100 protein-coding genes (2 of these 100 running past the window's edge) are annotated in these 114714 nt (G+C 65.0%); 54 read left to right on the forward strand and 46 right to left on the reverse strand.

The window, feature by feature from the left end; genetic code table 11:
* From G486_RS0102260 to G486_RS0102295, 8 genes are all read right to left on the reverse strand, one after another.
* On the reverse strand, positions 1–199 hold the 5' portion of the coding sequence (locus tag G486_RS0102260) for a deoxyguanosinetriphosphate triphosphohydrolase (RefSeq protein WP_027014068.1). Its footprint begins 974 nt before the window's first position; 199 of the gene's 1173 nt are visible here — the first part of the coding sequence; its start codon is at positions 197–199; its stop codon lies beyond the left edge, outside the window.
* A gap of 65 nt (positions 200–264) precedes the next feature.
* Positions 265–1356, reverse strand: coding sequence for a 3-dehydroquinate synthase (gene aroB / locus G486_RS0102265; RefSeq protein WP_407059782.1), 1092 nt, complete (start codon positions 1354–1356; stop codon positions 265–267).
* 1 nt (position 1357) lies between these two features.
* Complete coding sequence (locus G486_RS21340) at positions 1358–1933, reverse strand: shikimate kinase (RefSeq protein WP_051303031.1); 576 nt, start codon at positions 1931–1933, stop codon at positions 1358–1360.
* 127 nt (positions 1934–2060) lie between these two features.
* A complete protein-coding gene (pilQ, locus tag G486_RS0102275; RefSeq protein ID WP_027014070.1) occupies positions 2061–4139 on the reverse strand; it encodes a type IV pilus secretin PilQ in 2079 nt (692 codons plus the stop codon).
* Complete coding sequence (locus G486_RS0102280; protein WP_407059783.1) at positions 4136–4675, reverse strand: pilus assembly protein PilP; 540 nt, start codon at positions 4673–4675, stop codon at positions 4136–4138. Before G486_RS0102280 ends, pilQ begins: the two co-directional genes overlap by 4 nt.
* A gap of 5 nt (positions 4676–4680) precedes the next feature.
* On the reverse strand, positions 4681–5355 hold the full coding sequence (gene pilO, locus G486_RS0102285) for a type IV pilus inner membrane component PilO (RefSeq protein WP_027014072.1): 675 nt from the start codon (positions 5353–5355) through the stop codon (positions 4681–4683).
* A complete protein-coding gene (locus G486_RS0102290; protein WP_027014073.1) occupies positions 5355–5963 on the reverse strand; it encodes a PilN domain-containing protein in 609 nt (202 codons plus the stop codon). Before G486_RS0102290 ends, pilO begins: the two co-directional genes overlap by 1 nt.
* Positions 5960–7039 (reverse strand): pilus assembly protein PilM, encoded by a 1080-nt coding sequence (locus G486_RS0102295; protein WP_027014074.1) that lies wholly within the window; start codon positions 7037–7039, stop codon positions 5960–5962. The genes G486_RS0102290 and G486_RS0102295 overlap by 4 nt, the downstream gene beginning before the upstream one ends.
* Before the next feature lie 353 nt (positions 7040–7392).
* Here G486_RS0102295 and G486_RS0102300 point away from each other — a divergent pair, with 353 nt between their 5' ends.
* On the forward strand, positions 7393–9720 hold the full coding sequence (locus G486_RS0102300) for a penicillin-binding protein 1A (RefSeq protein WP_027014075.1): 2328 nt from the start codon (positions 7393–7395) through the stop codon (positions 9718–9720).
* A 57-nt stretch (positions 9721–9777) separates the two neighbouring features.
* On the opposite strand, the gene cyaY is transcribed toward G486_RS0102300, so the two are convergent.
* Entirely contained in the window at positions 9778–10119 is a 342-nt protein-coding gene (gene cyaY, locus G486_RS0102305) for an iron donor protein CyaY (protein WP_027014076.1), read from the reverse strand.
* Positions 10120–10131: 12 nt separating this feature from the next.
* Here cyaY and lptM point away from each other — a divergent pair, with 12 nt between their 5' ends.
* Positions 10132–10374, forward strand: coding sequence for an LPS translocon maturation chaperone LptM (gene lptM, locus G486_RS24465; RefSeq protein WP_084454985.1), 243 nt, complete (start codon positions 10132–10134; stop codon positions 10372–10374).
* A 406-nt stretch (positions 10375–10780) separates the two neighbouring features.
* Positions 10781–11587, forward strand: coding sequence for an oxygen-binding di-iron domain-containing protein (locus G486_RS0102310; RefSeq protein ID WP_027014077.1), 807 nt, complete (start codon positions 10781–10783; stop codon positions 11585–11587).
* A 174-nt stretch (positions 11588–11761) separates the two neighbouring features.
* Here G486_RS0102310 and ccsB read toward each other — a convergent pair whose 3' ends face one another.
* From ccsB to G486_RS0102325, 3 genes are all read right to left on the reverse strand, one after another.
* Complete coding sequence (ccsB, locus tag G486_RS0102315) at positions 11762–13096, reverse strand: c-type cytochrome biogenesis protein CcsB (protein ID WP_027014078.1); 1335 nt, start codon at positions 13094–13096, stop codon at positions 11762–11764.
* The gene (locus G486_RS0102320) at positions 13093–15276 is read right to left on the reverse strand and encodes a cytochrome c biogenesis protein ResB (protein ID WP_027014079.1); all 2184 of its coding nucleotides are present in this window, start codon (positions 15274–15276) and stop codon (positions 13093–13095) included. The genes ccsB and G486_RS0102320 overlap by 4 nt, the downstream gene beginning before the upstream one ends.
* A 125-nt stretch (positions 15277–15401) precedes the next feature.
* Positions 15402–16034: a c-type cytochrome gene (locus G486_RS0102325; protein ID WP_027014080.1), complete on the reverse strand. Its 633-nt coding sequence runs from the start codon at positions 16032–16034 to the stop codon at positions 15402–15404.
* Between the two features lie 79 nt (positions 16035–16113).
* Here G486_RS0102325 and yihA point away from each other — a divergent pair, with 79 nt between their 5' ends.
* Both yihA and G486_RS0102335 read left to right on the forward strand, forming a co-directional pair.
* Positions 16114–16854, forward strand: a complete 741-nt coding sequence (gene yihA, locus G486_RS0102330) for a ribosome biogenesis GTP-binding protein YihA/YsxC (RefSeq protein ID WP_027014081.1) — start codon at positions 16114–16116, stop codon at positions 16852–16854.
* Positions 16855–16895: 41 nt separating this feature from the next.
* Positions 16896–17798 carry an alpha/beta fold hydrolase gene (locus G486_RS0102335; RefSeq protein WP_027014082.1) on the forward strand — a complete coding sequence of 301 codons (903 nt, stop codon included), beginning with the start codon at positions 16896–16898 and terminating at the stop codon, positions 17796–17798.
* Between the two features lie 108 nt (positions 17799–17906).
* On the opposite strand, the gene G486_RS0102340 is transcribed toward G486_RS0102335, so the two are convergent.
* Complete coding sequence (locus tag G486_RS0102340) at positions 17907–18773, reverse strand: lysophospholipid acyltransferase family protein (RefSeq protein WP_027014083.1); 867 nt, start codon at positions 18771–18773, stop codon at positions 17907–17909.
* Positions 18770–19621 carry a lysophospholipid acyltransferase family protein gene (locus G486_RS0102345; protein ID WP_084454987.1) on the reverse strand — a complete coding sequence of 284 codons (852 nt, stop codon included), beginning with the start codon at positions 19619–19621 and terminating at the stop codon, positions 18770–18772. Before G486_RS0102345 ends, G486_RS0102340 begins: the two co-directional genes overlap by 4 nt.
* 131 nt (positions 19622–19752) lie before the next feature.
* Here G486_RS0102345 and metK point away from each other — a divergent pair, with 131 nt between their 5' ends.
* From metK to G486_RS23330, 4 genes are all read left to right on the forward strand, one after another.
* Entirely contained in the window at positions 19753–20934 is a 1182-nt protein-coding gene (gene metK, locus G486_RS0102350) for a methionine adenosyltransferase (protein ID WP_027014085.1), read from the forward strand.
* A 202-nt stretch (positions 20935–21136) separates the two neighbouring features.
* Complete coding sequence (locus G486_RS0102355) at positions 21137–23212, forward strand: carbon starvation CstA family protein (RefSeq protein WP_034386410.1); 2076 nt, start codon at positions 21137–21139, stop codon at positions 23210–23212.
* A 15-nt stretch (positions 23213–23227) separates the two neighbouring features.
* Positions 23228–23437 carry a YbdD/YjiX family protein gene (locus tag G486_RS0102360; protein ID WP_027014087.1) on the forward strand — a complete coding sequence of 70 codons (210 nt, stop codon included), beginning with the start codon at positions 23228–23230 and terminating at the stop codon, positions 23435–23437.
* 152 nt (positions 23438–23589) lie between these two features.
* Positions 23590–23763, forward strand: coding sequence for a DUF1328 domain-containing protein (locus G486_RS23330; RefSeq protein WP_027014088.1), 174 nt, complete (start codon positions 23590–23592; stop codon positions 23761–23763).
* Positions 23764–24113: 350 nt separating this feature from the next.
* On the opposite strand, the gene G486_RS0102370 is transcribed toward G486_RS23330, so the two are convergent.
* Both G486_RS0102370 and G486_RS24235 read right to left on the reverse strand, forming a co-directional pair.
* Positions 24114–24797, reverse strand: coding sequence for an NUDIX hydrolase (locus tag G486_RS0102370; RefSeq protein WP_027014089.1), 684 nt, complete (start codon positions 24795–24797; stop codon positions 24114–24116).
* 7 nt (positions 24798–24804) lie between these two features.
* Positions 24805–24954: a hypothetical protein gene (locus tag G486_RS24235; RefSeq protein WP_169728571.1), complete on the reverse strand. Its 150-nt coding sequence runs from the start codon at positions 24952–24954 to the stop codon at positions 24805–24807.
* Here G486_RS24235 and G486_RS0102375 point away from each other — a divergent pair.
* From G486_RS0102375 to groL, 7 genes are all read left to right on the forward strand, one after another.
* Positions 24953–25777 (forward strand): cysteine hydrolase family protein, encoded by an 825-nt coding sequence (locus tag G486_RS0102375; RefSeq protein ID WP_027014090.1) that lies wholly within the window; start codon positions 24953–24955, stop codon positions 25775–25777. The two genes, G486_RS24235 and G486_RS0102375, sit on opposite strands and share 2 nt — an antisense overlap.
* 67 nt (positions 25778–25844) lie before the next feature.
* Positions 25845–27035 carry a nicotinate phosphoribosyltransferase gene (gene pncB / locus G486_RS0102380; RefSeq protein ID WP_027014091.1) on the forward strand — a complete coding sequence of 397 codons (1191 nt, stop codon included), beginning with the start codon at positions 25845–25847 and terminating at the stop codon, positions 27033–27035.
* Between the two features lie 184 nt (positions 27036–27219).
* Complete coding sequence (locus tag G486_RS0102385; RefSeq protein ID WP_027014092.1) at positions 27220–28920, forward strand: NAD+ synthase; 1701 nt, start codon at positions 27220–27222, stop codon at positions 28918–28920.
* A gap of 13 nt (positions 28921–28933) precedes the next feature.
* Positions 28934–30067 carry a bifunctional nicotinamide-nucleotide adenylyltransferase/Nudix hydroxylase gene (locus G486_RS21345; protein WP_051303033.1) on the forward strand — a complete coding sequence of 378 codons (1134 nt, stop codon included), beginning with the start codon at positions 28934–28936 and terminating at the stop codon, positions 30065–30067.
* Between the two features lie 55 nt (positions 30068–30122).
* Positions 30123–30602, forward strand: coding sequence for a GNAT family N-acetyltransferase (locus tag G486_RS0102395; RefSeq protein WP_027014093.1), 480 nt, complete (start codon positions 30123–30125; stop codon positions 30600–30602).
* Between the two features lie 371 nt (positions 30603–30973).
* The gene (gene groES / locus G486_RS0102400; RefSeq protein ID WP_027014094.1) at positions 30974–31264 is read left to right on the forward strand and encodes a co-chaperone GroES; all 291 of its coding nucleotides are present in this window, start codon (positions 30974–30976) and stop codon (positions 31262–31264) included.
* A gap of 89 nt (positions 31265–31353) precedes the next feature.
* Positions 31354–32997, forward strand: a complete 1644-nt coding sequence (gene groL, locus G486_RS0102405; protein ID WP_027014095.1) for a chaperonin GroEL — start codon at positions 31354–31356, stop codon at positions 32995–32997.
* Between the two features lie 82 nt (positions 32998–33079).
* Here the strand turns inward: groL and hglS are convergent, their stop codons facing one another.
* The 3 genes from hglS to tal all read right to left on the reverse strand — a co-directional run bounded on the left by hglS (position 33080) and on the right by tal (position 37209).
* Positions 33080–34465 (reverse strand): 2-oxoadipate dioxygenase/decarboxylase HglS, encoded by a 1386-nt coding sequence (hglS, locus tag G486_RS0102410; protein ID WP_027014096.1) that lies wholly within the window; start codon positions 34463–34465, stop codon positions 33080–33082.
* Between the two features lie 170 nt (positions 34466–34635).
* On the reverse strand, positions 34636–36246 hold the full coding sequence (pgi, locus tag G486_RS0102415; protein WP_211233743.1) for a glucose-6-phosphate isomerase: 1611 nt from the start codon (positions 36244–36246) through the stop codon (positions 34636–34638).
* A gap of 12 nt (positions 36247–36258) precedes the next feature.
* Positions 36259–37209 (reverse strand): transaldolase, encoded by a 951-nt coding sequence (gene tal, locus G486_RS0102420; RefSeq protein WP_027014098.1) that lies wholly within the window; start codon positions 37207–37209, stop codon positions 36259–36261.
* Positions 37210–37419: 210 nt separating this feature from the next.
* Between tal and G486_RS0102425 the strand changes: the two genes are divergently transcribed.
* Entirely contained in the window at positions 37420–38265 is an 846-nt protein-coding gene (locus tag G486_RS0102425; RefSeq protein WP_027014099.1) for a MurR/RpiR family transcriptional regulator, read from the forward strand.
* A gap of 8 nt (positions 38266–38273) precedes the next feature.
* Here the strand turns inward: G486_RS0102425 and G486_RS0102430 are convergent, their stop codons facing one another.
* The 4 genes from G486_RS0102430 to G486_RS0102445 form a co-directional block, all read right to left on the reverse strand.
* A complete protein-coding gene (locus tag G486_RS0102430) occupies positions 38274–38771 on the reverse strand; it encodes a YbhB/YbcL family Raf kinase inhibitor-like protein (RefSeq protein ID WP_027014100.1) in 498 nt (165 codons plus the stop codon).
* Positions 38772–38860: 89 nt separating this feature from the next.
* Complete coding sequence (locus G486_RS0102435; protein ID WP_027014101.1) at positions 38861–40087, reverse strand: M20 aminoacylase family protein; 1227 nt, start codon at positions 40085–40087, stop codon at positions 38861–38863.
* A 144-nt stretch (positions 40088–40231) separates the two neighbouring features.
* Positions 40232–41377 (reverse strand): porin, encoded by a 1146-nt coding sequence (locus tag G486_RS0102440; protein WP_027014102.1) that lies wholly within the window; start codon positions 41375–41377, stop codon positions 40232–40234.
* A 176-nt stretch (positions 41378–41553) separates the two neighbouring features.
* Positions 41554–42618, reverse strand: a complete 1065-nt coding sequence (locus tag G486_RS0102445; protein WP_027014103.1) for a porin — start codon at positions 42616–42618, stop codon at positions 41554–41556.
* A gap of 325 nt (positions 42619–42943) precedes the next feature.
* On the opposite strand from G486_RS0102445, the gene coq7 reads away from it, so the two are divergent.
* A complete protein-coding gene (coq7, locus tag G486_RS0102450; protein WP_027014104.1) occupies positions 42944–43561 on the forward strand; it encodes a 2-polyprenyl-3-methyl-6-methoxy-1,4-benzoquinone monooxygenase in 618 nt (205 codons plus the stop codon).
* A gap of 24 nt (positions 43562–43585) precedes the next feature.
* On the opposite strand, the gene G486_RS0102455 is transcribed toward coq7, so the two are convergent.
* On the reverse strand, positions 43586–44038 hold the full coding sequence (locus G486_RS0102455; protein WP_027014105.1) for an OsmC family protein: 453 nt from the start codon (positions 44036–44038) through the stop codon (positions 43586–43588).
* Positions 44039–44390: 352 nt separating this feature from the next.
* Between G486_RS0102455 and ilvA the strand changes: the two genes are divergently transcribed.
* The 3 genes from ilvA (at position 44391) to G486_RS0102470 (ending at position 47421) form a co-directional block, all read left to right on the forward strand.
* Positions 44391–45944, forward strand: a complete 1554-nt coding sequence (ilvA, locus tag G486_RS0102460; protein WP_027014106.1) for a threonine ammonia-lyase, biosynthetic — start codon at positions 44391–44393, stop codon at positions 45942–45944.
* A 68-nt stretch (positions 45945–46012) separates the two neighbouring features.
* The gene (locus G486_RS0102465) at positions 46013–46843 is read left to right on the forward strand and encodes an adenosylcobinamide-GDP ribazoletransferase (protein WP_027014107.1); all 831 of its coding nucleotides are present in this window, start codon (positions 46013–46015) and stop codon (positions 46841–46843) included.
* Positions 46840–47421, forward strand: coding sequence for a histidine phosphatase family protein (locus G486_RS0102470; protein WP_027014108.1), 582 nt, complete (start codon positions 46840–46842; stop codon positions 47419–47421). Before G486_RS0102465 ends, G486_RS0102470 begins: the two co-directional genes overlap by 4 nt.
* Here the strand turns inward: G486_RS0102470 and G486_RS0102475 are convergent.
* On the reverse strand, positions 47418–47903 hold the full coding sequence (locus G486_RS0102475) for a type II secretion system protein N (RefSeq protein WP_027014109.1): 486 nt from the start codon (positions 47901–47903) through the stop codon (positions 47418–47420). The two genes, G486_RS0102470 and G486_RS0102475, sit on opposite strands and share 4 nt — an antisense overlap.
* Before the next feature lie 22 nt (positions 47904–47925).
* Here G486_RS0102475 and gspG point away from each other — a divergent pair, with 22 nt between their 5' ends.
* From gspG to G486_RS0102540, 12 genes are all read left to right on the forward strand, one after another.
* Positions 47926–48378 carry a type II secretion system major pseudopilin GspG gene (gene gspG / locus G486_RS0102480; protein WP_027014110.1) on the forward strand — a complete coding sequence of 151 codons (453 nt, stop codon included), beginning with the start codon at positions 47926–47928 and terminating at the stop codon, positions 48376–48378.
* A 297-nt stretch (positions 48379–48675) separates the two neighbouring features.
* On the forward strand, positions 48676–49122 hold the full coding sequence (locus tag G486_RS0102485; RefSeq protein WP_034386413.1) for a GspH/FimT family pseudopilin: 447 nt from the start codon (positions 48676–48678) through the stop codon (positions 49120–49122).
* Positions 49119–49505, forward strand: a complete 387-nt coding sequence (gspI, locus tag G486_RS0102490) for a type II secretion system minor pseudopilin GspI (RefSeq protein ID WP_027014112.1) — start codon at positions 49119–49121, stop codon at positions 49503–49505. The genes G486_RS0102485 and gspI overlap by 4 nt, the downstream gene beginning before the upstream one ends.
* A gap of 103 nt (positions 49506–49608) precedes the next feature.
* Complete coding sequence (locus tag G486_RS21350) at positions 49609–50358, forward strand: PulJ/GspJ family protein (protein ID WP_051303035.1); 750 nt, start codon at positions 49609–49611, stop codon at positions 50356–50358.
* Positions 50355–51320 carry a type II secretion system minor pseudopilin GspK gene (gene gspK, locus G486_RS0102505; protein ID WP_027014254.1) on the forward strand — a complete coding sequence of 322 codons (966 nt, stop codon included), beginning with the start codon at positions 50355–50357 and terminating at the stop codon, positions 51318–51320. Before G486_RS21350 ends, gspK begins: the two co-directional genes overlap by 4 nt.
* A 69-nt stretch (positions 51321–51389) precedes the next feature.
* Complete coding sequence (gene gspL / locus G486_RS0102510) at positions 51390–52631, forward strand: type II secretion system protein GspL (RefSeq protein WP_027014113.1); 1242 nt, start codon at positions 51390–51392, stop codon at positions 52629–52631.
* Positions 52628–53146 carry a type II secretion system protein GspM gene (gene gspM / locus G486_RS0102515; protein WP_084454989.1) on the forward strand — a complete coding sequence of 173 codons (519 nt, stop codon included), beginning with the start codon at positions 52628–52630 and terminating at the stop codon, positions 53144–53146. The genes gspL and gspM overlap by 4 nt, the downstream gene beginning before the upstream one ends.
* Entirely contained in the window at positions 53146–53955 is an 810-nt protein-coding gene (gspN, locus tag G486_RS0102520) for a type II secretion system protein N (RefSeq protein WP_027014115.1), read from the forward strand. The genes gspM and gspN overlap by 1 nt, the downstream gene beginning before the upstream one ends.
* 4 nt (positions 53956–53959) lie before the next feature.
* Positions 53960–56299 (forward strand): type II secretion system secretin GspD, encoded by a 2340-nt coding sequence (gene gspD / locus G486_RS0102525; RefSeq protein WP_027014116.1) that lies wholly within the window; start codon positions 53960–53962, stop codon positions 56297–56299.
* 6 nt (positions 56300–56305) lie between these two features.
* Positions 56306–57667: a GspE/PulE family protein gene (locus tag G486_RS0102530; protein ID WP_027014117.1), complete on the forward strand. Its 1362-nt coding sequence runs from the start codon at positions 56306–56308 to the stop codon at positions 57665–57667.
* A 98-nt stretch (positions 57668–57765) separates the two neighbouring features.
* Positions 57766–58050 (forward strand): hypothetical protein, encoded by a 285-nt coding sequence (locus tag G486_RS0102535; RefSeq protein WP_245587221.1) that lies wholly within the window; start codon positions 57766–57768, stop codon positions 58048–58050.
* A gap of 45 nt (positions 58051–58095) precedes the next feature.
* The gene (locus G486_RS0102540) at positions 58096–59097 is read left to right on the forward strand and encodes an LLM class flavin-dependent oxidoreductase (protein ID WP_027014119.1); all 1002 of its coding nucleotides are present in this window, start codon (positions 58096–58098) and stop codon (positions 59095–59097) included.
* Between the two features lie 114 nt (positions 59098–59211).
* Here G486_RS0102540 and G486_RS0102545 read toward each other — a convergent pair whose 3' ends face one another.
* Positions 59212–59961 (reverse strand): SDR family NAD(P)-dependent oxidoreductase, encoded by a 750-nt coding sequence (locus tag G486_RS0102545; RefSeq protein WP_027014120.1) that lies wholly within the window; start codon positions 59959–59961, stop codon positions 59212–59214.
* Between the two features lie 260 nt (positions 59962–60221).
* On the opposite strand from G486_RS0102545, the gene gspF reads away from it, so the two are divergent.
* The 3 genes from gspF to G486_RS21355 all read left to right on the forward strand — a co-directional run bounded on the left by gspF (position 60222) and on the right by G486_RS21355 (position 62860).
* Complete coding sequence (gene gspF, locus G486_RS0102550; protein WP_027014121.1) at positions 60222–61448, forward strand: type II secretion system inner membrane protein GspF; 1227 nt, start codon at positions 60222–60224, stop codon at positions 61446–61448.
* 3 nt (positions 61449–61451) lie between these two features.
* Entirely contained in the window at positions 61452–62354 is a 903-nt protein-coding gene (locus G486_RS0102555; protein WP_027014122.1) for a 5'-nucleotidase, read from the forward strand.
* 128 nt (positions 62355–62482) lie between these two features.
* Complete coding sequence (locus G486_RS21355; RefSeq protein ID WP_051303037.1) at positions 62483–62860, forward strand: EF-hand domain-containing protein; 378 nt, start codon at positions 62483–62485, stop codon at positions 62858–62860.
* A 49-nt stretch (positions 62861–62909) separates the two neighbouring features.
* Here the strand turns inward: G486_RS21355 and G486_RS0102565 are convergent, their stop codons facing one another.
* From G486_RS0102565 to G486_RS0102575, 3 genes are all read right to left on the reverse strand, one after another.
* A complete protein-coding gene (locus G486_RS0102565; protein ID WP_027014123.1) occupies positions 62910–63347 on the reverse strand; it encodes a hypothetical protein in 438 nt (145 codons plus the stop codon).
* A 150-nt stretch (positions 63348–63497) separates the two neighbouring features.
* Entirely contained in the window at positions 63498–63989 is a 492-nt protein-coding gene (locus G486_RS0102570; protein WP_027014124.1) for a cyanophycin metabolism-associated DUF1854 family protein, read from the reverse strand.
* 2 nt (positions 63990–63991) lie between these two features.
* Entirely contained in the window at positions 63992–66280 is a 2289-nt protein-coding gene (locus G486_RS0102575; RefSeq protein WP_027014125.1) for a cyanophycin metabolism-associated ABC transporter, read from the reverse strand.
* Positions 66281–66496: 216 nt separating this feature from the next.
* Here G486_RS0102575 and G486_RS0102580 point away from each other — a divergent pair, with 216 nt between their 5' ends.
* From G486_RS0102580 to G486_RS0102590, 3 genes are all read left to right on the forward strand, one after another.
* Positions 66497–68677, forward strand: coding sequence for a cyanophycin synthetase (locus tag G486_RS0102580; protein WP_027014126.1), 2181 nt, complete (start codon positions 66497–66499; stop codon positions 68675–68677).
* A 66-nt stretch (positions 68678–68743) separates the two neighbouring features.
* Positions 68744–71326, forward strand: coding sequence for a cyanophycin synthetase (cphA, locus tag G486_RS0102585; protein WP_027014127.1), 2583 nt, complete (start codon positions 68744–68746; stop codon positions 71324–71326).
* Between the two features lie 72 nt (positions 71327–71398).
* A complete protein-coding gene (locus G486_RS0102590) occupies positions 71399–71914 on the forward strand; it encodes a CreA family protein (protein ID WP_156919857.1) in 516 nt (171 codons plus the stop codon).
* Between the two features lie 9 nt (positions 71915–71923).
* Here the strand turns inward: G486_RS0102590 and G486_RS21360 are convergent, their stop codons facing one another.
* From G486_RS21360 to G486_RS0102605, 3 genes are read right to left on the reverse strand one after another with little or no spacing between them, the layout of a single operon-like run.
* On the reverse strand, positions 71924–73189 hold the full coding sequence (locus tag G486_RS21360) for a DUF1254 domain-containing protein (RefSeq protein ID WP_034386417.1): 1266 nt from the start codon (positions 73187–73189) through the stop codon (positions 71924–71926).
* The gene (locus G486_RS21365) at positions 73186–74424 is read right to left on the reverse strand and encodes a DUF1254 domain-containing protein (RefSeq protein WP_051303039.1); all 1239 of its coding nucleotides are present in this window, start codon (positions 74422–74424) and stop codon (positions 73186–73188) included. Before G486_RS21365 ends, G486_RS21360 begins: the two co-directional genes overlap by 4 nt.
* Complete coding sequence (locus tag G486_RS0102605) at positions 74424–75416, reverse strand: Bug family tripartite tricarboxylate transporter substrate binding protein (RefSeq protein ID WP_027014129.1); 993 nt, start codon at positions 75414–75416, stop codon at positions 74424–74426. Before G486_RS0102605 ends, G486_RS21365 begins: the two co-directional genes overlap by 1 nt.
* 344 nt (positions 75417–75760) lie before the next feature.
* Between G486_RS0102605 and G486_RS0102615 the strand changes: the two genes are divergently transcribed.
* Positions 75761–76360: a TetR/AcrR family transcriptional regulator gene (locus G486_RS0102615; RefSeq protein WP_051303041.1), complete on the forward strand. Its 600-nt coding sequence runs from the start codon at positions 75761–75763 to the stop codon at positions 76358–76360.
* Positions 76361–76363: 3 nt separating this feature from the next.
* Here the strand turns inward: G486_RS0102615 and G486_RS0102620 are convergent, their stop codons facing one another.
* Both G486_RS0102620 and G486_RS0102625 read right to left on the reverse strand, forming a co-directional pair.
* Positions 76364–78310, reverse strand: a complete 1947-nt coding sequence (locus G486_RS0102620; protein ID WP_245587222.1) for an alkyl/aryl-sulfatase — start codon at positions 78308–78310, stop codon at positions 76364–76366.
* 248 nt (positions 78311–78558) lie between these two features.
* Positions 78559–79470 (reverse strand): LysR family transcriptional regulator, encoded by a 912-nt coding sequence (locus tag G486_RS0102625; protein WP_027014132.1) that lies wholly within the window; start codon positions 79468–79470, stop codon positions 78559–78561.
* A gap of 194 nt (positions 79471–79664) precedes the next feature.
* On the opposite strand from G486_RS0102625, the gene tsaA reads away from it, so the two are divergent.
* Positions 79665–80147, forward strand: a complete 483-nt coding sequence (tsaA, locus tag G486_RS0102630) for a tRNA (N6-threonylcarbamoyladenosine(37)-N6)-methyltransferase TrmO (protein WP_027014133.1) — start codon at positions 79665–79667, stop codon at positions 80145–80147.
* Positions 80148–80167: 20 nt separating this feature from the next.
* On the opposite strand, the gene G486_RS0102635 is transcribed toward tsaA, so the two are convergent.
* Entirely contained in the window at positions 80168–80380 is a 213-nt protein-coding gene (locus G486_RS0102635; RefSeq protein ID WP_027014134.1) for a TOBE domain-containing protein, read from the reverse strand.
* Positions 80381–80667: 287 nt separating this feature from the next.
* Between G486_RS0102635 and G486_RS0102640 the strand changes: the two genes are divergently transcribed.
* The 3 genes from G486_RS0102640 to G486_RS0102650 all read left to right on the forward strand — a co-directional run bounded on the left by G486_RS0102640 (position 80668) and on the right by G486_RS0102650 (position 84589).
* Positions 80668–81747 carry a YeiH family protein gene (locus G486_RS0102640; RefSeq protein ID WP_027014135.1) on the forward strand — a complete coding sequence of 360 codons (1080 nt, stop codon included), beginning with the start codon at positions 80668–80670 and terminating at the stop codon, positions 81745–81747.
* Positions 81748–82115: 368 nt separating this feature from the next.
* Entirely contained in the window at positions 82116–82598 is a 483-nt protein-coding gene (locus G486_RS21370; RefSeq protein WP_034386422.1) for a MarR family winged helix-turn-helix transcriptional regulator, read from the forward strand.
* Positions 82595–84589 carry an FUSC family protein gene (locus tag G486_RS0102650; protein WP_034386425.1) on the forward strand — a complete coding sequence of 665 codons (1995 nt, stop codon included), beginning with the start codon at positions 82595–82597 and terminating at the stop codon, positions 84587–84589. The genes G486_RS21370 and G486_RS0102650 overlap by 4 nt, the downstream gene beginning before the upstream one ends.
* Before the next feature lie 165 nt (positions 84590–84754).
* Here the strand turns inward: G486_RS0102650 and G486_RS0102655 are convergent, their stop codons facing one another.
* Both G486_RS0102655 and G486_RS0102660 read right to left on the reverse strand, forming a co-directional pair.
* Positions 84755–86212 carry an NAD-dependent succinate-semialdehyde dehydrogenase gene (locus G486_RS0102655; protein ID WP_027014137.1) on the reverse strand — a complete coding sequence of 486 codons (1458 nt, stop codon included), beginning with the start codon at positions 86210–86212 and terminating at the stop codon, positions 84755–84757.
* 159 nt (positions 86213–86371) lie between these two features.
* A complete protein-coding gene (locus G486_RS0102660) occupies positions 86372–87283 on the reverse strand; it encodes a DMT family transporter (protein ID WP_051303043.1) in 912 nt (303 codons plus the stop codon).
* Between the two features lie 97 nt (positions 87284–87380).
* Here G486_RS0102660 and G486_RS0102665 point away from each other — a divergent pair, with 97 nt between their 5' ends.
* A complete protein-coding gene (locus G486_RS0102665; protein WP_027014139.1) occupies positions 87381–88736 on the forward strand; it encodes an aminotransferase-like domain-containing protein in 1356 nt (451 codons plus the stop codon).
* Here G486_RS0102665 and G486_RS23895 read toward each other — a convergent pair.
* The 5 genes from G486_RS23895 to G486_RS0102690 form a co-directional block, all read right to left on the reverse strand.
* Positions 88726–88899: a hypothetical protein gene (locus tag G486_RS23895; RefSeq protein ID WP_211233745.1), complete on the reverse strand. Its 174-nt coding sequence runs from the start codon at positions 88897–88899 to the stop codon at positions 88726–88728. The two genes, G486_RS0102665 and G486_RS23895, sit on opposite strands and share 11 nt — an antisense overlap.
* Before the next feature lie 127 nt (positions 88900–89026).
* Positions 89027–89641: a LysE family translocator gene (locus G486_RS0102675; protein ID WP_027014140.1), complete on the reverse strand. Its 615-nt coding sequence runs from the start codon at positions 89639–89641 to the stop codon at positions 89027–89029.
* A gap of 104 nt (positions 89642–89745) precedes the next feature.
* On the reverse strand, positions 89746–89988 hold the full coding sequence (locus G486_RS0102680) for a helix-turn-helix domain-containing protein (protein ID WP_027014141.1): 243 nt from the start codon (positions 89986–89988) through the stop codon (positions 89746–89748).
* Between the two features lie 9 nt (positions 89989–89997).
* Positions 89998–90564 carry a DUF2975 domain-containing protein gene (locus G486_RS0102685; RefSeq protein WP_245587223.1) on the reverse strand — a complete coding sequence of 189 codons (567 nt, stop codon included), beginning with the start codon at positions 90562–90564 and terminating at the stop codon, positions 89998–90000.
* A 114-nt stretch (positions 90565–90678) separates the two neighbouring features.
* The gene (locus tag G486_RS0102690) at positions 90679–93585 is read right to left on the reverse strand and encodes an Hsp70 family protein (RefSeq protein WP_027014143.1); all 2907 of its coding nucleotides are present in this window, start codon (positions 93583–93585) and stop codon (positions 90679–90681) included.
* Positions 93586–93933: 348 nt separating this feature from the next.
* Between G486_RS0102690 and G486_RS0102695 the strand changes: the two genes are divergently transcribed.
* The 5 genes from G486_RS0102695 (at position 93934) to G486_RS0102715 (ending at position 98607) form a co-directional block, all read left to right on the forward strand.
* Positions 93934–95484, forward strand: a complete 1551-nt coding sequence (locus G486_RS0102695) for a flavin monoamine oxidase family protein (RefSeq protein ID WP_245587224.1) — start codon at positions 93934–93936, stop codon at positions 95482–95484.
* A 48-nt stretch (positions 95485–95532) separates the two neighbouring features.
* On the forward strand, positions 95533–96015 hold the full coding sequence (locus tag G486_RS0102700; RefSeq protein ID WP_084454994.1) for a c-type cytochrome: 483 nt from the start codon (positions 95533–95535) through the stop codon (positions 96013–96015).
* 65 nt (positions 96016–96080) lie between these two features.
* A complete protein-coding gene (locus G486_RS0102705) occupies positions 96081–96614 on the forward strand; it encodes a RidA family protein (RefSeq protein ID WP_027014146.1) in 534 nt (177 codons plus the stop codon).
* 206 nt (positions 96615–96820) lie between these two features.
* Entirely contained in the window at positions 96821–97513 is a 693-nt protein-coding gene (locus G486_RS24470; protein ID WP_084454995.1) for an FAD-dependent oxidoreductase, read from the forward strand.
* A 74-nt stretch (positions 97514–97587) separates the two neighbouring features.
* The gene (locus G486_RS0102715; protein WP_027014148.1) at positions 97588–98607 is read left to right on the forward strand and encodes a porin; all 1020 of its coding nucleotides are present in this window, start codon (positions 97588–97590) and stop codon (positions 98605–98607) included.
* Positions 98608–98655: 48 nt separating this feature from the next.
* On the opposite strand, the gene G486_RS0102720 is transcribed toward G486_RS0102715, so the two are convergent.
* Positions 98656–100533, reverse strand: coding sequence for an Hsp70 family protein (locus G486_RS0102720; protein ID WP_027014149.1), 1878 nt, complete (start codon positions 100531–100533; stop codon positions 98656–98658).
* 2 nt (positions 100534–100535) lie between these two features.
* The gene (locus G486_RS0102725; RefSeq protein WP_027014150.1) at positions 100536–101195 is read right to left on the reverse strand and encodes a DUF2760 domain-containing protein; all 660 of its coding nucleotides are present in this window, start codon (positions 101193–101195) and stop codon (positions 100536–100538) included.
* Positions 101196–101451: 256 nt separating this feature from the next.
* Between G486_RS0102725 and G486_RS23905 the strand changes: the two genes are divergently transcribed.
* The 3 genes from G486_RS23905 to G486_RS0102740 all read left to right on the forward strand — a co-directional run bounded on the left by G486_RS23905 (position 101452) and on the right by G486_RS0102740 (position 103428).
* On the forward strand, positions 101452–101622 hold the full coding sequence (locus G486_RS23905; RefSeq protein ID WP_211233746.1) for a hypothetical protein: 171 nt from the start codon (positions 101452–101454) through the stop codon (positions 101620–101622).
* Positions 101623–101763: 141 nt separating this feature from the next.
* A complete protein-coding gene (locus G486_RS0102735; protein WP_027014151.1) occupies positions 101764–102627 on the forward strand; it encodes a hypothetical protein in 864 nt (287 codons plus the stop codon).
* Positions 102628–102723: 96 nt separating this feature from the next.
* A complete protein-coding gene (locus G486_RS0102740) occupies positions 102724–103428 on the forward strand; it encodes a riboflavin synthase (protein ID WP_027014152.1) in 705 nt (234 codons plus the stop codon).
* 90 nt (positions 103429–103518) lie between these two features.
* On the opposite strand, the gene G486_RS0102745 is transcribed toward G486_RS0102740, so the two are convergent.
* Positions 103519–106032: a heavy metal translocating P-type ATPase gene (locus G486_RS0102745; RefSeq protein ID WP_027014153.1), complete on the reverse strand. Its 2514-nt coding sequence runs from the start codon at positions 106030–106032 to the stop codon at positions 103519–103521.
* Between the two features lie 134 nt (positions 106033–106166).
* Here G486_RS0102745 and G486_RS21375 point away from each other — a divergent pair, with 134 nt between their 5' ends.
* The gene (locus G486_RS21375; protein WP_051303047.1) at positions 106167–108101 is read left to right on the forward strand and encodes a bifunctional metallophosphatase/5'-nucleotidase; all 1935 of its coding nucleotides are present in this window, start codon (positions 106167–106169) and stop codon (positions 108099–108101) included.
* Between the two features lie 82 nt (positions 108102–108183).
* Here the strand turns inward: G486_RS21375 and G486_RS23075 are convergent, their stop codons facing one another.
* On the reverse strand, positions 108184–114714 hold the 3' portion of the coding sequence (locus tag G486_RS23075; RefSeq protein WP_156919861.1) for an Ig-like domain-containing protein. Its footprint extends 2106 nt past the window's final position; only the last 6531 of its 8637 coding nucleotides appear in the window; the start codon falls outside the window, past its right edge; its stop codon occupies positions 108184–108186.

Consider the following 114714-nt stretch of genomic DNA (forward strand, 5'->3'; position numbering starts at 1 on the left):
GCGTGAGCCGCGTGCGAAACAGGTCCCCCTCATGATTCATGAAGACCTGGGTTTTGTAGACCAGCCGCCTGAAGGCCGAGGAGTGGACGATACGATCGCGATCACGTTGAAAATCGCTGCGCGTGGGCGCTGCAGCTTCTTCAAAGCGCCTTCCCCGGCTTTGCGCCGGGTGACAGGCATAGGGAGCCAAGGTCTGCATGCATTGCCTCGTTGTGCGCATGCAGCTCACTGTAGCAGTTCGACCGCTACAGCCTGATGTGATCGTCAGATGCAGCAGGCGTCGATGACTTCGCGAACCAAGTCATCAGGTGCGGATTGCACCACGGCCTTGCCAGGACCGTCTATGAGTACGAAGCGAATCTCGCCAGCCTGAGACTTTTTGTCCACGCGCATGAGCTCCAGATAGCGCCCCGCATTGTCCTTTTCGTCGATAACCGCCCCCTTGGCAGGCAAGCCTGCACACTCGATCAGCCGGCGAAGGCGCTGCACAAAATCCTGGTCAACCAAGTTCAGCCGCTGCGACAGCTCGGCCGCCATGACCATGCCTGCACCCACACCTTCACCATGCAGCCATTTCCCATAGCCCATACCCGCCTCCATGGCATGCCCGAAGGTGTGGCCAAAATTGAGAATGGCACGCAGGCCGGCTTCCTTTTCATCCTGGCCCACGACCTCGGCCTTGATCTCCACGCTGCGCTTGACTGCCTGGCTCAAGGCAATGGCATCGCGGGCCAACAGAGCTGGCATATTCGCCTCAAGCCAAGCCATGAAGCCCATATCGGCAATCGGGCCGTATTTGATGACCTCCGCCAGACCGGCGCTGAGCTCGCGTTGCGGCAAGCTGACCAAGGTCTCCAGATCGCACACCACCAGCTGCGGCTGGTAGAAGGCTCCGATCATGTTCTTGCCCAGCGGATGATTGATGGCCGTCTTGCCTCCCACAGAGGAGTCGACTTGGGCCAGCAAGGTGGTCGGCACCTGCACGAAGGGCACACCGCGCATATAGCAAGCAGCAGCAAAGCCGGTCATGTCGCCGATCACACCACCACCCAACGCAAACATCAGAGTCTTGCGATCACAGCCATGGGTGAGCAAAGCATCGAAGATCAGGTTCAGCGTCTGCCAGTTTTTGTGCTCTTCGCCATCGGGCAGGACCACGGTCTGGATGTTTTTATAACGTGGCTGAAGCACGGCACGCAACCTGGCCTCGAACAAGGGGGCCACGGTTCCGTTGCTCACGATCACGGCCTGGGCCGCAGCCGGCAAGCCTTGATAAATAGCCGCATCGGACAAAATGCCGCTACCTATGGCAATCGGATAGCTGCGCTCGCCCAAGTCAATTTCTATGCTCTCCAAATCAATTCTCCTTATTTGCGTGCCTAGCACCATCGGCCTCTGACTGTTTTTGCAAGCGCTCCAGTTGCTGCAGCACATTTTGCGCCACCTGCACCGCCGGCCTCCCTGCCTCGTTCACGACAAGACCTGCCACCTCCTCGTACAAAGGGCCTCTTTGTGCATGCAAATCCAGCAAACGCTGCATGGGGTTGTGAACCTGCAGCAAGGGGCGCTGTGTATCGCCGTGCAGGCGCTTGGCAATTTCCTCGGGGGCGGCACTCAGATAGACCACGAAGGCATGCGCTCCAAGCTCTGCCCGATTTGCTGGCCTGAGCACGGCCCCTCCGCCGGTCGCAATCACCATTTGGCGCTTATCTCCCAGCAGACCTGCAATGACCTGCTGCTCGACGTCCCTGAAGGACTCTTCACCATGCTGCGCAAAAAAATCACGAATGCTGCTTCCAAGGCGCTGCTCTATGACCGCGTCCGCATCGATAAACGGTAACGACCAGCGACGCGCCAGTTGGCGCCCTATCGTGGACTTGCCCGAACCCGGCAAACCTACGAGTGCAATATGTTTATCTGTGAAAAAAATCATGACCCAGCCTGTTTGCAACCTCAGGACACGGCCTGAAGACAGCGCGCATTGTGCAGGATCCGGCAGGCCAGGACGCAAAAAAGGCCTGGTGCATGCAAGCGCCCAGGCCTTGAGGAATCAACCCGCGTTAATTGCCAGAACGCAGTTGCGATGAAAGCATGCGCGGAGTGATGAAGACCAGCATCTCACGCTTGGTCGAGCCCTTGGTATTGCTCTTGAACAAATTGCCCAGCACGGGCACGTCACCCAGCACGGGAACCTTGACAACCTGATTGGTCTCTTCGATCTCGAAAATGCCGCCGATCACCACAGTACCGCCATTCTCCACAAGCACCTGGGTCTTGATGTGCTTGGTGTCGATGGCCACCCCCTGGAGAGTCACCTCGCCACGGCTGTCCTTGTTCACATCCAGATCCAGAATGATGTCCCCTTCGGGGGTGATCTGAGGGGTCACCTCCAGCTTGAGCACGGCCTTCTTGAAGGCAACCGTCGTTGCACCGTTAGGCGCTGTCATGGAGTACGGATATTCCGTGCCCTGCTCGATCAAGGCTTTGTTCTGGTCGGCAGTGACGAGGCGCGGGTTGGAGATGATCTTTCCATCGCCATCGGCCTCCATGGCTGAAAGCTCCAGCGAAAGGAAACGAGTGGCTGCACTGTTGAAAATGGAGAATGCCAGCGAGCCCGCGCCAGTGACACCTGGAACGCTTGCAGGCAGGTTGACAAAAGGCGAGGACGTAGAAGAGCCTGGCGCTACGTCGGCATAACTGCCGCCCAGATTCCAATGCTTGTTGCCATTCGAGCCACCACCAAACTTCACTCCCAGAGAGCGCCCGAAGGTATCCCGGGCCTCGACAATACGCGCCTCGATCATGACCTGACGCACCGGCACGTCCAGCGTTGCCAGCAAGGCCTTCATCTCCTCGAGCTTGGCTGGCGTATCGGTCACGAACAACTGGTTTGTTCTGGGCTCGGAAATCGCAGAGCCTCGCTGAGAAAGAAAGCGTGTGGACTGCCCAGAGCCTCCAGTATTGGTTGCAATCTGCTGCAGGATGTCTGCGGCCTTGGCATAGTTCAACTGAAACCCTTGGGTTCTCAAAGGCTCAAGGTTTTCGATCTCCCTGGCGGCCTCATAGTCACGCTTGATACGTGCATCGATCTCATCCTTGGGGGCAATCCACAACACGGTGCCGGACTTGCGCATGCCCAGGCCCTTGGCATCCATGATGATCTGCAAGGCCTGATCCCAGGGCACGTCCTTGAGCCGCAACGTCAAGGCACCCGTGACCGTATCCGAGGTCACGATATTGAAGTTGGTGAAATCCGCAATCACCTGCAGCAAAGAGCGCACCTCGATGTTCTGGAAATTCAGCGACAGCTTTTCGCCGCTGTAACCAGGTCCCTGGGTGAGCTTGTTGATGTCCACTTTTTTCTGGCGGATCTCGATCACAAACTGGTTGTCGCTCTGATAGGCACTGTGCTCCCAGTCACCCACAGGATCGATGCGCATGCGCACGATATCCCCTTGCTGGGCGGAAGAAATTGTCTGCACCGGTGTTCCGAAGTCGGCCACATCCAGCTTGCGGCGCAACCCCTCGGGCAATGAGCTGCGCAAAAAGTCGATGACCAGCCCCTTGCCTTCGCGACGCAGATCGACACCCACCTGGCTGCTGTTCAAACCGACCACGATACGGCCTGCGCCATCACTGCCACGCCGGAAGTCGACATCGCGAATGGGAAGCACATCGCTGGCCGAGGCCTTGGCTTCAAATACCCTTGCTTCGGCAGTTTTGCTCGGCGTCGCTGCCGACACAGGATCCAGCATGATGAGCAAAGCCTTGCCCTGGCGCTCTGTCTTGTAGGCGGTCGCCGTCTTGAGGTTCAGCACCAGACGAGCGCGCCCGCCAGCCTCCACAACATTGATGGAACGCAGATTCCCTTGGTTGACCTCCACCAGCGACTTGCCCGTGGCATTGCTGGTCCCAGGAAAGTCCAGTGCCACACGTGCAGGCGACTGAATCACAAAGCCTGTGGGATCTGCCTCCAGCGGCTGAGACAACTCGACCCGTACCACCTCGGTCCCCCCCTGTAAGGTCCCGACCACCGACTCTATTGCGGCTTGAGCCCATACGGCCTGAGACAGCAGCAAGCTGCTCAGTACACCTGTCCAGCGAACCTTGTTCAACATGCTGCAATCAATGCGCCTCATTTATTTCCCTCCTGCAACTCCAGTGTGCTTGTTCTCTCTATCCAATCGCCGCCACCGTCCTGAACGATTTCTCTCAGCTGGATGGAGTTCTCCGTAATCCTGGTGATCTTTCCGTAGTTCTGCCCCAGGTAATTGCCCAGACGCACCTGGTAGAGCAGTGCCCCCACCTTGATCAAGGCTGTGGGGGTACCTTTCTTGTCCAGGCTGCCGACCATCACCATGGAGTCCAGCGGTTCAGCCTCCAGAGCTTCCTTGCGACGATTGAGCTCGGGAGCTATCAGACTGGTGTTGACACTGGACTGATTCATCTCCTTGCGCAAAGCCTGTATCAGCTTCAGCATATTGAATGGGTCCATGCCATCCGAGCCCAGGTAGGCTTGGGGGACAAAGGGCTTGGGCTCCTGCAGGGGCTTGATGTGCGGGCGGGCATTCGCTCTTTGCTCCGACATCCAGGAACGCAGCTCATCTTCGCCGGAAGAAGTGCAGGCACTCAGAGCCAGAGCACTGCCAAGCAGCAGACAGGTTTTATGAAGCATGCGCATCATTTCGACTTCCCCTTGTTTGCTGCACGCTGGGCCTGAACCTCTTCAGCATCCAGATAACGGAAAGTCCTGGCCGTGGCCTCCATGCTCAGGACGTCACCGTCCTTGCCCGAGGGCGTCACGCCTATATTGTTCAAGGTGACGATACGCGACAGATGCGCCACATCCGAGGCAAACGCGCCTATGTCGTGATAGCGTCCCGTGACCTTGAGAGCAATCGGCAGCTCGGCGTAATACTCCTTGACCACCATGGAGCCTGGCCTGAACACTTCGAACTGCAGGCTACGTCCCAGACCAGCCTGGTTGATGTCGGACAGCAAGGCCGCCATCTCCGCCTTGCTGGGCAGTTGCTTTTCCAGCTGAGTCACATATTGCTGGACCTGTTCGCGCTGCTTTTTCAGACCATCGAGACTCACGGCCTTGTTGAGCTTTTGCTGAAAATCCGTGCGCAGCGTGGCTTCCGTATTGCGCTCACTTTCGAGTTCCTCCTCATAGTCCGAGAGCAGCACAAACCACATCAGCACGGCCACGACAGCTGCCAGAAACAGGCACAGTGCCGCCTTGGGAAGGGCAGGCCACACCGAGGGGTCGTTGGGATCGAGATTGCTGAACTGACGTTGAATTTTTTCCTGCAAGGCAGAAAAATCGATATTGCGAGACATCTTCGTGGCCATTACTGAGCCTTTCCAGTCTGGGCCGCTGCGGCATTTTTTTCTGCCTCGCTGGCACGCGTCAGCTGAAAGCGCAGGTTGAACGCAGCTGCGCGACGCTGGTCCTTGGCACTGACGCTGACCACCTTGGCCACGATCTCCACAAGCTCAGGCTTGGAGAACCAGGGAGTTCCTTCGGAAAGATTGCGCAGCATTTCCGAAACCCGTTCGTTCGACTGGGCCACGCCCTGCATGTTCACCGTCAAGCCATCCTGTTTGATGCTGCTGATGTAAACACCGTCAGGCAGTTGCTGGACCAGCTCATTGAGCAAGTGCACTGGCAGGTTGCGGTCGGACTGCAAGTCCTCGACGGCTTGCTGACGTGCGCGCAGAGCCGCGATCTCGGCTTCCAGTCCCGATATTTCCTTGATCTGGGACTCGAGAACCGTAATCTCCGAACGCAACAAGCTGTTCTTGGATTGCTGCGCCTCGATCATCATCTGGAACCACCAGTAAACCGCTCCAGCGATCAACAAGCCCGCCAGGGCAGAAAGCACCATCGTGGCCTGAAAGGCCTCTTTGCGACGTTTGCGCGCCGCCTCTCTATGAGGGAGAAGGTTGATGAGAATCACGAGGCAAACCTCCTCAAGGCCAGACCGCAGGAGGTCAGATAGGAAGGCGCCTCACGCGCCATACGCTTCAACCTCACGCCCGCACCGATCTCCATTCCGTCAAACGGATTGACCAGAGTGCAGGCAAAGCCGGTTTGCTGGGTGATGGCCTCAACCAGGCCCGAAAGAGGAGATGAGCCTCCCGCAAGCAAGATATGGTCAATCCGGTTGTAAGGCGTGCTGGTGAAGAAAAACTGCAGGGCACGCGCCACTTCCTGGGTCATGCTTTGCACAAAGGGCTTGAGCACGGCCGATCCATAGTCGTCGGGCAGGTCGGAGTTGCGCTTCTTGGCCTCCGCCTCCTCCTGCGAAAAACCATACTGGCGGGCAATCAGCTGGGTCAGCTGGGCTCCGCCAAAGGCTTGATCTCTCTCATAGATCACATCGCTGTTGCGCAGCACCTGCATGCTGGTCGTCATGGCCCCGACTTCAAACAAGGCCACCAGTGCCCCTTCACCACGGTTGGGCAGGCGCTCTATCAGCCGTTCAGCCGCCATGCGCGAGGCATGCCCCTCTATGTCGATGACGACGGGTTTGAGCCCCGCCGCCTCGGCCAGACCCTGGCGGTCCTGAACCTTCTCGCGACGCGATGCAGCGATCAGCACATCCACATCGCCTGGAGAACCTGGCGAGGGACCGATCACGCAAAAGTCGAGACTCACTTCTTCCAGGGAGAAGGGTATGTATTGATTCGCCTCGGACTCGACCTGGACCTCGAGCTCCTGCTCGCTCATCCCGCCTGGCAGAGAGATCTTCTTGGTGATCACAGCCGATGCAGGCAGCGCCATGGCCACATTCTTGGTCCGGGTACCGCTTTTTTTGACCAGCCTGCGCAGCGCCTCGGCAACTTCGTCGAATTTTTCTATATTGCCCTCTGTCACCCAGCCACGATCCAGGGGCTCGATGGCACAGCGCTCAAGCAAAAGTTCACCCGACTTGTTCTTTGACAACTCCACCAGCTTGATGCTGGACGAGCTGATATCGACGCCGAGCAAGGGGGCTGGCTGACGACTGAATAAAGACTCCAAAGTGATCAAGTCACTCTCCCTCTTGCTTTTGTAAAAAATGAAACAGACGACTGCCCAGCCCGGATGCTATCAGCAAGAAACTGGGCTCAAGCCCACAGGAGCAAAGCAGGCGCTATTGCGCGTGGTCAAAAACAGACGCCTTTAAGCCTCGTCAAGTTAGAAGCAGAAACTCTTTGCTTTGCCTATGATTGCAAACTCTGGCCCGAATTCGGGTTTGGTTCAGACCGCCTCACGACCCTCAAGTCGCTGAGAAAGCTCATTTTTATAATGGGCCCCTCCTCAGCCCATCCTGCTACATGCCGTCTTCCTCCCCCCGAGACTCCAAAGCCCCATCGGGCCCGAATACCTCAGTTGCCAAGCGCATGCACTGGTTCCCTAAAGCCATACTGTGGCTTATGGGCATTGCTGCGGCCGGTGCACTGGCTCTTGTTCTGACCATCGCTGTCGGCCTGGCCATGGCCTATCCCAGTCTCCCTGATGTCTCCGAGCTGGCCGACTACCGCCCCAAGCTCCCCCTTCGGATCTATTCCAGCGAAGGCGCTTTGCTCGGTGAGTTTGGCGAAGAGCGACGCACGCTCACTCCCATACAAGAGATTCCCAAGGTCATGACCGATGCCGTCCTGGCGATCGAAGACACCCGTTTCTTCGAACACGGTGGCGTGGACTACAAGGGAATATTGCGTGCCACCCTGGCCAACCTCGGGCGCGTCAAGAGTCAGGGCGCCTCGACCATCACAATGCAGGTAGCGCGCAATGTCTACCTTTCTTCAGAAAAAACCTTTACACGCAAGATCTATGAAATCTTGCTGACCTTCAAGCTCGAGCATCTGCTGAGCAAGAACCAGATCCTCGAGATCTACATGAACCAGATTTATCTGGGCAACCGCGCTTACGGCTTTGCCGCAGCCAGTGAAGCCTATTTCGGCAAGCCGCTCAAGGACATAAGCGTGGCCGAAGCGGCCATGCTCGCTGGCCTGCCCAAGGCCCCTTCGGCCTACAACCCGATCAGCAACCCCAAGCGCGCGCGCTCACGTCAGCTCTACATCATCGAGCGCATGCAGGAAAACGGCTTCATCACGACAGAGCAGGCCCAGGAGGCCAAGGCCGAGCCGCTCAAGATCCGCTCTGCAGCCAATGCCAATACACGCGTGCATGCCGAATACGTGGCCGAGATGGCGCGCCAGCTGATCTTTGCCCAGTACGGCAACGAGGCCTATACGCGCGGCCTCAACGTCTACACCAGCATCAATGCCGGCGAACAGGAAGCCGCATACAGCGCCTTGCGCCGCGGCATCATGGACTATGAGCGCCGCCAGAAATACCGAGGCCCTGAAAAATTCATCGCCCTGCCGGCCGAAGAGCAGGCGCGCGAGGACGTGATCGACGACGTGCTCGCCAACCACCCCGACAATGGCGACCTGCTTGCTGCCGTGGTGCTCGAGGCCGATCCGCGCAAGATCACGGCCGCGCGCGCCGATGGAGAGCAGTTGCAGATCACGGGCGAAGGACTCAAGCCCGTGGAATCCGGCCTGAGCAGCAAGGCCCCGCCCAACACCAAGATCCGCCCGGGCGCCGTGATCCGCGTGACCAAGAATGCCAAGGGCAACTGGGAAGCCACTCAACTGCCCGAGGTCGAAGGTGCGTTCGTGGCCCTGGTTCCCCAGACCGGTGCCATCAGGGCGCTTGTCGGTGGCTTCGACTTCGACAAGAACAAGTTCAACCACGTCACCCAGGCCTGGCGCCAGCCGGGCTCCAGCTTCAAGCCCTTCATCTACTCGGCAGCGCTGGAAAAAGGCTTCAGCCCCTCGACCATGGTCAACGACGCGCCGCTGTTCTTCAGCGCCGGCGTCACCGGCGGCCAGCCCTGGGAGCCCAAGAACTATGACTCGCGCTACGACGGCCCCATGACCATGCGCACAGGCCTGAACAAGTCCAAGAACATGATCTCCATCCGCCTGCTGCAGGCCGTGGGCCCCAAACAGGGCCAGGAATGGGTCACGCGATTCGGCTTCGATGCAGCCAAGCACCCGGCCTATCTGACCATGGCCCTGGGCGCGGGCTCGGTCACGCCGCTGCAGATGGCCTCCGGCTACGCGGTCTTCGCCAACGGCGGCCGCCGCGTGAATCCCTGGCTGATCGCGCGCGTCACCGACCACAAGGGACGCATACTGTCCGAGTTCACGCCGCCGCCCGTGCAGGACCTGCCCCAGGCCATAGAGCCGCGCAACGCCTTCATCATGGACAGCCTGCTCAACGACGTGGCGCGCGTGGGCACGGCCGCCCGCGCCCAGGGCACGCTCAAGCGCCCCGACCTCTATGGCAAGACCGGCACCACCAATGACTCGGTCGATGCCTGGTTTGCAGGCTTTCAGCCGACGCTGGCCGCCGTCTCCTGGATCGGCTACGACACGCCACGCAACCTCGGCAGCCGCGAAACCGGTGGCGGCCTGAGCCTGCCCATCTGGATCAGCTTCATGCAGCATGCGCTCAAGGGCGTGCCCGTGGCCGAGATGCCCGTGCCTGCAGGCGTGGTCAACATGGGCGGCGAATGGTATTACGAAGAGAATGCGCACCGCGGTGGCGGAAGCCTGGGCATGGATGCATCCATGGGCGAAGGCTCTGGCAGCGAGGCAACCCCGCCTCCCGCAAGCGAAGAGCGCAACCGGATCCTGGATCTGTTCCGCAACTAGCCCTGATCAGACCCCCAGCAAAAAGCCCGGCATGCCGGGCTTTTTGCTGGGGGTGCGTCATTTGAGCGCGGAAAACGTCAGCTCCAGCCCCGACTGCTGACTCGCATAGCTGCTGAGATTGGCAAAGAACTCACCAGCCCCCTTGGTGTCCAGCCACTGACCGAGCGCCGGGTCATAGCGGTAGTGAAAGCCGCCGGCCTTGGCGGCGAGCCAAACCTCGTGCAAGGGCTTTTGCAAATTGATGATGATCTGGCTGCGATTGGCAAACACCAGAGTCACCATGCCGCCCACGCGCTGGGCATCCATGTCGGCGTCCGTGTCTTCGTTGATGCGGTCGCAGTCTTGCTCCACTGCAAGCAGCAGGCGCTCGGCAAGGTCCAGAAATTCAAGGTCGGTCATTACAATTCATCTATGTTGAAAGCCCATCAAATTTTAGTCAGGAGCATTGCCCTTGCCGTTTGTGCGGCGTCCCTGGGTGCCTGCGGCCAGAAAGGCGCGCTTTTCCTGCCCGACACACCCGCTGCCCGCGAACGCGCCACCCTGCCGCAGACCCTGGGCATTCCGGGCACGTCCGAGAGCCAAGGCGGGGCCGCCCGCAAGCCAGCGCCGCCCACTGCAGCAGCGCCCTCGACACCGCCAGCCGCTGCGCAGTAAACGCATGGGCCTTAGAACGTGTTTACGATCTCCTCGGTGCCGCGCCAGTGTCTGTGCGGGATGGGATACGAGGCGCGACACCGCAGCAATAGCCGTGCTATTGCGAGGATTCGCAACGCTGTAGACCGCCCGCAAAGGCACTGGCCCCAAGGGTTGGAGCGAAATCGGGCGATTTCTTCGCGCTGGCCCTTGCTTGCACCCCGGTGCAAGCTGCGGCCCATCGACTCGAACTCCTCCCGATTGCACTCCAACGCGGCAGCGTAGAGATCGTAAACACGTTCTTACAGGTCAAGCGCCCAAAAGCGCATTTCTGATCCCATCCAGCCGCCACCTTGACCAGGCTCAAGTTTCGAGTTCGAGAAGGCGCTAGAGTGGCGCCACTTCGCCAGCTGTGCCTCCTATTTCCATGTCCATAGAGCTATACCGAGACGACAACCATGTCTGCCTGATGTTCACCAACCTCATCGAGGAGGATGGACAGGCCATCCAGGCCAACCAGTTTTTGATTGTGGACAACGGCACGGGCGCGATCATCGATCCCGGTGGAAACATCGCGTTCAACGAGCTGTTCATGGGCATGTCGCGCTATTTCCCGCCGAACAAGCTCTCCTACCTGATCGCCTCCCATGCGGACCCGGACATCATCGCCTCGCTGGACCGCTGGATGACCTCGACACGCGCCCAGCTCGTGATCTCGCGCATCTGGGAACGCTTTGCGCCCCACTTCACCAAGGTCGGCAAGACCGAGAACCGCGTCATCGGCGTGCCCGACGCGGGCGCCCGCCTGCCGCTGGGCCGCAGCGAGCTGCACATACTGCCGGCCCACTTTCTGCACGCCGAAGGCAACTTCCATTTCTACGACCCCATCAGCCGCATCCTGTTCACGGGCGATCTGGGCGTGTCCCTGATGACCGGTGCCGAGGCCGAAAAGCCGGTCACCGATCTGGGCCCGCACATTGCGCTCATGAAGGGCTTTCACCAGCGCTACATGGTCTCCAACAAAATCTTGCGCATGTGGGTGCAGATGGCCCGCCAGCTGCGCATCGACATGATCGTGCCCCAGCATGGCGCGCCCATCATGGGAGCCAAGGCAATTGCCGACCTGCTCTCCTGGCTGGAGGAGCTGCCCTGCGGCATCGACCTGTTCGAGCAAAGCAATTACCAGCTGCCCACGGCCAGCATCGATCCGGTCTCGCGCCAGATACGTCTTTGAGCCGCCTCGCGGCTCTTCGGGGTCGCTATCTATAAAGAAGCTGCTAGCGCCTTCCAGCACTTGATTTCAGCATGATTCATATCTGAAACCGAGTACTGGCAGGCGCTAGCAGCTTCTTTTATGTGAGTACGAACTCAGCGCCCATTCTTTAGCCAAAGGGCGCGACCCCGGTCCTCAAAGCTCGCCGTAGCTGTGCAGGCCCGAGAGGAACATGTTCACGCCCAGAAAGGCAAAGGTGGTGATGACCAGCCCGCCCAGCGCCCACCAGGCCGAGACCGTGCCGCGCAGGCCCTTGACCAGGCGCATGTGCAGCCAGGCTGCGTAGTTGAGCCAGACGATCAGGGCCCAGGTTTCCTTGGGGTCCCAGCTCCAGTAGCCGCCCCAGGCCTCGGCCGCCCACAGCGCACCTAGCACGGTGGCGATGGTGAAGAACGCAAAGCCCACGGCAATCGCCTTGTACATCACATCGTCCAGCAGCTCGAAATCCGGCAGACGCTCGGCAATGCGCTTGCGCGAGAGCAGGATGCCGGCCACGATCAGGGCCGAGACGCCAAAGTAGACCATCCAGTAGCTGCCGCCGTTTTCCGTCGCACCCTGGCGAAAGACCACGGGCTCGAAGCACAGCACCACGCCCAGCAGCCACAGCGGCGCGAGTTTGTACCAGCGTGTCTCGCCGGCCTGCTGCTTGATCAGATAGGCAAAGGCCACCATGGCCGCCAGCGCGAAGGTGCCGTAGCCGATGAAGTTGGCGGGCACGTGCAGCTTCATCCACCAGCTCTTGAGCGCGGGCACCAGGGGCTGGATCTCGTGGGCCTCGCGCACCAGCGTGTACCACAGCAAAAAGCCCACGGCCGCACTGACCACCAGCATCACGAAGCCGCCGAGCGCGCGCGTGTCGTAGTGCTGCTCGTAGTAAAGGTAGAACAGGGCCGTCATCCAGCAGAACATGATGAAGACCTCGTAGAGATTGCTGACCGGGATGTGGCCCACATCGGCGCCGATCAGATAGCTCTCGTACCAGCGCACCAGGCTGCCGACCAGGGCCAGGACCACGGCCAGCCAGGCCAGGCGCGAGCCCAGCAGCGACATGGTGCGGCCCTCGCCGCGCGAGAACATGCCCACCCAGTAGAACACCGTGCTCATGAAGAACACCATGCTCATCCAGAGAATCGCGGACTGGCTGGACAGAAAGTACTTGAGGCCGAACACCGTCTCCGCCCGCGCAAGCTGCGCGCCCTCGCTCCCCTGGTACAGGCCTATGGCCAGCAGGGCCAGGGCGGCCACGCCGAGCATCAGCACACGCAGCGGCCGCCAGAACCAGCCCAGCCAGATGGCCGAGGGAATGGTGCCCAGCAGGATGCCTTTCTCGTACACATCCATGTACTCGCCATAGCGGCTCAGCGCATACAGCAGCCCCATGGTCACCAGGGCGGCAAACACCCAGTCGAACCAGTTGCGGCGAGCGAAAAATCCTTCGTTGAGCGTCAACGTCGTGGCGGCTGTGTTCATGCTCTATCTCCGATTTTTTTTCTCTGTATGGGCTTGGCCCCGATGAGCTTGTCTGCAAGAGACTCGAACTCACGATCGCCATCCAGCGTCTTGCGGTTGGTGGACAAGGCCATCTCGGCATGGGAGCCGCCCTCGCGAGGCGTCAGCCAGATCCAGATGCGCCGGTCGCGCACGTACAGCATGGCGAAGACACCGATGATAAGCAGCAAACAGCCGAGGTAGACCACGTTTTTGCCCGGCGCGCGCGCGACCTGGAACACGCTGGCCTGGACCTGGGTGAAGTCCTTGAGCATGAACACCATGGGCACGGGATAGAACTGCGCATCGCTGAGCGAGAACACGGTCTGGGTCATGAAGCTCTGGGTCGTCTCGCTGGGCTCCAAGGCCGGCTGTCCGGCCTGGGCGCGCACGGCCTGGGCCAGCTCGAACAGCACGCCGTTGAGAATGCGCACCAGCACCTCGCCCGCACGCTCGCGTTCGGCCTCGGGCACATTGCTTTCCATGAAGTCGGAGATCGCCTGCAGCCCGCCCAGCGGCCTGCCCTCGGGCCCGGGCTTGCCCGACTCGCCGGCGAACAGATCCACGGCCTTGAGCGCCGACTGCGTGAGCGCTGCCGACAGGTCGCTGCGCGCCGGATCCACGGCCTTGAGCGCATAGGCCTTGGCCGCCTGCTCGCGCAGCCTCGCGTCCTGCAGGCCCAGGCGCAGCTTCACAAAGGTGTCCATCGACCCCTCGGGATCGGCAGGAATGCGCAGATAGCGCAAGGGCTCGACCGGGTTGTCGCGCACGCCCAGCAGAAAGACACGCTGGCCGTCGCCCATGTCCACGGGCAGCATGTAGTTCTGGAACTCGCGCGCCTGGCCCGAGGCATCGCGCAGCTTGTAGCCGATGCTGGGGCCGATGTTGCGCAGCTCTTTTTGCGAGCTCGTCTTGTGGCCTGCACCCAGGCGCGCATCCAGCGCCTGCCTGAGATCGACCTTGCGCACATCGGTGGCCCCGCCGGCACCGGCCGGGCCTGCGCCGAAGTTCTCCACGTTGATGGTGCGCAGCTCGGTGTACTCCAGGGTCACGCTTTCCTGGCTGCCGTCGCCACGGGTGCGGTTGAACTCGTTGGAGCTGCCGATCACGCCCTCCACCTCGAAAGGCTTGGCGCCGGCCTCCAGCGGCAGGGCCTGCAGCTTCACCGAGGAGCCGCCATCGTCAAAGCTGGACTGGTAAATCTCCACGCCGCGCCAGCTGGCCGGGTGGTTGACCTCGATGCGCCTTTCCACCTGCTCGCCCGTGGCCTTGTCGTGAATGATCACATCGCTGGCGAACAGCTTGGGCATGCCCGTAGAGTAGTACTCGACGATGAACTTCTTGAGCTCCACGGCAAAAGGCAGCTCCTGCAGCAGCACGCCATCGGACTGGGCCAGAATCGCCGTGCTGGCCGTGCCGCCTTCGGTGACCAGCAGGTTGCCGCGGAAGGTGGGATTGCGCTCGGACAGCCGGTGCTCGGGCGCGACCTCGGAGATCAGGCCGCCGCCCTTGAACGGCGTCTTGCCGCCCATCCACATCTGGGCACGCACGATCAGATCGCCGTCGAACAGGCCACCCAGGCAGATCAGGACGATGGCGCAGTGCGCGGCGATATAGCCTATCTTGTGGGCCGCGCCGGTCTTGGCCGCCAGCATCCAGCCCGTGCCCGCACCTGCGGGCGTGTCGCGCTGCTGCAGCCTGACCTTCCAGCCGCCCGAAGCCAGCTGCTGCCCCAGGCGCCGCGCGGCCTCCTCGGTCGAGCCTGCAACCTGGTTCTCCGCGCGGTGGCCGAAGGCCTTGAGGCTCTGGGAGCGGATGTTCTCCTTGAAATTGCGCAGATCGGCCAGATACTTGGGCGCATGCCGGGCCACGCACAGCGAGGTGCTGATGACCAGGAACGCCAGAATCAGCAAGAACCACCAGGCGCTGTAGACCGCATTGAGCTTGAGCGCCAGAAACAGCTGGGCCCAGAACGGCCCGAACTGGTTCACGTAGTTGCCCACGGGCTCATGCTGCTTGAGCACCGTTCCGATGACCGAGGCAATGCAGATCACCGTCAGCAGCGCAATCGCAAAGCGCATGGAAGCCAGCAACTCCAGCGTGGCGCGCCAGGCCTGGGAGCGGGAAGAGGCGCGAGCGTCGCCAGAGGAGTATTCAGCCATGGAAGCGAAAAAACCGAATGAAAAAACGGGACCATGCGCACATGCATTGGCCCCGCCTGACTGTGATCATCAAACTGTCAATCCGTTCCCCTTGTCGTTCGAAAGGCACAAGGGACGGAGCCGGCTCAGCGCAAGCCGGCGATGTAGTCTGCCACGGCCTTGATTTCGCGATCATTAAGCTTGGCCGCAACCTGGGTCATTTGCAGGCTGTTGCCGCGCTTGCCGTCGCGGAAAGCCACAAGCTGGGCCGCCGTGTAGTCGGCATGCTGGCCCGCCAGGCGCGGGTACTGGGCCGGGATGCCGGCCCCGTTGGGGCTGTGGCAGCCGGCGCAGGCCGCGATGTTGCGATCCTGGATGCCGCCACGGAAGATGCGCTCGCCCAGCAGCACCAGGTCTCTTTCCTTGGCAAAGCCGTCCTTGGGCTTTTGCTGCTGCAGCCAGACCGAGATGTTCTTCATGTCCTCGCTGGACAGCGCCGTGGCGAAGCCCGCCATCACGGGGTCCTTGCGCGTGCCGTCCTTGAACTCCTGCAACTGCTTGATCAGGTACTCGGGGTGCTGACCTGCGAGCTTGGGCTGCAGCGGTATCGTGGAATTGCCATCGGCTGCGTGGCAGGCCACGCACACGGCCGTATAGCTGGCTTGACCCTTTGCCAGATCGACCTTGGTCGTGTTCGGCGCGGCGGGGTCGGCCGAGAACGCGGGGAAGGCGGCGGCCGTCAAAACGGCAGCAGTCAGCAAAGAGGCAAGCAACTTCATATCGAGGGGGAGTAGTTCTGTTGTTGAAAGCGCAAATGCGGCGGATTCTACAATGAGGCCCCTAAAGATTGATATCGCCATGAACCCTGCAACCCAGGCAACACCTGCCGGCCAGACACTTTCCTTGATCGACGACAAACTCGCCATGGGTTGGATGCACACGGCGCGCTTTCTGACCACGGCCGCCCAACTGCACCAGTTGCCCAGGGTGGATGTGCCGGAAATCGCCTTCGTGGGCCGCTCCAACGCGGGCAAATCCACCTGCATCAACACCCTGACCCAGCAAAAGCAGCTGGCCTTTGCCTCCAAGAAACCGGGGCGCACCCAGCACATCAACCTGTTCTCCCTCGGCAAGCAGGGGGTGACCGATGCCGTGCTGGCCGACCTTCCCGGCTATGGCTATGCCGCAGTGTCGCGCTCGGACAAGGAGCGCTGGCAGCGGGTCATGCTCAACTACCTGATGCAGCGCGAGAGCCTGAGCGCCGTCGTGCTGCTGTGCGATCCGCGCCTGGGCCTGACCGAGCTCGACGAGGCCTTGCTCAACGCCATCCGCCCGCGCGTGGAGCAGGGCCTGAAGTTCCTCGTGCTGCTGACCAAGGCCGACAAGCTCACGCGCGCCGAACAGGCCAAGGCCTTGTCCATCATGCGCCTGAACGCAGGCGGCGGTGAGGTGCGCATGTTCTCGGCCCTCAAGAAACAGGGCGTGGGCGATGTGGCCCAGCTGCTGTGGCACTGGAGCCACCCCGAGCCGGCTGCGGCTGCCGACCCCGCGCCGGTCACCTCTGCGACGCCTGAAAGCGGGCAAGGTCCCGAAGATTGAGGATCGAGGGCGCTGGCCGGGCGCCTCCACAGGAGAGCGCCATGCCAAGCCCCATCTACCACGATCTGCCCCAGGGCATACGCCTGCACTGCCGCGCCAGCGGCCAGAGCGGCCAGCCCCTGCTTGTGTTCCTGCACGGCTTTCCCCAGGCCAGCTTCATCTGGGAGGAGCTGCTCGAACAGTTCGGCCCGCACTATCGCTGCCTGGCCCCGGATCTGCGCGGCTACGGCCACTCCAGCCAGCCGACCGACCTGGGCAGCTACCGCGCCCATCTGCTGGTAGACGATCTCGCGGCGCTGATACGCGCCGAGAGCCCGGATGCGCCTGCCGCCTGCGTGATCGCCCACGACTGGGGCGGCGCCCTGGCCTGGGGCCTGGCCAACCAGCACCCCGAGCTGCTGCAGCGGCTGCTGATTCTCAACGCGCCCCATCCGGGCAGTTTCTTGCGCGAGCTGCAGCACAACCCCGCGCAACAGGCCGCCAGCCAGTACATGCACTTTCTGCGCCGACCCGATGCGCCAGCCCTGCTGGCCGAGAACGGCTACCAGCGCATGCTGGGCTTTTTCGCCAATCCCCGGGGCGAGCTGCCGGACTGGCTCACGCCCGAGCTCGCACAGCGCTACCGCGATCACTGGAGCCTGGGCCTGCATGGTGCCTGCCACTACTACGGCGCCACGCCCCTGGTTCCGCCACGCCCCGGGGAGGCCAGCCCCGCGATCCAGACGCTGGAGCTGCCCGCGCGCCTGCTGGAGATCAAGACCCCCACGAAGATCCTCTGGGGCATGAACGACCCCGCGCTGTCGCCAGCCCTGCTCCAGGGGCTTGAGCAGTGGATTGCGCAGCTGCAGGTCCAGCATCTCGACGGCGTATCCCACTGGGTACTGCAGGAGCAACCCGAAGCCGTCTCGGCGGCCTTGCACGATTTCCTCCAGCAAAGCTATTGAAAGAAGAGCTGCTAGCGCTTGCTATATAAGCACTTCAGCTCTCATCAATGCTGAAGCCCAATAGGAATGAGCGCTACCCGCTATCAATAAAGTGGGTGCAGAGCGGCTTCAGTACAGCGAGGCCTCTGCCTCGGGCCGGGTCTTGAAGCGCTTGTGCACCCAGTAATACTGGGCCGGCATGCCGCGTATGGCCTGCTCCAGCTCACGGTTCATGCGCGCCGTATCGGCCTCGGCGTCCTCGGTGGGAAAGTCCTGCCAGGCGGAGGTGATCTCGGCCACATAGCCCTCGGGCGTCATGCGCGTATACATGCCCAGCACCTTGGCCCGGCCCAGGCGTGCAAAGCGCGACAGCGAGGGAATCGTGGCCGCATTCACGCCGAAGAAGGGCACGAACACCGAGTCGTTCCTGCCAAAGTCCATGTCGGGCAGCAGATACAGCAGCCCGCCCTTGCGCAGGCTGGAGATGATGGGCTTGACGCCATCGGCGCGGTTGAGCATGCGCACATCGCCAAAGCGCTGGCGCCCGCCCATGAACCAGTCGTCGAGCACGGGATTCGGGTTGGTGGAAAAAATCGAGGTGAAGGGCCGCGTGGTGTGCAGCGGCAGGGCCAGGCCGCCTGCATCCATGCCGTAGAAGTGCGGCGCAAACAGAATGGTCGGCGTCTCGCCATCGAGCTCGTGCACCGCGCCCTGCAGCTTCACGCGCCGCTCCACCACCTCGCGCGGCGCCGACCACAGCCAGCTGCGGTCCAGAAAGGCCTGACAAAAGACGATGAAGCTCTGCCGCGCCATGGCCTGGCGCTCGGCATCGGACAGCTCGGGAAAACACAGCTGCAGATTGCGCAGCACCACCCGGCGCCTGGGCGCAACCAGCACGAACAGCAGCCGACCCAGCACCGCGCCCAGACCGCGCAGCCAGGGCAGAGGCACCCAGGCCAGGGACTGCATCAGCCATACGCCTATGCGCGCACTCATGGCGCCACCTCCTGCACCGGGGCTTCGCGGCGCGGCTGCTTGTAGCGCGCATAACCCCAGAGATACTGCTGCGGACACTGGCGAATCGTGGCCTCCATGGCCTCATTGATCTGCTGCACGGCAGGCTCCAGCTGATCCAGCAAAGGCACGGGCAACTCCTCGAAATACAGCACATAGCCCCGGCCCCAGGACAGGCGCTCGCAACGCGCCAGAATGATGGCGGCACCGGTCTGCAAGGCCAGCCGGGCGGCCAGCGTCATGGTATAGGCCTCGCGGCCGAAGAACGGCGACCACACCCCCTGGCCCTGCGGAGGAACCTGGTCGGGCAGCAGGCCCACGGCCGCCCCACGGCGCAGCGCCTTGATCATCTGGCGCACGCCGGCCAGCGTGGTCGGCACGGCCTGGACCCCGGGGCGGTTGCGCGCAGTCTCCATGATCCTGGCCAGCCAGGGCTGGCGCGCAGGCCGGTAAAGCACGGTGATCTCGCCATGCTTTTCCCTCCAGCGCCGCGCCGCAACCTGCACCGACAGCTCGAAGCAGCCCAGATGCGGCGTCAGAAAGACCACACCCTTGCCTGCGGCAAATGCCTTGGTCACGCAGGCCTCATTGACCATGCGGCAGTTGGGCAGCTTGCCCAGCCACAGCCTGGGCAGCTCTGCAACCATGCGCCCGGCATGGGATACGGCCGAGCGCACTGCACCAAAGCCATAGCCGGCCTGGCGCGCATTCGCCAGAAAGCGGCGCCTGTAGGTCGCCGAGCCCGCAAAAGCGAGCCAACCCAGCAGCACGCCCAAAAGGTGCAGCAGCCCTAAAGGCATTGCTGCAAGAAGTCGATACAGGGAAAGCATTAAACTAGGAGGGTCGCTGAGTTAACTGAGCAACTTGCAGAGCGACCTTAAACAATTCTGCTAAAGCGTTCGCCAGAGCTCCTGAGCTTGGGCAGCGCCCATCAAAAAGCCAAAGCAAGGAGTTTATTCATATGGCGAACGATTTTCTTTTCACCTCGGAATCTGTTTCAGAAGGTCATCCCGACAAAGTGGCGGACCAGATCTCCGACGCGATCCTGGACGCCATTCTCGCCCAAGACCCCCACAGCCGCGTGGCTGCAGAAACCCTGACCAATACTGGGCTTGTGGTCCTGGCCGGCGAGATCACCACCGGCGCCAACGTGGACTACATCCAGGTGGCCCGCGACACCATCAAGCGCATAGGCTACGACAACACCGACTACGGCATCGACTACAAAGGCTGCTCGGTGCTCGTGGCCTATGACAAGCAAAGCCAGGACATCGCCCAGGGCGTGGACAAGGCCAGCGACGACGAGCTCAACACCGGCGCCGGCGACCAGGGCCTGATGTTCGGCTACGCCTGCGATGAGACGCCCGAGCTCATGCCCGCGCCGATTTACTACGCCCACCGCCTCGTGGAACGCCAAGCCCAGTTGCGCAAGGACGGCCGCCTGCCTTTCCTGCGCCCCGACGCCAAGAGCCAGGTGACCATGCGCTATGTGGACGGCAAGCCCCACAGCATCGACACCGTGGTGCTGTCCACCCAGCACAGCCCCGACCAGTCGGAAACCGCCACCAGGATGAAGGCCTCGTTCACCGAAGCCATCATCGAGGAAATCATCAAGCCCGTGCTGCCCAAAGAGTGGCTGCAGGACACCAAATACCTGATCAACCCCACGGGCCGTTTCGTCGTGGGCGGCCCCCAGGGCGACTGCGGCCTCACCGGCCGCAAGATCATCGTCGACACCTACGGCGGCGCCTGCCCCCACGGCGGCGGTGCCTTCTCCGGCAAGGACCCAACCAAGGTGGACCGCTCGGCCGCCTACGCTGCGCGTTACGTGGCCAAGAACGTGGTCGCCGCCGGCCTGGCACGCCAGTGCCAGGTGCAGGTGGCCTACGCCATTGGCGTGGCCCGTCCGATGAACATCACCGTCTACACCGAAGGCACGGGCGTGATCCCCGATGCCGAGATCGCCAAGCTGGTGGCTGCGCACTTTGACCTGCGCCCCAAGGGCATCATCCAGATGCTGGACCTGCTGCGCCCGATCTACGCCAAGACCGCCGCCTACGGCCACTTCGGCCGCGAAGAGCCCGAGTTCAGCTGGGAGCAAACCGACAAGGCCGCTGCGCTGCGCGCGGCTGCAGGCTTGTAAGCCCCGCCCAAAAAGCGGCTCAGCCAGACTCACACCTCAAGCCATCTGTCCCTGGACAGATGGCTTTTTTCATGGGCCGGCCCGATGGCGGCCCACAACCCGCCTGAGGAAAATCAGAAGCCTCCGATGAGCAAAACCCTTTAAGCTTTCGAGCTGTTGCAGCGAGTACTAACAAACACATCAAAACCAAGGAGGTTTGAGAATGCAGCAGCAAGAAAAATCAGGCTGGCTGGGCCATGCGGGCTGGATGGCCTTGGCTCTCGTCGGTGCCGGCTGCCTGGGCGTGGTCGCGCTCAGGCGTGGGGAAGCCATCAACGCCATCTGGCTGGTGGCCGCCGCCGTCAGCATTTATCTGGTCGCCTACCGCTACTACAGCCTGTTCATCGCCGACAAGGTGATGGGGCTGGATCCACGCCGCGCCACACCGGCCGTGCTCAACAACGACGGGCTGGACTATGTGCCCACCAACAAGCACATTCTGTTCGGCCACCACTTTGCGGCGATCGCGGGCGCCGGTCCGCTGGTCGGCCCGGTGCTGGCCGCGCAGATGGGCTATCTGCCCGGCACGCTATGGCTGATTGCGGGCGTGGTGCTGGCCGGGGCCGTGCAGGATTTCATGATTCTGTTCATCTCCACGCGCCGCAACGGCCGCTCCCTGGGCGAGCTGGTGCGCGAGGAAATGGGCCAGGTGCCGGGCACCATCGCCCTCTTCGGCGCCTACATGATCATGACCATCATCCTCGCAGTGCTGGCCCTGATCGTGGTCAAGGCCCTGGCCGAGAGCCCCTGGGGCATGTTCACGGTGATGGCCACGATTCCGATCGCCCTGTTCATGGGCGTCTACATGCGCTACATACGTCCGGGGCGCATCGGCGAGATCTCCGTCGTCGGCCTGGTGCTGCTCATGCTCTCGATCTGGGCTGGCGGCAAGGTCGCGGCCGATCCGGTCTGGGGCCCGGCCTTCACCTTCACGGGCACGCAGATCACCTGGATGCTGATCGGCTATGGCGCCGTGGCCTCGGTGCTGCCCGTGTGGCTGCTGCTGGCCCCGCGTGACTATCTGTCCACCTTCCTCAAGATCGGCACCATCATCGGCCTGGCGCTGGGAATTTTGTTCGTCGCGCCCCAGTTCAAGATGCCGGCGCTGACCCAGTTCGTGGACGGCACGGGCCCGGTGTGGAAGGGCAGCATGTTCCCCTTCCTGTTCATCACCATCGCCTGTGGCGCGGTCTCGGGCTTTCACGCGCTGATCTCCTCGGGCACCACGCCCAAGCTGCTGGACAACGAGGTCAACGCACGCTACATCGGCTACGGCGGCATGCTCATGGAATCCTTTGTGGCCATCATGGCCCTGGTGGCCGCAAGCGTGATCGAGCCCGGCGTCTACTTTGCAATGAACAGCCCCGCAGCCCTGGTCGGCAGCGATGCCCAGAGCGTGGCGGCCGCCGTGAGCAGCTGGGGCTTTCACATCACGCCCGAGCAGCTCGAGCAGGTTGCGAAGGATGTGGGCGAGCACACCATCCTCGCGCGCGCCGGTGGCGCGCCCACACTGGCCGTGGGCATTGCCTTCATCCTGCACCAGGTGCTGCCCGGCGAGAACACCATGGCCTTCTGGTACCACTTCGCGATTCTGTTCGAGGCCTTGTTCATTCTCACTGCCGTGGATGCGGGCACGCGCGCGGGCCGCTTCATGCTGCAGGATCTGCTGGGCAACTTCGTGCCCGCGCTCAAGAGAACCGACTCCTGGGGCGCCAACCTCGTGGGTACCGCAGGCTGCGTGGCCATGTGGGGCTGGCTGCTCTACCAGGGCGTGGTCGACCCGCTGGGCGGCGTGAATACCTTGTGGCCGCTGTTCGGCATCTCCAACCAGATGCTGGCCGCGATTGCGCTCATGCTGGGCACCGTGGTGCTGATCAAGATGAAGCGCGGCCGCTATGCCTGGGTCACGGCCCTGCCTGCTGCCTGGCTCGTGGTCTGCACCACGGCCGCCAGCCTGATCAAGCTGCTCGACCCCAACCCCGCCGTGGGCTTCACCAGCCTGGGCAGAAAGTACAGCGAGGCCATCGCCTCGGGTCAGATCATTGCGCCGGCCAAGAGCCTGGAGCAGATGCAGGCCATTGCCTTCAACGCCTATGTGAACGCCACGCTGACCGGCATCTTCCTGCTGGTCGTGATGAGCGTGCTCGTCTACGCGGTCAAGGTCTCGCTTGAAGCCAGCCGCAACAGCCAGCGCAGCGACCGGGAAACCCCGTTCAAGCCCATGCCCCAGAACGTATAGCCCAGGGAGAAAGCCATGTTCAAGTTCGATCAGCTCAAGCAGGCCGGCAGCTATCTGGGCCAGGCCGCGCGCATGATGGTCGGCATGCCCGACTACGGCACCTATGTGCGCCATATGGAGCAGACCCACCCTGGCCAGCCCTATATGAGCTATGAGGAGTTCTTCAAGAACCGCCTCGATGCGCGCTATGGCGGCGGCAAGGGCCGCCCCATACGTTGCTGCTGACTGCACGGCCTCTTGAAAAAAGCATGCCAGGTGCATGCTTTTTTCTCATCCACGGCTGGATCTCTCCTACAAGGACTGCGTCCAATCCCTCACCTGCTGCCGACTGCGGCTCCTTCTAAGCTGTATGCACTGACAACAAACAGGAGCAAGCCATGCTTAAGTGGGCCATCATTTTTGCCGTCATCTCCCTGATTGCGGGCTGGTTGGGTTTTGGTGGAGTTTCGGCCGGCGCCGCAGGTATCGCCAAGATACTGTTCTTCGTCTTTATCGTCGTGACCGTGATCTTCGTCGTCCTCGCCTTGCTGGGTGTGGGCGTCGTGAGTTGACGAGGCTGCCTGCATGAAAAATGCCTGCATCGCGCAGGCATTTTTCATGGTCCACACCCTGCCCGGAACGTGTTGCGCGCTTAGAACGTGTTTACGATCTCCTCGGTGCCGCGCCAGTGTCTGTGCGGGATGGGATACAAGGCGCGACACCGCAGCAATAGCCGTGCTATTGCGAGGATTCGCAACGCTGTAGACCGCCCGCAAAGACACTGGCCCGAAGGGTTGGAGCGAAATCGGGCGATTTCTTCGCGCTGTGGCTTGCTTGTACCCCGGTGCAAGCTGCGCCCCATCGCTTTGAACTCATCCCGATTGCGCTCCAACGCGACAGCGTAGAGATCGTAAACACGTTCTTAGAGCCCGCGCACGCTCAGCGCCAGCTCCTGCCTGAAGGCCGGCCTGACCCGGTACAGCTGGGCCGGCCTGTGGGCGCCGCCGCTTTGCATGGCGCCGGGCACGGCCTCGAGCAACTGCATCTCCTCCATCTTGCGCCGGAAGCTGACCTTGTTCAGAGGTTCGGCAAGCACGCTTTCATAGACCTGCTGCAACTGCGGCAAGGTAAAGCTCTCTCCACAAAAATGCACGGGCAGCGAGGAATACAGGCTTTTGCTGCGCACGCGCTCCAAAGCCACCTCGACGATGGAGGCATGGTCAAAAGGCAGCTGCGGCAGCGCCTGCACAGGCAGCACCCAAAGGTCCTCGCGCTGCACGGGCAACTGCTGCAAGGGAATGAGCGCGCAATAGGCAATCGCCACGGACCAGCCGCGCGGATCACGCGCCGGCCCGGTGAAGGTGGCCAGCTGCTCCAGGTACGCATTCTCGATACCCGCCTTGTCACGCAGCACGCGCGCCGCGCTGGCCTTGGCATCTGCATCCTCGCGCGGATGGATGTAGCCGCCGGGCAAGGCCCAGACTCCGGCAAACGGTGCACGCGCGCGCCGCAGCAGCACGATGTGCAGCGCGCGCTCCACCAGGGTCAGCAGCACCACGTCCACACTGACCAGCATGCTTACATGCACTTCATCTGTTTGGTTCATTTTTTTACTAAGCAAATGATTGCAGCACAGAGTATGCCATCACAATAACAAAATGAATAATTTCATCATCCATGGCTTTTTCATTTTTTATCCAATAACTTAGTTGCAAAATAAATCTAACAAACCTAGACTTGACGCCATCAACGGAGAGAGCCATGAACCGCACCCAACTGCTTGCCATCGATCCCCAGAACGATTTCTGCGACCTGCCCCAGAGCTTCTGGCCCGCGCCAGACCAAGGCCCGGCCCTGCCGGTGGCCGGGGCCCATGAGGACATGCAGCGCCTCGCGGCCTGGATTGCGCGTCAGGGCTCCAGACTGGACGCGATCAGCATCACGCTCGACTCTCACCAGGCCTACGACATCGCCCACCCGGCGTTCTGGCGCCAGGCCGACGGCAGCGCCGTCCCACCCTTCACCCAGATCTCGGCCGCCCAGGTTCGCGCAGGCCACTATGTTCCGCGCGATGCGCGCGAGCTGCAGCCCGGCCTTGCCTACCTCGATGCGCTGCAGGCCCAGGGCCGCTACCAGCTCATGGTCTGGCCGCTGCACTGCGAGGTCGGCAGCTGGGGGCATTGCGTGCATGCCGATGTGCTCGCAGCCTGCCGCCGCTGGCAGGAGCAGGACCTGCGCACCGTACACCATGTGTTCAAGGGCATGAACCCCAGAACCGAGCACTACAGCGCCATCTGCGCCGAAGTTCCCGACCCCGAAGATTCCTCCACCGATATCAACCAGGAGCTGCTCGCCCGACTGCGCGCCAGCGAGACCTTGGTGATCGCGGGCGAGGCCAGCAGCCACTGCGTGCTCGCCACCACTGAGCACATCCTGCAGCACTGGGATGGTGACAAGGCCCGCCTGGTCTTGCTCACCGACTGCATGAGCCCCGTGGCCGGCTTCGAAGATGACCACGCCCGTTTTCTGCAGCGCATGCGCGAGCTGGGTGTACGCTGCGAAACCAGCACCAGCTTCAATATTTAAGCCCAATACCCCTCAAGCGCTTGCTGGACAAGCGCAATACGCTCCTGATTTTGAAGAGAGCCAAGGCATGACACCGATCATCACCAGCCTGCTGGACACCGACCTCTACAAGTTCACCATGTGGCAGGCCATGCTGCACCGCCATCCACAGACCGAGGCCGAGTACGAATTCGTCTGCCGCACACCCACGGCGTTCGCGCTGGCCGAACTGCTGCCCGAGGTGGAGCGCGAGCTAGACGCCCTGTGCAGCCTGCGCTTTGCAGCCGACGAGCTCGCCTATCTGGCTGGGCTGCGCTTCATCAAGAGCGACTTCATCGACTTTTTGCGCATCTTCCAGTTCCAGCGCAGCTTCATCCGCGCCTGGGCCGAGGGCGACAGGCTGCACATCGTGGCGCGCGGCCCCCAGGTCCATGTCATGGGCTTCGAGATCTATGTGCTGGCCATCGTCAACGAGCTGTATTTCCGCCGCTTCGATGCCCGGGCCGCGCTGGCCGAAGGCCGCAGGCGCCTGGCACACAAGCTGGACCGGCTCAGGCAGCTGGCCGAAGAAGCCAGACTGCGCAACCCGTTCGAGCTGTTCGACTTCGGCGTGCGCAGACGCTACTCGGGCGCCTGGCAGCGCGAAGTCGTGCAGGCCTTTGCGCAACAGACCGCGCAGTGGTTCAAGGGCACGTCCAACGTGCTGCTGGCACGTGATCTGAACCTTGTGCCGATAGGCACCATGGCCCATGAATACCTGCAAAGCTACCAGGCCCTGGGCGTGCGCCTGCGCGACTTCCAGACGGCCGCGCTCGAGGACTGGGTGCAGGAATACCGCGGCGACCTGGGCATTGCGCTCACCGACACCGTCGGCATGGATGCGTTTCTGGCCGACTTCGACCTGTATTTCGCCAAGCTATTCGACGGCCTGCGCCACGACTCTGGCGACCCCCATGCCTGGGGCGAAAAAGCCATCGCCCACTACCAGAAGCTGCGCATAGATCCGCAGAGCAAGCGCCTGGTGTTCTCCGATGGCCTGGACCTGGATGCGGCGCTGGCCCTGTACCAGCGCTTTGGCGAGCGCATACAGCTGGGCTTTGGCATAGGCACGCACCTGACCAACGACATGGGACTCGACACCATCAACATCGTGATGAAGCTCACCCATGCCAACGGCCAGCCCGTGGCCAAGATCTCCGACTCGCCCGGCAAGACGCTGTGCAACGACGAGACCTATCTGGCCTATCTGCGCCAGGTGTTTCAGATCAACACCCCCTGAGACGCTGCGCGTCTTCCCCCTCTCTCGCTACGCGGGAGGGGGACGGCACCAGCGCGGCGGGAGCGGCCCTTGCGCGGTGCCCTGGCATGGGTCCGCGCCCGCTTTCGCATCGCGCCCTGATTTGGCCACGCCAGTTGTGTGAAATCCAAGCTGGCCTAGACACTGCATTTTTGAGGAGGCTTTTATGCTGCGCATCACCCTGGCCCAACTGAATATGACGGTGGGCGACATTGCCGGCAATACCGCCAAGATGGAGGGCGCGGCGCGCCAGGCCCATGAGGCGCAGGCGGATATGGTGGTGTTCTCCGAACTCTCGCTGTGCGGCTACTACCCCCAGGACATGCTGGACGAGCCCGCGTTTTTGCAGCGCTGCGAGCGCGGCCTGCAGGAGCTGCTGGCCGCCACCCGCCAATGGCCGGCCCTGCACTGGGTGGTGGGTGCCCCCACCGCCGCCCAAGGCCCGGGCAAGCGGCTGCACAACAGCCTGCTGGTGCTGCAAAACGGCCAGGTGCGGCTGCAATACGACAAGCAGTTGCTGCCCACCTACAACATCTTTGACGAGCACCGCCATTTCAAGCCCGGCCACGACGTGGCCAAGGTGCTGCGTGTGGGCGATGCCCAGGTAGGCTTTCTGATCTGCGAAGACGGCTGGAATGACAGCGGTGCCGACTATGCGGTCAACCCCTTCGAGCGCATGGCCGACGCCGCGCCCGATGTGGTCGTCAGCATCCATGCCAGCCCCTCCAGCACCGGCCGGCGCGAGCAGCGCCACCAGGTGTTCAGCGCGGCGGCCAGGCGCCATGGCCTGCCCATCGTGTTTGTGAACCAGGTGGGCGGCCAGGACCAGATCGTGTTTGACGGCGCCTCCTTCGCCGTGGAGCCCATGGCCGGCGTGGTGTTCGAGGCCGAGCGCTTTAGCGAACAGGTCGTCACCCTGCAACTGGAGCGCGGCTGCTTTGCCCAGGGCGACGGCAGCGTGCCCGAGCCGGTGGCGGCCCAGGGCCTGTCCACCATGGCGTTTTACCGCGCGCAAATCCAGCTGGGCCTGCGCGACTACGCCCGGCGCTGCGGCTTCACCCGCGCCGTGGTGGGTTGCAGCGGCGGCATAGACAGCGCCCTCACGCTGGCCCTGGCCGCCGAGACGCTGGGCCCGGACAACGTCACCGCCATCACCATGCCTTCGCGCATTTCCAGCAGCGGCTCGGTGGAGGACTCCGTGGCCCTGTGCCAGCAGCTGGGCATTGCGTTGATTCAGCACCCCATTGCCGCCCAGGTGGACGCCTATGTCCAGCAGTTCCAGGCCAGCTTTGGCCAGCCTCTTTCGGGTCTGGCGCTGGAAAACCTGCAGGCCCGCGTGCGCGGCACGGTGTTGATGGAATACTCCAACAGCTACGGCCATTTGCTGCTGACCACGGGCAACAAGTCCGAGCTGTCGGTGGGCTATTGCACGCTGTATGGCGACACCAATGGCGGCCTGGGCCTGCTGGGCGATCTGTACAAGACCGAGGTTTTTGCGCTGTGCCGCCACATCAACCAGGCCAGCGGCCGCGAGCTGATTCCCCAGGCCATCATCGACAAGCCACCTTCGGCCGAGCTCGCTCCCGATCAAAGAGACGAGGACAGCCTGCCGCCCTATCCCGTGCTGGATGAAATCCTCAAATGGCAGATCGAGGGCCGCCAGCTCGCGCGCGCCGAGTACGATAGCGCCAGCCGCTTTGTAGCGGATCTGCGCAGCCAGGCCGCAGGTGCCGAACTGGTGGAGCGTGTGCAGCGCCTGGTGTTTCGCAGCGAATACAAGCGCCGCCAGGCCCCGCCCATTCTGCGCCTGCGCCCGCGTGCCTTTGGCACGGGCCGGCAAATGCCCATAGCCGCGCACTACGCTTGAGAATACGCAACCCATGCCCGAGATTTCTACTTCCGCCAGCACCGTCAGGACCGTGGACACGGCCGTGCTCATAGGCCGCTTCCAGCCCCTGCACAACGGCCATATGGCCCTGCTGCGCGAGGCCCTGGCCCGCGCGCGCCAGGTCGTGGTGGTACTGGGCAGCGCCTGGCAGGCGGCCAACCCCAAGAACCCGTTTTCGTGGCAGCAACGCGCGCAGATGCTGAGCGCCGCCCTGCCCGAGGCCGATGCGGCCCGCGTGCACTGCACGCCCGTGCGCGACTACTACAACGAGCCGCTGTGGGTGCAGGCCGTGCGCCAGGCCGTGCAGGCCCATGTGGCAGCCGGCGCCAGCGTGGCCCTGGTCGGCCACTTCAAGGATGCGAGCAGCAGCTATCTCGCGCGCTTTCCGGGCTGGCAGTTGATCAGCCTGCCGCGCCTGGGCGCATTCGACGCCACGCCGCTGCGCGAGAAATACCTGGGTGCGACCACGCAGACGCAGATGGAGCAGGCCCTGGCCGAGCTGGCCCCCGACCTGCCGCCCAGCACCCTGGACTTTCTGCGCGGCTTTGCGCAAACGCCCATGTATGCGCGCCTGCACAAGGAGGCAGCCATGCTTGCGGGCTACAAGAAGGCCTGGGCCGCTGCGCCTTACCCGCCGGTGTTCGTCACCGTGGATGCACTGCTGACCTGCAGCCTCCAGTCCCGCCCGCATGTGCTTTTGATACGCCGCGCCCATGCGCCCGGCGAAGGCCTGTGGGCCTTGCCCGGCGGCTTTCTCGAACCGCGCGACAGCCTGTGGCAGTCCTGCCTGCGCGAGCTGCACGAGGAAACCTGCGCCAGCCTCGAAGAGCACGAACTGCTGACCGGCCTGCAATCCGTGCAGGTCTTCGATCACCCCGACCGCAGCCTGCGCGGACGCACCATCACCCACGTTCACCATATCGATCTCGGCGAGCGCAGCAGCCTGCCGCCAGTGCAGGGCGGCGACGACGCAGCCCAGGCCTGCTGGGTCGCGCTGGCCGGCTTGCAGAAGCTGGAAGAGCAGTTTTTCGAAGACCACTTCCAGATCCTGAGCCAGATGCTGCCGCCTTCCGGCACACCTTCGGTGCAAGCGCCAGAGCCTGCGCAAACACTCCTCAAACAATAGCTATCAGCGCTTGCCCCATAGGCGCTGGAGCACTTTTTCTCTTGAAACCCAGACCATGAGCCAACTCAATATACGCACGGCCACGCCCGCAGATGCACAACTCATACTCCAGTTCGTGCGCGAACTCGCCATCTATGAAAAAGCCGAGCACGAAGTGCTGGCCACGCCCGAGCATGTGCTGGCCACGCTGTTTTGCGAGCAGCCCTCGGTCTTCGGCCTGATCTGCGAGGCCGATGGCCAGCCCATAGGCTTTGCGGTCTATTTCTTCAACTACTCGACCTGGCAGGGCCGCCACGGCCTGTACCTCGAAGACCTCTACATCACGCCCGAAGCGCGCGGCCTGGGCGCAGGCAAGGCCATGCTGCGCCATCTCGCGCGCATTGCGGTGGACAAGAACTGCGGCCGCTTCGAATGGAGCGTGCTCGACTGGAACACGCCGGCCATCGACTTCTACGACAGCCTGGAGGCCCTGCCCCAAAGCGAGTGGATTCGCTACCGGCTGACCGGCGAGGCACTGCAAAAGCTCGCGGCCTGAGCCCCAGGGGCCTGGCGGCCCACGCAGCGAACGTCCATCTCAGGACGCGTCGAAGGCCTTGCGCGATGCGAGCTGGTCGCTGGTCGCTGGTCGCTGGTCGCTGGCCGCTGGCCGCTGGCCGCCTCAAGCGCCTCATAGTGAAACACTCAGCAAGGGATACGCTCTCCAGGGGCAAGGTCACCATCCAGGCCGCAACTACGACCTGGGTTTACCCATGGACTTTTCGCCAGCCTCTTGAAAGAGCAGGGAATTGCCTTATTATTAGCACTCACAGGGGTTGAGTGCTAACAAGCACCGCCCCTCGACTTTGCCGGGTCGGCCTGAAGGCCGACCAGTCTTGTTTCAACTTTGTTGATGAATTAGGAGCTGTTATGAACCTGCGTCCCCTGCACGATCGCGTGATCGTCAAGCGCCTCGAGAACGAAACCAAGACGGCCTCGGGCATCGTGATCCCCGACAACGCCGCCGAAAAGCCCGATCAGGGCGAAGTGCTGGCAGTGGGCCCTGGCAAGAAGAACGACAAGGGCGAAACCATTGCCCTGAACGTGAAGGTCGGTGACCGCGTTCTGTTCGGCAAGTACAGCGGCCAGTCCGTCAAGGTCGATGGCGACGAGCTGCTGGTGATGAAGGAAGACGATCTGTTCGCAGTCGTCGAGAAGTAATTCTTCCCAAGCATCTCCCATATTCATAGCACCTAGCGCTTGATACATATGCGCTAGAGGCTTTTTTGAACCAGATTTAGGAGCCAAAAATGGCAGCAAAAGACGTAGTTTTCGGTGGCGAAGCACGTGCACGCATGGTTGAAGGCGTGAACATCCTGGCCAACGCGGTCAAGGTCACCCTGGGCCCCAAGGGCCGCAACGTGGTGCTGGAGCGCTCGTTCGGCGCCCCCACCGTGACCAAGGACGGCGTGTCCGTGGCCAAGGAAGTGGAACTCAAGGACAAGCTGCAGAACATGGGCGCCCAGCTCGTGAAGGAAGTGGCCTCCAAGACCAACGATATCGCTGGTGACGGCACCACCACCGCCACCGTGCTGGCCCAGGCCATCGTGCACGAAGGCATCAAGTACGTGGCCGCCGGCCTGAACCCCATGGACCTCAAGCGCGGCATCGACAAGGCTGTCACCGCCCTGGTGGAAGAGCTCAAGAAGCAATCCAAGGCCACCACCACCTCCAAGGAAATCGCCCAGGTGGGTTCGATCTCCGCCAACTCCGACGAGTCCGTCGGCGAGATCATCGCCGAAGCCATGGACAAGGTCGGCAAGGAAGGCGTGATCACGGTTGAAGAAGGCAAGTCGCTGGCCAACGAACTCGACGTCGTCGAAGGCATGCAGTTCGACCGCGGCTACCTGTCGCCCTACTTCATCAACAACCCCGAAAAGCAGGTTGCCCTGCTGGACAACCCCTTCGTGCTGCTGTTCGACAAGAAGATCAGCAACATCCGCGACCTGCTGCCCACGCTGGAAGCCGTGGCCAAGGCCGGCCGTCCTCTGCTGATCATTGCAGAAGACGTCGAAGGCGAAGCCCTGGCAACCCTGGTGGTGAACACCATCCGCGGCATCCTGAAGGTTGTGGCTGTGAAGGCTCCTGGCTTCGGCGACCGCCGCAAGGCCATGCTGGAAGACATTGCCATCCTGACCGGCGGCAAGGTCATTGCCGAAGAAGTCGGCCTGTCGCTGGACAAGGTGACTCTGGAAGACCTGGGCCAGGCTGCCCGCGTCGAGATCGGCAAGGAAAACACCACCATCATCGACGGTGCTGGCAAGGCTGAAGAAATCGAAGCCCGCGTCAAGCAGATCCGCATCCAGATCGAAGAAGCCACCAGCGACTACGACCGCGAGAAGCTGCAAGAGCGCGTGGCCAAGCTGGCCGGCGGCGTGGCCGTGATCAAGGTGGGTGCTGCCACCGAAGTCGAGATGAAGGAAAAGAAGGCTCGCGTGGAAGACGCGCTGCACGCCACCCGCGCTGCCGTGGAAGAAGGCATTGTGGCCGGCGGTGGCGTGGCCCTGCTGCGCGCCAAGCAAGCCGTGGGCGAGCTCAAGACCGGCAATGCCGAGCAGGACGCCGGCATCAAGCTGATCCTCAAGGCCGTGGAAGCTCCTCTGCGCGAAATCGTGGCCAACGCCGGTGGCGAGCCTTCGGTGGTCGTGAACGCCGTGCTCAGCGGCAAGGGCAACTACGGCTTCAACGCGGCCAACGACAGCTATGGCGACATGCTGGAGATGGGCATTCTGGACCCCACCAAGGTGACCCGCACGGCTCTGCAGAACGCTGCTTCCGTGGCCTCGCTGCTGCTGACCACCGAAGCCATGATTGCCGAGTCCCCCAAGGCTGACTCCGCACCCGCCATGCCCGACATGGGCGGCATGGGTGGCATGGGCGGCATGGGTATGTAATACCCGCCGACGAGGCAGCCATGCCTCGTTGCCCCACAAGAAAGGCCGCGCAAGCGGCCTTTTTCTTTTTCAGGGCCGTGGATCAGCCCTGAACCCGACTCAGCAGCAGCTCCATGGACTGCTGCTGCGCGGCTGCGTAGAGCGCCATCTCGTCGTGCACGCTGGCGCCCAGATCGGCCTCGAAGGCCTGGCGGGCCGCATGGGCTGCGTACTGCTTGTGCGTCTCTCCGCCCAGGTTGGACTGGAAGATGCCGGCCGCGCTCACGGGCAGAAAATCCTCATAGGTGATGGGCTCGGCACTGACCAGGCCCTCCTCGATCCATTGCTCCAGCCCGCCCGCGCTGGCGAACCTACTGCGAGCCTCGATCTGCTGCTCGCCCGCAGGGCTGAGCACATAGCGAAAAAAGGCCAGCTTCTGGCGGCGCAACGCCTGCCAGTCATCGGGAAAGTCGGCAAAGGCCGCATGCAGGCGCTGGCCATAGCTCAAGGCCCTGCCGTGGGTGTCTTCGCGCGGCTCACGCGCCTGGGCCAGCAGGCGGTCGTACAGCGCGCGGCCTTCGGGGGTCAGGGCCACGCCGCGCTGCTCGATCTCGCCAAAGCGCGCAGTATGCGATCCCGCCTCGCCCCTGCCCTGGTCCGCAAAGCGCACGGCTTCCTCCAGCGCCTTGAAACTGGTCTGGCGCAGCAAAATCGGGCAGGCCCGCGCAGGCGGGCCTTCGATCTCCTCCTTGGCGTGCATGCCATGTGCGGGCATGGCCGCCTGGGCGGCATCGATGTCCAGGGTGCGCGGCGTCAGGTGGTTGATGTGCGGGCCCTTGAAGCAGACCACATCGGCAATCAGGCGGTGGGCCTGGTGCAGGGATGCGTAGGTGGCCGCATCCACGGTGGATTCGCAGTGCCAGCGAAAGGTCTCCAGCGCCTCTTTGACGAATGCGTCGGCCTCGGCCTCATGCAGACCGCCTGCGCTCTCGGCCTTCGCGATCAGCTCCAGCACATGTGGCGTGAAGATGCTGCGCGCGCCCAGAATCGCCCGCGCCCGGTCCTGCAATGCCGGATCGGCAATCAGCTCCAGGCGCAGCAGCGAGGTGAAGACCCGAAACGGATTCGCACGCAGCGCGGCTTCGCTCACAGGCCGGAAGGCCGTGGAGTGCACGGGCACCCCGGCCACGGACAGGTCGTAGTAGCCCACGGGTTCCATGCCCATGACCGCGAACAGGCGACGCAGCATGGACAGTTCGGCCGCCGTGCCCACGCGTATCGCGCCATGGCGCTCCACCCCCAGGCGCTCCAGCTCCCGGCCGGCCTGCATTTGCGCATGCAGCGCCGGCCGGGCCTGCAGCGTGCGCTGATTGATGTCGGCCACCAGTTCCAGAAGCTGGCCGTACTGCGGCACTTCATTGCGGTACATGTCCGACATGGCGCGTGAAAAGCGCGTGCGGATCTCATCACGGGACAGGATGGGGGACATGGAACTCCTTAAAAATGAGCTGCTTGCGCTTTCTACATAAAGGTTTCAGCCACAAAACCATATCAACTCAAGGTATATCAAGCGCTAGCAGCTATATTTTTCATATCAAACCAGGGACTGAGCCGGACGGATCTCCTGCAGCGCGCCCCGGCTTCAGGGGCTTTTCCGCGTCAGCCCTGATCGGCGGTCATGAGCCGCCGCATCAGGGCCCGGGTCGAGGCATCCACGCCCTGCCAGTCGCCGCTGTCATGGCGCTGGTGCAGCTCGCGTGCCAGCTTCTTGCCCAGCTCTACCCCCCACTGGTCAAAGCTGTTGATGCCCCAGACCGCGCCCGAGACGAAGACCCGGTGCTCGTACAAGGCGATCAGGGCGCCCAGCGATGCAGGATCGAGCTGCTGCAGCAGCAGGAAGCTGCTGGGCCGGTTGCCGCTGCAGTGGCGCTCATGACCCTCGCCATGACGCCCCACCATCAGACCCTGGGCCTGGGCAATCGCATTCACGACCAGGCTCTGGTGATGGGCACCCAGGTATTTGCCGCCATCGCGCAGGGCAATGAACTCCACGGGGATCACGTCCTGACCCTGGTGCAGCATCTGGAAGAAGGCATGCTGGCCGTTGGTGCCCGGCTCGCCCCAGATCACGGGCGCCGTGGGCTGCTTCAGGCTCAGGCCATCACGCGTCACGCCCTTGCCATTGCTCTCCATCTCCAGCTGCTGCAAGTAGGCCGTAAGCCTGCGCAGCCCATGGCTGTAGGGCGCTATGCAGCGGCTGCCCAAGCCGCAGAAGTCGCGGTACCAGACATCGAGCAGGCCCAGGCGCAGCGGCAGATTTTTCTCGGCCGGGCTGCCGAAGAAGTGGGCATCCATGGCGTGCGCGCCGGCGAGCAGCTCGCGGAACTGCTCCCGGCCTATGGCAATCGCCACGGACAGGCCTATGGCCGACCACAGCGAGAAGCGCCCGCCCACCCAATCCCAGAATCCCAGGGTGCGGCCTATGCCGAACTCGGCCGCCGCCGCGACATTCGTGGTCAGGGCCACGAAGTGCCTGTCTATGGAGCAGGGCGCAGCCGCATCCGCGCTGCCGCCGTTGTCCAGAAACCACTGGCGTGCCGAATGCGCGTTGAGCATGGTTTCGGCCGTGGTGAAGGATTTGGAGGCCACCAGGAACAAGGTGTTCTGCGGCTTGACACGCCGCAGAACATGGCCCAGCTCATGGCCGTCCACATTCGAGACGAAGTGAAAGTGCTTGCCCGCATCCACCCAGTCTTCCAGCGCGTTGACCACGACTTCGGGGCCCAGATGCGAGCCGCCGATGCCGATGTTGACGATGTCGGTTATGCGGGCATCGGCACGCACCTGCTCGGCCAGCTCCAGCATCGCATCCAGCGTGGTGTGCACGTCGCCCAGGGCCGCATGCATGGCCGGCGACCATTGCTGCACGACGGGGTTTTCACTCAGCGCACCACGATCGCGCGGCATGCGCAGCAGCCAGTGCATGACGGCACGGCCTTCGCTGCTGTTCACGGCCTCGCCCGCGAGCATGGCATCGCGCAACTGGGCCACGCCGCGCTGGCTTGCCAGCAGACCCAGCAGGCTCTCGGTCTCGGTATTCCAGAGGTTCTTGGAAAGATCCGCAAACACATGCGGGGCTTGCTGGCTCAGTTGTGCCAGCCTTTGGCCATCGGCCGCAAAGGCCTGGCTCAGGTTCATGCCCCGGATGCTGTCACGGTAGTGGTTTTGCAGCGCGCCCCAGGCGGGCGCGGCATCGCATGTGGAAAGCAAGATCCGGCCCCTTTATTGCGCAGCCTGCATCAGCGCTTCCAGCTTGCGCGTATCGGCAGCAAAAGCGCGTATGCCTTCAGCCAGCTTCTCGGTGGCCATGGCGTCTTCGTTGAGCGCAAAGCGAAAGCCTGCTTCGTCGTATTGCACGGGCTCCAGCTGCAGGCTGCGCGCGGCCTGGGCGTCGAGCGCGGGCTCGACGGGCGCGGCGCCGGACTCCAGCTGTGCCAGCAGCTCGGGCGCAATGGTCAGCAGGTCGCAACCGGCCAGGGCCAGAATCTGCCCCGTGTTGCGAAAGCTCGCGCCCATGACTTCGGTGGCAATGCCGAAATGCTTGTAATGCTCGTAGATGGCGCGCACCGAGCGCACGCCTGGATCGTTGGCCCCGGCCATGGCGGCCTCGTCCCAGCTGCTGCCCGCCTGCTTCTTGTACCAGTCATAGATGCGGCCCACGAAGGGCGAGATCAGCTTGACCTTGGCCTGGCCGCAGGCCACGGCCTGGGCGAACGAGAACAGCAGCGTGAGGTTGGTGTGTATGCCGCGCTGCTCGAGGCGGCGTGCGGCCTCTATGCCCTCCCAGGTGGAGGCGATCTTGATGAGCACACGCTCGGTGTGCACGCCTGCCGCCTGGTAGAGCTCGATCAGGCGCTCGGCCCGGCTGAGCGTGGCCTCGGTATCGAACGACAGGCGTGCGTCGACCTCGGTGGAGACACGGCCCGGAATGAGCTTGAGGATTTCACAGCCAAAGCGCACCAGCAGCCTGTCCATGACCTCATCCAGACCGCGTGCGCCATACTGCGCCACGGTGGCACGCAGCAAGGGCGCATACTCGGGCTTTTGCACGGCCTTGAGAATCAGCGAAGGGTTGGTGGTTGCATCCTGAGGCTGGAACTGGGCCAGTTGGTGAAAGTCTCCGGTATCGGCCACCACGGTGGTGTACTGTCTCAACGCATCTAACTGGTTCATCGAAAATCCTCTTCAAATCCTTTTTGGCTGCCAAAGCAGGGCCCGACAAGTCTTGCCAGTGCAAGATCCAGAATGACGAACAGGCCAAAGTGTATGCGCGAGCTTGGCTTGGCGGCCTCGCAATATGCATGCCCAAGCGCAAGCCTGATGCAAAATGTAAGCCGTCGCCTGCCACTGGCGGCCCTCACAGGCGCCTGCCAATAATTCCCCATGCTTGATCGCATTACCGCCTCCCTCCCCTCGCTGGCCCCGGCTGAGCAACGCGTGGCCCGCCTGGTGCTCGCCGACCCACGCTCTTTTGCACAGCTTCCCGTACGCGAACTGGCAGAGCGCGCGCAGGTCAGCAAGCCGACGGTGGTGCGCTTTTGCCGCAGCATGGGCTATGACGGCCTGGCCGACTTCAAGCTCAAGCTGGCCGGCAGCGTGAGCGAGGGCGTGCCCTTCATCCACCGCAGCGTGGACAGCGACGACAAGACCGGCGACGTCATGGTCAAGGTCGTGGACAACGCGGTGGCCGCCTTCCTCCAGTACCGCAATGCCGCCAGCAGCGCCTCCCTGGAGCAGGCAGCCCGGGCGATTGCCGCGACCTCGCAGACCGGCAGGCGCATAGAGTTCTACGGCGCAGGCAACTCAGGCATTGTTGCCCAGGATGCACAACACAAATTCTTTCGTCTGGGCGTGACCAGTCTTGCGACCAGCGATGGCCACATGCAGGTCATGAGCGCCACATTACTCGGGCCTGGGGACTGCGCGATCATCGTCTCCAACTCCGGGCGCACGCGCGATCTCATGGATGCAGCCGACATCGCGCGCAAGAATGGGGCCACCACCATCGCCATCACGGCCAGCGGCTCGCCCCTGGCTGCGGCCTGCCAGATTCATCTGGCGGCCGATCACCCCGAGGGCTACGATCGCTACAGCCCCATGGTTTCGCGCCTGCTGCACCTGTTGGTCATCGATGTGCTGGCCACCTGCGTGGCACTGCGCATAGGCCCCAGCCTGCAGCCCGCGCTGCAGCGCATGAAGAACAATTTGCGTGCCAAACGTTACACCTAGCCTCTGAATCAGGAGCGACCATAAGTCGCCGTGAATGTGGCCTTGCCCAGACTGGTCGCATTGACCATGAAGCCAGCCAGAGCGGCCGTGGCATCGTCAGGAATATCCAGCCTCTCCACCGACAAGGCATGGACCGTGAACACATAGCGGTGCGGCTTGTCACCGGGCGGCGGGCAGACACCGCCCCACGCATGGACGCCGAAGTCGTTGCGAATCTGGCGTGCAGATGCCGGCAGGTTGGCACCGCCGACCGCACCCGCATTCGCGGCAAGCTCGAATGTTCCCGCCGGAATGTCCACCACAAACCAGTGCCACCACCCGGAGCCCGTGGGTGCATCGGGATCGTACATGGTGAGCACAAAGCTCTTGGTACCCACGGGAGCCCCCTTCCAGGCCAAGGCTGGAGATTGGTTGCGGCCAGAGCAGCCAAAGCCATCGAACTCGAATCGCTGATCAATGGCCGAATCGGCAGCAATTTCGGGACTGGTCAGCATGAACTCGCTCATGAAATCTCCTTATGACGTGACAGCAAAAGACCGAGTATGCCAAGAGCATGCTGGCGGCCTTGGGATAGAGCCTGGGCAATCGCCCAAGACTATGGTTTTTGGCCCGGCAAAGGCATGGCCTGCTCGATGAGGCTGGCATGCAGGGCAGCGCCCAGCGGTAGCACTTCGTCATTGAAGTCATAGCGACTGCTGTGCAAGGGCATGCCGGGCTGGCTGCCCTGCGCCTGGCCCAGACGCAGATAGGCGCCAGGCTTGTGCTGGAGCATGAAGGAAAAGTCCTCGGCTCCCATACTGGGTTCTAGGTTTCTGTCCAGATTTTCCTGACCCACGAGGCTCTGGGCCACATCAGCGGCAAATGCGGCCTCGGCCTCTGTATTGATGGTCGCAGGAAACAGGCGCTCGTAGCTCACTTGAGCCGTTGCCCCCAGCCCCAGGGCCACAGCGCTGCAGATCTCCTGCAAGCGCTGCTCCAGCCTGTCCTGTATGGCGGCGTCAAAACTGCGCACCGTGCCCACCAGCGTGGCCTTGCCAGGCATTACGCTGAAAGCCCCGAGATCGCCGGCCTGCACCGCGCACAGACTGATGACTGCACTGTCGATGGCGCGCACATTGCGCGCCACGATGCTCTGCACCGCCGTCGTGATATGGGCTGCGGCAAGCACCACATCCACAGTCTGGTAAGGGTGGGCCCCATGACCACCACGGCCGGAGACTTCTATGGTGATGCGGTCTGCAGCCGCCATCATGGCCCCCATATTGATGCCAATGGTTCCTGCACGCATCGCGGGCCAGTTGTGCATCGCATAGATGGACTGCACCGGGAAGCGCTCGAACAGGCCATCCGCAATCATGGCCTTGGCGCCGCCGCGGCCCTCTTCGGCGGGTTGGAAGATCAGCACAGCCGTGCCATCAAAACACCGCGTCGCTGCCAGATAACGTGCCGCCCCGACCAGCATGGCCGTATGACCATCATGACCACAGCCATGCATGAGCCCGGGTTTGGTGGAGCACCAGGAAAACTCGTTGTGCTCAACCATGGACAAGGCATCCATATCGGCCCTCAGGCCCACCATGGCTCCCGAGCCCTGCCCCTGGCCGCGAATCACGGCCACCAGGCCGGTCTTGCCAATTGCGTCATGGATTTCATCCACACCGCATTGACGCAAGGCCTCCTTGACGCGCGCCGAGGTGTAGTGCTCCTCAAAGCCCAACTCTGGATGTGCATGCAGTTCACGCCGCAAGGCGGTGAGCTCGGGGTGATACTGCGCTATATGGGTAAAGGCCTTGCCTGCGGCCTTGAAACGTACGGCGTCCATCGACTGATCTCATTTATGGGTTTGCGTGTTCACACACCATACCCCAGGAAAAAGCACTTCGAGATTCACAGGCCTAAGAACGTGTTCACAGCCCAAAACGCACAAGGCCTTCCGAAGAAGGCCTTGCAGTTCAGACAGGAGTTATCAGAAGCGGTGACGCAGACCAACGGTGAAGCCAGTGCGCTTGGTGGCGCCATTGGCATCCAGATTCATGCTGTTGCCACCACTGACCTTGGTGTGGTCGATGGCCACGTAGGCATCGGTACGCTTGGAGAAAGCGTAGTCGGCGACGGCAACGATGAAGTCAGCCTTGCCATTGAAATTGCCGGTGCCGGAGCCCGATTGCTTGGCGTGATAATAATGCGCGCCAATATTGACCTGGGGCGTAACCTGATAGCCCGCACCCACCTTGTACATCTGACGCTTGTTGGCGTCGCCAGCCGAGAAGCCGCCATTGGAAGAACCTGTCCAATAGGCATTGAGTATGCCTTGGTCGAAAGCTCCGCCTTGAGCAGGCGCTGGGTAATTGTCCTTGCGCTTGTTCAGACCATAACCTGCGTTCAGATACAGGTTGCCAACACGGTAGGAACCGCCCAGAGACCAAGCATCCACCTTGGTACCTGCGGGCAGCGTGGTCGTGAGATAACCTGCACCGGCAGAAATACCGCTTTGCGAATAACGCAGATAACCGCCGGCCGTCTTGATTGCACCACCGGTGCTCACTGCCGCGCCGACTTTATCGAAGGTATTGTTTTCGTCAAACGAGTATTGGAGGCCACCACGCACAGGGCCGAACTCGGCCACGTACTTGATCATATTGCTGGCACGAGCTCCCATGGACATGCCGATTTCTGGCTTGTATGCCTCCATGTACGGGGAGTAGGGGAAAGAGGCATAGGTTGAGGTCACCAAGTCGAACAGCATGTTGTACTGACGACCCATGGTGACCTGGCCAAAGCTTTTGCTGCGCAGACCAACCCAGGATTGCTGGAAGAAATTGGTGCTCGCCGACTCACCCGAGTCGGTCAGAAAACGGGCTTCCACATTGGCGATAGCAGCCAGCCCGCCACCCAGGTCTTCAGTGACATTAATGCCCCAGCGGCTTTGGGACATGCCTCCACCAATCATTTGTGTCTTGCTGCCTTTGTTGGCTCCCTCATTATTGGTATGGCGCACGGCGGCATCAACGATACCGTAGAGTTGAACACTGCTTTGCTGAGCAAAAACCATAGGGGCGCAGCAGGTGACAGCAGCCAGTGCAATTGCTTTCTTCACGAATGAAAAGTTCATTGTGTTGTCTCTCTTGTTTACGATTGGTTTCGGAATTTTCATTCTATGAATCCCAAGCCAACTTTGTCAGAGTTTGCATAAGCACAACACAGGTATTTCCCTAGCGCAAAAAAGAAAACCCGCCAAAGGCGGGTTTTCTTAGCTTTGAATGACTGCTGGCTCAGGCCAGCCGTGCATTAGAAAGCGTGACGGATGCCAACTTGCACGCCGGTCTGGCTTTGGCCGCCTTGACCGTTGCTGCCCTTGACTTCGCCGCTGTACACACCCTTGGCTTGCAGACCCAGAACGGAGTCATCCTTGTTCTTCAGGTAAGCCACGGTGCCGTACAGAGCCGTACGCTTGGACAGGTTGTGCACATAGCCCAGGCTCAGCTGGTGAGCCTTGGAGTCGATGGCCTTCTGGTCGTACAGAGCGTACTGCAGCTTGACTTCGCCAACGCCGCCCACGGGAGCCGAAACGCCCAGCAGGTAGTTGTTGTACTTGTCGCTGTTCAGGCCCGAGGGCTTGTACTTGATCTGCTGAACTTGGCCCACAACCTTGGCCACGCCGAAGTTGTAGGAAGCGCCCAGTGCCCATTCGTCGCGGTCAGCGGCAACGCCGTGAGCCGTGGTCTTCAGTTGAGCCAGGGCCAGGGTCACGCTCAGAGGACCTTGGTCGTAGCCGACATTACCGCCGAAGTAGCGACCGGTCTTGGTGGCACCGCTGGGCTGCTCGTCAAAAGCATAGCTCACAGCAGCGTTGAAACCGCTCATGTTGGGGGTGTAGTACGACACCATGTTGTTCGAACGGATGGTGTTGCTGTCAGCCAGGCCATTGCTGGCCCAGTCGCGGTAGCCCATGTTCTGGCCGATACCGGTGGCACCGAACAGGTCATACTTCAGACCAGCGCGGAATGTGGGGGTCAGTTCACGGCCCAGACGGACTTCACCGAAGTTGCCCGACAGACGCACGGTGGACTCACGCTTGAAGTTGAAGCCCGAGGCGTTGCCGTCGTCACCGAAGATTTCGCCTTCCAGCCAGAAGCCAGCCTTCAGGCCACCGCCCAGGTCTTCCGTGCCACGCAGGCCCAGACGGCTGGTAGCGTTGCCGCTGGTGCCCACGCCGTAGCGGCTGTCACCAGCGCCGTCCTTGTTCACATAGCTGACGCCAGTGTCCATGATACCGAACAGGGTCACGGAGGATTGAGCCATTGCAGCGCCGGAAGCGGCCAGCACGGCCAGGGCGATCAGAGATTTTTTCATTGCGATTACTCCAAGGTTGAGAAGGGCGCTTCGCGGAGAAGAAGAGGCCTAGCCTTGTGCTTCACCGGATTCCCGCGCCAACCTCCTGGTGGGGAAGTTGGGCCTATTGCACCAGAGCACTGCTGCAGGCGCAAAGAAATTCACCCAAAAACGCCGCTTGAGCGCCATTTTTGTTGCACTACTGCAACAAACCCTAGGACAACTCCAAGTCGGCCAAGCCTCTTGTCGACCTGCCGTTTTGCTGTCCACTCAGTGCCCAGCCAGGACAATTGGTGTACCTTCAGTTCAGGGACATGGTTTCGCGACTCCCGCTTCTGGACACGCTATGGACAAATTTTTTACAGCCGCCGATGCTGCATTGCGCACTTTGTTTGCCCGCCCTGCTGCCGCCGAGCGCTCTCCCGCTGCCGGCATGGCCGAAGGCGATCTCTCGGATGATGAGCGCAAGCTCGCCGGCGCCTTGATGCGCGTCAACCACGTCGGTGAAGTCTGCGCCCAGGCCCTGTACAACGCCCAGGCCATGGTCACGCGTGACATGCAGTTGCGCGAGCATCTGCTGGAGGCTGCGCGCGAGGAGACCGATCACCTTGCCTGGACACGCGAGCGCCTGGACGCCCTCGGCGACCGCCCCAGCCTGCTCAATCCACTATGGTTTGCGGGTGCGTTTGCCATAGGCGTGGTTGCAGCCAGGATCAGCGATGCGGCAAGCCTGGGTTTCGTGGTGGAGACGGAAAACCAGGTCTCCGTCCACCTGGAAAGCCATCTGGGCCGCCTGCCTGAGGAAGACCAGGCCTCGATTGCCGTCGTGGCCCGCATGAAGGAAGACGAGGAGCGCCATGCCCAGGCTGCGCTGGACGAAGGCGCCGTGATCCTGCCGCCCGCAGTCCAGTCCTTGATGCGCATCGCGGCCAAGGTCATGACCACGACGGCCCACAGGATCTGAGAGCGTGTTCACGCTCTGAGCCGCTCAGCCTTCGACAATATCGAAACCCGTGGTGATCTGCGCCGTCTTGCCCAGCATGATGGAGGCCGAGCAGTATTTGTCGTGGCTCATGGCGATGGCGCGCTCCACCGCCGCAGGCGGCAGGTTCTGGCCGCTCACCGTGAACTGCATATGTATCTTGGTGAAGACCTTGGGATCGACATCCGCGCGCTCGGCCGACAGCTTGACGCTGCAGCCTTTGACCGCATGGCGGCCGCGCTTGAGTATCAACACCACGTCATAGGCCGTGCAGCCGCCGGCCCCTGCGAGCAGCATCTCCATGGGCCTGGGCGCAAAGTTCTGCCCGCCATTCGCAGGATGGGCCGCATCGGGCGCCCCATCCATGCTCACGATGTGGCCGCTGCCGGTCTCGGCCACAAAACCCATGCCGGAGCGCATGCCCGTGGCTGCCCCTGTCCAACTTACCGTGCATTCCATCTGAAACCTCTCAAAAACTGTTGCAATTTTGCATCAAATCCACAAAAACCCTGATTTTGCTGCATCGCAGCAGTCATCGTGATTAGAATGCAGACAAGCGTTACCTAGAGGGTTAACCCGAAACCTCCAGGTGGACTGCAGATTGTGAGCCATCTCCTTCTGTATCGCAGCGATTGTCTCCTCCACCTCCTCTAATGGTGGATTCCACCTCTGGCTTTGCAGCCAGAGGTTTTTTTTTGCCTCAACGCATGCGCATTCACCGCACTGCAGCATGCGGCGCAAGCGCCTATGATGATCGGCTGATTTGGGCAGGCCCGCTGATACGGCCTGCCGTTCAAGCCCTCCTCCAACCATGACCCACCCACTCACCCCAGCCGACTATCTGTCCAAGATCCTCAATGCCCGTGTCTACGACGTAGCCCTGGAGTCGGATCTGGCGCCGGCCAAGGCACTGAGCCGCCGCCTGCACAACAAGGTGCTGCTCAAGCGCGAAGACCAGCAGCCCGTGTTCAGTTTCAAGCTGCGCGGGGCCTATAACAAGATGGCTCAGCTCACGCCCGAGCAGTTGAAGAAGGGCGTGATTTGTGCCTCGGCCGGCAACCACGCACAAGGTGTTTCTCTGAGCGCCCGCAAGATGGGCTGCCGTGCGGTGATCGTGATGCCCACAACGACACCCCAGGTCAAGATCGATGCCGTCGCCGCCCTGGGCGGTGAGGTGGTGCTGGCTGGCGAGAGCTACAACGATGCCTACAAGCACGCTCTCAAGCTCCAGAAAGAGCAGGGGCTGACCTTTGTGCATCCGTTCGACGACCCCGATGTGATTGCCGGGCAGGGCACGATTGCCATGGAGATGCTCAGCCAGCTGCAAAAGCTGGGCAGCCCCGAACTCCATGCGGTGTTTGTGGCCATTGGCGGGGGCGGCCTGATCTCCGGCGTGGCCAACTACATCAAGGCCGTGCGCCCGGACATCAAGGTCATAGGCGTGCACACCAAGGATTCCGACGCCATGCTGCAATCGGTCAACGCCGGCCAGCGCGTGGAGTTGCCCGACGTGGGCCTGTTTGCCGACGGCACAGCCGTCAAGCTTGTGGGAGAGGAGACTTTCCGTATTGCCAAAGGCCTGGTCGATGACTATGTGGTCGTGGACACGGATGCGGTCTGTGCGGCCATCAAGGACATTTTTGTGGACACGCGCTCCATCGTCGAGCCTTCGGGCGCGCTGGCCGTGGCCGCGATCAAGCAGTACGTGGCCAGGCACAAGACCAAGGGCGAGACCTATGCCGCCATTCTGTGCGGCGCGAACATGAACTTCGACCGGCTGCGCTTCGTGGCCGAGCGCGCCGAGGTCGGCGAAGAGCGCGAGGCCCTGTTTGCGGTCACCATTCCCGAGGAGCATGGCAGCTTCAAGCGCTTTTGTGAGGTCGTGGGCAAGCTGCCCGGCGGGCCGCGCAGCGTGACGGAGTTCAACTACCGCATCAGCGATGCCAAGCTAGCCCATGTCTTCGTCGGCCTGACCACACACGGCAAGGGCGAGTCGGAAAAGATTGCCAAGACCTTTCTGCGCCAGGGCTTCGAGACCCTGGACCTGACCTTTGACGAGATGGCCAAGGAGCATCTGCGCCACATGGTGGGCGGCCACTCCCCTCTGGCCCAGGACGAAAGACTGCTGCGCTTCGTGTTCCCCGAGCGCCCTGGTGCCCTGTTCAAGTTTCTGAGCCTGATGGCCCCGAGCTGGAACATCTCGCTGTTCCATTACCGCAACCAGGGTGCGGACTACGGGCGCATCCTGGTAGGCATGCAGGTACCGGCCAAGGACGGCAAGAAGTTCGACAGCTTTCTCAAGAACCTCGGCTATCCCTGGGTGGAGGAAACCAGCAATCCAGCCTATCAGCTGTTCCTAAAGTAAAGAAGAGGCCGTAATGGCCTCTTCAGCTTACAGGGCCTGCGCAAGCCGCTCACTTTTTTGAACCGCCCATGAAGCCTCTGCGCCACTTTCTTCTGGCTTTGCAGTTCTTCAGCCGCATCCCCGTGACCGGGCGGCTTGCGGCCTGGGTGGGCTGGAGCCCCGCGCTGCAGCAGGCCAGCGCCGCCCACCTGCCTGGCGTAGGCTGGCTGGTCGGCTTGTGGGCCGCCCTGCTGCTGTGGGGCCTGGCCTGGCTGCTGCCTCTCAACCCCTGGATGCCCTTGATGGCAGCAGCCCTCAGCACCCTTGGAACTTTATGGCTGACCGGCGGCTTTCATGAGGATGGCCTGGCCGATGTGGCCGACGGCCTGGGCGGCTTTGTCCCGCCCGAGCGCGCGCTGGAGATCATGAAGGACTCGCGCCTGGGCTCTTATGGCGTCATGGCCCTGGTCATGGCCCTGCTGTCCAAGCTGGTCCTGATTGCGGGCCTGATCTCGGGGCTGCAAGCCGCACCCCTCTGCGCAGCCTTTGCCGCAGCCCTGGTGCTCTGCTGCAACCATGTGCTCTCGCGCTTCACGCCCCTGGTGCTCATGCACAGGCTTCCCTATATAGGCATGGGTGCCGGCTCCAAGACCTTGCATGTCGCAGGCCGGCGGTTGGGCACACAAGGCCTTGTGACCGGTGCCATCTGGTGCCTGCCGGCCCTGGCGCTGCTTTCATGGCTTGGCCTCTCACTGCTTGCGGCCATGCTGCTGGCCGCAGCCCTGGTCACGGCCCTGATGCTGCGCTGGCTACGCAAGCGCCTGGGGGGCATGACGGGTGACTGCCTGGGTGCCTGCCAGCAAGTCACGGAGCTGGCCATGCTTCTGGCCGCCGTTCTGGCCTGTGCCCACAGCACATGAGTCCGGCCTCACGCAAGCTCTGGCTGGTACGCCATGCCCAGCCCTTGATAGCTCCCGGCATCTGCTATGGCCGGCTGGATATGCAAGCCGATGGCCCGGCAACCGACCAGGCCGCCCAGGCTCTGGCGGCGGCCCTGCCTGGCGCCTGCCGCATCAGCCATTCACCGCTTCAAAGATGTGAGCAGCTGGCGCTTGCCCTGCAAGCGCTGCGACCTGATTTGATCTTTATTCCCGATCACCGTCTGCAGGAGCTGGACTTTGGCAGCTGGGAGGGTCTGGCCTGGGATGCGATCGACCGGCTGGCCCTGGCCGGCTGGGCCGATGATCTGGCTTCGGTGGCACCCGGCGGCGGCGAGAGCCTGGCCTGCATGCTGGAGCGCGTGCACCAGGCCTTGTGCCAGGCCCGGGTGTCCGACTGCGCCAGCGGCGATCATGTCTGGATCAGCCATGCAGGCGTGGCGCGCTGCGTGCAATGGCTGTCCGCGCATGGCCACAGGTTGCCGCACTCATCGGAATGGACGCTGCCCGCACCCGCCATGGGAGAGTGGCTGGTAGTGCCGCTCGAAAGCCAGGTCTAGCGCTTGCCCGGCAGCGGCAGTTGCAAGGTGATGGAGACCGGCGCCTCAAGACTGGAGCCCAGCCGCGCCTCGCGCGTGGAAACCGATTGCAGCACCACGCCATCCTCCAGCTTCGCGCCCACACGAAAAGGCTTGGGCGGTGCACTGCCCACGGCGATGACGGCCGCACCGGCTCCGCTGTCGCGCCCTGCGAGCACGCCGACCAGCGCATAGCGCGAAGCCGCTGCGGCCACGGGCTCGGGCACAGCCTGGGCCGCACCTGCAGCGCCCAGCGCCTGGGCCATGGCCTGGGCATCGACACGCGGCGCAGGCGCGGGCCGCACCGGCAGCTCGGCCGTCCCTGCGGGGCCCAGCAGGCGCATGCCCCAGAACATGAGCAGGCCTGCAGCCAGCGCCCAGAATGCAAACGTGGCCAGCTTCAGCGGCCAGGCTCCGGGCTGCCTGGCCCGGGGCTGGCCGCGCTTCAATGAAAATGTCACCATTGCCCGATTATGATGGAGTGATATGTCCAATTCGCTGCACCGTGTTTCCGCCTCCCTGCGCCGCTCAGTCCAGCGCGGCTTTACCCTGATCGAGCTCATGGTGGTGCTGGTCATCATCGGCGTGCTGGCCGCACTCATCGTGCCCAATGTGCTGGACCGCGCCGACGATGCCCGCGTGACTGCAGCGCATACCGACATTGCGAACATCTCCCAGGCGCTAAAGCTCTACAAGCTGGACAACCAGCGCTTTCCCACGGCCGAGCAAGGCCTGCAGGCCCTGATCGCCAAACCCACCAGCGGCCCCATTCCCGGCAACTGGAAGCCCTATCTGGAAAAGCTGCCCAACGATCCCTGGGGCCGCCCCTACCAGTACCTGAACCCCGGCATCAAGGGCCCGGTCGACGTCATGTCCTTCGGCGCCGACGGCCAGCCCGGCGGAGAGGGCAAGGATGCGGATATTGGCAGTTGGCAGTAATGTGACCCCCACGCTCCCTCACTGCCTGTGGTCGCTGCCCCCCAAGGGGGCCGCGTTTCATCTTGGGGCGGCCCGGCGATGAAACATGCCCCCCACGCTCTCTCACTGCGTGTGGTCGCTGCCCCCAAGGGGGCCGCGTTTCATCTTGGGACGGCCCGGCGATGAAACATTCCCCCCGCGCTCCCTCACTGCATGCGATCACTGCCCCAAAAGGGTCACGTTTTGCCTTGGCAAAACCTTCCCAGCGTCAGCGCAGGCAGCTCTCCATTCCCGGCATGGTTTTGACCGCATCTGACCATGGCCTCCATCATGTCTAGCCAGGGCAGAGCACGCGGCTTCACGCTTTTGGAGTTGCTGGTGGTGATCAGCATCATTGCGCTGGCCACGGCCGGGGTGGCCGTGGCCATGCGCGACAGCGGCCAGGCCCAGCTGGAGCGCGAGGCCGAGCGCCTGGCTGCGCTGCTGGATTCTGCGCGCGCCCAGGCCAGGGCCAGCGGCCGGCCCGTGCTCTGGCGGCCCACGCCCCAGGGCTTTCGCTTCGAAGGCCTGCCCTCGACCTCGACCCTGCCCACGGCCTGGCTGTCTGCGGGCGTGCAGGTACAGCCCACGACGCCGCTGGTCCTGGGGCCCGAGCCCTTGCTGCCGCCCCAGGCCGTCGTGCTGTCGCTGCCGTCCTCGGGCAATGCGCCCTTGCGCGTGTTCACCGACGGCCTGCAGCCGTTCTCTGTAGAGTCGCTGCCATGAGGCCTGCTCTTCATCGCCCGCCGCGCCGCCGGCTCCGGCGCGGGTTCACGCTGATCGAGGTCATGGTGGCCCTGGCCATCGTGGGCATTGCCCTGCTGGCCGGGCTGCAGGCCACCTCGGCGCTCACGCTCAACGCCCAGCGCCAGTCGGATGTGCTGCTGGCCCAGCAGTGCGCACAAAACGAGCTGGTGCGCATGCGCCTGTCCCAGCAGATGCCGCCCATAGGCGACAGCAGCAGTACCTGCGTGCAGGCCGGAGCTGCCTTCATCGTGCAACTGGCCGTGCGCCCCACGCCCAACCCCAGCTTCCGGCGCGTGGATGCCGAGGTCAGCACCAGCGCCCATCCGGTGCTGCGTATCTCCACCATCGTGGGGCGCTATTAATGAATGAGCTGCAAGCGCCTTCTACATATGGATTTCAGATGAGTTTCGATCTGATTTCCAATACTGGCAAGCGCTGGCAGCTCTCTTTTTATTGAATCACCCCATGCGCTACTCCAGGTCTTGCACTCGGCACGGAACCGCAGGCGGCTTCACGCTGGTGGAGCTCATGGTGGCGATCGCCATCATGGCGCTGCTGGCGCTCATGAGCTGGCGCGGCCTGGATGGCATGGCCCGCTCCCAGGAGGCCACGCGCGAGCGCGGTCAGCAGCTGATTGCGCTGCAGACCGTGCTCGCGCAGTGGAATGCCGATCTGGACGCGCTCATGCCGCTGGAGCAGACCCAGGCCATTCACTGGGACGGCCAGGTGCTGCGGCTCACGCGCAAGAGCAGCGCCCTCATCGACGAAGGCGCCCTGGTCGTGGCCTGGGCGCGGCGCCAGCACAACGGCCAGAATCACTGGCTGCGCTGGCAGTCCCCGCCCCTGCGCACGCGCGCCCAGTGGCGCCAGGCCTGGAGCCAGGCCGCGCAATGGGGGCGCAGCCCTGCAGACGATCTGCGCCAGGGCGAGGTGGCCCTGATACCGCTTGCCCAGTGGCAGCTCTATTACTACCGCAACAACGCCTGGACCCATCCCCAGTCTGCCGGCGACGACAACGCCCAGCTGCCGCCTACGCCGGGCACGCCCGTCACCCCTGGCACGCCCAACACGCCGGGCAATGCGGGCAAGCCCGGCTCCCTGCCCGGCCTGCCCGACGGCGTGCGCCTGGAGCTGACCCTGCCCGAGGGCAGCGCCGTCGCAGGCCGCATCACCATGGACTGGGTCAACCCCTTGCGATCCAACCAGCGCTCATGAGCCGCACCACGCCTTTCCCCGCCGCCTCCCAAGTCGCCCAGGCAGGCGCAGCCCTGCTGGCCGCCATGCTCACCGTGACCCTGGTGGCCACTTTTGCAGCCGCAGCCCTGTGGCAGCAATGGCGGGCCGTCGAGGTAGAGACCGCAGAGCGCAACCGCTCCCAGGCGACCTGGATGTTGCTGGGCGCACTGGACTGGTCACGCGTCATCCTCGTCGAGGATGCGCGCTCCACGCGCAACCAGCCCGTAGACCATCTGGGCGAGCCCTGGGCCGTGCCGCTGCAGGAAGCGCGCCTCACGACCTTTCTCGCCGCCCAGAAGAACGTGAGCCAGATCGACGACGGCCTGACCGACATGCAGGACGCCTTTCTCTCAGGCCAGATCACGGACCTGCAATCGCGCCTGAACCTGCGCAACATCATCAACGCCCCGCCCGACGATGCCCAGAGCCTGCGCCCCCTGACGCGCCTGTGCCAGCGCCTGGGCCTGCCCACCTCCTATGCCCAGCAGATCGCGCAGTCGCTACGCTCTGCGGCCAGCACCACGGCCGACGGCAACGTGCCGCTGATGCCGCGCACCCTGGCCCAACTGGCCTGGCTGGGCCTGCCGCCCCAGGCCGTGACCCGGCTCGAACCCTATCTGGTCCTGCTGCCCGAGAGCACGCCCGTGAACCTCAACACGGCGAGTGCCGAAGTCATCTGGGCGAACTCCGAGGACCTGTCCTGGTCCCAGGCCACCCAGCTCGTGCAGATGCGCGCCTCCCGGCCCTTGCGCACGCTGTCCGACGCCAGCCGCACCCTGGGCCTGGCCAAGGAGCTCAGCCCCAGCAGCTATGCCGTGTTCACCCGCTACTTCGAGGCCTACGGCCGCCTGCGGCTCGGGGAGACCGTGATCAGCGAGCGTTCAACGCTATACCGCAACGACTTGAACGTGAGTACGATATGGCGCGAACGCGCGGATTGAGGCTTGTCTGATAGCGCCACGCATTACAACAAAGCTGTCACATAGCCCTCCTACAATGATTTGTTTCGCATGAGCACCTTGATTCTTTACCTCCCTGCGCAAGCGGGTGGCGATTACGCCTACGCGCTCAGCAGTGACGGTCTGAACGTCGATCGCCACGGCCATGCCAGTGCCGCCTTGCTCCCGGCTGCGGGACGCGCGGGGCAGATCGTCGCCGTGCTCCCCCACCAGGCCCTTTCCTGGCATCTGGTGACCCTGCCCCAAGGACTTTCCCTGAGTTCACGCCGCCATCAGCCCAAGCTGCGCGCCGTGCTCGAAGGCCTGCTCGAAGAACGCCTGCTCGACGAACCCGTGCATCTGCACCTCGCACTGCAGCCCGGCGCCCGGGCCGGCCAGCCCTGCTGGGTTGCGGCCTGCGACAAGCCGTGGCTGCTCCAGCACCTCAAAGCCCTGGAGGCCGAAGGCCACAGCGTAGGCCGCATCGTCCCCGCCTGCGCGCCCTCGGCCCAGGCCCAGCTGTGGGCCATGGGCTCGCCTGAATCCGCCTGGCTGCTGGCCACAGGCCTGGGTGGCCGTGAATCCCTGGCCTGCCTGCCCCTGAACACCGGCCATGCCGAGCACACGGCCCCTCTGGCCACCCAGGCCCTGCTCCAGGACCTGCCGCCCGAAACCCCGCTGCTGGCCGACCCGGCCCTGGCCGCCTCGGCCGAGACCCTGAACCACCCCGTAAGCCTGCAGACCGAAGCCCAGCGCGGCCTAGCCGCAGCGGCCCAGGCCTGGGACCTGGCCCAGTTCGACCTGGACCTGGGCGGGCAGAGCCGGGCCCTGCGCCGCCTGCTCGAAGGCTGGCAAAGCTTCTGGCGCACGCCCCAATGGCGTGCCGCGCGCTGGGGTGCGGTGCTGGCCCTGCTGACCCAGGTCATAGGCCTCAACGCCTGGGCCTGGAAGGAGAACCGCGCGATTGCGGCCAAGCAGCAGCAGGTGCGCGCCACGCTGAGCAGCAGCTTCCCCCAGATTCCCGTCATCGTCGATGCGCCGCTGCAGATGCAGCGCGAGCTTGCGCTGCTGCGCCAGAGCTCGGGCGCACTCGCCACCGACGACCTGGAGCCCATGCTCACGGCCGCAGCCCAGGCCCTGCCCGCAGGCCAGGTCGCGCAGTCCCTGGACTACCAGGAGCGCAAGCTGCGCCTGCAGCTCGCCAACCTTCCGCCCGAAGCGCTTGAACAGGCGCGCGAGCGCCTGGCCGGCAGCGGCTACCGCCTGGACAGTGAAGGCAGCGACTGGCTGCTGAGTGCGGAGAGCCGACCATGAGCCATCCACCACTGGCCCAGTTCAAGAACCGCGCCACCGCACACTGGCGCGGCCTGGGCCGGCGCGAGCAGAACCTGGTGCTGCTCGCAGCTGCCATCGTCGGCCTGGCCCTGCTGTGGTGGGTGCTGCTCGCGCCAGCCCTGCAGAGTCTGCGCAGCGCACCCGCACGCCATGCCCAGGCCGATGCCCAGTTGGCCCAGATGCGCGAGTGGCAGGCCGAGGCCGAACAGCTGCGCGCCCAGGCCCAGCCACTGATAGGCGATGCCAAGGCCTTGCTGCAAAGCTCGCTGAGCACCGAGCTCGGCACCTCGGCCCAGCTCAACTGGCTCGGCGACCGCGCCCAGATCACGCTCAAGAGCACACCCGCGCCAGCGCTCTCGCGCTGGCTGGCCCAGGTGCGCAGCAACACCCACGCCCTGCCCGCCGAGATGAAGCTGCAGCGCAGCCCCGGCGAAGACCAGACCCTGCACTGGAACGGCACGCTCATGCTGGATCTGCCGGCCGCCAAGTCCTGATGACAAGCCGCCGACTCCCCCGCCCCCACGAGGCCACGGCCCGCTCACCGCGCGGCTGGGCACTGGCCGGGGCCTGCGCCGGCCTGCTCGCCAGCGCCGTGATCTGGGCCCCGGCCTCCTGGCTCGGCCACGCTATCGAGCGCGCCACCCAGGGCCAGGTATTGCTGCAGCAAGCCCAGGGCACGCTATGGAATGGCTCGGCCGCCCTGGTGCTCACGGGAGGCGCCGGCAGCCGCGACCGCGCAGGCCTGCCCACGCGCCTGCAGTGGCAGTTGCAGCCGCACCTGACCGGTGCCAGGCTGAAGCTGCAAAGCGCCTGCTGCACACTGTCCGGCCCTGTGCAGATGGACATCCGGCCGGGCTGGCAGGCGCTGAGCCTGCGAGTCGGCGACAGCGACAGCCGCTGGCCCGCCACCCTGCTCGCAGGTCTGGGCACGCCCTGGAACACCCTGGACCTGCAAGGCCAGTTGCGCCTTGCGCCCCAGGATTGGCAACTGCACTGGAGAGCCGGCCGCTGGAGCAGCCAGGGCCGGCTCAGACTCGAAGCCCTGGCCGTCTCCTCACGGCTTTCGCCACTGCGCCTTCTGGGCAGTTACCGGCTCGACATAGAAGGCGGCAGCAGCCCCAGGCTGCTGCTGAGCACCCAGAGCGGCGACCTGCTGCTCAACGGCCAGGGCCAATGGACGGGCCAGCGCCTGCACTTCCAGGGCGAGGCCTCCTCCAGCCCGGAGCGCGAAGCTGCGCTCTCCAACCTGCTCAATATCCTGGGGCGGCGCCAAGGCGCACGCTCCATCATCACCTTTGGTTGAACACATGACTTTTCAGCCCTGCGCCAAGCCTTTGCGAAGCGCCCTGCACTCCCTCGCCGTCTGTGCTTTGCTGGCCTGCGCCAGCCCCGGCATTCATGCCCAGAGCCCGGCCACGCCCAGCCTGCGTCCCGGCGAGCCCGTGACGCTGAACTTCAATGGTGCCGAGATCGAGGCCGTGGCACGTGCCATCGCCGCCATCACCAACCGCAACGTGGTCGTCGATCCGCGCGTGAAGGGCCAGATCACCCTGCTCACCGACAAGCCCGTGGCGCCGGCCATGGCCTACCAGCAGTTTCTGGCCGCGCTGCGCCTGCAGGGCTTTACCGTGATCGAGTCCGCCGGGCTTTACAAGGTGATTCCCGAGGCCGATGCCAAGCTGCAGGCCAGCGAGGTCGCCGTGGCCCAGAGCGGGCGTTCGGGAGGGCCGGCCGGCGGTCAGGTGCTGACCCAGATCTTCAAGCTCAACTACGAGAACGCCAACAACCTCGTGCCCGTGCTGCGCCCGCTGATCAGCCCCAACAACACCATCAACGTCAACCCGGGCAACAACTCCCTGGTGATCACCGACTACGCGGACAACCTGCAGCGCATTGCGCGCATCGTGGCGACCATGGATGTCTCCAACGCCACCGACGTCGAGGTCATCCCGCTGCGCCATGCCGTGGCTTCGGACATGGTGGCCCTGGTGTCACGCCTGCTCGAAGGCGGCAGTGCCGGCCCGGCGGTTGCGGCCGGCGCCACGCCGGGCCAGACCGACAACGGCTTCAAGACCGCCTTTCTGGCCGAGCCGCGCAGCAACTCCATCGTGCTGCGCGCGGCCAACCCGGCCCGGCTGGCCCAGGCGCGCTCGCTGATCGCACGCCTTGACCAGCCGGCCATCAACCACACCAGCGACCAGGGCGACATCCATGTGGTCTACCTCAAGAATGCCGATGCCACGGCCCTGGCGACCACGCTGCGCGCGGCCATGAGCGCCCAGGCCACGGCGGCCAGTGCCCTGAGCAGCCAGCCCGGCGCCGCACCTGCGGCAGCCGCAGGCGGCGGCGGTGGCGGTGGCGGCGCCCAACAGGCCGTGATCTCGCGCGGCACCGACGGCAGTGCCACCATGGGCCTGGGCGGCGGAGCCAGCGGCCCCAGCTCCAGATTCGGCACGGCCCAGCAGCCTTCCACGGGCGGCATGATCCAGGCCGACCCCACGACCAACTCGCTGATCATCACCGCACCCGCCCCCCTCTACCGCCAGTTGCGCGCCGTCATCGACAAGCTCGACGGGCGCCGTGCCCAGGTCCTGATCGAGGCCTTGATCGTCGAAGTCTCGGCCGACAAGGCAGCGCAGTTCGGCGTGCAGTGGAGCTCCATCATCCAGAGCGGCGGCCGCGTCGTTGGCGTGCTGGGCAACGGCACCTCGGTCACCGGCATTTCCAACATCTTCGGCCTCTCGGGCGCCGTTGACGGCCTGATCAACAACGGCACGACCGACGCCACCAGTGCCGCAGCCCTGACCGGCATGAAGGGCATGAACCTGGGCTTCACCCAGACCGTGAACGGCACGACCAGCCTGGGAGCGCTGGCCAACCTCATGCAGGGCGATGCGGACACCAACATCCTGTCCACCCCCAACCTCATGACGCTGGACAATGAAGAAGCCAGCATCATGGTCGGCGAGAACGTGCCCTTTCCCACGGGCTCCTACACCAACACCTCGACCAGCGGCACGGTCAACCCCTTCACCACCTACGAACGCAAGGACGTGGGCACGCTGCTGCGCATACGCCCGCAGATCAACGAGAACGGCACCATCAAGATGGCCGTCTACCAGGAAAGCTCGGCCGTCAAGCAGGGCACGGCCACCAGCGCCAGCGGCGCCACCACGACCAAGCGCTCCATAGAGTCGAATGTGCTGGTCGAGGACGGCGGCATCGTGGTGCTCGGCGGCCTGATTGCCGATGAATACCAGCAAAGCCAGGAGCGCGTTCCCCTGCTGGGCGATATTCCGATCCTGGGCAATCTGTTCCGCAACACCGCGCGCTCGCGCAAGAAGACCAATCTCATGGTGTTTCTGCGCCCCATGGTGCTGCGCGACGCCAGCGCCTCCAGCCAGCTTTCGCTGGACCGCTACGACGCCATACGCGGCGCCCAACAGGCCGCCCAGCCCGAGCCCAATCTGATGCTGCGCCATGTGGACGGTGCCGCCGTCCTGCCCCAATCCGCCACCTCGCTGATCCAGCCGAACATGGTCATCGTCCCGGGCGCCAAGTCCGATCTCGAGGACTTCACCAGACCCGCGGGCCAGCCTGCGGCGCCCGCACCGGGACCAGCACCTGCCGCACCGGGCACGCTGTAAGCACCTATGCGCTACCTATTGCCCTACTCGTTTGCGCGCAGCAGCCAGTTGCTGATCGAGGACGACGGCCAGCAGCCCGTGCTCTGGCACGGCCCGGCCCCCGACTGGCAGGCCCTCTCCGAAGTGCAGCGCAAATACGGCGTGCAGTTGTGGCAGATGCTGGACGCCGGCACGCTGGCCCATCGCATCAGCGCCGCCTATTCGCAAAGCGAATCCAGTGCGGCCCTGGTCGTCAGCGAGGTCGAGTCCGATGCCGATCTCTCGCGCATGATGCAGGAGCTGCCCGCCGTGGAGGACCTGCTGGAGACGGCCGACGACGCGCCCATCATCCGCATGCTCAACGCGCTGCTGACCCAGGCCGCGCGCGACGGCGCATCCGACATCCACATCGAACCCTACGAGCGCCACTCCAGTGTGCGCTTTCGCGTGGACGGCGATCTGCGCGAAGTCGTACAGCCCAACCGCGCCCTGCACGCAGCCCTGATCTCGCGCCTGAAGATCATGGCCGATCTGGACATTTCCGAAAAACGCCTGCCCCAGGACGGACGCATCAGCCTGCGCCTGGGCACGCGCGCCATCGACGTGCGCGTCTCCACCCTGCCCAGCGCCCATGGCGAACGTGCCGTGCTGCGCCTGCTGGACAAGAGCAGCTCCAAGCTCAGCCTCGAGGCCGTGGGCATGCAGGGCCAGACCCTGGCGCGCTTTACCGGCCTCACGGCCCAGCCCCACGGCATCGTGCTGGTCACCGGCCCCACGGGCTCGGGCAAGACCACCACGCTGTATGCGGCGCTGTCACGCATGGACGCAAGCCGCAGCAACATCATGACCGTGGAAGACCCCATCGAGTACGAGCTCGCCGGCGTGGGCCAGACCCAGGTCAATGCCAAGATCGAGCTCACGTTCGCCAAGGCCTTGCGCGCCCTGCTGCGCCAGGACCCGGACGTGATCATGATCGGCGAGATACGCGACTTCGAAACCGCACAGATCGCGATCCAGGCCTCGCTCACCGGCCACCTGGTGCTGGCCACTTTGCACACCAACGACGCCGCAAGCGCCGTGACCCGCCTGATCGACATGGGGGTGGAGCCGTTTCTGCTCTCGTCCTCGCTGCTGGGCGTGCTGGCCCAGCGCCTGGTGCGCCGCAGTGCGCCCGACGAGCCCAGCGGCTACCGTGGCCGCACCGGGATCTTTGAGCTGCTGGTCGTGGACGATGCCATCCGCGCCCAGATCCACCGCCAGGCCAGCGAGGCCGAGATACGCGAGACGGCCATGGCCGCAGGCATGCACCTGATGCGCGAGGACGGCGAACGCCTGGTGCGCGAAGGCATCACCACGCGCGAAGAGGTGCTGCGCGTCACCGGGGACTGAGCAGCCCGCCCCTCGGCGGGCCTGCTCTTTGGGGCCTCCCGACACCGGCCTATCAACCTGCCCGGCAAAGGCCTTCAGGCTTTGCCACAATGATTCGCATGTTTCAAACCCTGAGCGCCTGGAGCGCAGCTTACGGCGGCGCGTTCTTTCTCTGGATCGCCGCGTTCTGCGTGGTCAGCTACCTAGGCCTGTACGGCTTCAAGTCGCGGCTGTCCACGCCCTTTCTGCGCCGCCTGATACGCGTGTCGGCCCTGATCGCCCTGCCCATTTCCTGGCTCGCCATACAGCAGGGCGAAAGCCATTTCGCCGCCGCCATGCTGCCCCTGGCCTGGTGCCTTGTGCTGGGCATTACCTGCAGCAAGGAAATAGCGTCGAGGCGCTGATCCGGTGAGCGCTTTCAGCTATGTTTTTTGAATAAAGAGCAGATGATGAAATCCTTTGAGAATGTTCGACTGTCCATGCTGGACCTGGTGGCCGTGCGCGAAGGCGGCAGCGTGGCCCAGGCCCTGGAGATTGCCGTCGCCACGGCGCGCAAGGCCGAGGCGCTGGGCTTTGAGCGCTACTGGCTGGCCGAGCACCACAACATGCCCGGCATTGCGAGCTCGGCCACGGCCGTGCTGATCGGGCATATCGCCGGGGCGACCTCCAGGATTCGCGTGGGCTCGGGCGGCATCATGCTGCCCAACCATGCGCCCCTGGTCGTGGCCGAAGCCTTTGGCACCCTGGCCGAACTCTATCCGGGCCGCATCGATCTGGGCCTGGGCCGTGCACCAGGAACCGACGGCCCCACCATGCGCGCCCTGCGCCGCGACCGCGTGGAAACCGAGGAAGACTTTCCGCGCGACGTGCTGGAGCTGCAGCGTCTGCTGGCACCGGCCCAGCCCGGCCAGCAACTCGTGGCCACGCCGGGCGCCGGAACCAATGTGCCCATCTGGCTGCTGGGGTCCAGCCTGTTCTCGGCCCAGTTGGCCGCCCACCTGGGCCTGCCCTATGCATTCGCCTCGCACTTTGCGCCGCGCATGCTCTACCAGGCCGTGCAGCTGTATCGCCAGTTGTTCAAGCCCTCGGCCCAACTGGCCAAGCCCTATGTGGCGGTGGGCGCGCCCGTGATTGCGGCAACCACGGACGAGGAAGCCGAATACCTGGCCAGCAGCACCTACCAGCGCGTGCTGGGCATTCTCACGGGCCGGCGCGGCCTGCTTGCTCCGCCCTTGGAGAACTATGCGGCCCAGCTCGGCGAGCGCGAGCGCCAGGCCATTGGCGACTTTCTGGCCGTGGCCGCCATCGGCGGCCCGGACCGGGTGCGCGAGCGGCTGCAAAAGCTGCAGGCCGACACCGAGGCCAACGAGCTCATCCTGGTCAGCGACGTGTTCGACAGCGGCCTGCGCCTGCGCTCACTGGAGCTCACGGCCCAGGCCCTGGGGCGCTAAGAGCTTGTTCACGATCTCCTCGCGGCGCACCAGTGTCTTTGCGGGATGGGATTCGCAACGCTGCAGACCGCCCGCAAAGGCACTGTCCCCAAGGCTTGGAACATGTTCCAGGCCTCACCTCGCCAGATAGCCTCCATCCACGGGGTAGTAGGAGCCGGTGACGAAGCTGGCCTTGTCGCTGGCCAGCCAGGTCACGAGCTCGGCCACCTCCTCGGCCTTGCCCAGACGCCCCGCCGGATGGGCACCCACCAGCTGCCCATAAGCGGCCTCGTCCTGCTTGAGGCGCTCTATCAGAGGTGTTTCTATGAAGGCCGGTCCCACGGCATTCACGCGCACGCCGCGCACTGCATATTCGAGTGCCGCCGTCTTGGTCAGGCCCAGCACCCCATGCTTGGCCGCCACGTAGGCAGGCGAGCCCGCAAAGCCCACGGCTCCGAGGATGGATGCCATGTTGATGATGGAGCCGCCGCCGTTTTGCAGCATGGCTGCGATCTGGTATTTGCAACCATAGAACACACCGGACAGGTTGATGCGCAGCACCTGCTCCCAGGCATCGAGCGGATAGTCGGCCGTGGCGGCCTTGGCTCCGCCTATGCCCGCGTTGTTGCAGGCCACATCCAGACGGCCGAAGTGGCGCAGGGTCTGGGCCACCAGCTCCTCGTGGTCGATGGCGCTGCCCGCATCGGCCTGCAGGAAGAACGCCTCGCCGCCCAGGTCGCGCACCAGGTCTGCGGTCTGCTGGCCCGCCTCGGCGTTGATGTCGGAGACCACCACGCGCGCACCCTCACGTGCCCATGTCAGGGCAATGGCCTGCCCTATGCCGGAAGCTGCGCCGGTTATCAGAGCCACTTTGTTCTTAAGCATTTTTCGTCCTCATCAGCATCTCATTTCATGCGAAACCCAAAGGTATACCGCAAGCACTTGTCATGGTACTTATCCTGAAACAATGAATGCCTGCATTTCCAGAGACTGCGCGCATGAGATAGTCTCCGACCGGGACAGGTGGGCCGCCGGCGCAGACCGCAAAGCCATGGTTTGATCTGCTCTTGACGCCAGATGTCATCTCCAGCGGCTACCATCGACTTCCCGCCCCTCATCGACACGCCAATCGCTCAATAGCGCACATGCCCGCCTATTCCTTCGAAGCTCTGGACGCACAAGGCCATACCCGCAAGGGAACGATAGAGGCCGACAATGCACGTGCCGCGCGCAGCCTGCTGCGCTCCCAGGCCCTGGTGCCCATGGCCGTCAGCCTGGTCGCTGCGGGCGCCTCCGACGAATTGCAAGGCGGCTCCGGCTCCTGGCTGTCACGCCCCACCCTGAGCTCCACGGGGCTGGCGATCTGGACACGCCAGCTTTCAGGACTTGTCACAGCAGGCCTGCCCATAGAGCGCGCACTCGCGGCGCTGGCCGACGAGACCGACGACGCACGCCAGCACCATCTGATGGCCGCGCTGCGCGCCGAGGTCAATGCAGGCTCGACCTTTGCGCGTGCCCTGGCCCAGCACCCGCGCGAGTTCTCGGATATTTTCTGCGCCGTCATCGGTGCAGGCGAGTCCAGCGGCAGCCTGGGGCCCGTGCTGGAGCGCCTGGCCGACGACCTCGAAGCGCGCCAGGCGCTGCAGTCGAAACTCATCGGTGCCGCGCTCTATCCGGCCATCGTCACCCTGGTGGCCATGGCCATCGTGCTGTTTCTGGTGAGCTATGTCGTACCCCAGGTGGCCAGCGTGTTCGCGGGCACCAAACGCGCCCTGCCCATGCTCACGGTGGCCATGCTGACCGTCAGCGATGCCGTGCGTCACTATGGCTGGGCGATTCTCTGCGCCCTGATGGCGGGCATCGTGCTCTTCAGAACCGCGCTCAGGAATCCTGCGATGCGCGAGCGTTTCGACGCCTGGTGGCTTCATCTTCCGCTCATAGGACGCATGGCGCGCAGCTACAACGCGGCGCGCTTTGCAGGCACGCTGGCCATGCTGGCTGGCGCAGGGGTCCCGATTCTCAAGGCCTTGCAGGCGGCGGCCGAAACGCTGAACAACCGCGCCATGCGTGCCGACGCCATGGATGCCCTGGTTCTGGTGCGCGAAGGCGCTCCGCTGGCCTCGGCCCTGGCCCAGAAGAAACGCTTTCCGGGCCTGGTCTCGATGTTTGCACGCCTGGGTGAGCAGACCGGGCAACTGCCCGTGATGCTGCAGCGCGCGGCGACCCAGCTGTCCACCGAGGTGCAGCGCCGCGCCATGAATCTGGCCACCATACTCGAGCCCCTGCTCATCGTCGCCATGGGGCTCATCGTCATGCTCATCGTGCTGGCCGTGCTCATGCCCATCATCCAGCTCAACCAATTCGTCAAATAAGCCATGGCCGTCACATTGCAGGACAAGCTGGTGGTCGCGATCTCCTCGCGCGCCTTGTTCGACTTCGAGGAAGAGAACCGCCTGTTCGAAGCCGGAGATGAGGAGGCCTACATGCGCCGCCAGCTTGAGCTCGTGCACCAGCACGCGCGGCCTGGCATCGCCTTCTCGCTGGTGCAAAAGCTCCTGGCCTTCAACACCACCGACGTGCAACGCGTGGAAGTCGTCATGCTCTCGCGCAACGATCCGGCCAGCGGCATGCGCGTCTTCGCCTCGGCCAAGGAGGCCGGCATGCGCATAGAGCGCGGCGTGTTCACGCGCGGGCGCGATCCGTTCTCCTACCTGCGGCCACTGGGCGCCCACCTATTCCTGTCCGCCAACGCTGCCGATGTGCAGCAGGCCCTGTCCATCGGCTTTCCCGCCGCCAGGGTGATGACCGACGCCACGCCCGCAGGCGACCGCTACCCAGAGGAGGTGCGCATTGCCTTCGACGGCGATGCCGTGCTGTTCTCCGACGACGCCGAGCGCATCTACCAGGAAGGCGGACTGCCCGCCTTCCTGCAGCACGAGGTATCGCATGCGGCAACGCCTCTGGCCGACGGGCCGTTCAAGCCCTTGCTGACCGCATTGAACCGGCTGCAGCAGCAGGCGGATGCCTCCAAGACCATGCGCATACGCACGGCCCTGGTCACCGCACGCAGCGCCCCGGCCCACGAGCGCGCCGTGCGCACGCTGCTGGACTGGGGCATTACGGTGGACGAAGCCATGTTCCTCGGCGGCCTGGAGAAAGGCCCGTTTCTGCGCGAGTTCGAGCCCGATTTCTTCTTTGACGACCAAAGCGGCCATGTGCACTCGGCCGCCCGCCATGTGCCTGCAGGTCATGTGAACAGCGGCATCTCCAACCCCTGATCTCCGGGATTTGCACTCCAGCCCCGGACGGCTTGGGCACAAGTCCGGTCCAGGAAAAAACAGTAAAAAAACAGGGCCTGCACGCACTCGTCTCTTGCACAACGGCCGTCTGCCCCCATCTGATCCGGATGGATTTTCCAAAAATCAACCGAGACATCAACCGCCCCCCATTGCTGCGCGCCGCCATGGCCGTACTGCTGGTCAGTGCCTTCACGCTGCCCATGGCCCATGCCGAGCCCGACACCACCGCTGCCGAGCCTGCGGCCTTGAGCAAGGGGGAAATCAAGGCCAGACGCGAATTCCAGATGCTGGATGCCAACCAGGATGGCAAACTCAGCCGCCATGAAGTGGCTCTGTTCCCGCCGCTGGCCGCCGCCTTCGACGAGGCCGACACCGACAAGGACGGCTTTGTTTCCATGGAAGAGGTCAAGGCCTTCGCCGTCAAATACCGGGCTGAACGCGCCGCAGCCAAGGCTGCGGCGACTGCCAGAGACGCCGGGCATTAGGGCCCGCCCCAACGCAGGAAGTCTTGGCTTGGAGGCTCTGCGCGCCTGATCAGCCGCCAGTGCGCTTGACCTTGGGCTCCGAGTAGGTCACGGGATCATCGTCGCGCCTGGGCTGCAGCTTGTTGCGCGCCACTTCATCGGATTTGCTCACGTCCTGCGCCTGCTCCACGGCCATGGCGCTGGCGCGCCACATGGACTGGATCAACTCCAGCAACTGCTTGGACAAAGGCTCCTTGGGCGGCTCCTCGACCTCCTGCTTTTGCTGGACTTCCTTGTGCGTCGTCCAGTCGCGGTTCTCGCGATCCGATACCGAGGGCTTTTGCGGATCACGCTGCACGCGGCCCTCACCGATGCGGTCGGTCGACTCCACGGCATTGACCTCGTTGATCGGTCGTACAGGCACGGCCCCCGAAGCTCCGGTGGAGTACAGGTCCGCGCTGGGGGGGCGCCAGGGTATGGAAGTTCTTTCCAGAGGTGGAATGTGCATGCTTGAGTCCTCCTGGTTTTGTCTTGCGGCCAGGGATTGCCCGCCGTCGCCCTGTTATCGGCCACCAGCCAGAGAACTAAAATTGTTTTGCTTCTACCGGAAAATCGGTATGAAAATAGCCTGAAACGCCCGCCAGGCAAGCGCCAAGCGCTATAAAAATCTCCCCAACAGCTTGCGTGAAGCCCGGTCCAGGCTTGCGCTGTCAGGCACTTTGAACTGAACGCCATCCTGACCCGTGATGAGCAAATGGGTGCGCCCGGAAAGACGGCGTATGTCCTCCTCGGCCTTGAGCACAAGCTGGGTCGGCCCCTTGTCGGTCTCCACATCCCAGGTGCTGGGCGTGGCGAATCCCGATACGCCCAGAATGCGCAAGATGGTTGGCACGAATTCGCGTACCGCGAGCTCTTCTTCAATCAGGGCCCGCACCTGGGGCGGCAAATCGGCCAGGCGCTCCACCCACAGGACTTCCTTGCCGTCGACGGCCACCAGGGACAGGCCCTGGTCCGGGGCCGTGATGGGAAAGGCGCGCACGGGCGTCACGGCCTCGTGGCTGGTTCCATCGCTCAGGGTCAGCACCAGGCGACCATGGGCATTGCGCTCCAGGCGCAGGTCCGTTGTGTCGGAATGGGTCGCGTGATCCATGCTTATTCCTTGTTCACTTGCAGTGTCAGGCCTGCGGCCTGCGCGTCTTCCTCGGCCCGGCGTGCCTGGGCTTCGTACAGGCGCCAGTAGTGCCCCTTCTGGGCCATGAGTTCATCATGCGGCCCCACTTCGACGATCTCGCCACGGTCCATGACGACCAGCCGATCGGCCTTGCGCAAGGTCGACAAGCGGTGGGCAATCGCAATCGTGGTGCGGCCTTGCACCAGGTTGTCCAGGGCGCGCTGGATTTCCTTTTCGGTCTCGGTGTCCACGGCCGAGGTGGCCTCGTCGAGGATCAGGATGCGCGGATCGATGAGCAGGGCGCGCGCAATCGAAATGCGCTGGCGCTCGCCGCCCGACAGGCCCTGGCCGCGCTCGCCCACCAGCGAGTCATAGCCATGGGGCAGGCGCAGGATGAACTCATGCGCATGGGCGGCGCGCGCTGCGGCCACGACTTCCTCGCGCGTGGCACCGGGCTTGCCGTAGGCAATGTTCTCGGCAATCGTGCCGAAGAACAGGAACGGCTCCTGCAATACCAGGCCGATATTGCGCCGGTAGTCGGAGACGGACATGCGGCGCACGTCCACGCCGTCGAGCTGTATCGAGCCTTCGGAGACATCGTAGAAGCGGCAGATCAGATTCACCAGCGTGCTCTTGCCCGAGCCGCTGTGGCCGACCAGACCGATCATCTCACCGGGCCGGATCTGCAGGTTCAGGTGCTTGATGACGGCGCGGCTGCCGTAGCGAAAGCTCACATCCTCCATATGGATTGCGCCCTCGGTCCTGGCCAGCTTCACGGGGTTGGCAGGCTCGGGCACGTTGCTCACATGGTCGAGGATGTCGAAGATGCGCTTGGCGCCTGCAGCTGCCTTTTGCGTGACCGAGACGATACGGCTCATGGAGTCCAGCCGTGTGTAAAAGCGCCCGATGTAGGCGATGAAGGCCGTGAGAATACCGACCGTGATACTTTCATGGGCCACGAGATAAATGCCGAATCCCCAGACGATGAGCAGGCCGATTTCGGTCAGCAGCGTGACCGTGGGCGTGAACAGCGACCAGGTCTTGTTGACCTTGTCGTTGGCCTGCAGGTTGACCTGGTTGGCACTCGCAAAGCGCGCGGCCTCGCGCTTTTCCTGGGCAAAGGCCTTGACCACACGTATGCCGGGAATGGTGTCGGCGAGCACATTCGTCACTTCGGACCAGACGCGGTCTATCTTCTCGAAGCCTGTGCGCAGACGGTCACGCACGGTATGAATCATCCAGGCGATGAAGGGCAGGGGCACCAGGGTGACCAGGGCCAGCCAGGGGTTGATGGAAAACAGGATCACCGAGGTCATCACGATCATCAGCACGTCGGTCGCGAAGTCCAGGGCATTGAGCGACAGGAACAGGTTGATGCGATCGGTTTCGGAGCCGATGCGCGCCATCAGATCACCCGTGCGCTTGCTGCCGTAGTAGTCCACCGACAGCGTCAGCAAGTGGTTATAGGTCGTTGTGCGCAGGTTCGCGCCTATGCGCTCCGAGACCTTGGCCAGCACAAAGGTGCGCGCCCAGCCCAGAGCCCAGGCCAGCAGGGCCGACACCAGCAGCGCACTCAGATAGAAGGTGACCAGGCTGGAATCGATCTTCTCGCCGTTCTGGAACGGAATCAGGATCTTGTCCATCAAAGGGATGGTCAGATACGGTGCCACCAGCTGCGCGCCCGTGGAAGCCAGGGTCAGCAAAAACCCCAGCAGCAACTGGTTCTTGTAAGGCTTGGCAAAGCGCCACAGACGCAGCAGCACCCAGGTTGACGTCTGCGGCTTTTGCTGGCGCGCGCAGGCCGGGCAGTCCTCGGTCTCGGGCGGCAGCACAACATGGCAGACAGGGCAGCGCGCGGCCTCATCCTCTTCGTCACAGGCATCGTCACCGCGCTCCAGCCGCTGGCGCAGCAGCTCGAACTGCTGCATGAAGCGCAGGACATCCGCCTGGTGGCGCAGCGTGAAACGCCACAGTGCCTGCCGCTCTTCGGGGCTGTGCAGCTCCAGCGTCCCGACTCCGCCATGGTCGAGCAGGCGCAGCTTCTGGTCGGGCGCAAGCGCCAACTCACGCCACTGCCCGCTCGCGGGATCGCAGCTCCAGACCCGTTGCGTAGTGAGCACCACATGGCCTGCGCCGAAGCGCAAATCCTGGGTCAGGTCAACCGAAGCAACGGCCAGAACGTTCTCATTAGCAGCGAGCCTGGCTTGCAACTCCGCCCCCCTGGAGCTATCGGAAAAGGCCACAGTGTCCACACCTAGGTGTTCTTGCATGTTGATTTTTTGTTCCCGCCCCTGGCGGCTCCTGATGTCATGAGGGCTGACTTGTGCCCTGTGGATATGTTGGCCGGCACACGCGGCATGCTTGTTCAACGCACCAGCCCCGATTCAGGCTGACACATGGAAGATGTGTTTTTTGGGCGCACAATCAGCTCCCGTTCTCTGGCGGCTCCAGCCCGGGTCGCCGTTCATGCTTAATTGCTGACCAACATGGCGAAATTCAAAGACATACAACTTCTGCGCACCACTTATTTGCGCGGCCCCAGCGTCTGGACCTACCGCCCCGTTCTGGAAGTCTGGCTGGACCTGGGCGAACTCGAAGACCACCCCTCCAACAAGATTCCCGGCTTCAACGCGCGCCTCACGAGCTGGCTGCCCGATCTTGTCGAGCACCACTGTGGCGTGGGCGAACGCGGCGGCTTCATACAGCGCCTCGAAGGCGGCACCTGGATGGGCCATGTGCTGGAGCACGTCATCATAGAGCTGCTCAATCTGGCCGGCATGCCAGCCGAGTTCGGCCAAACGCGTGAGATTTCACAACGCGGGGTCTACCGCATGGTGTTCCGCTGCCCCGAGGAGGCCGTGGCGCGCGTGGCTCTCGAGCATGGCCACAGGCTCATCATGGCGGCCATCAACGACGAGCCCTTCGATCTCAGGCCCGCCATCCAGGCCATCAAGACGGCCATCAACGACCGCTATCTGGGCCCCTCCACAGGCTGCATCGTCGATGCTGCCAGCGAGCGCCGCATTCCCCATATCCGCCTCAACGACGGCAATCTGGTCCAGCTCGGCTATGGAGCAGCGCAGCGCCGCATCTGGACCGCCGAGAGCGACCAGACCAGCGCCATTGCCGAAGGCATTGCCCAGGACAAGGATTTCACCAAGCGCCTGCTGACCGCCTGCGGCGTGCCCGTTCCCGAAGGCCAGGTCGTGGACAGCCCCGAGGAGGCCTGGGACGTGGCTCAGGACATCGGTTTTCCCGTCACCGTCAAACCCTCGGACGGCAACCACGCGCGCGGCGTGACGCTGGAACTCTCCCGCGAGGCCGACATCAAGGCCGCCTTCGCGCTGGCCCAGCCAGAAGGCTCGGACGTGATCGTCGAGAAGTTCATCGATGGCATCGAGCACCGCCTGCTGGTGGTGGGCGGCAAGGTCGCGGCGGCCACCAAGGGCGAGACCGTGTCCGTGCATGGCAATGGCCGCTCCACGCTGCGCGAGCTGGTGGACGTGCTCAACCAGGACCCGCGCCGAGGCCCCGAGCAGGAATACCCGCTGGACTGGATCAACCTGGAGGCCGGCGCCGTCAAGCTGGAGCTCAACCGCCAGCAGGTCAGCCCCGACTCCGTCATCCCCCAGGGCCAGAGCGTGCTGCTGCAGCGCAACGGCAACATGGCCATTGACTGCACCGACGATGTCCATCCCGACGTGGCCTACTACGCGAGCCTGGCCGCCAAGATCGTGGGCCTGGACATTGCAGGCATGGACATGATTTTGAAGGACGTCTCCAAGCCCATGAAGGAGCAGGGCGGCGCGATTTTGGAGGTCAATGCCGGCCCCGGCCTGCTCATGCACCTCAAGCCCACCAGCGGCGCGCCGCGTCCCGTGGGCATGGCCATCGTCGATCATCTGTTTGCGCGCACCGAAGAGGATACGGGCGCAGGCCGCATTCCCCTGGTGGGCATCGTGGGCACGCGCGAGAACGGCTTCATTTCCCGCCTCGTGGGCTGGCTGCTGCAGCTGTCGGGCAAGCTCACGGGCGTGGCCTGCAGCGAAGGCATGTTCCTTGCAAACCGCCAGACGCAGAAAATCAATACCGCCAACTGGGCCGGTGCCCACCGCCTGCTGACCAACCGCCTGGCCGAGGCTGCCGTCATAGAGACCACGGCGCGCTCCATACTCGACGAAGGCCTGGCCTACGACCGCTGCCTGGTCGGCGTGGTCACCGACATGGACGGCTACGAGAGCCTGGCCGATCACGACGTGCTCGATCAGGAGCGCATGACGCGCGTGCTGCGCACGCAGATCGACGTGGTGCTCGACGAGGGCGCGGGCGTGCTCAATGCCGACATCGCGCAGGTCGCCGATCTCGCGCGCCTGTGCGATGGCGAGGTGCTGTTCTATTCGACCAGTGCCGACAATCCCCTGATCGCCGAGCATTGCAGCAAGCCCGAAGGCCGAGCGGTGTTCGTGCGCAAGCAGCAGGTCGTTCTGGCCACAGGCGGCAACGAGCGCGTGCTGGGCACGCTGGATGCGCTGAGCCTGCCCGGCGGACGCCGGCCCGACACTCCGGCCCTGCTGGCCGCGATTGCCACGGCCTGGTCCATGGACATTGCGCCCGACCTGATCGCCGCCGGCATCAAGACCTTTGAATACACGGCCACGGCAGCCTGAGGCGCACCACCCACGTTGACATGCAAAGCCGGCTCCACGAGAGCCGGCCTTCCGAAAGAAGAACCTATGCAGATCACCCGCATCCGAGCCCTGCGCGGCCCCAACCTCTGGACCCGCAGCACCGCCATCGAGGCCGTAGTCAGCTGCGAGCCGCATGAGCTCGACTACTCCGCCCTGGCCGGCTTCGAGGACCGGCTGCGCGCGCGCTTTCCCAAGATCGGCGTGCTCCAGCCCCATGGTGCGGACCAGCACCTGTCCCTGGCCCATGTGCTGGAAACCGCAGCCCTGTCGCTGCAGGCCCAGGCCGGCTGCCCCGTGACCTTCAGCCTCACGCGCGACACGCTGGAGAGCGGCACCTACCAGGTCGTGGTCGAGTACACCGAGGAAGCCGTGGGCCGCCTGGCCATGGAGCAGGCCCTGGCCCTGATCCAGGCCGCCCAGGCCGATACCGCCTTTGACACCAGCCGGCTGATTGCCGAGCTGCGCGAGCTCGACGAGGACGAGCGCGTAGGCCCGTCCACAGGCTCCATCGTGGATGCGGCCGTGGCGCGCGGCATACCGTTTCGGCGCCTCACCTCGGGCTCGCTGGTGCAACTGGGCTGGGGCTCCAGGGCACGCCGCATACAGGCGGCTGAACTTGATACCACGAGTGCGGTGGCCGAGTCGATTGCGCAGGACAAGGACCTGACCAAGCGCCTGCTGCACGCGGCCGGCGTGCCCGTGCCCATGGGCCGGCCCGTGAGCGACATCGAAGACGCCTGGGCCGTGGCCCAGGAAGTCGGCCTGCCCGTGGTCGTCAAGCCCCAGGACGGCAACCAGGGCAAGGGCGTGACCGTGAACATCAGCACGCGCAAGCAGCTCGATGACGCCTATGCCACGGCCAGGGAATACGGCGACGAAGTCATGGTCGAGCGCTTTCTGCCCGGCCACGACTTCCGCCTGCTCGTGGTCGGCAACCAGCTGGTGGCAGCGGCCCGCCGCGAGCCGCCCCAGGTGCTGGGCGACGGAACGCATACCGTGCGCGAACTCGTCGACATCGTCAACCAGGACCCGCGCCGCGGTTCGGGCCACGGCACGGCGCTGACCAAGATACGCCTGGACGACATCGCCCTCGCGCGCCTTGCGGGCGAAGGGCTCACGCCCGAGTCCGTGCCCGTGCAGGGCCAGCGCGTGGTGCTGCGCAACAACGCCAACCTCTCCACGGGCGGCAGCGCCACCGATGTCACCGACGACGTACACCCCGACATCGCCGCGCGCGCCGTGGAGGCCGCCCAGACCATAGGCCTGCACATCTGCGGCGTGGACGTGATCTGCGAGACCATGCTGCGCCCGCTGGAAGAGCAAAACGGCGGCATCGTCGAAGTCAATGCCGCACCCGGCCTGCGCATGCACCTCGCGCCCTCGTATGGCCGTCCGCGCAACGTGGGCGTGCCCATGGTGGACGAGCTGTTCGCGCCGGGCCAGGACGGGCGCATCCCCCTGGTCGCCGTCACCGGCACCAACGGCAAGACCACGACCACGCGATTGATCGCCCACCTGTTCACGGCCCAGGGCTGGCGCACGGCCATGACGAATACCGATGGCGTCTACGTCAACGGCCGCCAGATCGACAGCGGCGACTGCTCGGGGCCCAGAAGTGCCCGCAACGCCCTGGCCCACCCCGAGACCGATGCGGCCGTGCTCGAATGCGCGCGCGGCGGCATTCTGCGCGAAGGCCTGGGCTTCGACCGCTGCCAGGTGGCCGTGGTCACCAATGTGGGCGCGGGCGACCATCTGGGCCTGAACTACATCCACACCGTGGAAGACGTGGCCGTGCTCAAGCGCGTCATCGTGCAGAACGTGGCCACCAGCGGCTATGCGGTGCTCAACGCGGCCGACCCCCTGGTCGCGGCCATGGCCAGCACCTGCCCGGGCAAGGTGATCTACTTTGCCGTGGACCGCCACCACCCCGTGATGGCCACGCACCGCGCCCAGGGCAACCGCGTGATCTACGTGGACGGCGAGCAGCTGGTCGTGGCCGAAGGCTCGTGGCGCGAGACCGTGGCCCTGCGCGAGATACCGATTACACGCGGCGGCGCGATCAGCTTCCAGGTCGAGAACGTCATGGCCGCCGTGGGCGCGGCCTGGGCCTGCGGCCTGTCCTGGCAGACCATTCGCCGCGGCCTCGCAGGCTTTCTGAACGACAGCGACAACGCGCCCGGACGCTTCAACGTCATGGACTACCGAGGCGCCACGCTGATCGCCGACTACGGCCACAACCCCGACGCCATACGCGCCCTGGTCCAGGCCGTGGATGCCATGCCCGCCAACCGGCGCAGCGTGGTCATCAGCGGCGCGGGCGACCGGCGCGACCAGGACATCAGCGAGCAGACCCGGATCCTGGGCCAGGCCTTTGACGACGTCATCCTCTACCAGGATGCCTGCCAGCGCGGCCGCGCCGACGGCGAGGTTCTGGCCCTGCTGCAACAAGGCCTGCAGGGCGCGCCGCGCTCAAGCTATGTGACCGAGATCCATGGCGAGTTCGCGGCCATCGACCATGCGCTGCAGCGCCTGTCTCCCGGCGATCTGTGCCTGGTGCTGGTCGACCAGGTCGAGGAGGCGCTGGCCCATTTGCGTGCCCATGTACAAGCCGCGCAGCAACCCGCATAAGTCTTCAAGAAAAATAGCTGCAAGCGCTTGCTATACGGCAATTTCAAACGGTTTTCAATCTGAAACGACGATATGACAAGCGCTGGCAGCTCTTTTTTTGGAAGCAACAACCCGGGTCGCCTTCTGATCGCGGCCTGGCTGGCCGTGACGGCCCTCACGGGCTGTGGCGCGCGGGCCGAATCCGTGGGTGCGGTGGACACCGTGTTCAAGTTTCTCGGCCCCGACCACAAGATCGTGGTCGACGCCTATGACGACCCCAAGGTCCAGGGCGTGACCTGCTATGTCTCGCGCGCCAAGACCGGGGGCATCAAGGGTGGGCTGGGCCTGGCCGAGGACCGCTCCGAAGCCTCGATCAGCTGCCACCAGACCGGCCCCATAGAGATTCCCGCGCCGCTCAGGCAGCAGGAGGAAGTGTTCAGCGAACGCACCTCCCTGCTGTTCAAGCGCCTGCGCGTGGTGCGCATGGTCGATGCCAGGCGCAACACCCTGATCTACATGAGCTACTCGGACCGCGTCATCGAAGGCTCGCCCCAGAACAGCGTCGCGGCCGTGCCCGTGCCGCGCGACATGCCGATCCCGCTGCGCTGAGGCGGCTCATCAGTCCGCGCCATCCTCCACGGCCTGCAGCGGCGGCAGCCGCCAGCGGCCGTCGAGCAGCTCGGCGTCGGGCTCATAGCAGCGAAAGTACAGCGCATAGGCCTTGTCCTGCGGGGCCGGCAGCCAGTTGCCGCGCCGCTCGGGGCCCGGGTCGCGGCTGCCTATCCAGAGGTCGATGCCGCCATCCTCGCGCCTGCGCAGGCCTGGCATGCGGTCGTTGATCACATGGCGCTGCAAGGCATTCGGACTCAGGTAGAAGCCGCCATTCACGGACTCGTACAGGGTCAGAGACCAGAAGCCCTGCAGCGGCAGCCGCGCAGGCAGGCGCAGGCAATGGCTCTGGCCGCCTTCGAAAAGACCGCTGCCGTCCTCGCCCATGGCGCGCATGTACATGGCCTCGCTCACGGGCAGGGCCGCGAGACCGCGCACCGAGACGCGTGCGCGGTACAGCAGGTCCAGCCCGAAGCGCCCCAGGTTGCGGGCCGGATAGTTCCAGCCGTTCACACAGGACGCAGGCAGCGGAGGCTGGACCAGATCGGCACGCGCCAGCGCCACGCCCTGCTCCACGGCCTCCTGCTGGTCCGGGCCCCATGCGCCAGTGAGCACGGGTGCCAGGCGCTGCATCACGGCCTTACCCGCCTCGTCCAGCGCAGGCGCCTGGTCGGCCAGCATGCGGCCCACGGCATGCAGGTAGTTTCCAGCCGCAGCCTGCCGGTCCACGGCCACAGATCCTGCCGGCAGAAAGCCTGCACCGGCTGCAGCCTGGCGGACGCGAAACCCGTCCTGCAGTGCATGCACGCGCGCCGCATCGTCCGGCCCCTGGATCACGATGCGCAGCATGATGCAGGCCTGGCGCGTGCGCACACGGACCTGCAGGCCCGCTTCCAGCGCATCGTCTGCATGGTCGGGCCCGGTCAGCAAAACGCTGCCGCCTTGCACCGGCAGCGTGCGCCGGCTGAGCACGGCCTCGTTGTCGGTGAACATGTTCATCACGGCCACGGACCAGTAGCGCTGCTCGATGGCCGGAATGTCCAGCTTCACCGGCCCCGCGCGCAGATCCACCCAGCAAAACGAGTACAGCGTGTCGTTGTTGGGCGTGGTCAGGGAGCGGTCCTCCGCCATGGGCAGGCTGCGCATATGCAGAAACGCCCCCGGCCTCGCGCCTTGCGCCGCATGCCGGGCGCGCAAGGCCGACATCTCCACCAGGGGCAGACCGTAGAGCCAGGCCTCGCGCGCTGCAGCCTGCCAATCCATATGCTGCTTCATACGGCCTCCACCGGCGGCAGCCGCCATTGCCCGTCCAGCAGGCTGGGCTGGGGCAGATAGCAGCGCATGTACAGCGCAAACGCCCCGTGCGGCGGCGCAGGCAGCCAGTTCGCGGCCAGGTGGGCATCGGGGGCGCTGCGGGCGATCCAGATCACCAGGCTGCCGTCGGCCTCGCGCACCAGGCCCGGCATTCTGTCGTTCACAAGATAGCGGCCCAAGGGGTTGTCCACGAGGAACAGGCCCTGGGGCGTGGCCTCGTAAAGCGTGAGCGACCAGAAGCCGTCCACGGGCAGATGGGCCGGCAGATGCAGGCGAAAAGGCCCCGGGCCTTCGAAAAAGCCTGGCGCACCATCGCCGCGCGCACGCATGTACATGGCCTCGGCCACGGGCAGGGCCGCGAGGGCCGAGCGTGCAATGCGCGCACGGTAGAGATAGTCCTCGCCGAAATCGCCCAGGCAGGCCAGCGGATAGTCCCAGCCCTGCACGAACGCCCCGGGATCCGGCGCCTCGACCAGGGAGCGCGCCTGGGCCAGCCCCTGCTGCAAGGCCGTTGTCCAGGCGCTGTCCTGCAGAGCCTGCAGCACCCGGCTCATGGCAGTCTGGATAAAGCCATCCGGCTGCGGCGGCGGATTTTCCTCCAGCAAGCCCACAAGCTCGGCAAACAAAGAGATGTCGGGGTTGAGGGCACCCCGGGCCGGCAAGGGTGCGGGCACGGCCGGCGCCTCCAGCGCAAAGCCCTGCTGCACGGCCTGGGCTGCCGGCAGGTCGTCGTGCGCATCCGCGACCAGGATTCGCACAATCATCCAGCCACAGCTGGTGGGCAGTTGCACCACGTCTTCGCCGCGCGCAGGCGGGCTGGCGCCCGGCCCTTCTATGCGCAGCCGGGTGCCGGCCTGCGCAAGACGCGCACCGCTGAGTACGGCCACGTTGTTGCTGTACATGTCCAGAATCGCCACGGACACATAGCGCTCTCCTGCAGGTGGCAGGTGCAGCACGGCAGGGCCGTTGCGCGTATCGATCCAGGTGGACGAATACAGCGTATCCACATTCGGCGTGGTGACCACGCGCGCCCTGTGGTCGACCAGGCCCGGCCGGTGATGCAGCTGGTTGAGACTGCGCCCCCCGCTCGCATACAGATGCCGCATGCGTGCCATCTCCAGCAAGGGGGCGCCATAGACATAGGCATCACAGGCCGCCTGGCGGACCGTGTGCTCGCAAAGTTTGTCGGTAGGCATCAGTCCAGCGTCGCCCCCGATTGCTTTACCAGTTGCTGGTAGATGGGAAAGTCGGCGTCGTAACGCGCCTGGAACTGCTGGGGCGAGCCGGTCTTCATGCTGAAGCCTGCATCGGTGATGCGCTTGCGCACCTGGGGCTGGGCGCACACGATCTGGATATGCTCGGAGATCTGCCGGATGGCCTCCGGCGTCGTGCGCGCCGTCATGCCGAAGCCGATGAAGCCGACCACGGAATAAACGGAGTCGACCTCCCCCTGCTCCGCAAAAGTGGGCACGCCTGGCAGCGTCTCCATGCGCCGTGCACCCGTGACGCCGATGATTCTGAGCCGGCCGGCCTCGGCCATGGGCTTGAGGCTCAGCGCACTTGCAAACGCCATGTGTATGCCGCCGCCTATCAGCTCCTGCAGCATGGGCGCCTCGCCCTTGTAGGCCGCATGGACCATGCCTGCGCCGGTACGCTCGCTCATGTAAAAACCGGCCAGGTGCGGATAGGTCCCGATGCCCCAGGAGCCATAGGCCAGGCTGCCCTTGTTGGCCTTGAGAAAGCTCATCAGCTCGGCCACGTTGTGGACCGGCAGCTTGGGGTTGACCGCCAGGGCCAGGGGCGCATCGGCCACCTGGGACACGAGCGCCAGGTCGCGCCTGGGATCGTAGGGCATCTTCGAGTAGAGAAAGACATTCGTCAGCATGGGAGCCGTGATGCCCAGCACCAGGCTGCGTCCGTCCGTGGCCTTGATGGCAGCATCCACGGCCAGCATGCCACCAGCCCCTGGGCGGTTCTCCACCACCACGGGCTGGCCCAGTCGCTCGCCCAGCGGCTGGGCTATTTCTCGCGCGACGATGTCGATGCCGCCGCCCGCGTTATAGGGCACGATGATGCGCCAGGGGCCGCTGCCCGAAGCCTGGGCGAGCGCATTCTGGGTACACAGGGCCCCAGCCATGGCAAGCAGGGCCTGGCGCCGCTTCAAGGAATAGGTGTAGGAAGATGGCATGCTGATTGTCTCCTGGTCTCGTAATAGTTGTGTTGGCAAAGGCGCTCACTGCCAGCCAGCGACTGCCGCTCCCCCGAAGCCGGCCGGACTGAAAAGGCCTTGAACGCCCCGACCGCCCTCCACCGCCCGGACCTGGACGAAGAAGGTGGCCGCCATGGTCTATCTCCGCCATGCAGCCTGCTTCGATCACGGCCACGCAGGCCTTGCCGCCCCCGGGTTTCGTGCGTAATCGAATCCATGCTAGCCTTTTGGAAATGACTGGGAAAAGTGTAAGCAGAGCAGGGGTTTCAGGTGTTCGGAATGCGCAAGCAGGCCCACGCCTGGCCGCGCCGTCCGCACCAGAGTTGAGAAAGCGTCCGCAGCAGGCGCGCGCACGCGCCAGTGCCCAGGCGCTGCAAGAGGCCTTTGTTCGGGTTTTGATCGAGCGCGGCTATGCGAATACCACGATCCGCGAGGTCGCCTCGGTGGCCGGCGTGGGCATTGGCACTTTCTACGACTACTTCGGCAATCTGCATGCCCTGGCTGCGATGTGCATCAGCGAGACCGTCAAGGAGGCCGAGCGTGCGGCCCGCCGCGCCGTTCAGAGCCGCCGCGGCTGCACCACGCAGGAGATCGTCGACGCCATGCTCGACCAGCAGCTCAGCCACATCATGAAGAACCTGCCTGCATGGACGGCACTGTTTCTTCTGGAGCGCCAGCTCTCCACGCAACGCGCCTTCCGCCGCCACTACGAATCCTGGCTCGCCATGTGGCGCGAAACGCTGGAGTCGGCGAGCGACCCCCTGCCCCCGGAGCACATCGCCTCCGCCGCGCGCATGGCCCATGTGATCACCTATGGCTGGATATCCCAGTGCCTGCTCACCATGGACCCTCCGATACAGGAGCACAGGCTGCGCATGGATCTCGGCCTGGCCGTGCAGTCCTATCTGCGCAGCCTGGCCTGAACCTCAAGCGGCCGGCCCGGGCTCGGGCGTGACCACGTTGAACATCATGGGAAAGTCGTCGAGCCCGCCGAACAAGGCCTCGATCAGCCCCTGATCGCCCTCGATGCCGATCTCGCCACCGGCCAGCGCTGCCGCCACCGAGACCTGGCCCATGCTCAGCCGCGCCAGCGCCGCCAGTGTGGTCCTGACACTGGCCTCGGCCCTGGTCTCCACCTTGCCCGCCACATGGGTCAGGGTGCTGTTGGAGAGGGTCATGGCCAGATGCTCGCCCGCGTCCTCGAAATGCCAGTTGATCACGCAGCGCCGCTCGCCAAGCCTCGCGGGATTGAGGCGCACGGCCATGAGATCGAGCATGGTCGCCGGCGTCACGGCCTGCAGCAGATCGGGGCTCAGAAACGGCCGCCTGGGCAGCTGGATCACGCCCTGGCGCAGTTCCTGGGCGCCATACAGATAGGCATTGCGCCAGGTCGAGGATTCGGCCTGGTAGCCGAGCTGCTCGAAGGCATCGGCCAGCAGATGGCGCGCGCCCTCATGGGCAGCATCGGCAAACACCGCCTGGCCCATGACCTGGGCCACCCAGCGGTAATTGCCTTCGGCAAAATCCGCACGCGCCATCTCCACCGCGCGGTCTATGCCCCCCATATAGGCCATGGTCTTCAGGGCCGTGGGCACGGGCGGCAGCGGGTTGAGGTTTGCGGGATTGCCGTCGTACCAGCTCAGATAGCGCTGGTAGACCGCCTTGGCGTTGTGGCTCACGGTGCCGTAATAGCCGCGCATGCCCCATTGGCTGGCCAGGCCCGGCGGCAGTTCGAGCCGCTCGGAAATCTCGGCGGGCTTGCAGCCGTGGTTCATGAGGCGCACCGTCTGGTCGTGCACGTATTTGTAGAGGTCGCGCTGGTCCGCCAGAAACTCCAGGATCTGCTCGCGCCCCCAGGTAGGCCAGTGGTGCTGGCCTATCAGCACCTCGGTGCCCGGGCCAAAGCGCTCCATGGCATCGGACAGATAGTGCGACCAGATGCGTGGATCGCGCACCAGCGCACCGCGCAGCGGGCAGAAGTTGTGCAGCAGCCGGCAGGCGTTCTCCGCCATGTTGAGCACGCCGAAGCCCGGCATGAACATGTGCATCTCGGCCGGGGCCTCGGTGCCGGGTGCGAGGTGGAACACCATCTCCACACCGTCGATCACATGGGTTTCCACAGGCTCGCAGATTTCCTGCGTAGGAGCGATCAGCGTAATGCTGCCGCCGGCCGTGACCTTGCCCAGGCCTGCGTCCACCTGGCCCTGGGGGCCCTTGGCCAGCAGGCGGCCGAACTGGAACTGGCCGCGCCGGCTCATGGGGTTGCCGACCAGCACGTTCTCGCCGGCCACGCCCTCCATGAAGCCGCTGGGAGCAATCACCGCCACCTTGCCGGCCTGCACCTGGGCATCGTCGATCACACCCTTGACGCCGCCATAGTGATCGACATGGCTGTGGCTGTAGATCACGGCCACCACGGGCCGCCGGGGCCGGTGCAGGTAGTACAGCTCCAGCGCCGCCCTGGCCGCCTCGGCCGTGGTCAGCGGATCGATGAGAATCAGCCCGCTGTCGCCTTCGATGATGGTCAGATTCGCAAGATCCAGGCCGCGCACCTGATAGACGCGCTCCACGACCTTGAACAGGCCATGGATCATGTTGAGCCTGGCCATGCGCCACAGGCTGGGGTTGACCGTGTCCGGCGCCTCGTGCTGCAGCAGAAAGGCATATGCAGAAAAGCTCCAGAACACGCTGCCGTCCGGCGAGCGCAGCGTGCCGTCCGGGGTGTCATAGCTGCCCACAAAGCCTTTGCGTGCATCTGCAAAATCACGCTCGTCGTCAAACGGCAGCCCGGCCTTCACGGCCTCGTTCATCTGCTGCGTGGCCCTGGTGGCCGGCTTGGGCTTGCCATCCAGGGAATCGAGGCCTTGCGCCATAAACATGTCTCCTATCGCTTTGTTCTCCGGTCAGTATAGAAGTCATGGCGCAGCAGCATGTTCGGAAATCAAGTACCGCACCAACCCCGCCCTGACGCAGAGAAAGCCGTCACCTGTGGATGCACCCAAGGCGAAAGCACGGCTCAAGCGGAGCCAGCGTTCGGTTTGGAGCAGCGCCGGATAAAGACCGGGGCGGCTTGCAGCCCTTGCTCCACAAGTGCTGCCTGCTCTTGATAAAGAAGCACCAGCTAATTGCGCTGCCCGGCCTCCTCGGCACAGGCCTCGACAAAGGCGAGCACGGCCGGCGAGCGCTGCCGGCCCGCGCGCTGGACCAGGGAGAAGGAGCGCCACATCCTGGGCAGCGTGGTCGGCAGCACGGCGAGCTCGCCCGCGTCCACCAGGGCCTGGACCAGCACACGCGACAGGCAGCTGATGCCCAGGCCCTGGGCCACGCAGCGCGCAATCGCCTCCGAGCTGCCCAGGGTCGCGGCTGCGGGCAACTGGTGCAGATGCGGCAGCAGTGCGTGCTCCACCATTTCGCGCGTGCCCGAGCCCGCTTCGCGCAGCAGCCAGCGCGCCGTGCGCAGCACCGTGACGCCCAAGGGCTTGCGCGCCGCCAGCGCGACCAGCGGATCATGCGCAGCAGCGACGATGACCAGCTCGTCGCGCAGCCAGGGCTCGACCTCCAGGCCCGGCCAATGGCTGGCACCCTCGATCAGACCCAGATCGGCCTGCAGCGACTCCACGGCCTCGCCCACTTCATGCGTGTTCGCGATCTGCAGGTCCACGCTGATCTGCGCATGGCTTTGGGCCAGGCGCGCAAGCACTGCCGGCAGCGCATAAGTGCCTATGGTGGTGCTGGCCGCCACGCGCAGCCTCACCGCCAGCCCGGGCGCACCGGGAGCAAAGGCCTGCTCCATGCGGCGCGCCTGCTCCAGCAGGCCCAGGGCCTCGGGCAGCAGGGCCCGGCCCGCATCGTTGAGCACCAGGCGCTTGCCCACACGCTCGAACAGCTGCGCGGCAAGCGCCAGCTCCAGCTGCTGCAGGGCCGCACTCGTTGCCGACTGGGACAGGGCAACGGCATCGGCTGCGGCCACCGTGGTGCCGGCCTGGGCCACGGCACAGAAGATCTCCAACTGCCTCAAGGTGATGCGCAACATGGGTCAAGCACTTTCCGCTATGTCGATAAAGGCCGCTCAAGGAGCGGACTATGGTCTTGCCGCCACAGGCTCTGCCGCGGCGCACCTGCGCCCATCGAGGTGCGCCATGCCTGGGCCTGCGGCAGGATTTTCCGCTGTATCCATGAGAACATCAGGCCTCAGCCCATGTCCAGAGAGCAAGCAGCAGGCCCGCCATGACCGACCCCATCACCATGCGCCCCATAGGCGTGATCCGCAGCCCCTTCCAGACGACTCTGGGCATGCCCATACAGACCGTGGCGGCGGCCGGGGTAGAGGGCACGCTCGAAGTCTTCGAGCCCTTTGCCCCGGGCCTGCGCGATATCGAAGGCTTTGAATACCTGATCGTGCTCACGCATCTGCACCAGGCCACGGAAAAGCTGGAAGTCGTGCCCTTCATGGACACCGTGAGCCACGGCGTCTTTGCGACCCGCGCACCGGCGCGGCCCAATCGCATAGGCCTGTCCATCGTGCAACTGGTGGAGGTCCAGGGCCGTGTGCTGCGCTTTCGCGGCAACGACATGCTCGACGGCACGCCGGTACTGGACATCAAGCCCTATGTGCCCCGGCTGGATCTACGCACCACCGAGCGCATAGGCTGGTTCGACCAGGGCTTGCAGCGCCTGCCTTCCACGCTCTCCGACGAACGCATGAAGTAGGCGCGGGCCAGAAGGCCGGCTCAGTCGTCGACGCCAATCATCACCGACGAGGCCTTGATCAGGCCATAGGCCTGCACGCCCTCCTTCAGTCCCAGGGCCTGGGCCGAGGTGCTGGTGATCGTGGACGTGATCTGCACACCGGGCGCGATCTCCAGCGTGACCTCGGTGGACACGGGACCGCGCACGATGGAGACCACCTTGCCGGGAAGAATATTGCGGGCGCTGATTTTCATGGACAACTCCGGTTCAGTCAGGGCATGCAGCACATGCCGATAGCCGTGCATTCTCGCACCGACCCAGGGGCGGCCTGCTGATCTGGCGCAGGCACGCAAGCGCTTTACCCCCTGCCAGCGCTTGCCGCAATGACCTGAAAAACTCCTGTGCAAGCGATCCTTCACCTGTTTTATCGATTGATTTTAGAAAAACTAATCGTTATGAAAATATAACCAACAAATCTAAAGTACCTGCAGGCCAGGCCCCACTCTTTTCTTGCACGACCCGGGACCGGTCCCAAGGCACCATGAACACCTCCGCCATTTCTTCTTCCCGGCCCCACGGCTGGATGCACAAAACCACAGCCCTGCTCCCCGGCCTGCTGCTGGCCGGCGCGATTGCCGCCGTGGCCACCTGGGCGGCGGGCTTCGAAGCCGTTTCCTCCAAGGGACTGAGCCCGCTGACGCTGGCCATCCTCATGGGCCTGGTCATGGGCAACACCGTCTACCCGACCCTGGCCGGCACCTGCAACAGCGGCGTGGGCTTTGCCAAGCAGCGCCTGCTGCGCCTGGGCATCATTCTTTACGGCCTGCGTCTCACATTTCAGGACATAGGCCAGGTCGGCATGGCCGGCGTGCTCATCGATGCGCTGGTGCTGAGCAGCACCTTCCTGCTCGCCCAGTGGATAGGCCAGAGCCTGCTGGGCATGGACCGGCGCACGACCCTGCTCATCGGCGCGGGCCACAGCATCTGCGGCGCGGCCGCCGTGCTGGCCGCCGAGCCCGTGGTCAAGGGCCGCAGCGAGGACGTGGCCGTGGCCGTGGCCACCGTGGTGGTGTTCGGCACCATCAGCACCTTTCTCTATCCGGCCCTGTTCCGCCTGAACATCCAGCACGGCTGGATGGCCGCCGACCTGCTGCAATACGGCATGTACGTGGGCTCCACGGTGCACGAGGTGGCCCAGGTCGTGGCCGCCGGCGAAGCCATAGGCCCTCTGGCCACCGATGTGGCCGTGATCTCCAAGATGGTGCGCGTGATGATGCTGGCGCCGTTCCTGCTGATCCTGTCCATGTGGCTGTCGCGCAGCGAGCGCTCCCAGGACGCGGCCGCTGGCGGCAGCCGGATCATGATTCCCTGGTTCGCCGTGGGCTTTGTGGTCATGGCCGGCATCAACTCCCTGGGCGTGCTGCCCAGGCCCGTGGTGACTGCGGGCATCCAGTTCGACAACGCCCTGCTGGCCATTGCCATGGCGGCCCTGGGCCTGACCACCCATGTCAAGGCCGTGCGCGCCGCAGGCGCCAGGCCGCTGCTGCTCACGGCCTTGCTGTTCGTCTGGCTGCTGGTCGCCGGCCTGGCACTGAATGTCTGGATACCCAGACTGTTCTAAGAGCGTGTTTACGATCTCTACGCAGGCGCGTTGGAGCGCAATCGGGATGAGTTCGAGTCGATGGGGCGCAGCTTGCACCGGGGTGCAAGCAAGCTTTAGCGCTAGAAAATAGCCCGATTTCGCTCCAACCCTTCGGGACAGTGCCTTTGCGGGCGCGCCGCGAGGAGATCGTGAACGCGCTCTAAAAAATAAAAAGAGAGCTGCTAGCGCTTGCCTGTAAACGATTTTATATAGAAATCACTTTGAAACCATGATCTGGAGAGCGCAAGCCGCTCTCCTTTTTTATTTCAGCACAAGCCCGCGCATTCCATGGGGGCTCCAATAGTTTGCAATGCAAATTATTTGAAAGAGCAGCAGAATCAGGCCCCATGTCTTTTGCCCAAGCTCCTGCTCGCGCCCGTCTGGGTTTTTCCATGGTCACCCTGGTCCGTCAGTGGCGGCGCCAGGTCGAGGAGCAACTGGCCGCCGACGGCCTGACCGATGCTACCTGGGCGCCGCTGTTGCACCTGCGCGCCTGGGGTGATGGCGTCACGCAAAAGCAGCTGGCCGAAAGCGTGGGCCTGGACGGCTCCAGCCTGGTGCGGCTGCTGGACATACTCCAGGGCCATGGCTGGATAGAGCGCCGCGCCGATCCCGACGACCGGCGCAACAAGCGCATCTTTCTGACCCCGCAAGGCAACCAGGCCGTGGACCGCGTGCGCGCCACCATGCTGCAGGCCGAGCTGGCCATGCTCCAGGATCTGCAGGACAGCGAGGTCGATGCCATGCTGGCCGGTCTGGACAAGATCCGCGCGCGCATGAACGCGCTGCGCACGCCGGCCGCCTCTTCCGCAGGCGAGGCGCGCGCATGAGCAGCGAGAGCGCCTATGCAAGCCGCTACGGCCGGTGGCTGAGCCGCGCCACGCGCTGGGGCTTCGATGCCGCGCGCCTGCGCCAGCACCTGCGCACCGCCTTTGCGGCCTGCCTGGCCCTGATCGCCGCCTGGCAGTTGGGACTGGATCATCCCCAGTGGGCGGCGATGACGGTCTGGGCCGCGTCCCAGCCGCTGCGCGGCCAGTTGCTGGAGAAGAGCTTTTTCCGCGTCGCAGGCACCGTGGTCGGCACAGCCGTGGGCGTGGGCCTGGTGCTGCTGGCTCAGGGCAATCTGGCCTGGCTGATCACGGGGCTCGCGATCTGGCTCGGGCTTTGCGCAGGCATAGGCAATCTGCAGCGCAGCTTCGTCTCCTACGGCACCATGCTGTCCGGCTATTCGGCGGCCATGGTGGCCTTGCTGGACACGGGCCGGCAGGGCGATGTCTTCGCGCTGGGCTGGGACCGCCTGTTCACGGCCTTGACGGGCGTGTTCGCGGCCCTGCTCGTGGGCTGGCTGTTCACGCCCAAGGGCTCGGGCATTCCCGGCAATGCCGAGCTGCGCCAGCTGTGCGCCCGCCTGCTGCGCGATCTGGCCGACGGCCTGCAGGCGCGCGGGCGCTCGTCCCTGGGCTCGCAGGAGCTGGCCCGGCGCCTGCTGGCCATGAGCGCCATGGAAGACGGTCTGGACGCGCATGGTGCAGGCTCCATGCGCTCGCGCGAGGCCGTGCGCTCCATGCGCAGACTCATGAACGCCCAGATCTCGGCCCTGCTGTGGCTGCGCGATGCGCCCAGCCTGCCCGAGCCCAAGGGCCTGAACCAGGCCGATGCCGAGCAGGCAGCCCAGGCCTTGCGCGAAGCCGCCCTCCTCCTCGAAACCCAGGCCCAGCCCCATGAGGCCGTGACCCGGCTCGCCGAGGCGCGCCAGGCGCTCACCGGCTGGCATGCGGCCGCCGAGGTCCTGACCCCGCTCACCCTCTCGCTGCAAGCCCATATAGCCGCTGCCGGCAACACGCCGCTGCCGGCCGCCCACGGCGCGCGCCAATGGCCCGTGGTGCTGCACAGCGACTGGCTGGGCGCGCGCCGCGCCATGCTGCGCGCAGCCCTGTCCATCGTGATCGCCGGCATGTTCTGGATTGCCACGGGCTGGGAAGGCGGCGCCTACATGCTGCTGGGCCTGTCCATCATGCTCACCGTCTTCTCCAGCTTCGAGAACCCTGCGGCCACCATGCGCCACGTGGTGATAGGCCAGGCCCTGGGCGTTCTCGTGGCCCTGGCCTGCCAGTGGCTGGTCTGGCCTTTCGTGCACGGCCCGGCTTCGCAGGTGCTGAGCATGCTGCCCTTCATCTACCTGGGCGCCCTGCTGTTTTCGCACCGGCGCACCATGCTCTCGGGCTATGACTGCTGCATGGTGCTGCTGCTTTTGCTCTACCCCCTGCAGGTGCAGGACAGCGGCTTTGCACACTCCCTGGCCCTGGGTCTGGCCGTGGTTGCGGGGCCGCTGGCCGGCTGGGCCGCCTACCGCTTCATATTGCCCGTGACGCTCAAAGGCAGGCTGCAAGCGCTGCACAGCATGATGGTCCACGATCTGCAGGACATGGCGGCCACGCAACTGCATGCGCGCGACGCCCGGGCCTGGCGCGCACGCCTGTACCACCGGCTCATCAGCCTGGTGCGCCTGACCGAACAGGCCGGCGGCCAGCACAGCAGCCAGGCCGCCGAATCCGGCATCGCCACCCTGCACCTGGGACGCGCCATACAAAGCCTGCACGAGCTGGCTCATGACCGTCACCTGCCCGAAGGCACGCAACGCGCCCGGCGTGCCGCCCTGCTGCGGCTGCAGCAGCTGCAGGCCAGGCCCGAGGCCAGCGCCCGCCTGCTCCAGGCGCTGGCACTGCGCCTAGCTGCCAACCATGCGCCCGAAGCCAGGCTGCTGGACAAGGCCGCCCGCGAGCTGCGTCAGCATCTGGATTTTTTTGCGGGCAGCATCTAAAAACCAAGCCGCACCGCAGACCATACAAACATGCGGGTCATGCATGCCATGCCCAAGGGATTGCTCTTGTCTCGGCAGAACAAAACCATGGCCAGAGCCGCCTCGCGGCGAAGGCCTCGCCCCTGGGGGAAAGACGTCCTTCACCGCGAGGCGGCTCAGGGAGGATCAGACCGCAGCGATGGAGACGGCCTTGGAGATCAGATAGGCCTCCAGCGCCTCGGGCCCGCCCTCGGAGCCATAGCCCGAGTCCTTGATGCCGCCAAAAGGCATTTCGGCGGAAGCCACGGCCGGCTGGTTGATCCACAGCATGCCGGTCTCCACGCGCCGGGCCAGCAGCTGCGCGGTCTTGATGGAGCGTGTGAACGCATAGGCTGCGAGCCCATAGGACAGGCGATTGGCCTCGGCGATTGCCTCGTCCAGATCGTCAAAGCCGCGCACCGCAGCCACGGGGCCAAACGGTTCCTGGTTGAAGATCTCGGCGCTCAAGGGCACATCGCCCAGCACCGTGGGCGCAAAGAAGTTGCCCTTCTCGCCCAGTGCCTTGCCGCCGGCCAGCAGCTTGGCGCCCTGCTTTTGCGCATCCTCGATGAGCGCGGTCAGGGCAGTCACGCGGCGCGGATTGGCCAGCGGGCCCATTTGCGTGTCCTGCTCCAGGCCGTTGCCGACCTTGAGCGCCTCGGCATGGGCCACCAAAGCGCGCGTGAACGCCTCGCGCACGCTGTTGTGCACCAGAAAGCGCGTGGGCGAGATGCAGACCTGGCCTGCATTGCGGAACTTGGAGACACCTGCGGCCTTGACGGCCAGGGCCACATCCGCATCCTCGGCCACGATCACGGGCGCGTGGCCGCCCAGCTCCATGGTGCAGCGCTTCATGTGCTGACCGGCCAGGGCCGCAAGCTGCTTGCCCACGGCCGTGGAGCCCGTGAAGGTGATCTTGCGGATCACGGGATGGGCAATCAGGTAGGAGGAAATCTGGGCCGGATCGCCATAGACCAGGCCGATCACCCCCGCAGGCACTCCCGCATCCACAAAGCACTTGAGCAGGGCTGCGGGCGCAGCCGGAGTTTCCTCGGGCGCCTTGCACAGGAACGAGCAGCCCGTGGCCAGGGCGGCGCCGATCTTGCGCACGATCTGGTTGATGGGAAAGTTCCAGGGCGTGAACGCAGCCACCGGACCCACGGGCTCCTTGATGACCAGTTGCTGCACATCGATCTTGCGCGAGGGCACGATGCGGCCATAGATGCGCAACGCCTCGTCGGCAAACCACTCGATGATGCCCACACCGGCCAGCACCTCGCCCCGGGCCTCGACCAGGGGCTTGCCCTGCTCCTGGGTCAGCAGCGCGGCAATCTCGTCGGCCCGCTCCTTGAGCAGGGCGGCCGCGCGGCGCATGATGGCACCGCGCTCGTGCGCGGATACGTCGCGCCACAGCGCAAAGCCTTTTTCCGCAGCCGCCAGCGCGCGATCGAGGTCCGCAATGTCCGCATGGGCCACATGACCAATCACCTCGCCCGTGGCAGGGTTGCGCACGGCGATTTTCCTGCCGCCCGCAGCGTCCTGCCATTGGCCGTCGATGAGCAATTGGGTGTCCTGGTAGGCGGTTGCATGGTTTGCAGCGTTCATCTGATGTCTCGGAGGCGCAGGCCTTCATCCCCCTTTGATGTCCGGGGCCTGCTGGTTGATGTGCAAGGGGAGCTTGATTCTAGAGTCTGCTCGGATTATTTACGCCTCTCTTGCCAAGCATGAAAAGACCCTATGCCCAGACTGCGGATTCATGCAGGCTCAGGCAGCGAAGCGCCGCACGCACGCCACGCACAACAACACGCCCACGGTCACACCCAACATGGCCGGGCTCACGGCTTCGTCCAGCAACCAGGCCGCCAAGGCAAAACCCAGCAAGGGCTGCAACAGCTGCAACTGGCCCACGGCCGCAATCCCGCCCTGGGCCAGGCCCCGGTACCAAAAAACAAAACCCAGCCACATGCTGCACAAGGCCACATAGGCCAGCGACCACCAGGCCGGGGCCCGCACCTGTGTCAGATCGCTGGGCCACAGCCACAGCGTCAGCGGCAGCATCACCGGCAGCGACAGCACCAAGGCCCAGCTGATGACCTGCCAACCGCCCAGGCTGCGCGACAGCCTGGCGCCTTCGGCATAACCCAGACCGCACAGGGCCACGGCCAGCAGCATCAGCGCGTCGCCCTGCCACGATGACGCGCCCCCCTGGACCAGCGCAAAGCCCATGACCAGGGCAGCGCCCAGCAGCGAGAACAGCCAGAACGCGGGCCGCAGACGTTCCCCCCCGCGCCACACGCCACACACCGCGGTGCACAGCGGCAGCAAGGCCACCCAGACAATGGAATGCGCTGCCGTGACCTGCTGCAGCGCCAATGCGGTCAGCAGCGGAAAGCCCAGCACCACGCCCAAGGCGACTACGAGCAGAGAAGCAATCTGGCTGCGCATGGGGCGCTTTTGTTTGAATAGCAGCAACACTGCCAAGGCCAGCACCGCAGCCATGCTGGCCCGGGCCACCGTCAGCCACAGTGGCGGCAAATCCAGCACGGCCAGGCGCGTGGCCGGCAGCGAGCCGCTGAAGATCACCACGCCAATCAGGCCGTTGAGCCAGCCTTGCGAAGCCTGCGGGCTGTGGGTGTGGGGAGAGGGGGAAGGAAAGGGGGAGGCAATCAAAGTCATAGCGGTGTGCTGCAAAACAAAAAACCAGAGCAGGCCATGCTAGGCCTCAATACCAATACAATCAAAAAATTGTCATGCATACAAAAGCCTGAAGACCATGTCACGCACCCGCACCTCCCGCTACCAGTTGGTGGTCGATCGCCTGGCCGCAGCCATACGCAGCGGGCAGTTGCCCGCTGGCAGCCGTTTGCCCACCCACCGGCAACTGGCGGCACGTGAAGGCCTGGCCCTGGTCACGGCCAGCCGTGTATATGCCGAGCTGGCCGCCATGGGCCTGGTCAGCGGCGAAACCGGGCGTGGCAGCTTTGTGAAGGAAACCGCCCTGCCCCCGGGCCATGGTCTCGACATTCCCCCTGCTCCGGCGGGCAGCATGGACCTGAGCTTCAACATGCCCACCCAACCCGGCCAGGCCGAGTTGCTGCGCACCGCCTTGCGCCAACTGGCCCTGACCGGCGACCTGGACGCCTTGCTGCGCTACCAGCCCCATGGTGGCCGCCCGCGCGACCGCGCCGCCGTGGCCCAGCATCTGCACAGCCGCGGCCTGCAGGTGGGGGGCGAGCAGGTGGTGTTGACGGATGGCGCACAGCATGGGCTGACCGTGTCCTTGATGGCGCGGCTGGCACCCGGCGATGTGGTGGCCGTGGACGCACTGAGCTACCCCGGCTTCAAACTGCTGGCCCAGCAGCTGCACCTGGAGCTGCTGCCCATTCCCAGCACCCCCCAGGGACCGGATATGGCGACGCTGCAGCAGCTATGCCAGCAGCGCAGCGTGCGTGCCATCTACGCCCAGCCCACGCTGCACAACCCCCTGGGCTGGGTGCTCCCGCTTTCGCAGCGCCAACAGCTGGTGGAGATTGCCCGCAGCCATGATTTGACCTTGATAGAAGACGCGGCCTATGCCTATCTGGCAGACCCGGCGCCGCCGCCGTTGGCCGCACTGGCACCGGAGCGCACGCTGTATGTGTCGGGCCTGTCCAAAAGCGTGGCCTCCGGGCTGCGTGTGGGCTGGGTGGCGGCACCTCCGGCCTGGGTGCCCGCCCTGGAGCGCGCCATACGCGCCACCACCTGGAACACCCCCGGGGTGATGACGGCCATGGCCTGCGGCTGGCTGGAGGACGGCACCGTGGCCCAGCTCGAGACCAGCAAACGCGCCGATGCCCGCCAGCGCCAGCAGATCGCCACCCGCGTGCTGGGCGCACTGCTGCCCGAGCTGCCGCGCATGGCCCACCCCCACTCCTACTTTCTGTGGCTGCCGCTGCCACCCGAGGTGCGCGCAGACCAGGTGGCCCAGGCCTTGCTGCAGCAGCATATTGCCGCCTCCACGGCCCAGCCTTTTGCCACCACGGCGCAGACGCCGCACGCGCTGCGCCTGGCGCTGGCATCGCTGCCCCTGCCCTTGCTGGAGCAGGCACTGCAGCAAGTGGGGCAAACGGTGCTGGATTTCAGCGCTTGAGCCAGCCCTGACGCCGCTGCCACAGCCCATCCACCATGACCCCCAGCGCAATGCCCACGCCATAGGCCAGCAGATCCAGCGGATCAAAGCCATTGCCCAGCACCAGATAGGCCAACAGCGCGAGCCGCCAGCGGGAACGGTGGAAAGCGGGAGAAGCAGGCATGAAAAACCAGGGCCGGAATGCCTCCGGCTAGCAAGTGCAGCGCAAGTGCAGCAAGGGCTTTCAACAGCCCCACAGTCATATCAAGCGATTCTAGGCAAGAGTATCTGCACTCCTGCTTGTGCATGCCCTATTTCTCGGTGAATGCCAGCTTGACGCCCAGCCCTGCAAAGGCCGAGGCAAAGCCATAGCGCAGCCACTGCTGCACAGCGTTTGACTCCATGACCAAGCGGCGAAACGCATGGGCCAGCCAGCCATAGGCCACAAACACCGCAAACGTCATGCCCATGAACACGGCGCTGAGCAGCAACAGCTGCAGCAGCGGCTGGCTGGCGCCCTGGGGCACAAACTGCGGCAAAAAGGCCAGAAAGAAAATGGTCAACTTGGGATTGAGCACATTCATCAACACCGCCTTGATGACCAGGCTGCGCGCCGATGTCCTGGCCACGCTGCCATCCACGGCGAAGGCGGACTTGTCACGCCAGGTGGCCCAGGCCACATAGAACAGATAGGCCACGCCCGCATATTTGAGCAACTGGAATGCCAGGGCGCTGGTATGCATCAGCGCCGCCAGGCCCAGCACCGTGGCCAGCAGGTGGGGGACAATGCCCAGCGTGCAACCCAGGGCAGCATAAAGACTGGCTTTACGCCCTTGTACCAAGCCCGTGGACACGGTGTAGACCACACCGGTGCCGGGAATCAGCACCACCACCAGCGAGGTCAGCAAAAACTCCAGACTGATCATGCGTGCACTCCTTGGCAACAAGATGATGAATGCGGCAGTCTATCCAGCCCTGCTCCAAGCCGACGCCATGGCCTCACGGCGGGCGGGGCGAAAAGCGCAGCCGATTAGAGTGTGCCCTCCTCGCCATCGGCGGTCTCGGCACCGCCCGGCACATAAACCAGCACATCACCGGGCGTGCAATCCAGATGGCGGCAGATCGCATCCAGCGTGGCCAGCCGCATGCCCTTGACCTTGCCCTGCTTGAGCAGGGAGAGGTTTTGTTCCGTGATGCCTATGGCCGCAGCCAGGTCCTTGGACTTGACCTTGCGCCTGGCCAGCATCACATCGAGTGCAATTTCAATCGCCATGGTCTGCCGTCACACAAACTGCTGGTTTTCGGCATGCAGATCACAGGCGCGCTGCAGAATCCGGGCGATGGCGATCACGCAGGCCGCCAGAAACAGGGCGATAAACACCGGCGGCTCCAGGCTCAACGTCAGCATGCGCTGGCCCACGGGCGCCAGCATGGTGAGCCACAAACCCAGCACCGGCTCGCAGACAAAGTCCAGCACCACCCAGGCCACAAGGGCGCGGCCCAGGCGCTCCATATGCCCATAGGCCGAATGCACAAAGTAGTTGCCGCCGGCGTATTGCCGGAACAGCGCCCGCAGCTGCAGCAGCCCATAGGCCATGGCCAGCAGCGGAATGCAGGAGATCAGCGCCGCCCCCAACAACTGCCACCAAGGCATGGCCAGCACATCGACACCGGCCATAGCGACCATGCGCTGGGTCAGCGCAAAACTCAGCCCGGCGCCCCCCTCCACCTGACCCAGTGCAGGGAAGAACCAGCTGGCAGCATTCAGCACCAGCATGGCCACCACCAGCAGCAAGGCCGCCGCCGCAATGTACTGGCTGTTGCGCGCCAGCGAATCCTGTGTTTTCACCATCCATCCTTTGGAGTTCAAGATGGCGCGACTGTAGCAAAAATTATCGTTTTACGATAATTTTTTATTGATTTACTTTGTTTTCAAACCGCTATGCCGGTGAGTCAACAGGTCTCACAACAACACCAGCCCCGGCGGCAGGCTATCGCCCAGGCTGCGTTTCTGGTCTTCGGCCTGCATCTCGACTACCTGTTCGACCATGGCGATCCAGCGCTCGGGGGCGCCCGAGATGCGCATTTTTTCCAGTACCCGGGCTCGAACCTCATAGTGCAGATCGCGTGCACGGTCACCGGTCATGCGCGCCATCTGCAGGGCCGCGAACATTGCGGTTTCATTCCTGCGCCAGTCCTGCTCCAGCGCGGCGTTCAGGAATTGCGCCACCGCGTCGGGCGGCATCACCAGATGGGCATTCGCCGCCAGCGGCTGGCGCGCGGCCAGCCGGCCCAGGGCCCACCAGGTCTGCTGGGTTTCATCGGGGCGCTTGAGGCGCTGCAGCATCCACTGGCCCATTTCCTCGCGGTATTGCCAGGGCACGGCCTCCATGGCCGCAAACAGGCGCAGCATGTCCTCGTAGCTGCCATGGCGGCTCTTGCCGCGCGTGTTCTGCTGCACGGCCTTTTGCATATGGCCGGCCACGTCTTCCAGCAGTTGCATCTGCTGGGCTTCATTCAGGCCTGCGGCCACGCGGCGCCAGAAGACCCACCACTCGGTCCAGTTGGCGGCCTCTTTGCCATGCGCCAGGCCTTGCGCATACAGGGCCCAGACCTGGTCCATGCGCCAGGCATCGAGCTCGGCGCCCAGGCCTGGGCGCAGACACCAGCCGGCGAGGTTCAGCCATACGCGCTCGTGCTCGGGCGTGCGCCTGCGGCGCTTGGCGCGCGCCAGCAAGGCATCGAACAGGGCGCGCAACCGGCCCAGCTCCCAGGCTTCGCGCGGGCCGAGGATTTTCTCCAGCGACTGGCGCAACTGACGCACCTCCTTGGGCTGGACTTCGCGCGCCTGGTTGCCAAAGATGTGCTCTATCAAATTCAGAGCTTGTACCGCTCGTCCCTCTTGGGTTTGAGCATTATTCATGGCTGAAACGCCCTCTTCACAAGCGCTAGCAGCTATTGAATTTTCAGCCTCAGTTGCAGCACCGGACTCGCCGCCAGCGCGTACCGCAAAGGCCAGCAGCCAGGTCTGGGCCTCATCCTCCTGCGACTGGCAGCGCACCTGCAGCGTGCCGAGCTCGCTCATGCAGGCCTGCAACTGCACCTCGACCTGGGAGGCTTGCCGGCCTTCGGGTGCGGGCAAGACCATGGACAAAGGTGGCAGTTCGACCCAGCCCTCGCCGTCGATCTCGGCCATCTGCCCGGCCTGGGCGCGCACATTCGCGCGGCTGTCGGCCAGCAGTACAAAGCGCACGGCCTGGCCCAGCCTGAGCGAAAAACGCCGGCCCGTCAGAGTGATGCGCACGCCCTCCTCGGTGCCGCGCGGCAGCAGGCAGATGGCCTGGGGCCGGGTGCCGCCCGCGCCCGGCAGCACCAGCCAGTAGCTGCGCGCCGAGCCGCCGCCTATGCGCGGCAGCACCGCCATGGCCGCTGGCCGGTCGGCCCCAGAGTCTGCAGTTTTGCGAGCCGCCTGGGCCGGTGCCTTTGAGGCAGCCTGGCTTTCCTGCCAGCGCGAGAGGCCGTGGGCCGCAGCACCGCGCGCCACGGCCCAGTCGGGATGGGGGTTGTGCAGCAGGCGCACGGGGCTGCCGCGCCACTGGCCGAGCTGCTCGGCCAATTGCGCGGCCAGTGCGTGCGCGTGGAAGACGCCGCCGTTGAGCAGCACGGTGTCCGGCAGGCCCGGCAGAGCGTCGCCATCGGCCTCCACGCCCTGCTGTGCAAGAAAGCGCGCCAGATGCCGCGTGATCGCCGCATCTGCGGGATAAGGCAGGCCCAGGCCGCGCAGGCCGCCCTGGCGTCTGGCGGGCAGCTCGTCCATGGCTGCGAGCGGCATAAAACCCTGGACCACGATCTCATGCACCCGGGCGCGCGTCAGCGGGGCCGAGCGCGTACGGGCCAGCAGGCGCGAGCCCGAGCCCAGCAAGGTCACTGCGACTTCCGGCGGTGCATCCTCGGCCAGCAATTGCTCCTTGGCCTGGCGGCAGCGCTGCACCAGCTCGGCAAAGCGCGCGGGCGGCAGGCGCTGGCCCTGATCGGCGAATTGCGGCTCCAGCGCATGAGCCAGGGCCAGGTCCATGTTGTCGCCGCCCAGCATCAGATGCTCGCCCACGGCCGTACGCGTCAGCTGGGGCAGGCCGCCAGCGCGCGCGGGATCTACCCTGATCAGCGTGAGGTCGGTAGTGCCGCCGCCCACGTCCACCACCAGCACCAGCCGGCTGCCCTCAAGCTGCGCGGCCAGGTCCCGGCCCTGCAGGACCAGCCAGTCATGAAAGGCGGCCTTGGGCTCTTCCAGCAGATGCGGCTGCGGCAGACCGGCCAGGGCTGCGGCTTCCAGCGTGAGCGCGCGCGCGCCTTCGTCGAACGAGGCGGGCACGGTCAGCACCAGCATCTGCGCGTGCAGCGGCGCCTCGGGGTGGAGCGCATCCCAGGCGGCCCTGACATGGGCCAGATACGAAGCCGAGGCCAGCAGCGGCGAGACCCTGCCCACCTCCTCGCCAGCCCCCCAGGGCAGTATCGGCGCCGTGCGGTCCACACCTGCATGCGACAGCCAGCTCTTGGCACTCACGACCAGCCGCTGCGGCACGCCCGCCCCGAGGTCGCGCGCCCAGCCGCCTATCACCGCAGGCGCCTGCCCGTCAGCGGCCAGTGGCGGCCAGGGCTCGCGCCAAGCCTCGCCGAGCTCTCCGGCCAGGGCCTGGTAGCGCGCCGAAGCCAGCATCGGCAGGGCCTGCAGCTCGCCCGCCGTACTGCGCTGGGGAATGGGCAGCAGCGCAATGTCTGCAGCACCGCCGCCCAGCGGGGCATAGGCTGCCACCGTGTGGCTGGTGCCCAGGTCTATGCCTATGACGTAGGTGGAGGACGAGGTTTCCATGAAGACCGCAAGCAAAGAAAGCAAACCGGCAATCCTACCCGCGCACCAGGAAGGCTCACAAAACCCGGCCCCCGGGCGAAACAGTGCATGCCCTGTTCCGTCTTGGTGCCAGCCCCCAAGAGCAAGGCCTTTCAACCTCGGCGCCTCTGGCCACAGCAGTGCGCCAGCGGGCGCAGGCCGGCATTCATGCGTGGCCCTGGCATCGATTGCCACAGCCTGGCACAGCAGTTGCAAGAAGGGCTTGCGCGCCACCTCGCAACCCTGTTGCGGCGCGACCATCCGACCTTCAAAAGCGACTTGTTCATGCCCACAGAAAAAGCACCTCTGACACGAAGAAGACTTCTTTCCATGATCGGCCAGACCGCCGGCGGCGCAGCCCTGTACCAGGCCATGTCCAGCCTCGGCCATGCGGCCGAATCCGGCTACCAGGGTCCGGCCCGGCTGAGTCGCGCCAGGCCCGGCGCCAGCGTGGTGGTTCTGGGCGCCGGCCTGGCCGGCATGCTGGCCGCCGTCGAGCTGCGCAATGCCGGCTACCAGGTCAGCGTGCTCGAATACCAGGGTCGCGCGGGCGGGCGCTGCTGGACGCTGCGCGGCGGCGACCGCTACACCGAGCTCGACGGCACCACACAGGACGTGGGCTTTGCCAAGGGCAACTACCTGAACCCCGGCCCCTGGCGCGTGCCACACCATCACCACGCCATGATGGATTTGTACCGCCGCTACGGCGTGCAGCTGGAGCCCTTCAACCAGGTCAACCACAGTGCCTATGTGCACCACAGCCAGGCCTTTGGGGGCAAGCCCCAGCGCTTTCACCACATCAGCAGCGATATGCGCGGCCATGTGACCGAGCTGCTGTCCAAGGCCACACGCCAGGGCGCACTCGACGAGGCCGTGACCACCGAGGACCGCGAGAAGCTGCTGGCCGGCCTGCAGTCCTGGGGTGCGCTGGACAAGGACTACCGCTACATCGCCAGCCTGCACAGCAGCGAATTCCGCGGCTTTGCACGCGCGCCGGGCGCGGGGCTGATGCCCCAGGCCCTGGCCTCCACCCCGATCGACCTGCACACCCTGCTGCAATCGAATCTGTGGAAACACATCGGCATGGAGAATATGCAGGAGTTCCAGACCACCATCTTCCAGCCCGTGGGCGGCATGGACATGCTGGCCCAGGCCATGGCGCGTGATCTCGGGCCCCTGATCCAGTACCACGCCAAGGTCAGCAAGGTGGAGCAAAGCGAAAACACCGTCACCGTGCACTACAGCGATGCACGCCGCCCGGGCAGCCTGCGCAAGCTCAGCGCCGACTGGTGCGTATGCACGATTCCGGCCTCCATCCTGAGCCAGATGGAGCTCCAGGTCGGCAGCGCCATGCGTGCCGGCATCGACAGCCTGCCCTATGCGAGCTCCAACAAGATCGGCCTGGAGTTCAAGCGCCGCTTCTGGGAAGAGGACGAGCGCATCTACGGCGGCATCAGCTATACCGACCTGCCGATCCGGCAAATCTCCTACCCCTCCACCGGCTATATGCGCCCCGGCCCCGCCGTGCTTCTGGGCGCCTACACCATGGAGGACAACGGCTCCTACCGCTTCGCCTCGCTCACGCCCAGGGAGCGCATACGCATGGCGCTGGAATACGGCAGCCAGATCCACCCGCAATACCTCAAGGAGTTCAAGACCGGCGTGGCCGTGGCCTGGCACCGCGTGCCCTGGATACAGGGCTGCTTCGGCGCCTGGAGCGATGCGCTGCGCGCACAGCACTACGAGGCCATGGCCCAGGTGGATGGCCGCATCGTGCTGGCTGGCGAGCACCTGTCCTATCTGCCAGCCTGGCAGGAAGGCGCGGTGCTGTCCTCGCTGGATGCCATACAGCGCCTGCACGCCAAGGCCCTCAGCGCCTGATACCGCGTCTGAGACACGCAGCCCTCTTGCATCTTCACGGAGTCCTTCATGCACACTTTTGTTTCCCGGGGCCTGGCCCTCGGCGGCCTGCTGCTGAGCAGCCTGTTTCACCCCGGCGCCATGGCTGCCAAGCCCGGCTCCACGCACGCCACGGGCAGCGCGGCCGAAGTCCTGGCCCTGAGCCCCGCCCAGGTCGCAGCCCTCAAGGCCGACTTTGCCAGCACGCCGCAACAGCTCGCCCAGCGCAGCGGCGAGCAGGTCTACCAATCCATCTGCCAGGGCTGCCACATGCCCAAAGCCCAGGGCAGCCAGGGCGCGGGCTTCTACCCGGCGCTGGCTGCCAATGCCAAGCTCACGGCTGCCGCCTACCCCGTGGCCGTGGTCATGAACGGTCTGCACGGCATGCCCGGCTTCGGCGGCCGCCTGAGCAACCAGGAAGTGGCCGAGGTCGTGAACTACGTGCGCAGCCATTTTGGCAACCGCTACACGGATGCGGTCAGCGCCAGCGACGTGCAGGCATTCCGCCCCTGATCCTCCCGGCCCTGCCTGGCCCTTCCGTCCATTCTTTTTCTTGTCATCCCATAAGGCTTTCACCCATGTCTCTACGCCCACCCTTACTGCTTGCCTGCCTGCTGACCTCCTTGGCTATGGCCGGCTGCGCCACCCATACGGGCGCCGCGCCCGCGCTCGTGCGCTACAAGATCCCCGGCAGCAACTTCCCCATCGCCAACGCCGTGGAAGTGCCAGCCGGCGCCGGCACGGTCTATCTGTCGGGCAAGACCGCCACGCTCAAGGACAAAAGCAAGTCCCCCACCGAGATTGCCGCCTACGGTGACACCGAGACGCAGACCGTCTCCGTGCTGCAGGCCATCGACGCCCAGCTCAAAGGCATGGGGCTTTCCATGTCCGACGTGGTCAAGATGCAGGCCTTTCTCGTCAAGGACCCGGCCAAGGGCGGGAAGATGGACTTTGCAGGCTTCATGAAGGGCTATAGCCAGTTCTTCGGCACGGCCACCCAGCCCAATCTGCCCTCGCGCTCCACGCTGGAGGTGGCCGCCCTGGCCAACCCGGCCCTGCTGGTGGAGATCGAGGTCATGGCCGTGCGCGGCGGCCAGTCGGTCAACCGGTAACCGCACGCGCCCTGCGGTCGAGCAAGCACAGCCGACGGCGGCACCGCTTGACCGGACTGGGGGCCGCGCACCGGTCTGCTGCATGCGGCCGCCCGGTGCGCGTCCTCCACACACTCTGCTATGGATAGCAGCCTGCGCGCTTAGCGCATGCGCTGCCGACTGGTTTCGTCTGCATATCTCTTGACTCAGAGAAAGCGAGCGTATCTATGTCAGCAGAAAAATCCGGGCTCACCCGACGTCAATTGCTTTCCATGATCGGCCAGATGGCTGGCGGATCGGCCATGTATCAGGCCATGTCCAGCCTCGGCCATGCCGCCGAATCCGTCCACCGCCCGCTGTCCGGGCTGGGAAAGGCCAGGCCCGGCGCCAGCGTGGTGGTTCTGGGCGCCGGCCTGGCCGGCATGCTGGCCGCCATCGAGCTGCGCCATGCGGGCTACCAGGTCCGTGTACTCGAATACCAGGACCGCGCAGGCGGGCGCTGCTGGACGCTGCGCGGCGGCGACCGGTTCACCGAACTCGACGGCACAACCCAGACCGTGGGCTTCGCCCCGGGCAACTACCTGAACCCCGGCCCCGGCGTGCTTCTGGGCGCCTATGCATTCGAGACCACGCATGCCTGCTACCTGACCTCGCTCACTCCCCAGGAGCGCATACGCCTGGCCCAGGTGGACGGCCGCATCGTGCTCGCAGGGGAATACCTGTCCGGCCTGGGCTGGCAGGAAAGTGCGGTGCTCTCGGCACTGGACGCCACCCGGCGCCTGCACGCTCGGCCTTCGAAGTCACAGCCCTGGCCAACCCGGCCCTGCTGGTGGAGATCGAAGTCCTCGCCGTGCGCAGGGCCAGGTCGGCAAGCAGATAGCCGTCACGCGCGGCGCTTGCCGCATCTCCGAAAGCCCTGACACCACGAGCCGCCAGGCGCGATGGCGCCTGCGCGCTTGCCTTGTCCCTGTTGGCTCACACACCGAACCACACCATGCGTATCAATACCCGTTTGATGATTGCCACGCTGGCCGCAGCGAGCAGCAGCCCTCTTTTTGCCCAAGGCAGCCTCTCCATCTACGGTCGCCTCAACACTTCGATAGAGCGCCAGACCGTGGGCGGCAACAGCGTGCTCGCCATGGTCAACAACAACTCCCGCATAGGCGTCAGAGGCAGCGAGCCCCTGGGCAATGGCCTGGAAGCGGGCTTTGCCCTGGAGGCCGGATTCCAGTCCGACAACGGCGCGGGCATGCAGGCCGATGGCGGCCTGGACTTCGGGCGCAGAAGCGAGGTCTATCTGGCCGGCGACTTCGGCAAGCTGCACCTGGGGCAGCTCAATGCGAGCTCCTATATGAACGTCGCCGATTACGGCGTTCTGGACCAGCCCAACCATGACACGGGCGCCGTATCCGATGCGCTCTACTACGTCGTCCTGGGCAGCGCCAATGCGATCTCCTACACCTCACCGGCCATGCACGGCCTGGTGATCCAGTCCGGGCTTGCGCTACATGAAAAAGAGCCCGGCGGCAGCCAGAAAAACAGCCATGTGGTTTCCGCCGACTGGGCGCTGGGCGCCGTGTCGCTGGGCGCCGGCTATTCACGCAACGCCGGCAGCAGGGAATGGGGTCTGCGTGTGCACTACACCATCGGCGAGTTCCAGATCGGCGCCTATGTACAGCATGCCAACGATGCGACAGGTTTTTTCTGCAACAACGGCGCCGCCGGATGCGGCAAGCGCAACAACGCGCGCGTGAGCGCCATGTACACCCTGGGCGCCACCGAGCTTGTCATAGGCTACGGCATGGCAGGCGCGTGGAGCCAGGTCGCCGACAGCCGCGCGCACCAGCTCATGCTGGGCTGCAACTACAAGCTGAGCATGCGCACCAAGCTCTATGCGATCTACACCAGGCTCAGCAACCAGGCCAACGTGAACTACGGCTACGGCTTCATCAACGCTGTGGCCTTTGGCCAGGACGCAAGCACGGTGAGCACGGGCCTGCGGCACGAGTTTTGAAGCCTTCCGTGCAGCTGCACGCCCTGCACCAAGCTGCGGCTCAGGCTTTCAGACAGTCAGGGCTTGCGGCTCTGCCGCGCCGGCTTCGGCGCGCACATCCAGCTCCACTTTCCAACGCTCGCTGCCACCCACGGGCACGGCATTGAGCTCCAGCGTACCGATATCGGTGACGCGGGCCACCAAGGTCACGGCCACCACCTCACCGGCAGCGCGGCCGGAGGCGGGCAGGTTCAGCTCAATCTCCTGCAGCTCGACCAGCTCTTCCGGGCCCCAGAAGTCCAGCATGGTGCCGACCGCATCGCTGCGGCGCACGCTGGAACCAAAAAAGCGCAGGCGTACCGGCTCGCCCACGACCAAGCCGAACGCTTGTGCATCCAGGGCCACTTCCGTGCCCTCTTCCATGCCAAAAGGTGCCAGGCACAGGGCCGAGATGGGGGGCTCCATGCCGGGGATGGCGGGCATATTGCTCTCCACGCCCACGTAGTAGCTTTGCGCCGTGCCGCCGCGTATGCGCATGCCACGGCCTGAGCCCGCAATATGGCCAAAGTAGGCCGCGCCACGGGCCACGGCCAGGTCCAGATTGGCGCCATCGAGCAGGCGGGCGGGCTCACAGGCCTCTGCGTCCAGCCAGCCGTTGATGACGTCCAGAATGCGCTGCTCGATCTGGGGCGCCTTGAGCACGCCGCCGTTGAACAGAATGGCCGTGGGGTGCAAAAAGGTGGAGCCTTCCACTTGGTCACCCTGCACGCCTTCAATCTCGGCCAGGGCGTTGACCTGGCGGGTCAGGAATGCGGCCAAATGGCGGGTGACGGCGGCATCCTGGGCATAGGGCAGGCCCAACTGCGTGAGCGCGCCACGGGCACGGGTTTGGGGCTTGTCGCTGACGGCCACCTTGGGGAAGAAGCCCTCCACCAGCATGGCCAGCACTTCATCGCGCGTAACTTCGGTGCGAATGCTGCCGCCAATCAACTTGCTGCCACGGCTGGGCACGACCACGGGCACGGACTGCAGCGTGGCATCGGCCAGCAGTTGCTCCTTGGCGGCGCGGCAGCCATGGGCCAGGGCGCGGGTCTGCCAGGCATCCAGTGGCTTGCCCTCTTGCGCCAGCTTGCGGGCCACGCCATAGGCCAGGGCCAGGTCCATATTGTCGCCACCCAAGAGGATGTGCTCGCCCACGGCAATGCGCTGCAGCTCCAGATTGCCGTCACGCTCCAGCACGGCAATCAGCGACAGGTCGGTGGTGCCACCGCCCACGTCCACCACCAGGATGATGTCGCCATGGCGGACCTGCTTGCGCCAGCCGCCGCCGCTGGCCTGGATCCAGCTGTACAGCGCGGCCTGGGGCTCCTCTAGGAGCGTAAGGTTGGCAAAGCCTGCGGCCTTGCAGGCCTCGGCCGTCAGCTCGCGCGCAGCGGGGTCGAACGATGCGGGAATGGTGACGGTGATGTCCTGCTCGGCAAACGGCGCCTCGGGATGGGCCTGCTCCCAGGCCCAGCGCAGATGCTGCAGATAGCGGGTGGATGCCGTGAGCGGCGAGATGCGGCTGAGTTCTTGCGGCGCATCGGCCGGCAAAATGCCGGCGCGGCGGTCCACGCCGGGGTGGCACAACCAGCTCTTGGCACTGCTGACCAAGCGAATGGGCGTGGCCGCGCCGCGTGCGCGGGCGAATTCGCCGGTGATGAAGTCTTGCGCAGCGGCGCCGGGCAGCGTGCGATCGGCCTCGCTCAGTTCGCTGTCATGCGGCAGATAGAGAAAAGACGGCAGCAGCGGCAAGGCCTGCACGCTGGCCGGTGCGGCGAGCTGGGGAATGGGCAGCACCTGCTGCTGCACCTGCTCGCCATCGCTGGCGGCCTTGTCCACATAAGACAGGGCACAGTGCGTGGTGCCCAGGTCGATACCAATGCTGAATTTGGCGTGCTGGTTCATGCTCACAGCTCCACCTCGGCCTGGGCCAGAATTGCAGCAGCCTTGGCATCGGTGAGCTGGGGCAGCTTCACTTCGCTGACCTGCCAGCCGCGATGGCCCAGGGTGCCGGTAAAGGGGGCCTGGCCCACCACATTGCCCGTCAGGCGCACGGCGGCGGCGTCAAAGCCGGCCTGCAGCGTGATGCGGCTGCCTTCGGCCTCGGTGCGCACGGGGGACATCGTGAAATGCGTGCCCAGCACCTTGCGGCAGCCTTGGTGCACCACGCGGGCAGCGGCGCCGATTTCGGCATCGGTATAAGGCGCCACCTCTTCCTGGATAAAGTCCACAAAGCGCGCCTCGCGCTGCAGCAGGCCCAGCAGTTGCAGGGCGGCGGTGTCGGTGGCGACTTCCACGGTCTTCTCGACCCGTTTCTCCACGGGCTTCTCCACCACCTTCTCGACGATTTTCTCGACCGGTACTTCCACGCGGACTTCGACGATCTTCTCGATGATTTTTTCCACCGGCACTTCCACACGCTGCGGCGGAACGTCGGCGGCCAGCGGCTCACCGCCACGCAGACGCACGACGCCGCCTGCCAGTTGACCATTGCCCAGGATGGCAAAGAAGCTGCCGATCGCAATCGCGATGCGGCTCAGGAATGAGGGAGGGGTGTTTTGGCTCATGGGATAGGGGTTTGCAGTCGCCCCGAACGGCGTCCGCAGAAAACATGAAGCAGGCCTGGCGCTGGCCGGATCCAGGAACGTGAATCCGGGCCTGAGGCACGGAGGCCCGATGCGCGCGCCCGCAAGGCTGCCGATGTTACCGAAGAAAGAAGCCAGGTCTTGTTTCAGGGACACCGGGCCATGGCCCCGGCCTGATCGCGGAGGCATTCACGGCGGCTCGCGTCATAATTGCGGCCTGCAAATCCCATCCATGTCCATGCAACGCCCCGTCCTTCCCTTCAGTCTGCGCCGCACCGCCTTTGCCGTGCCGCAAGCCTGTGGCCGGGCGGTGCGCATGCAGCGCACGCTGCGCCATGGGGTGCCTACCGTCTTCGTCAGCCTCAGTGGCGTCACGGCCATGCTTTCCGCCGCCGTGCGGGCGGCATAAGGCAACAGCCCTCCCCCGTACGGCCTTCAAGCACACAGCAGCTCAGCGCTGGCCCCAAGGCCTGACCACGTGCGACGTGGCAACCGACCCCGGCCCTGCCTGCAGCCTGCTTTCGGCAACCGGCATCGCGGAGATCGGGTCATGGAAATGGAACTCACACAGAATTTTTTGCGCGGCAAAAACCCCTGCGCCATGGGTTACCGCTGGTTTGTGCGCAACAAGCTCGGCGGCGGCGACTACCAGAACGCCATGGACACCCAGGTCGCGGCGGGCCGCGTGGAGGATGCGCGCTGGCTGCTGCAGAACTTCGGCTCCACGCATTCCGTGCTGGAGCTCGATCACCTGGAGGCCGACAACCTGGTGTTTGCGGGCACGCTCATCGTGCATGGCGATGTGCGTGTGGCCGGCCAGTTGCTCGTGGGGCGCAGCCTGCAGACGGGCGGCGGCATACGCGCAGGCCGTATCGAGGTCGGCGAGGACATCCAAAGCGGCGGTGCCATCTTCTGCGAGGAGTTGCTGCAGGCCGGCGGCAGCATCAAGGCCGCCTGGAGCGTCGAGGCCCAGGGCGACATACAGGCCCAGGAGATGCGTACGGGCTGGGAGCTGCGCTGCCAGGGCGATGTGGGCATCAAGGACAGTGCCCAGATCGGCCGCGAGGTCGAGATCCAGGGCAGCCTGCGCTGCGGCAAGAGCCTGCGCGCGGGCGAGCGCATCAGCGTGCAAGGCCTGCTCGACGTAGGCCATGGCCTGGCCGCGAATGACCATATCCACGGCGGCAATCACATACAGGCGGGCTGGGGCATCAAGTCCATGGGCGATATCCAGGCGGCCTGCAGCATACGCGCGGGCGAGACCCTGCAGGCCGAAGGGGACATCGTGGCCGGCGAAGGCTATGGCATTTATGCCGGCATGAATGTGCAGATGCAGGCCTGGGAAGATTGTGCCTGGGTACGCGCCAGAACCAGGCCCGAGGGCTTGATCAGCGGGTTCTGGTCCGCCCCCTGACGCACCTCAGGCCTCTGTCCATTGCGCAGCTCCCGCCTCATGCGCTGCAAGGCACAATAGTGCGTTTCGACAAATATTGGCAGAGGAAAGCTCTACGTGTTCACCGGCATCATCCAGGCCGTGGCAAGCATTGCCGCGCTGCGCGACCAGGACGGTCTGCGCACCTTCACCATGGAATTCCCCGCAGGCTTTTGCGACGAGCTGGCGATTGGCGCCAGCGTCTCGCATGATGGCGTCTGCCTGACGGTGACCGAGCTGCTCTCGCCCACCCAGGCCAGCTTTGATGTGATGCTGCAAAGCCTCAACATCACCACTCTGGGGAGCTACCAGGTCGGCGGCCGCATGAATGTGGAGCGGGCCGCCAAGGACGGCGCCGAGATTGGCGGCCATCCGCTGTCCGGCCATGTGGACTTCACCGCGCCGGTACTCGACATCATGGCCACGGAGACCAACTACAAAATCCGCTTCGGCATCCCGGAAGGCTTTCGCCACTACGTGTTTGCCAAGGGCTATATCGCCATCAACGGCGCCAGCCTCACGGTCTCGGAAGTGGACCGCCAGGCCGGCTGGTTCGAGGTCTGGCTCATCCCCGAAACCCGGCGCATGACGGTGTTCGAAGACAAGCAGGTGGGCGATCTGGTGAACATCGAGATCGACCGCAGCACCCAGGTGGTGGTGGACACGGTGCGCGAGACCGTGCAAGCCAGCCTGGGCCGCTTGCAGCCCGTTCTCGAAGCCCTGCTCAAGGAGAAGGGCCTGAGTCTGGATGACTTCGTCGACGTGCCACAGCTGCCGCACTGAAAAAGAGGAGCTGCAACCGCTTGATAGACATGGATCTCATAGAGTTTTTACTCTGAAATCCACATACATCCAGCGCTAGCAGCTCCTGATTCAGGAGTTTTTACCCGCCTCCAACGGCGGCACAAAACGCTTGAGCCGCAGCGCGTTGGACAGCACAAACACGCTGGACAGCGCCATGGCACCGGCTGCAAACACCGGCGACAGCAGCATGCCGTTGACAGGGTAGAGCAGGCCTGCGGCCACGGGGATCAGCGCCACGTTGTAGGCAAAGGCCCAGAACAGGTTCTGCCCGATATTCGCCATGGTGGCCTTGGACAGGGCAATCGCATTGGGCACGCCCCCCAGGTCGCCCGACATCAGCACCACATCGGCGGCCTCGATGGCGATGTCCGTGCCCGTGCCAATGGCCAGGCCCACATCGGCTTCGGCCAGGGCCGGGGCGTCGTTGATGCCGTCGCCCACATAGGCCAGCACGCCGTACTGTGCTTTCAGGCGCTGGACCGCATCCACCTTGCCGCCGGGCAGTACCTCGGCCACCACTTCGTCAATGCCCAGCTGGCGCGCAATGGCCTGGGCCGTGTGCTGGTTGTCGCCAGTGATCATGGCCACCTTCAGGCCCAGGGCATGCAGGGCCTGGATGGCGGCCGGTGTGCTTTCTTTGATGGGGTCGGCCACGGCAATCATGGCGGCCAGGCGGCCGTCCAGGGCGGCAAACAACGGCGTCTTGCCCTCATTGCCCAGGCGTGCGGCTTCCGCCGCCAGCCCTTCCACGGAAAGGCCCAGCTCACGCATAAAACGGTCGGCACCGATTTCCACCTTGACCCCGTCGACCTCGGCGCGCACGCCAAAGCCGGTGACAGACTCGAAATGCCCCACCTGGGCCTGGCTCAGGCCTTCGGCCTTGGCGGCATCGACAATGGCGCGGGCAATCGGGTGCTCGGACAAGGCCTCCACCGCAGCCACCAGCGTCAGCACGCGGGCACGCTCGCCCTCGAAGCCGGAGGCCAGCACCAGGTCGGTGAGCTCGGGTCGGCCCAGGGTCAGGGTGCCGGTCTTGTCCACGGCCACCACCTGGGCATCCTTGAGCTGCTGCAAGGCCTCACCCTTGCGCAGCAGCACCCCCATTTGCGCGGCGCGGCCCGTGCCCACCATGATGGAGGTGGGCGTGGCCAGGCCCATGGCGCAGGGGCAGGCAATGATGAGAACGGCCACGGCATTCACCAGGGCAAAGCTTAAAGCGGGGTCCGGGCCAAAGAATAGCCAGATGCCAAAGGTGAGGGCCGCCACCGTCATCACGGCCGGCACAAACCACATGGTGATCTTGTCCACCAGGGCCTGTATGGGCAGCTTGCTGCCCTGTGCCTGCTCCACCATGCGAATGATTTGTGCCAGCAGCGTGTCGCCGCCCACCTTGGTGGCGCGGAACACCAGGGCGCCGTTCTGGTTCACCGTGCCGCCGACCAGCTCGCTGCCCTCGGTTTTTTCCACGGGCACGGGCTCGCCGCTGATCATGGACTCATCGACAAAGCTGCGGCCTTCGACCACCTCGCCATCAACGGGAATACGCTCGCCGGGCCGCACCTCGATCAGCTCACCGCTGCGCACAGCGGCAATATCCACCTCGACCAGTTCAGCGCCCCGGCGCACGCGCGCCGTCTTGGCCTGCAGCTGCACCAGGCGGCGTATGGCTTCCGAGGTATTGCCCTTGGCACGGGCCTCCATGAAGCGGCCCAGCAAAATCAAGGCCACGATGACGGCCGCCGCCTCGTAGTACACGTTCACGGTGCCGGCAGGCAGCAGCTGAGGCACAAAGGTGGCTACCAGCGAATAGGTGAAGGCCGCCGAGGTGCCCACCGCTACCAGCGAATTCATATCGGGCGCGCCGCGCAGCAGGGCCGGAATGCCTTTTTGGAAAAAGCGCAGCCCCGGGCCAAACAGCACGATGGCGGCCAGCACACATTGCAGATACCAGCTGTTTTGCGTGCCCATGGTCTGGCCCACCCAATGGTGGAAAGCCGGCACCATATGGCCGCCCATTTCCAGCACAAACACCGGCAGGGCAAACACCGTGGCCACGATGAGGGAGCGCTGGAGTGCCTCGCGCTCCTGGGCCTGGCGTTCGGCCATGGCGTCCTGCTCGAAGCCCTGGGCCTGGGAGGCACCGGCATCCACCTGCCTGGCTTCATAGCCGGCTTTCTCCACGGCGGCCACTAGGTGCGGTAGCTGATCCTGCGCCTGGCCTGTGAGCACCACCAAAGCACGCTCGGTGGCCAGGTTGACGCTGGCCGACTGCACGCCCGCCACTTTTTTGAGTGCCCGCTCCACCCGGCCCACGCAGGAAGCACAGGTCATGCCCTGCACCACCAGCTCCACCCGGGTTTGCGGCACTTCGTAGCCGGCCTTCTCAATGGCGGCGATGGCCGCGGGAATATCGGGCACGCCTTCAAAGCGGATGCTGGCCTTTTCGGTGGCCAGGTTGACCTGGGCCTCCTGCACACCGGGCAGCTTTTTCAGGACACGCTCCACACGCCCCACGCAGGAAGCGCAGGTCATGCCTTGCACGGACAGGTCCACAGCCATGGACGATGGATTGGATGCACTCATTGCCGATTCCTCATCACGAATGCCTGCACTGTAAAGATTGCCATGGTGTCAAGGTCAAGCCAGGGTTTCATTCACATGTCATACAAGCCCACCAAGATCCCGGCCGTTCCCCTTGAACAGAAAGAATCTTGCCCATGCCTGCCTGCGGACCCGGCCCTTTTCCTCGACCTAAGCCCCTTGTCCTCCCGCTCACGGCTCTTGCCCTGGCTGCCCTGCTCGCCGGCTGCGGCGGGAGTGGTGACGACGACAGCCTCGTGCCGCCGCCCACGCCCCAGGCGCTGGAGCTCAGCATTTTGCACATCAACGACCACCACTCCACGCTGGAGTCCAAGGCCAAGACCCTGACGCTCGATGCGGGCAGCGGCCAGCCCGAGGCCGTGAGCGTGGACGCCGCCGGCTTTGCGCGCGTGACCCAGGCCATGGAGGAGCTCGCGGCCCGGTCGCCCAACGTGCTCAAGCTGCATGCAGGCGATGCGCTCACGGGCACGCTGTACTTCAACCGCGCGGGCGCCGATGGCGAAGCCGATGCCGCGCTCATGAACACCGTGTGCTTCGATGCCTTCACGCTGGGCAACCACGAGTTCGACAAGGGCGATGCCGGTCTCAAGTCCTTCATAGACCGCCTGCACCAGGGCAGTTGCAAGACCCCCGTGCTCAGCGCCAACGTGAAGTTCGGCGCCAGCTCGGCGCTCAACCCCGCCAAGGCTCCCGGCTATGTGAAGGCGTCCACGGTGCTGGAGCGCGGCGGCCAGAAGATCGGCCTCATCGGTCTCACGATCGCGAGCAAGACCAAGAACAGCTCCAGCCCCGATGCCGACACCACGTTCGAGGACGAGACCACGGCGGCCCAGCGCGAGATCGATGCGCTGCGCGCCCAGGGCATCAACAAGATCATCGTCATGAGCCATGTGGGCTATGAGTACGACCGCCAGATCGCGGCCAAGCTCAGCGGCGTGGACGTGATCGTGGGCGGCGATTCGCATAGCCTGCTGGGCCCCGACACACTCCAGACCACGGGCGTGGGCACGCCCGTGGGCAGCTATCCCACGCGCCTCACGGACAAGGATGGCAGCCCGGTGTGCGTGGTCCAGGCCTGGGAGTACGCGCAGATCGTGGGCGAGCTCAAGGTCAAGTTCGACGCCCAGGGCAAGGTCACCGAATGCACGGGCACGCCCCATGTGCTGATAGGCGACAGCTTCAGCATGGGCGGCAAGCCGGCCACCGAGGCCCAGCAGGCCGCGCTCACAAGCAGTGCCGCTGCCACGGGCTTTTTGCGCATCACCCAGCCCTCGGCCAGGGCCGAGTCCGTGCTCTCGCCCTTCAAGGACAAGGTGGCCGCCTTCGGCCTCACCCAGGTCGCCATGGTGCCGCAGGAGCTGTGCTCGCGCCGCGTGCCCGGCGGGCCGGGCTCGATCAACTACGGCCAGTCCAGCGCGGCCTGCAATGCCGAGGCCAGCGTGGATGTGCGCGGCGGCGACATCCAGCAGCTCGTGGCCCAGGCCTATCTGGAAGAAGCCAATCTGCACTACGGCGGCGCCGACATCTCGCTGCAAAGCGGCGGCGGCGTGCGCATCCCGCTGCTGGGCCAGACCACGGCCGCCCAGGTAATCCAGGTCCTGCCGTTCGGCAACAAGCTGTTCCGCCTGGACATCACGGGCCAGGAGGTCAAGAGCATGCTCGAAGACGGGCTGCAGGCCGTGTTCGGCCCCTCGGGCACCACCGGCCCCTATCCTTATACGGGCGGACTGCGCTTCGACGTGAACGCGGCGGCAGCGGCCGGCCAGCGCGTCTCGGGCGTGGAAGTCTATGACCAGGCCGCCAAGCAGTGGCTGCCGCTGGATCCGGCGCGCAGCTACAAGCTCTTCGTGCTGAGCTTCAACGCCACGGGCGGCGACGGCTACAAGACCCTGGCCGCCGTGCCCGATGCACGCCGCATGGATATCGGCGTGCTCGATGCCGATGTGTTCCTCAACTACATAGAGCGCCAGCCCCTGGACGCGGCCACCGGCCTGCCCCGGCTCTCGCGCCTGGACCTGGACTGGTACAGCACGCGCAGCTTCAAAAACTGAAGCGCGTACCGCACGCCACGTCAAGGAAAATGACGCTTTCCAGGCTGAAACTCTTACCTGGAAAGCGCATCCAGCTATCAATTCAAAAGGGCGCGCGCAGCCCCAGGGACAGACTGCGGCTGTGGCTGCCCGGCGCGCGGTTGAAGCTCAGCTCCAGGAACAGCTCCACGCCGCTGCGGGTCTGCAGGCGCGCACCCAGCCCCAGGGTCCAGCGGCCCGTGTGCACGCGGCCCGAGTCCAGCGCATAGGCAGGCCCGAGGTCGGCAAGATCGGCATAGGCGAGGCGGGCCTGCTCGTCACGCTGTCCTGCATGGGTGTATTCGACGCGAACCTGGGGCATGAGCCTGCCCCAGGCCAGCGCATAAGCGCCCTCGCCGCGCAGGCCCAGAACGCCATTGCGGGCGCTGGACTGCTGCGCGTAATAGCTCAGGGCCTGGAGCGCGGGCGCCGACTCGCTGTACGCGTCCAGCGTGACCCGCACCACCTCAAGGCGCAGATAGGGCGACCACATCCAGGACGGCTGCCGCCACTCCATGCCCGCAACAATGGCGCCCAGCGCCAGACGGCCCTGGCGCGAGCCCCTGGCCAGGTCGGCCGTGTTCGAGAGATGGCGCATGGCGTCGAAGTCCAGGCGGCCATAGCCGAGCACCCCGTCCACGAACACGCGCTGATACGGACGCAGGCTTGCGTAAAGCATGGCGGTCACGCTGTCTGCCGTGCTCTTGCTGCCGTTCACGCCGACCAGGGTGCTGTCCCGGCCCAGGCCCAGGCCCAGGCCCAGGCTTGCCAGTTCGTTCACGCGCCAGTCGGCGCCCGCACTGATGCCGCTGGTCGTGAAGCGGTATTGCGTCTCCACACCGCGCACCGCTTCGCGCCCGTAGTCGATGGCTCCGCCCACCCAGAACGCCAGCGCCTGCCGCGCAGCACCCGCGCCCGGCTCGCCGCCCGGCAAATCCGGCAGGTCTGCGCGCGGCGGCTGGGCGCTGCCGGCAGCACCCTTGCCCGTGCCGGCCCTGAGGCTGGTCTCGCGCATGCCATCCAGAGGCCAGCGCCCGAGCACGCGGTCTGCAGGCCCGGGCTCGCTGCCCGCATTCAACCTCAGGCCGAAGTTCGAACGCCCCCAGCCATCGGCATGCAGGCTTTCCAGGCGCTGGGAAAAAATCGAGATCTGGGTCGAGGCAAAGCGGTGCGCGCTATTGATCTGCGCGGCGATCAGGCCCGTCACCTCGGCATCCGTGCTCGGGTCGGCGCGCGGGGCCACCTGTACCAGGACTTGTCCGGGGGCCGAAGTCCCCGAGGCATTGCTCAAGGTATAGGCGATCACGGCCGTGCCGCTGAAGGCCCGCCCGCTGGTAAAGCTCAGCAGGAAGGCGGGCTGCGCGCCCGTAGACGGGGATGCCTGCTGCATGCGGGCCTCGCCGGCATCCGCAGGGCTGACGGACAGCACGCTGCCCCCCGTGAACGGACTGCCCGTAGCGCCAGCCGTCACATCCAGCTCCAGGCTGCCGTTGGCCGCCAGCGCCTGCGTAAAGTTCGGGGCCACGGGCGCAGCCTGGGTCACGGTCAGCGTGTAGTTGAGCACCAGGCCCGCACCCCAGACATCCTGCACCGCAATGCCGAAGGCAAAGCTGCCGGCGCTCTGGGCCTGGGGCGTTCCCTGCAGGCGCCCGCTGGCCGACAGGCTCAAGCCCTCAGGCAGGGCGCCGCTGCTCAAGGCAAAGACATAGGGGGCGGCTCCGCCGCTGACCACCAGCGTCTGGGCGTAGGCCAGGCCTTCGGCCGCATCCGGCAGACGGCCCGCAGCCGGCACGGCGGCCAGCACGGGCGCAGCCACGCTGACCGTGACCAGGGCAGCGGCCGACACGCCTGCGGCATTGGCAGCCGTATAGGCAAACGTGTCCGTGCCCGAAAAACCGGCCGCAGGCGTATAGGTGAGCGTGGTGCCGCTGGCCACGGCCAGGCCATGGGCGGCCTGGCTGGCCACGGCCACGCTGCTGGCGGCGCCGCCCGTGATTTTCAGGGCGATCAGATTGGCCTGGCTGTTGGCAGCCACGCTGGCGCTCACGGCATGGGCCTGCGGTGCATCGACCACCACCGGCTGCTCATAGAGCTGAGGCTCGACCGTCAGCGCATAGGAGCGGCTGCCCACAGCGCCGTAAATGTCCAGGGCCTGGACCGTGAAGCTGAAGACGCCGCTCAGTTGCGGTGTCCCGCCGATGCTGCCCGAGGCGCCGAGCACCAGTCCCGCAGGCAGGCTGCCCGAGATGATCGAATACACATAGGGCCCAGTGCCCAGGCTGGCGCTCAGGGTCTGGCCATAGGCCCCGCCATCGCCTGCAGGCAGGCTTGCAGGCGCAATCGACAGGGTGGGCGGCAAGACCATGAGCGTCACCGTGGCCGCCGCCGATGTGCCTGCGGCATTGGTGGCCGCATAGGTAAACGCATCCGCGCCCGAATAACCGGCTGCGGGCGTATAGCGAATGCCCGCGCCGCTGGCCGTGGCCGTGCCATGCGCGGCCTGGCTCACCAGGGTCACGCTGTCGGCCGTGGCCCGGGTGATGTTCAGCGCCACCGCATTCGCGCTGCTGTTGGCCTGCACCGTGGCCGAGACATCGTTGGCCACGGGCGCCGGCAGGACGCTGCTCAGCGTATAGGCCTGGCTGCCCATGGCGCCCAGGCTGTCGGCCACCTGTAGCGTGAAGCTGAAGCTGCCGCTGGCCGTGGGCGTGCCGCTAAGGCTGCCGTCGCTGCCCAGGCTCAGCCCCGGGGGCAGGCTGCCCGCACCCATGGTGTAGACGTAGGGCGGCGTGCCCTGGCTCGCAACCAGACCCTGGCTGTAGGCCCGGCCCACGGTCGCCGCCGCGAGGCTGGCCGGCGCAATGCCCAGCACGGATGCCGCGACCTGGATGGTCACCGTGGCAATCGCCGAGACCCCGCCCGCATTCGAGACCGTATAGCTGAACACATCCTGGCCCGAGTAGCCGCTCAGCGGCGTATAACGGATGCTGGTGCCGCTGACCGTGACCGTGCCATGCGCGGCCTGGGTCACCAGGGCCACGCTGCTCACCACGCCTGCGCTGACGTTCAGCGCCACCGGATTGTCCGCACTGTTGGCCGCGACCTGCAGGATGGTCAGGCCTGCCACGGGGGGCGGAATCGCCGCGACCTGCAGCGCATAGTCCTGCGAGCCGGTCGCGCCATAGCGGTCACTGGCCTGTACCGTGAAGCTGGAGAGGCCCGTCGCCAACGGCGTGCCCATGATCTGCGCGGTGGTCGCGTTGAACGTCAGGCCCGCCGGCAGGCTTCCCGCGCTGATCGCATAGGCATAGGGAGGTGTGCCCTGGCTCGCGCTCAGGCCCTGGCTGTAGGCCGTGGCGGCCATGCCCTGGGGCAGAGTGGCGGGAGAGATGAGCAGCACGGGGGCGGTGACGGTCAGCGCCACGGTGGCCGCAGCCGAGGTGCCGCTGGCATTGGTTGCGGTATAGCCGAAGCTGTCCGTGCCCGAATAGCCTGCCGCAGGCGTGTAGCTGATGGCCGTGCCGCTGGCCGTGGCCGTGCCATGCGCGGGAGGGCTGCTCACCGCCACGCTGCTCGCCGCCCCCCCGCCCAGGCTCAGACCGATGCCGTTGGCCTGGCTGTTGGCCGCCACCGTGGCCGCTGCATTGCCGGCGCTGGGCGGCTGCACCGCAATGGCCAGCGTATAGGACTGCAGGCCCGTGGCCTGGTGCGCATCCGAGACCTGCACCGCAAAGCTGAACGAGCCCCCTGCCGCGGGGGTTCCGCTGATGCTGCCGCCCGTGCCCAGGCTCAGGCCTGGGGGCAGGCTGCCCGAACTCAGGGCATAGGCATAGGGAGCGGTTCCCAGGCTCGCCCCCAGGCTTTGGGCATAGGCCGTGCCCACCACGCCTGCGGGCAGGCCCGCGGGCGCAATGCTCAGAATGGGTTCGCTCACCGTGATCGTGACCGTGGCCGGGCTGGAGCTGCCGCCCGCATTGCTGGCCGCATAGGTGAAGCTGTCCGTGCCCGAATAACCTGGCGCAGGCGTATAGCTGATGCCGCTGCCGACGGCCGTGGCCGTGCCATGCGCGGCCTGCTCAATCACGGCCACGCTGCTCGCAGCCCCTCTGGTGATGTTCAGCGCAATGGCATTGCCTGCGCTGTTGGCCGCCACCGTGGCCGAGACAGCATTCGCCACGGGGGCCGGCACGGATACGGTCAGCGTATAGACCTGCGTGCCTGTGGCACCGTTGCTGTCCGTGACCTGCACCGTGAAGCTGAAGAGACCGCTGGCCGTGGCCGTGCCCGTGATCTGCCCGGTGCCGGTGCCCAGCGCCAGACCTGCAGGCAGGGCACCCGCACTGATCGCATAGCCATAAGGCGCCATGCCCTGACTGGCCGTCAAGGCCTGGCTGTAGGCCAGGCCCACGGTCGCCGCAGCCAGGCTCGCCGGCGCGAGGACCAACGCGGGAGCCTTGACGGTCACGCTCACCGTGGCCGGGCTGGAGCTGCCGCTCGCATTGCTCGCGCTATAGGCAAAGCTGTCCTGGCCCGAGTAGCCTGGGGCAGGCGTGTAGCTGATGCTGGAGCCGCTGGCCGTGGCCGTTCCGTGTGTGGCCTGGCTGGTCACGGCCACACCGGTGACCGAGCCCGTGGTGCTCAGCGCGATCGGATTGCCCGTGCTGTTCGCGTCGACCTGGTCCAGGCTCGCTGTTGCCACGGGCAGCTGCACCGCAATGGCCAGCGTATAGGAGCGCGTCCCGGTGGCGCCATAGCTGTCGCTCGCCTGTACCGAAAAGCCGAAGACGCCGCTGGCCGTGGGCGTGCCGCTGATGCCGCCCGCCGCATCCAGCACCAGGCCCGCCGGCAGGCTGCCCGCATCCAGCACATAGCCATAGGGCGCCGTGCCCAGGCTGGCCGTCAGGCTCTGTGCGTAGGCCGTGCCCACCATGCCCGGAACCAGGCTGGCCGGCGCAATCGCCAGGGTGGAGGTGGTGACGACGACCGTCACCACGGCGGCCGCCGAGGTGCCGCTCGCATTGCTGGCCGTGTAGGCAAAGCTGTCCTGGCCCGAATAGCCTGCAACAGGCGTGTAGCTGATGCTGCTGCCGCTGGCCGTGGCCGTGCCATGCGCGGCCTGGCTGGCCACGGCCACGCTGCTCGCAGCGGCTCGGGTGATGTTGAGCGCAATGGGATTGGCGCTGCTGTTGGCCGCCACCGTGGCCGATACGGGATTCGCCACGGGCGCGGGCACGGCCACGGACAGCTGATAGGCCTGAAGCCCGGTGGCGCCGTAGCTGTCGCTGGCCTGGACCGTGAAGCTGAACATCCCGCTGCCCGAGGGCGCGCCCGAGATCTGCCCCGTTGCCGCGCCGAACGTCAGTCCCGGCGGCAGGGCTCCGGCACTGATGGCATAGCCATAGGGCGGCGTGCCCAGACTCGCGGCCAGGGTCTGGCTGTAGGCCGTACCGACCATGCCTGCCGCAAGACTGGCCGGCGACAGGGCCAGGGTGGGCGCCGTCACCGTCAGCGCCACCGCAGCCGGGCTGGACATGCCGCTGGCATTGGTCGCGCCATAGGTAAAGCTGTCGCTGCCCGAATAGCCGGCCATGGGCGTATAGCTGATGGTGCTGCCGCTGGCCGTGGCCGTGCCATGCGCGGCCTGGCTGAGCACGGCCACGCTGTTGACCGTGCCTGTCATGTCCAGCGCAATCGCATTGCCTGTGCTGTTGGCCGCCACGCTGGCCGTCACCGCATGGGCCACGGGCAGTGGCACGGCAATCGCCAGCGTATAGGCCTGGGAGCCGGTTGCGCCCAGACTGTCCGTGGCCTGCACCGTAAAGCCGAAGGAGCCGCCTGCCGAGGGCGTGCCGCCCAGCACGCCCGCGCTGCTCAGGCTCAGCCCGCCGGGCAGGCTTCCCGCGCTCAGGGCATAGGTATAGGGCGCCGTTCCCAGGCTGGCCACAAGGCTTTGCGTATAGGGCGTGCCCGCCATGCCCGGGGACAGGCTGGCCGGCGCAATGCCCAGCAGGGGCTCGGTGACCGTAATCGTCACCGTGGCCGGGCTGGAGCTGCCGCTGGCATTGCTCGCCGCATAGGTGAAGCTGTCCGCGCCCGAATAGCCTGCCGCAGGCGTGTAGCTGATGCTGCTGCCGCTGGCCGTGGCCAGGCCATGGGCTGCCTGGCCGACCACGGCCACACTGCTGGCCGTGGCTCGGGTGATGTTGAGCACGATGGCGCTGGCCGCACTGTTGGCGGCCACCGTGGCCGAGACGGCATTCGCCACAGGCACGGGCACGGTAATGCTCAGGACATAGGTCTGCGAGCCCGTGGCACCGTAGCTGTCCGTGACCTGCACCGTGAAGCTGAACGAGCCGCTGGCCGTGGGCGTGCCGCCAAGACTGCCGTCGCTGCCCAGGCTGATGCCGGCGGGCAGGCTGCCGGCGCTGATCGCATAGGCATAGGGCGCCGTCCCCTGCGTGGCCGCCAGCGTCTGACTGTAGGCCGTGCCCTGCACCCCGGCCGGCAGGCTGCTCGCAGCCAACACCAGGTTGGGCGCCTGCACGATCACCGTGACCGTGGAGATGTTCGAGGTGCCGCCCGCATTCGAGGCCGC

Source organism: Comamonas composti DSM 21721 (assembly GCF_000429845.1).
Taxonomy (GTDB): domain Bacteria; phylum Pseudomonadota; class Gammaproteobacteria; order Burkholderiales; family Burkholderiaceae_C; genus Comamonas; species Comamonas composti.

Coding starts and splice junctions, on each gene's coding strand:
- G486_RS0102430 (WP_027014100.1), bottom strand. CDS start 38,771: ATGAGCGAGTTCATGCTGACCAGTCCCGAAATTGCTGCCGATTCGGCC.
- tsaA (WP_027014133.1), top strand. CDS start 79,665: ATGACCGACCCCATCACCATGCGCCCCATAGGCGTGATCCGCAGCCCC.
- G486_RS0102705 (WP_027014146.1), top strand. CDS start 96,081: ATGTCTCTACGCCCACCCTTACTGCTTGCCTGCCTGCTGACCTCCTTG.
- G486_RS0102675 (WP_027014140.1), bottom strand. CDS start 89,641: ATGATCAGTCTGGAGTTTTTGCTGACCTCGCTGGTGGTGGTGCTGATT.
- tal (WP_027014098.1), bottom strand. CDS start 37,209: ATGAACCAGTTAGATGCGTTGAGACAGTACACCACCGTGGTGGCCGAT.
- lptM (WP_084454985.1), top strand. CDS start 10,132: ATGTTGAAAGCCCATCAAATTTTAGTCAGGAGCATTGCCCTTGCCGTT.
- G486_RS0102640 (WP_027014135.1), top strand. CDS start 80,668: ATGAACACCTCCGCCATTTCTTCTTCCCGGCCCCACGGCTGGATGCAC.
- G486_RS21370 (WP_034386422.1), top strand. CDS start 82,116: ATGTCTTTTGCCCAAGCTCCTGCTCGCGCCCGTCTGGGTTTTTCCATG.
- G486_RS0102360 (WP_027014087.1), top strand. CDS start 23,228: ATGTTCAAGTTCGATCAGCTCAAGCAGGCCGGCAGCTATCTGGGCCAG.
- G486_RS0102425 (WP_027014099.1), top strand. CDS start 37,420: ATGCTTGATCGCATTACCGCCTCCCTCCCCTCGCTGGCCCCGGCTGAG.
- G486_RS21350 (WP_051303035.1), top strand. CDS start 49,609: ATGCGCTACTCCAGGTCTTGCACTCGGCACGGAACCGCAGGCGGCTTC.
- G486_RS0102465 (WP_027014107.1), top strand. CDS start 46,013: ATGAAGCCTCTGCGCCACTTTCTTCTGGCTTTGCAGTTCTTCAGCCGC.
- hglS (WP_027014096.1), bottom strand. CDS start 34,465: ATGTCCCCCATCCTGTCCCGTGATGAGATCCGCACGCGCTTTTCACGC.
- gspG (WP_027014110.1), top strand. CDS start 47,926: ATGTCCAATTCGCTGCACCGTGTTTCCGCCTCCCTGCGCCGCTCAGTC.
- G486_RS24235 (WP_169728571.1), bottom strand. CDS start 24,954: ATGGCTCTCTCCGTTGATGGCGTCAAGTCTAGGTTTGTTAGATTTATT.
- gspI (WP_027014112.1), top strand. CDS start 49,119: ATGAGGCCTGCTCTTCATCGCCCGCCGCGCCGCCGGCTCCGGCGCGGG.
- G486_RS23895 (WP_211233745.1), bottom strand. CDS start 88,899: ATGCCTGCTTCTCCCGCTTTCCACCGTTCCCGCTGGCGGCTCGCGCTG.
- yihA (WP_027014081.1), top strand. CDS start 16,114: ATGAACCCTGCAACCCAGGCAACACCTGCCGGCCAGACACTTTCCTTG.
- G486_RS0102590 (WP_156919857.1), top strand. CDS start 71,399: ATGACAAGCGCTGGCAGCTCTTTTTTTGGAAGCAACAACCCGGGTCGC.
- G486_RS23905 (WP_211233746.1), top strand. CDS start 101,452: ATGCAACGCCCCGTCCTTCCCTTCAGTCTGCGCCGCACCGCCTTTGCC.
- G486_RS0102310 (WP_027014077.1), top strand. CDS start 10,781: ATGTCCATAGAGCTATACCGAGACGACAACCATGTCTGCCTGATGTTC.
- G486_RS0102745 (WP_027014153.1), bottom strand. CDS start 106,032: ATGAGTGCATCCAATCCATCGTCCATGGCTGTGGACCTGTCCGTGCAA.
- G486_RS0102530 (WP_027014117.1), top strand. CDS start 56,306: ATGCGCTACCTATTGCCCTACTCGTTTGCGCGCAGCAGCCAGTTGCTG.
- gspK (WP_027014254.1), top strand. CDS start 50,355: ATGAGCCGCACCACGCCTTTCCCCGCCGCCTCCCAAGTCGCCCAGGCA.
- G486_RS23330 (WP_027014088.1), top strand. CDS start 23,590: ATGCTTAAGTGGGCCATCATTTTTGCCGTCATCTCCCTGATTGCGGGC.
- G486_RS0102300 (WP_027014075.1), top strand. CDS start 7,393: ATGCACTGGTTCCCTAAAGCCATACTGTGGCTTATGGGCATTGCTGCG.
- G486_RS0102655 (WP_027014137.1), bottom strand. CDS start 86,212: ATGAACGCTGCAAACCATGCAACCGCCTACCAGGACACCCAATTGCTC.
- G486_RS0102375 (WP_027014090.1), top strand. CDS start 24,953: ATGAACCGCACCCAACTGCTTGCCATCGATCCCCAGAACGATTTCTGC.
- G486_RS0102325 (WP_027014080.1), bottom strand. CDS start 16,034: ATGAAGTTGCTTGCCTCTTTGCTGACTGCTGCCGTTTTGACGGCCGCC.
- gspM (WP_084454989.1), top strand. CDS start 52,628: ATGAGCCATCCACCACTGGCCCAGTTCAAGAACCGCGCCACCGCACAC.
- G486_RS24470 (WP_084454995.1), top strand. CDS start 96,821: ATGTCAGCAGAAAAATCCGGGCTCACCCGACGTCAATTGCTTTCCATG.
- G486_RS21355 (WP_051303037.1), top strand. CDS start 62,483: ATGGATTTTCCAAAAATCAACCGAGACATCAACCGCCCCCCATTGCTG.
- pilQ (WP_027014070.1), bottom strand. CDS start 4,139: ATGAGGCGCATTGATTGCAGCATGTTGAACAAGGTTCGCTGGACAGGT.
- G486_RS0102735 (WP_027014151.1), top strand. CDS start 101,764: ATGGAAATGGAACTCACACAGAATTTTTTGCGCGGCAAAAACCCCTGC.
- G486_RS0102605 (WP_027014129.1), bottom strand. CDS start 75,416: ATGCCATCTTCCTACACCTATTCCTTGAAGCGGCGCCAGGCCCTGCTT.
- G486_RS0102680 (WP_027014141.1), bottom strand. CDS start 89,988: ATGGCGATTGAAATTGCACTCGATGTGATGCTGGCCAGGCGCAAGGTC.
- pncB (WP_027014091.1), top strand. CDS start 25,845: ATGACACCGATCATCACCAGCCTGCTGGACACCGACCTCTACAAGTTC.
- G486_RS0102535 (WP_245587221.1), top strand. CDS start 57,766: ATGTTTCAAACCCTGAGCGCCTGGAGCGCAGCTTACGGCGGCGCGTTC.
- G486_RS0102625 (WP_027014132.1), bottom strand. CDS start 79,470: ATGTTGCGCATCACCTTGAGGCAGTTGGAGATCTTCTGTGCCGTGGCC.
- G486_RS0102690 (WP_027014143.1), bottom strand. CDS start 93,585: ATGGAAACCTCGTCCTCCACCTACGTCATAGGCATAGACCTGGGCACC.
- G486_RS0102385 (WP_027014092.1), top strand. CDS start 27,220: ATGCTGCGCATCACCCTGGCCCAACTGAATATGACGGTGGGCGACATT.
- ccsB (WP_027014078.1), bottom strand. CDS start 13,096: ATGAACACAGCCGCCACGACGTTGACGCTCAACGAAGGATTTTTCGCT.
- G486_RS0102580 (WP_027014126.1), top strand. CDS start 66,497: ATGGCGAAATTCAAAGACATACAACTTCTGCGCACCACTTATTTGCGC.
- G486_RS0102485 (WP_034386413.1), top strand. CDS start 48,676: ATGGCCTCCATCATGTCTAGCCAGGGCAGAGCACGCGGCTTCACGCTT.
- cphA (WP_027014127.1), top strand. CDS start 68,744: ATGCAGATCACCCGCATCCGAGCCCTGCGCGGCCCCAACCTCTGGACC.
- G486_RS0102620 (WP_245587222.1), bottom strand. CDS start 78,310: ATGGCGCAAGGCCTCGATTCCCTGGATGGCAAGCCCAAGCCGGCCACC.
- G486_RS21375 (WP_051303047.1), top strand. CDS start 106,167: ATGCCTGCCTGCGGACCCGGCCCTTTTCCTCGACCTAAGCCCCTTGTC.
- G486_RS0102720 (WP_027014149.1), bottom strand. CDS start 100,533: ATGAACCAGCACGCCAAATTCAGCATTGGTATCGACCTGGGCACCACG.
- G486_RS0102635 (WP_027014134.1), bottom strand. CDS start 80,380: ATGAAAATCAGCGCCCGCAATATTCTTCCCGGCAAGGTGGTCTCCATC.
- G486_RS0102475 (WP_027014109.1), bottom strand. CDS start 47,903: ATGGTGACATTTTCATTGAAGCGCGGCCAGCCCCGGGCCAGGCAGCCC.
- metK (WP_027014085.1), top strand. CDS start 19,753: ATGGCGAACGATTTTCTTTTCACCTCGGAATCTGTTTCAGAAGGTCAT.
- G486_RS0102345 (WP_084454987.1), bottom strand. CDS start 19,621: ATGCTTTCCCTGTATCGACTTCTTGCAGCAATGCCTTTAGGGCTGCTG.
- groES (WP_027014094.1), top strand. CDS start 30,974: ATGAACCTGCGTCCCCTGCACGATCGCGTGATCGTCAAGCGCCTCGAG.
- G486_RS0102395 (WP_027014093.1), top strand. CDS start 30,123: ATGAGCCAACTCAATATACGCACGGCCACGCCCGCAGATGCACAACTC.
- G486_RS0102320 (WP_027014079.1), bottom strand. CDS start 15,276: ATGGCTGAATACTCCTCTGGCGACGCTCGCGCCTCTTCCCGCTCCCAG.
- G486_RS0102650 (WP_034386425.1), top strand. CDS start 82,595: ATGAGCAGCGAGAGCGCCTATGCAAGCCGCTACGGCCGGTGGCTGAGC.
- coq7 (WP_027014104.1), top strand. CDS start 42,944: ATGGACAAATTTTTTACAGCCGCCGATGCTGCATTGCGCACTTTGTTT.
- G486_RS0102725 (WP_027014150.1), bottom strand. CDS start 101,195: ATGAGCCAAAACACCCCTCCCTCATTCCTGAGCCGCATCGCGATTGCG.
- G486_RS0102280 (WP_407059783.1), bottom strand. CDS start 4,675: ATGCTTCATAAAACCTGTCTGCTGCTTGGCAGTGCTCTGGCTCTGAGT.
- G486_RS0102355 (WP_034386410.1), top strand. CDS start 21,137: ATGCAGCAGCAAGAAAAATCAGGCTGGCTGGGCCATGCGGGCTGGATG.
- G486_RS0102540 (WP_027014119.1), top strand. CDS start 58,096: ATGAAATCCTTTGAGAATGTTCGACTGTCCATGCTGGACCTGGTGGCC.
- gspD (WP_027014116.1), top strand. CDS start 53,960: ATGACTTTTCAGCCCTGCGCCAAGCCTTTGCGAAGCGCCCTGCACTCC.
- G486_RS0102445 (WP_027014103.1), bottom strand. CDS start 42,618: ATGAAAAAATCTCTGATCGCCCTGGCCGTGCTGGCCGCTTCCGGCGCT.
- G486_RS0102370 (WP_027014089.1), bottom strand. CDS start 24,797: ATGAACCAAACAGATGAAGTGCATGTAAGCATGCTGGTCAGTGTGGAC.
- gspF (WP_027014121.1), top strand. CDS start 60,222: ATGCCCGCCTATTCCTTCGAAGCTCTGGACGCACAAGGCCATACCCGC.
- ilvA (WP_027014106.1), top strand. CDS start 44,391: ATGACCCACCCACTCACCCCAGCCGACTATCTGTCCAAGATCCTCAAT.
- G486_RS0102665 (WP_027014139.1), top strand. CDS start 87,381: ATGTCACGCACCCGCACCTCCCGCTACCAGTTGGTGGTCGATCGCCTG.
- G486_RS0102335 (WP_027014082.1), top strand. CDS start 16,896: ATGCCAAGCCCCATCTACCACGATCTGCCCCAGGGCATACGCCTGCAC.
- G486_RS0102660 (WP_051303043.1), bottom strand. CDS start 87,283: ATGACTTTGATTGCCTCCCCCTTTCCTTCCCCCTCTCCCCACACCCAC.
- G486_RS0102545 (WP_027014120.1), bottom strand. CDS start 59,961: ATGCTTAAGAACAAAGTGGCTCTGATAACCGGCGCAGCTTCCGGCATA.
- G486_RS0102340 (WP_027014083.1), bottom strand. CDS start 18,773: ATGAGTGCGCGCATAGGCGTATGGCTGATGCAGTCCCTGGCCTGGGTG.
- G486_RS0102575 (WP_027014125.1), bottom strand. CDS start 66,280: ATGCAAGAACACCTAGGTGTGGACACTGTGGCCTTTTCCGATAGCTCC.
- cyaY (WP_027014076.1), bottom strand. CDS start 10,119: ATGACCGACCTTGAATTTCTGGACCTTGCCGAGCGCCTGCTGCTTGCA.
- G486_RS0102470 (WP_027014108.1), top strand. CDS start 46,840: ATGAGTCCGGCCTCACGCAAGCTCTGGCTGGTACGCCATGCCCAGCCC.
- G486_RS21340 (WP_051303031.1), bottom strand. CDS start 1,933: ATGATTTTTTTCACAGATAAACATATTGCACTCGTAGGTTTGCCGGGT.
- G486_RS0102700 (WP_084454994.1), top strand. CDS start 95,533: ATGCACACTTTTGTTTCCCGGGGCCTGGCCCTCGGCGGCCTGCTGCTG.
- G486_RS0102435 (WP_027014101.1), bottom strand. CDS start 40,087: ATGGACGCCGTACGTTTCAAGGCCGCAGGCAAGGCCTTTACCCATATA.
- gspN (WP_027014115.1), top strand. CDS start 53,146: ATGACAAGCCGCCGACTCCCCCGCCCCCACGAGGCCACGGCCCGCTCA.
- G486_RS21360 (WP_034386417.1), bottom strand. CDS start 73,189: ATGAAGCAGCATATGGATTGGCAGGCTGCAGCGCGCGAGGCCTGGCTC.
- G486_RS21365 (WP_051303039.1), bottom strand. CDS start 74,424: ATGCCTACCGACAAACTTTGCGAGCACACGGTCCGCCAGGCGGCCTGT.
- G486_RS0102695 (WP_245587224.1), top strand. CDS start 93,934: ATGATCGGCCAGACCGCCGGCGGCGCAGCCCTGTACCAGGCCATGTCC.
- G486_RS0102715 (WP_027014148.1), top strand. CDS start 97,588: ATGCGTATCAATACCCGTTTGATGATTGCCACGCTGGCCGCAGCGAGC.
- pilO (WP_027014072.1), bottom strand. CDS start 5,355: ATGGCCACGAAGATGTCTCGCAATATCGATTTTTCTGCCTTGCAGGAA.
- G486_RS0102455 (WP_027014105.1), bottom strand. CDS start 44,038: ATGGAATGCACGGTAAGTTGGACAGGGGCAGCCACGGGCATGCGCTCC.
- G486_RS0102555 (WP_027014122.1), top strand. CDS start 61,452: ATGGCCGTCACATTGCAGGACAAGCTGGTGGTCGCGATCTCCTCGCGC.
- gspL (WP_027014113.1), top strand. CDS start 51,390: ATGAGCACCTTGATTCTTTACCTCCCTGCGCAAGCGGGTGGCGATTAC.
- groL (WP_027014095.1), top strand. CDS start 31,354: ATGGCAGCAAAAGACGTAGTTTTCGGTGGCGAAGCACGTGCACGCATG.
- G486_RS0102440 (WP_027014102.1), bottom strand. CDS start 41,377: ATGAACTTTTCATTCGTGAAGAAAGCAATTGCACTGGCTGCTGTCACC.
- G486_RS21345 (WP_051303033.1), top strand. CDS start 28,934: ATGCCCGAGATTTCTACTTCCGCCAGCACCGTCAGGACCGTGGACACG.
- G486_RS0102565 (WP_027014123.1), bottom strand. CDS start 63,347: ATGCACATTCCACCTCTGGAAAGAACTTCCATACCCTGGCGCCCCCCC.
- G486_RS0102570 (WP_027014124.1), bottom strand. CDS start 63,989: ATGGATCACGCGACCCATTCCGACACAACGGACCTGCGCCTGGAGCGC.